Annotated in this window: 103 protein-coding genes (2 of these 103 running past the window's edge); 52 read left to right on the top strand and 51 right to left on the bottom strand. The window is 68.9% G+C overall.

The genetic code is table 11. From position 1 onward, the window contains the following. Positions 1-201, bottom strand: partial view of a L,D-transpeptidase gene (locus NVS83_RS07405; RefSeq protein WP_258731874.1) — the 5' end (the start) only. Its footprint begins 402 nt before the window's first position; only the first 201 of its 603 coding nucleotides appear in the window; the start codon lies at positions 199-201; its stop codon lies off the left edge, out of view. 291 nt (positions 202-492) lie between these two features. Here NVS83_RS07405 and NVS83_RS07400 point away from each other — a divergent pair, with 291 nt between their 5' ends. Together NVS83_RS07400 and NVS83_RS07395 are read left to right on the top strand one after the other, a co-directional pair. After that, the gene (locus NVS83_RS07400; protein WP_258731873.1) at positions 493-720 is read left to right on the top strand and encodes a hypothetical protein; all 228 of its coding nucleotides are present in this window, start codon (positions 493-495) and stop codon (positions 718-720) included. Positions 721-997: 277 nt separating this feature from the next. After that, entirely contained in the window at positions 998-1,975 is a 978-nt protein-coding gene (locus NVS83_RS07395; RefSeq protein ID WP_258731872.1) for a magnesium transporter CorA family protein, read from the top strand. On the opposite strand, the gene NVS83_RS07390 is transcribed toward NVS83_RS07395, so the two are convergent. Next, positions 1,953-2,480, bottom strand: a complete 528-nt coding sequence (locus NVS83_RS07390) for an Lrp/AsnC family transcriptional regulator (protein WP_258738753.1) — start codon at positions 2,478-2,480, stop codon at positions 1,953-1,955. The genes NVS83_RS07395 and NVS83_RS07390 overlap by 23 nt on opposite strands. 73 nt (positions 2,481-2,553) lie before the next feature. On the opposite strand from NVS83_RS07390, the gene NVS83_RS07385 reads away from it, so the two are divergent. Further along, complete coding sequence (locus NVS83_RS07385; protein WP_258738752.1) at positions 2,554-2,961, top strand: DUF2000 family protein; 408 nt, start codon at positions 2,554-2,556, stop codon at positions 2,959-2,961. A gap of 21 nt (positions 2,962-2,982) precedes the next feature. Here NVS83_RS07385 and NVS83_RS07380 read toward each other — a convergent pair whose 3' ends face one another. Then, positions 2,983-3,732: an SDR family NAD(P)-dependent oxidoreductase gene (locus tag NVS83_RS07380; protein WP_258738751.1), complete on the bottom strand. Its 750-nt coding sequence runs from the start codon at positions 3,730-3,732 to the stop codon at positions 2,983-2,985. 31 nt (positions 3,733-3,763) lie between these two features. Continuing rightward, positions 3,764-4,390: a pyridoxamine 5'-phosphate oxidase gene (gene pdxH, locus NVS83_RS07375; RefSeq protein WP_258738750.1), complete on the bottom strand. Its 627-nt coding sequence runs from the start codon at positions 4,388-4,390 to the stop codon at positions 3,764-3,766. 190 nt (positions 4,391-4,580) lie between these two features. On the opposite strand from pdxH, the gene NVS83_RS07370 reads away from it, so the two are divergent. From NVS83_RS07370 to NVS83_RS07335, 8 genes are all read left to right on the top strand, one after another. After that, positions 4,581-4,937: an RT0821/Lpp0805 family surface protein gene (locus tag NVS83_RS07370; RefSeq protein ID WP_258738749.1), complete on the top strand. Its 357-nt coding sequence runs from the start codon at positions 4,581-4,583 to the stop codon at positions 4,935-4,937. 96 nt (positions 4,938-5,033) lie between these two features. Then, complete coding sequence (locus NVS83_RS07365; RefSeq protein ID WP_258738748.1) at positions 5,034-6,023, top strand: DnaJ C-terminal domain-containing protein; 990 nt, start codon at positions 5,034-5,036, stop codon at positions 6,021-6,023. A gap of 113 nt (positions 6,024-6,136) precedes the next feature. After that, positions 6,137-6,952: an enoyl-ACP reductase FabI gene (gene fabI, locus NVS83_RS07360; protein WP_258739117.1), complete on the top strand. Its 816-nt coding sequence runs from the start codon at positions 6,137-6,139 to the stop codon at positions 6,950-6,952. A 107-nt stretch (positions 6,953-7,059) separates the two neighbouring features. After that, positions 7,060-7,743, top strand: a complete 684-nt coding sequence (locus NVS83_RS07355; RefSeq protein ID WP_258738747.1) for a hypothetical protein — start codon at positions 7,060-7,062, stop codon at positions 7,741-7,743. Then, positions 7,740-8,330 carry a histidine phosphatase family protein gene (locus NVS83_RS07350; RefSeq protein WP_258738746.1) on the top strand — a complete coding sequence of 197 codons (591 nt, stop codon included), beginning with the start codon at positions 7,740-7,742 and terminating at the stop codon, positions 8,328-8,330. The genes NVS83_RS07355 and NVS83_RS07350 overlap by 4 nt, the downstream gene beginning before the upstream one ends. Before the next feature lie 22 nt (positions 8,331-8,352). Beyond that, on the top strand, positions 8,353-9,732 hold the full coding sequence (locus NVS83_RS07345; protein WP_258738745.1) for a leucyl aminopeptidase family protein: 1,380 nt from the start codon (positions 8,353-8,355) through the stop codon (positions 9,730-9,732). A 107-nt stretch (positions 9,733-9,839) separates the two neighbouring features. After that, on the top strand, positions 9,840-10,190 hold the full coding sequence (locus NVS83_RS07340; RefSeq protein WP_258731862.1) for a MarR family transcriptional regulator: 351 nt from the start codon (positions 9,840-9,842) through the stop codon (positions 10,188-10,190). 14 nt (positions 10,191-10,204) lie between these two features. Next, the gene (locus NVS83_RS07335; protein ID WP_258738744.1) at positions 10,205-11,077 is read left to right on the top strand and encodes a C40 family peptidase; all 873 of its coding nucleotides are present in this window, start codon (positions 10,205-10,207) and stop codon (positions 11,075-11,077) included. 18 nt (positions 11,078-11,095) lie between these two features. Here the strand turns inward: NVS83_RS07335 and NVS83_RS07330 are convergent, their stop codons facing one another. The 7 genes from NVS83_RS07330 to NVS83_RS07300 all read right to left on the bottom strand — a co-directional run bounded on the left by NVS83_RS07330 (position 11,096) and on the right by NVS83_RS07300 (position 20,841). Further along, the gene (locus NVS83_RS07330; protein WP_258738743.1) at positions 11,096-11,743 is read right to left on the bottom strand and encodes an NUDIX domain-containing protein; all 648 of its coding nucleotides are present in this window, start codon (positions 11,741-11,743) and stop codon (positions 11,096-11,098) included. A gap of 13 nt (positions 11,744-11,756) precedes the next feature. Then, positions 11,757-13,451 carry an ABC transporter ATP-binding protein gene (locus tag NVS83_RS07325; RefSeq protein ID WP_258738742.1) on the bottom strand — a complete coding sequence of 565 codons (1,695 nt, stop codon included), beginning with the start codon at positions 13,449-13,451 and terminating at the stop codon, positions 11,757-11,759. Then, on the bottom strand, positions 13,448-14,563 hold the full coding sequence (locus NVS83_RS07320; RefSeq protein ID WP_258732353.1) for an ABC transporter permease: 1,116 nt from the start codon (positions 14,561-14,563) through the stop codon (positions 13,448-13,450). Before NVS83_RS07320 ends, NVS83_RS07325 begins: the two co-directional genes overlap by 4 nt. A 45-nt stretch (positions 14,564-14,608) precedes the next feature. Further along, positions 14,609-15,718 (bottom strand): microcin C ABC transporter permease YejB, encoded by a 1,110-nt coding sequence (locus NVS83_RS07315; RefSeq protein WP_258731858.1) that lies wholly within the window; start codon positions 15,716-15,718, stop codon positions 14,609-14,611. Positions 15,719-15,853: 135 nt separating this feature from the next. Further along, positions 15,854-17,767 carry an extracellular solute-binding protein gene (locus tag NVS83_RS07310; RefSeq protein WP_258738741.1) on the bottom strand — a complete coding sequence of 638 codons (1,914 nt, stop codon included), beginning with the start codon at positions 17,765-17,767 and terminating at the stop codon, positions 15,854-15,856. Beyond that, positions 17,764-19,779, bottom strand: a complete 2,016-nt coding sequence (locus tag NVS83_RS07305) for an extracellular solute-binding protein (RefSeq protein WP_258738740.1) — start codon at positions 19,777-19,779, stop codon at positions 17,764-17,766. Before NVS83_RS07305 ends, NVS83_RS07310 begins: the two co-directional genes overlap by 4 nt. Before the next feature lie 285 nt (positions 19,780-20,064). Then, a complete protein-coding gene (locus tag NVS83_RS07300) occupies positions 20,065-20,841 on the bottom strand; it encodes a c-type cytochrome (protein WP_258738739.1) in 777 nt (258 codons plus the stop codon). 220 nt (positions 20,842-21,061) lie between these two features. Between NVS83_RS07300 and NVS83_RS07295 the strand changes: the two genes are divergently transcribed. Then, positions 21,062-21,817 carry a 3-deoxy-manno-octulosonate cytidylyltransferase gene (locus NVS83_RS07295; protein ID WP_258738738.1) on the top strand — a complete coding sequence of 252 codons (756 nt, stop codon included), beginning with the start codon at positions 21,062-21,064 and terminating at the stop codon, positions 21,815-21,817. Then, positions 21,814-22,662: a prephenate dehydratase gene (locus tag NVS83_RS07290; protein ID WP_258731853.1), complete on the top strand. Its 849-nt coding sequence runs from the start codon at positions 21,814-21,816 to the stop codon at positions 22,660-22,662. Before NVS83_RS07295 ends, NVS83_RS07290 begins: the two co-directional genes overlap by 4 nt. A 78-nt stretch (positions 22,663-22,740) precedes the next feature. Here NVS83_RS07290 and NVS83_RS07285 read toward each other — a convergent pair whose 3' ends face one another. Together NVS83_RS07285 and NVS83_RS07280 are read right to left on the bottom strand one after the other, a co-directional pair. Then, positions 22,741-23,511, bottom strand: coding sequence for an alpha/beta hydrolase (locus tag NVS83_RS07285; RefSeq protein ID WP_258738737.1), 771 nt, complete (start codon positions 23,509-23,511; stop codon positions 22,741-22,743). 229 nt (positions 23,512-23,740) lie between these two features. Then, a complete protein-coding gene (locus NVS83_RS07280) occupies positions 23,741-25,327 on the bottom strand; it encodes an alpha-amylase family glycosyl hydrolase (RefSeq protein WP_258738736.1) in 1,587 nt (528 codons plus the stop codon). Positions 25,328-25,831: 504 nt separating this feature from the next. On the opposite strand from NVS83_RS07280, the gene NVS83_RS07275 reads away from it, so the two are divergent. Continuing rightward, a complete protein-coding gene (locus tag NVS83_RS07275; protein WP_258738735.1) occupies positions 25,832-26,461 on the top strand; it encodes a phosphoribosyltransferase family protein in 630 nt (209 codons plus the stop codon). Positions 26,462-26,477: 16 nt separating this feature from the next. On the opposite strand, the gene NVS83_RS07270 is transcribed toward NVS83_RS07275, so the two are convergent. Continuing rightward, on the bottom strand, positions 26,478-27,107 hold the full coding sequence (locus tag NVS83_RS07270; protein ID WP_258738734.1) for a trimeric intracellular cation channel family protein: 630 nt from the start codon (positions 27,105-27,107) through the stop codon (positions 26,478-26,480). A 265-nt stretch (positions 27,108-27,372) separates the two neighbouring features. Between NVS83_RS07270 and NVS83_RS07265 the strand changes: the two genes are divergently transcribed. From NVS83_RS07265 to NVS83_RS07205, 13 genes are all read left to right on the top strand, one after another. Next, entirely contained in the window at positions 27,373-29,058 is a 1,686-nt protein-coding gene (locus tag NVS83_RS07265; protein WP_258738733.1) for a serine hydrolase, read from the top strand. 414 nt (positions 29,059-29,472) lie between these two features. Then, positions 29,473-30,279 (top strand): zinc ribbon domain-containing protein, encoded by an 807-nt coding sequence (locus NVS83_RS07260; RefSeq protein WP_258738732.1) that lies wholly within the window; start codon positions 29,473-29,475, stop codon positions 30,277-30,279. 10 nt (positions 30,280-30,289) lie between these two features. Then, complete coding sequence (locus NVS83_RS07255; protein WP_258738731.1) at positions 30,290-31,705, top strand: hypothetical protein; 1,416 nt, start codon at positions 30,290-30,292, stop codon at positions 31,703-31,705. A 107-nt stretch (positions 31,706-31,812) separates the two neighbouring features. Beyond that, entirely contained in the window at positions 31,813-33,183 is a 1,371-nt protein-coding gene (locus NVS83_RS07250; protein ID WP_258738730.1) for a hypothetical protein, read from the top strand. Positions 33,184-33,209: 26 nt separating this feature from the next. Then, positions 33,210-33,701 carry a hypothetical protein gene (locus NVS83_RS07245; protein WP_258738729.1) on the top strand — a complete coding sequence of 164 codons (492 nt, stop codon included), beginning with the start codon at positions 33,210-33,212 and terminating at the stop codon, positions 33,699-33,701. A 24-nt stretch (positions 33,702-33,725) separates the two neighbouring features. Further along, positions 33,726-37,397, top strand: a complete 3,672-nt coding sequence (locus NVS83_RS07240) for a tubulin-like doman-containing protein (RefSeq protein WP_258738728.1) — start codon at positions 33,726-33,728, stop codon at positions 37,395-37,397. Between the two features lie 33 nt (positions 37,398-37,430). Beyond that, on the top strand, positions 37,431-37,871 hold the full coding sequence (locus NVS83_RS07235; RefSeq protein ID WP_258731844.1) for a YMGG-like glycine zipper-containing protein: 441 nt from the start codon (positions 37,431-37,433) through the stop codon (positions 37,869-37,871). A 5-nt stretch (positions 37,872-37,876) separates the two neighbouring features. Further along, on the top strand, positions 37,877-38,620 hold the full coding sequence (locus NVS83_RS07230) for a trypsin-like peptidase domain-containing protein (protein ID WP_258738727.1): 744 nt from the start codon (positions 37,877-37,879) through the stop codon (positions 38,618-38,620). Further along, on the top strand, positions 38,617-39,288 hold the full coding sequence (locus NVS83_RS07225; protein ID WP_258738726.1) for a hypothetical protein: 672 nt from the start codon (positions 38,617-38,619) through the stop codon (positions 39,286-39,288). The genes NVS83_RS07230 and NVS83_RS07225 overlap by 4 nt, the downstream gene beginning before the upstream one ends. A 287-nt stretch (positions 39,289-39,575) precedes the next feature. Further along, positions 39,576-41,351: an N-acetylglutaminylglutamine amidotransferase gene (locus NVS83_RS07220; protein WP_258738725.1), complete on the top strand. Its 1,776-nt coding sequence runs from the start codon at positions 39,576-39,578 to the stop codon at positions 41,349-41,351. Positions 41,352-41,372: 21 nt separating this feature from the next. After that, positions 41,373-43,061: an N-acetylglutaminylglutamine synthetase gene (gene ngg / locus NVS83_RS07215; protein WP_258738724.1), complete on the top strand. Its 1,689-nt coding sequence runs from the start codon at positions 41,373-41,375 to the stop codon at positions 43,059-43,061. Further along, positions 43,061-44,224, top strand: a complete 1,164-nt coding sequence (locus tag NVS83_RS07210) for an osmoprotectant NAGGN system M42 family peptidase (protein ID WP_258738723.1) — start codon at positions 43,061-43,063, stop codon at positions 44,222-44,224. The genes ngg and NVS83_RS07210 overlap by 1 nt, the downstream gene beginning before the upstream one ends. Before the next feature lie 442 nt (positions 44,225-44,666). Beyond that, positions 44,667-45,773: an AbrB family transcriptional regulator gene (locus NVS83_RS07205; protein WP_258738722.1), complete on the top strand. Its 1,107-nt coding sequence runs from the start codon at positions 44,667-44,669 to the stop codon at positions 45,771-45,773. Positions 45,774-45,812: 39 nt separating this feature from the next. Here the strand turns inward: NVS83_RS07205 and NVS83_RS07200 are convergent, their stop codons facing one another. Next, complete coding sequence (locus NVS83_RS07200) at positions 45,813-46,745, bottom strand: AraC family transcriptional regulator (RefSeq protein ID WP_258738721.1); 933 nt, start codon at positions 46,743-46,745, stop codon at positions 45,813-45,815. Between the two features lie 152 nt (positions 46,746-46,897). Between NVS83_RS07200 and NVS83_RS07195 the strand changes: the two genes are divergently transcribed. Further along, positions 46,898-47,938: an aldo/keto reductase gene (locus NVS83_RS07195; protein ID WP_258738720.1), complete on the top strand. Its 1,041-nt coding sequence runs from the start codon at positions 46,898-46,900 to the stop codon at positions 47,936-47,938. Positions 47,939-48,021: 83 nt separating this feature from the next. Here the strand turns inward: NVS83_RS07195 and NVS83_RS07190 are convergent, their stop codons facing one another. From NVS83_RS07190 to NVS83_RS07175, 4 genes are all read right to left on the bottom strand, one after another. Next, positions 48,022-49,242, bottom strand: a complete 1,221-nt coding sequence (locus NVS83_RS07190) for a mandelate racemase/muconate lactonizing enzyme family protein (protein WP_258731834.1) — start codon at positions 49,240-49,242, stop codon at positions 48,022-48,024. A 65-nt stretch (positions 49,243-49,307) separates the two neighbouring features. Then, positions 49,308-50,831, bottom strand: coding sequence for a tripartite tricarboxylate transporter permease (locus NVS83_RS07185; protein ID WP_258731833.1), 1,524 nt, complete (start codon positions 50,829-50,831; stop codon positions 49,308-49,310). 2 nt (positions 50,832-50,833) lie between these two features. Further along, the gene (locus tag NVS83_RS07180; protein ID WP_258731832.1) at positions 50,834-51,376 is read right to left on the bottom strand and encodes a tripartite tricarboxylate transporter TctB family protein; all 543 of its coding nucleotides are present in this window, start codon (positions 51,374-51,376) and stop codon (positions 50,834-50,836) included. 5 nt (positions 51,377-51,381) lie between these two features. Further along, entirely contained in the window at positions 51,382-52,410 is a 1,029-nt protein-coding gene (locus NVS83_RS07175; RefSeq protein ID WP_258731831.1) for a tripartite tricarboxylate transporter substrate binding protein, read from the bottom strand. Positions 52,411-52,594: 184 nt separating this feature from the next. Here NVS83_RS07175 and NVS83_RS07170 point away from each other — a divergent pair, with 184 nt between their 5' ends. Continuing rightward, positions 52,595-53,611 carry a LacI family DNA-binding transcriptional regulator gene (locus tag NVS83_RS07170; RefSeq protein WP_258738719.1) on the top strand — a complete coding sequence of 339 codons (1,017 nt, stop codon included), beginning with the start codon at positions 52,595-52,597 and terminating at the stop codon, positions 53,609-53,611. A gap of 40 nt (positions 53,612-53,651) precedes the next feature. On the opposite strand, the gene NVS83_RS07165 is transcribed toward NVS83_RS07170, so the two are convergent. Continuing rightward, positions 53,652-54,410: a FadR/GntR family transcriptional regulator gene (locus NVS83_RS07165; protein ID WP_258738718.1), complete on the bottom strand. Its 759-nt coding sequence runs from the start codon at positions 54,408-54,410 to the stop codon at positions 53,652-53,654. A gap of 259 nt (positions 54,411-54,669) precedes the next feature. Here NVS83_RS07165 and NVS83_RS07160 point away from each other — a divergent pair, with 259 nt between their 5' ends. From NVS83_RS07160 to NVS83_RS07115, 10 genes are all read left to right on the top strand, one after another. Then, on the top strand, positions 54,670-55,665 hold the full coding sequence (locus NVS83_RS07160; RefSeq protein WP_258738717.1) for an MDR family oxidoreductase: 996 nt from the start codon (positions 54,670-54,672) through the stop codon (positions 55,663-55,665). 93 nt (positions 55,666-55,758) lie between these two features. After that, on the top strand, positions 55,759-56,556 hold the full coding sequence (locus tag NVS83_RS07155; RefSeq protein ID WP_258731826.1) for a transporter substrate-binding domain-containing protein: 798 nt from the start codon (positions 55,759-55,761) through the stop codon (positions 56,554-56,556). A gap of 75 nt (positions 56,557-56,631) precedes the next feature. Next, a complete protein-coding gene (locus NVS83_RS07150) occupies positions 56,632-57,297 on the top strand; it encodes an amino acid ABC transporter permease (protein ID WP_258738716.1) in 666 nt (221 codons plus the stop codon). Continuing rightward, positions 57,294-57,959, top strand: coding sequence for an amino acid ABC transporter permease (locus NVS83_RS07145; RefSeq protein ID WP_258738715.1), 666 nt, complete (start codon positions 57,294-57,296; stop codon positions 57,957-57,959). Before NVS83_RS07150 ends, NVS83_RS07145 begins: the two co-directional genes overlap by 4 nt. Next, entirely contained in the window at positions 57,956-58,807 is an 852-nt protein-coding gene (locus tag NVS83_RS07140) for an amino acid ABC transporter ATP-binding protein (RefSeq protein WP_309486176.1), read from the top strand. The genes NVS83_RS07145 and NVS83_RS07140 overlap by 4 nt, the downstream gene beginning before the upstream one ends. Next, positions 58,804-60,870 carry an acetate--CoA ligase family protein gene (locus NVS83_RS07135; protein WP_258738714.1) on the top strand — a complete coding sequence of 689 codons (2,067 nt, stop codon included), beginning with the start codon at positions 58,804-58,806 and terminating at the stop codon, positions 60,868-60,870. Before NVS83_RS07140 ends, NVS83_RS07135 begins: the two co-directional genes overlap by 4 nt. A gap of 2 nt (positions 60,871-60,872) precedes the next feature. Beyond that, positions 60,873-61,688, top strand: a complete 816-nt coding sequence (locus NVS83_RS07130; protein ID WP_258731820.1) for an enoyl-CoA hydratase/isomerase family protein — start codon at positions 60,873-60,875, stop codon at positions 61,686-61,688. A 135-nt stretch (positions 61,689-61,823) separates the two neighbouring features. Continuing rightward, positions 61,824-64,388 (top strand): trypsin-like peptidase domain-containing protein, encoded by a 2,565-nt coding sequence (locus NVS83_RS07125; protein WP_258738713.1) that lies wholly within the window; start codon positions 61,824-61,826, stop codon positions 64,386-64,388. 150 nt (positions 64,389-64,538) lie between these two features. Beyond that, entirely contained in the window at positions 64,539-64,739 is a 201-nt protein-coding gene (locus NVS83_RS07120; RefSeq protein WP_258738712.1) for a DUF3309 family protein, read from the top strand. Positions 64,740-64,939: 200 nt separating this feature from the next. Beyond that, the gene (locus NVS83_RS07115; protein ID WP_258738711.1) at positions 64,940-67,360 is read left to right on the top strand and encodes a membrane-bound PQQ-dependent dehydrogenase, glucose/quinate/shikimate family; all 2,421 of its coding nucleotides are present in this window, start codon (positions 64,940-64,942) and stop codon (positions 67,358-67,360) included. Between the two features lie 71 nt (positions 67,361-67,431). Here NVS83_RS07115 and NVS83_RS07110 read toward each other — a convergent pair whose 3' ends face one another. The 5 genes from NVS83_RS07110 to NVS83_RS07090 form a co-directional block, all read right to left on the bottom strand. Continuing rightward, a complete protein-coding gene (locus NVS83_RS07110) occupies positions 67,432-68,280 on the bottom strand; it encodes an ABC transporter permease (RefSeq protein WP_258738710.1) in 849 nt (282 codons plus the stop codon). Further along, entirely contained in the window at positions 68,222-68,956 is a 735-nt protein-coding gene (locus NVS83_RS07105) for an ABC transporter ATP-binding protein (protein WP_258738709.1), read from the bottom strand. The genes NVS83_RS07110 and NVS83_RS07105 overlap by 59 nt, the downstream gene beginning before the upstream one ends. Before the next feature lie 98 nt (positions 68,957-69,054). Beyond that, positions 69,055-70,470 (bottom strand): LLM class flavin-dependent oxidoreductase, encoded by a 1,416-nt coding sequence (locus tag NVS83_RS07100; RefSeq protein WP_258738708.1) that lies wholly within the window; start codon positions 70,468-70,470, stop codon positions 69,055-69,057. 124 nt (positions 70,471-70,594) lie between these two features. Further along, the gene (locus tag NVS83_RS07095) at positions 70,595-71,593 is read right to left on the bottom strand and encodes an ABC transporter substrate-binding protein (RefSeq protein WP_258738707.1); all 999 of its coding nucleotides are present in this window, start codon (positions 71,591-71,593) and stop codon (positions 70,595-70,597) included. Between the two features lie 461 nt (positions 71,594-72,054). Next, on the bottom strand, positions 72,055-72,816 hold the full coding sequence (locus NVS83_RS07090) for an IclR family transcriptional regulator (protein WP_258738706.1): 762 nt from the start codon (positions 72,814-72,816) through the stop codon (positions 72,055-72,057). A gap of 132 nt (positions 72,817-72,948) precedes the next feature. Between NVS83_RS07090 and NVS83_RS07085 the strand changes: the two genes are divergently transcribed. The 5 genes from NVS83_RS07085 to NVS83_RS07065 are packed head-to-tail and all read left to right on the top strand — an operon-like array spanning position 72,949 to position 78,973. Continuing rightward, positions 72,949-74,565 (top strand): hydantoinase B/oxoprolinase family protein, encoded by a 1,617-nt coding sequence (locus NVS83_RS07085; protein ID WP_258738705.1) that lies wholly within the window; start codon positions 72,949-72,951, stop codon positions 74,563-74,565. Then, positions 74,562-76,655, top strand: coding sequence for a hydantoinase/oxoprolinase family protein (locus NVS83_RS07080; protein WP_258738704.1), 2,094 nt, complete (start codon positions 74,562-74,564; stop codon positions 76,653-76,655). The genes NVS83_RS07085 and NVS83_RS07080 overlap by 4 nt, the downstream gene beginning before the upstream one ends. Further along, entirely contained in the window at positions 76,645-77,430 is a 786-nt protein-coding gene (locus NVS83_RS07075) for an ABC transporter substrate-binding protein (protein ID WP_258738703.1), read from the top strand. Before NVS83_RS07080 ends, NVS83_RS07075 begins: the two co-directional genes overlap by 11 nt. An 11-nt stretch (positions 77,431-77,441) precedes the next feature. Continuing rightward, positions 77,442-78,266 carry an amino acid ABC transporter ATP-binding protein gene (locus tag NVS83_RS07070; RefSeq protein WP_258738702.1) on the top strand — a complete coding sequence of 275 codons (825 nt, stop codon included), beginning with the start codon at positions 77,442-77,444 and terminating at the stop codon, positions 78,264-78,266. Next, entirely contained in the window at positions 78,263-78,973 is a 711-nt protein-coding gene (locus NVS83_RS07065; RefSeq protein WP_258738701.1) for an amino acid ABC transporter permease, read from the top strand. The genes NVS83_RS07070 and NVS83_RS07065 overlap by 4 nt, the downstream gene beginning before the upstream one ends. Before the next feature lie 43 nt (positions 78,974-79,016). On the opposite strand, the gene NVS83_RS07060 is transcribed toward NVS83_RS07065, so the two are convergent. Then, complete coding sequence (locus NVS83_RS07060; protein ID WP_258738700.1) at positions 79,017-79,940, bottom strand: LysR family transcriptional regulator; 924 nt, start codon at positions 79,938-79,940, stop codon at positions 79,017-79,019. A gap of 294 nt (positions 79,941-80,234) precedes the next feature. Between NVS83_RS07060 and NVS83_RS07055 the strand changes: the two genes are divergently transcribed. The 5 genes from NVS83_RS07055 (at position 80,235) to NVS83_RS07035 (ending at position 85,454) form a co-directional block, all read left to right on the top strand. Continuing rightward, positions 80,235-81,614, top strand: coding sequence for an MFS transporter (locus tag NVS83_RS07055; protein ID WP_258738699.1), 1,380 nt, complete (start codon positions 80,235-80,237; stop codon positions 81,612-81,614). Between the two features lie 218 nt (positions 81,615-81,832). Further along, positions 81,833-82,996 carry an LLM class flavin-dependent oxidoreductase gene (locus NVS83_RS07050; RefSeq protein WP_258731803.1) on the top strand — a complete coding sequence of 388 codons (1,164 nt, stop codon included), beginning with the start codon at positions 81,833-81,835 and terminating at the stop codon, positions 82,994-82,996. A 27-nt stretch (positions 82,997-83,023) separates the two neighbouring features. Beyond that, entirely contained in the window at positions 83,024-83,539 is a 516-nt protein-coding gene (locus NVS83_RS07045) for a flavin reductase family protein (RefSeq protein WP_258738698.1), read from the top strand. Beyond that, positions 83,536-84,741 carry a CaiB/BaiF CoA transferase family protein gene (locus tag NVS83_RS07040; protein WP_258738696.1) on the top strand — a complete coding sequence of 402 codons (1,206 nt, stop codon included), beginning with the start codon at positions 83,536-83,538 and terminating at the stop codon, positions 84,739-84,741. The genes NVS83_RS07045 and NVS83_RS07040 overlap by 4 nt, the downstream gene beginning before the upstream one ends. Next, complete coding sequence (locus tag NVS83_RS07035; protein ID WP_258738695.1) at positions 84,708-85,454, top strand: enoyl-CoA hydratase/isomerase family protein; 747 nt, start codon at positions 84,708-84,710, stop codon at positions 85,452-85,454. Before NVS83_RS07040 ends, NVS83_RS07035 begins: the two co-directional genes overlap by 34 nt. A gap of 51 nt (positions 85,455-85,505) precedes the next feature. On the opposite strand, the gene NVS83_RS07030 is transcribed toward NVS83_RS07035, so the two are convergent. From NVS83_RS07030 to NVS83_RS06990, 9 genes are all read right to left on the bottom strand, one after another. After that, positions 85,506-85,883 carry an SMR family transporter gene (locus tag NVS83_RS07030; RefSeq protein WP_258738694.1) on the bottom strand — a complete coding sequence of 126 codons (378 nt, stop codon included), beginning with the start codon at positions 85,881-85,883 and terminating at the stop codon, positions 85,506-85,508. Positions 85,884-85,922: 39 nt separating this feature from the next. Continuing rightward, on the bottom strand, positions 85,923-87,416 hold the full coding sequence (locus NVS83_RS07025) for a UbiA family prenyltransferase (protein ID WP_258738693.1): 1,494 nt from the start codon (positions 87,414-87,416) through the stop codon (positions 85,923-85,925). Between the two features lie 29 nt (positions 87,417-87,445). Beyond that, positions 87,446-89,236 (bottom strand): ArnT family glycosyltransferase, encoded by a 1,791-nt coding sequence (locus NVS83_RS07020; protein WP_258738692.1) that lies wholly within the window; start codon positions 89,234-89,236, stop codon positions 87,446-87,448. Positions 89,237-89,680: 444 nt separating this feature from the next. Continuing rightward, positions 89,681-90,829: a Gfo/Idh/MocA family protein gene (locus NVS83_RS07015; RefSeq protein ID WP_258738691.1), complete on the bottom strand. Its 1,149-nt coding sequence runs from the start codon at positions 90,827-90,829 to the stop codon at positions 89,681-89,683. 42 nt (positions 90,830-90,871) lie between these two features. Beyond that, positions 90,872-91,576, bottom strand: coding sequence for a TetR/AcrR family transcriptional regulator (locus tag NVS83_RS07010; protein ID WP_258731793.1), 705 nt, complete (start codon positions 91,574-91,576; stop codon positions 90,872-90,874). Positions 91,577-91,587: 11 nt separating this feature from the next. Continuing rightward, the gene (locus NVS83_RS07005; RefSeq protein ID WP_258738690.1) at positions 91,588-92,364 is read right to left on the bottom strand and encodes an ABC transporter permease; all 777 of its coding nucleotides are present in this window, start codon (positions 92,362-92,364) and stop codon (positions 91,588-91,590) included. Further along, the gene (locus NVS83_RS07000; RefSeq protein WP_258738689.1) at positions 92,352-93,125 is read right to left on the bottom strand and encodes an ABC transporter permease; all 774 of its coding nucleotides are present in this window, start codon (positions 93,123-93,125) and stop codon (positions 92,352-92,354) included. Before NVS83_RS07000 ends, NVS83_RS07005 begins: the two co-directional genes overlap by 13 nt. After that, complete coding sequence (locus tag NVS83_RS06995) at positions 93,106-93,879, bottom strand: ABC transporter ATP-binding protein (protein ID WP_258738688.1); 774 nt, start codon at positions 93,877-93,879, stop codon at positions 93,106-93,108. The genes NVS83_RS07000 and NVS83_RS06995 overlap by 20 nt, the downstream gene beginning before the upstream one ends. A gap of 95 nt (positions 93,880-93,974) precedes the next feature. Next, complete coding sequence (locus tag NVS83_RS06990; RefSeq protein ID WP_258738687.1) at positions 93,975-94,811, bottom strand: polysaccharide deacetylase family protein; 837 nt, start codon at positions 94,809-94,811, stop codon at positions 93,975-93,977. Between the two features lie 61 nt (positions 94,812-94,872). Between NVS83_RS06990 and NVS83_RS06985 the strand changes: the two genes are divergently transcribed. Beyond that, entirely contained in the window at positions 94,873-95,502 is a 630-nt protein-coding gene (locus NVS83_RS06985) for a hypothetical protein (protein WP_258738686.1), read from the top strand. 5 nt (positions 95,503-95,507) lie between these two features. Here the strand turns inward: NVS83_RS06985 and NVS83_RS06980 are convergent, their stop codons facing one another. The 12 genes from NVS83_RS06980 to NVS83_RS06925 form a co-directional block, all read right to left on the bottom strand. Beyond that, positions 95,508-96,548: a CobW family GTP-binding protein gene (locus NVS83_RS06980; RefSeq protein WP_258738685.1), complete on the bottom strand. Its 1,041-nt coding sequence runs from the start codon at positions 96,546-96,548 to the stop codon at positions 95,508-95,510. Positions 96,549-96,554: 6 nt separating this feature from the next. Beyond that, the gene (locus tag NVS83_RS06975; RefSeq protein ID WP_258738684.1) at positions 96,555-97,760 is read right to left on the bottom strand and encodes an LVIVD repeat-containing protein; all 1,206 of its coding nucleotides are present in this window, start codon (positions 97,758-97,760) and stop codon (positions 96,555-96,557) included. 1 nt (position 97,761) lies between these two features. Then, entirely contained in the window at positions 97,762-98,949 is a 1,188-nt protein-coding gene (locus NVS83_RS06970; RefSeq protein WP_258738683.1) for a Gfo/Idh/MocA family protein, read from the bottom strand. A gap of 46 nt (positions 98,950-98,995) precedes the next feature. Beyond that, positions 98,996-100,126, bottom strand: a complete 1,131-nt coding sequence (locus NVS83_RS06965) for a C45 family autoproteolytic acyltransferase/hydrolase (RefSeq protein WP_258738682.1) — start codon at positions 100,124-100,126, stop codon at positions 98,996-98,998. An 8-nt stretch (positions 100,127-100,134) separates the two neighbouring features. After that, complete coding sequence (locus NVS83_RS06960; protein WP_258731782.1) at positions 100,135-101,160, bottom strand: ABC transporter substrate-binding protein; 1,026 nt, start codon at positions 101,158-101,160, stop codon at positions 100,135-100,137. Positions 101,161-101,470: 310 nt separating this feature from the next. Beyond that, the gene (locus NVS83_RS06955; protein WP_258738681.1) at positions 101,471-102,358 is read right to left on the bottom strand and encodes a polysaccharide deacetylase family protein; all 888 of its coding nucleotides are present in this window, start codon (positions 102,356-102,358) and stop codon (positions 101,471-101,473) included. Between the two features lie 12 nt (positions 102,359-102,370). Then, entirely contained in the window at positions 102,371-103,408 is a 1,038-nt protein-coding gene (locus NVS83_RS06950; protein WP_258731780.1) for an ABC transporter substrate-binding protein, read from the bottom strand. 35 nt (positions 103,409-103,443) lie between these two features. Next, positions 103,444-104,361: a polysaccharide deacetylase family protein gene (locus NVS83_RS06945; RefSeq protein WP_258731779.1), complete on the bottom strand. Its 918-nt coding sequence runs from the start codon at positions 104,359-104,361 to the stop codon at positions 103,444-103,446. A gap of 25 nt (positions 104,362-104,386) precedes the next feature. Then, a complete protein-coding gene (locus NVS83_RS06940; protein WP_258731778.1) occupies positions 104,387-105,154 on the bottom strand; it encodes an ABC transporter permease in 768 nt (255 codons plus the stop codon). 9 nt (positions 105,155-105,163) lie between these two features. Further along, positions 105,164-105,979 carry an ABC transporter ATP-binding protein gene (locus NVS83_RS06935; protein ID WP_374115023.1) on the bottom strand — a complete coding sequence of 272 codons (816 nt, stop codon included), beginning with the start codon at positions 105,977-105,979 and terminating at the stop codon, positions 105,164-105,166. Beyond that, entirely contained in the window at positions 105,976-106,581 is a 606-nt protein-coding gene (locus tag NVS83_RS06930; protein WP_258738680.1) for a GntR family transcriptional regulator, read from the bottom strand. The genes NVS83_RS06935 and NVS83_RS06930 overlap by 4 nt, the downstream gene beginning before the upstream one ends. 542 nt (positions 106,582-107,123) lie before the next feature. Continuing rightward, complete coding sequence (locus NVS83_RS06925) at positions 107,124-107,708, bottom strand: TetR/AcrR family transcriptional regulator (protein WP_258738679.1); 585 nt, start codon at positions 107,706-107,708, stop codon at positions 107,124-107,126. A gap of 299 nt (positions 107,709-108,007) precedes the next feature. Here NVS83_RS06925 and NVS83_RS06920 point away from each other — a divergent pair, with 299 nt between their 5' ends. Next, positions 108,008-109,606, top strand: coding sequence for an MFS transporter (locus NVS83_RS06920; RefSeq protein WP_258738678.1), 1,599 nt, complete (start codon positions 108,008-108,010; stop codon positions 109,604-109,606). A gap of 28 nt (positions 109,607-109,634) precedes the next feature. Here NVS83_RS06920 and NVS83_RS06915 read toward each other — a convergent pair whose 3' ends face one another. The 4 genes from NVS83_RS06915 to NVS83_RS06900 all read right to left on the bottom strand — a co-directional run bounded on the left by NVS83_RS06915 (position 109,635) and on the right by NVS83_RS06900 (position 113,298). Beyond that, positions 109,635-110,387 (bottom strand): SDR family NAD(P)-dependent oxidoreductase, encoded by a 753-nt coding sequence (locus NVS83_RS06915; RefSeq protein ID WP_258738677.1) that lies wholly within the window; start codon positions 110,385-110,387, stop codon positions 109,635-109,637. Between the two features lie 27 nt (positions 110,388-110,414). Further along, complete coding sequence (locus tag NVS83_RS06910; protein WP_258738676.1) at positions 110,415-111,584, bottom strand: mandelate racemase/muconate lactonizing enzyme family protein; 1,170 nt, start codon at positions 111,582-111,584, stop codon at positions 110,415-110,417. Positions 111,585-111,592: 8 nt separating this feature from the next. Next, a complete protein-coding gene (locus NVS83_RS06905) occupies positions 111,593-112,273 on the bottom strand; it encodes an amino acid ABC transporter permease (RefSeq protein WP_258738675.1) in 681 nt (226 codons plus the stop codon). Positions 112,274-112,443: 170 nt separating this feature from the next. After that, positions 112,444-113,298 carry a substrate-binding periplasmic protein gene (locus NVS83_RS06900; protein ID WP_258738674.1) on the bottom strand — a complete coding sequence of 285 codons (855 nt, stop codon included), beginning with the start codon at positions 113,296-113,298 and terminating at the stop codon, positions 112,444-112,446. A 187-nt stretch (positions 113,299-113,485) separates the two neighbouring features. Here NVS83_RS06900 and NVS83_RS06895 point away from each other — a divergent pair, with 187 nt between their 5' ends. Next, positions 113,486-114,095 carry the 5' portion of a mandelate racemase/muconate lactonizing enzyme family protein gene (locus NVS83_RS06895; protein ID WP_258739116.1) on the top strand. The gene runs 566 nt beyond the window's last position, so the window shows 610 of its 1,176 coding nt (coding positions 1-610); its start codon is at positions 113,486-113,488; its stop codon lies off the right edge, out of view.

Below are 114,095 nucleotides of genomic sequence, written 5' to 3'. Positions count from 1 at the left end.
GCCCGGCTTCTCGGAGCCCGTATAGTCGACGATGGAGCGCTGGAACATGTCCGGCGGCAGCACCTTCTTGTAAGGCGCGTTGGCCAGCCATTTCTTGTCGCGCGGCGTCAGCGACGCCTCGGGCGCCGGCTGGCGCTCCACGGCGCTGCACGCCCCAAGGAGAAGCGCCAGAAGAACCGCTCCCGCCACCCGCACGTTCATTTCCCGCTGCTCCGAATCGTTTCGCGCATGCTCGGCGCATGCTGTCGCTACAGTCGATTAACCGAACTCCTTTCCGCCTTGAAGAGGCCACATCGGTGCCATGGCGTCGTTGCTCAAGAATGTTGCGAAAAAGCATCACTTCCGTTGGAAGAGGTCAAAATTGCCCTGGATCGACCTCTCCCTACGTCAAACTCCACCTTTCGACGGTGATTTCGCATAATTTTGACGCAGTCCGAGCCTCACTTCCGCGGCGCCTGCCCGTCCGGTGGGCTCCTTACGATGGAGAAGGTCATGTCTGACGAGGAAAGTCCGGTCCCCGAGGGCCGGCCGAGCGAACGTTGGGAACGTTCGCAGCAACGAGCACATTGGCGTGAGATCGGCATTTCGGCGGTCGCCGCGGCGGCCCGCTACAGTTCCGACAAGCAGACGGTATCCGATGCCCCCGCCAAGGGTGCGGCGCGGACCGAAGACGCGGACAAAGTGGTGACGCTTCGCGACATCGAGTATTTCGCGGCCTGAGCTCGGCTCGGCCCGTCCCTCGACACCATCCACATCCCCTGGCCACCTCGCCTGGCCATATCCTCTGGCGAGACGGGCCGGCGCTCCCGGCGGCGTTCGCACGCCCATACCGCTCCCGAACGCGCCCCGTTCCGGAACGCGGGCCGGCCTTGCGGCTTGAGGGTGGGCGGCGCTTCGCCGCGCCGGTGCTCCCAGCGGGGCGCGGGCGGGCTAGGATGAGTGGGATTCGGCCGGTCGACGCGCGACCGGCCGGCGGGATGGACGAGCGGGAGACGGCATGATCAACGCCTATTGCGTGCGGGCCGGCGCGCTGGTGCGCGTTCCGGTGGAGCCGGACGGCGCCGTGCCGCCGGAAGCGATCTGGATCGACCTGTTCCGCCCGACGGGCGACGAGGACCGGCGGGTCGAGGCCCTGCTCGGCGTGTCCATCCCGACCCGGGAGGAGATGGCCGAGATCGAGCCGTCGAGCCGGCTGCGGGTCGAGAACGGCGCGCGCTACATGACCGGCGCCATCGTCTGTAACAGCGAGAGCGAGCACCCGACCCTGTCGGTCGTGACCTTCATCCTCGCCGGCGGGCGGCTCGCCACGGTGCGCTACGACGAATCCAAGCCGTTCTCGCTCATCGTCTCCCGGCTCGACCGCGGCTGCCCCTCCGGGCTCGGCGGCAACGCGCTGCTGCTGCTCATGCTCGACACCGTGATCGACCGCGCCGCCGACATCATCGAGCGGCTGGCGGACGAACTCGACCAGCTTTCGCGCAGCGTGTTCGGCGACAACGGCACCAAGGGGGCCGGCAGCGACCGCTTCCGCGGGCTGATGGGCATGATCGGCCGGCGCGCGGACCTCGGCTCGAAGGTGCGCGAGAGCCTGGTCTCGATCGGCCGCCTCGTGATCTTCCTCGCCAATGAGAGCGAGGTGGAGCGCTTCAGCAAGGACCAGCGCGCCATGCTCAAGAGCATGCAGCGCGACGTGACCTCGCTGAACGACCATGTCAGCTTCCTCGGCAACAAGGTCACCTTCCTGCTCGACGCCACGCTCGGCATGGTGGGCATCGAGCAGAACAACATCATCAAGATCTTCGCGGTGCTCTCGGTGGTGCTGATGCCGCCGACGCTGATCGCCTCGGTCTACGGCATGAACTTCCGCTACATGCCCGAGCTTGCCGACCGCTGGGGCTACCCGATCGCGCTGCTCGCCATGCTGGCGGCGGCGATCGTGCCCTACCTCTTCTTCAAGTGGCGGCGCTGGCTATAGCGTCGGCGGCGAGCTCGGGGCTCGGGCCGCGCTCGAGATAGGTGGTGAGCGCGACATAGCTGCGCGTGCCGGTGAAGCCCTCTATGGCGTGGATCCGCTCCAGCAGCGCCTCCAGCGTGCGGGTGTTGGCGGTGCGTACCTTGAGCAGCATGGCGCTCTCGCCGGTGATGGTGTGGATCTCCTCCACCTCCGGGAATTCGGTCAGCTTCAGCAATTGCCGCGTCACCGCCCAGCTCGTCGTGTCGACATGGACGAAGGCGAGCAGCGGGCGCCCCACCTTCTCGCCGTCGAGCCGCGCCGCCACTGCGGTGATGACGCCGGCCGCCTTCAGCCGCTTCACCCGCTCGTGCACCGCGGGCGGCGACAGGTGCAGCAGCTCGCCGAGCTCGGCATAGCTGCGCTCGGCATTGGCCGCGAGCGCGGCTAACAGCTTTCGGTCGGTGGCGTCGAGGCGCGGCGCGGCCGGGGGCTTGGACCGAATGCGGTTCGTATTGTCGGCGGACATGGTGACTTGCCCTTGTGACGAATGATGTTCGGCATAATCTCACGCTAGCTTAACATCATTCGGAACGCTGGCGATGTTCGACACCAAGGTGGCCATTCTGGTCGAGGAGGATCTCGCGGTCTGGCAGAAGCTGAACGTGACCGCCTTCCTCGCCACCGGCATCGCCGGCGCGACGCCCGAGGCGATGGGCGAGCCCTATGAGGATGCGGCGGGGCGCTTTCATGCGCGCCTGCTCGGCCAGCCGATGCTGATCTTCGCCGCCACCGGCGAACAGCTTCGCCGCGCCTATGCGCAGGCGATACAGCGCGAGCTGACCCGCGCCGCCTATGTCCGCGCCATGTTCGAGACCGGCCACGACGCGGCGAACCGCGCGGTGTTCCGCCAGGAGGACGCCGACGCGCCCGACCTCGTCGGCCTCGCCCTGCGCGGGCCGCGCAAGGACGTCGACAAGGCGGTCAAGGGCGCCCGCCTGCACCCGTGAGGGCGCGGGCCCGGAGCGCCCTCAGACGTGCTGGCCGCCGTTGATGTGGATTTCCGCGCCGTTCAGATAGGACGAGGTGTCGGTGCACAGCACATAGATGATCTTGGCGACCTCGTCCGGCGTGCCGAGCCGGTGCATCGGGATCTGCTCGACGATCTTCTCCGTGCCCGGCGACAGGATCGAGGTGTCGATCTCGCCCGGCGCTATGGCGTTGACGCGCACGCCGAGCGGCCCGAAATCGGCCGCCATCTCGCGCGTGAGGCCGGCGAGCGCCGCCTTGGAGGTGCCGTAGGCCGCGCCCGCGAAGGGATGCACCCGCGAGCCGGCGATGGAGGTGACGTTCACCACCGCGCCATGCGTGCGCTTGAGCTGCTCCAGCAGGCCGCGCGCCAGCAGCACGGGGGCGAAGAAGTTCACCTGGAACACGCGGTGCCAGTCTTCCTCGGGCGTGTCGATCGTGTCGAGGCGCGCCCCGCCCGCGCCCTTGGGCGAGATGCCGGCATTGTTGACCAGCGCGTGCAGCTCGCCATTGGCGAGCCGGCTCTTGATCTCCTCGATCGCCCGCATCGTGTCGGCGGAGTCGGACAGGTCGACCTGGATATGGTCCTCCGGCCCCATCTCCCACGGGCAGTTCTCGGGGAAGGGATGGCGCGAGCAGGTGATGACGCGCCAGCCCGCCGCCGAGAAGCGTTTCACGGTGGCGTGCCCGATGCCGCGCGAGGCGCCGGTGAGCAGGAGCGTACGGCGAGGCTGGTTGGAACCCTGGTTCATGGGTGTGTCTTAGCTCAGCGGCGGGTGCCTGTCAGGGATAAAGCCGGGACTTGCTCCACTCCCCCGCATCGGGGGAGGGTCGGCGGAACATGATGCGGTCGTGCAGGCGGAACGGGCGGTCGTGCCAGAATTCCATCTGCACCGGCTTGATGCGGAAGCCCGTCCAGTGCGGCGGGCGCGGCACGCCGCCGAGCGCGTATTGCGCGGTGTACTTGGCCACAGCGCCCTCGAGCGCGAAGCGCCCTTCCAGCGGCTGCGACTGCTGGCTCGCCCAGGCGCCGATCTGCGACAGGCGCGGGCGGGTGGCGAAATAGGCGTCCGCCTCCGCATCGCTGACCTGCTCCACCGGCCCGCGCACCCGGATCTGCCGGCGCAGCGATTTCCAGTGGAACACGACGGACGCCTTGGGCACCGCCGCCAGCTCGCGGCCCTTCGCGCTCCCCGTATTGGTGAAGAACACGAAGCCGCGCGCGTCGCGCGCGTTCAGCAGCACCATGCGCACGTCCGGCAGCCCGTCGGCGTCGACGGTGGCGAGCGCCATGGCGTTGGGATCGTTCGGTTCGCTGGCCTTCGCTTCCTCGAACCAGTCTTCGAACAGCTGAAAAGGCTCTGAGGCGTCGGTGAAATCACCGGATGTTAACGGTTCGGGCGCTTCCATAACGGCATCTTCAAGGGTGGGGGCGGGCGCCCCCTTGGAAATCAAGGCCATGTCGACGTTCCATGGGCGGCGGATGACAGCGACACGGGCGACACATCGCTCCTCATATAAGCGTGCCGCTGGCGAACGCCCAGCACTATCGCTCCTGTTCCTGGCCGGTATCTCAGGGCTTGCTCTGGGCGGCTGCTCCATGCCGCCGGCGCTCGATCCGCTGGCGACCGGCTCGGTGACGCCGATCCCCATGGCCTATTCCGAGCCGATCCCGGACGGGGTGGCGCCCGACGACTGGCTCTCCGCGCGCCAGGCGCTCGCCGAGGCGCTGAGCGAGGATGAGGTTGCGCCCAGCGTGCCGTGGGAGAATTATGCCAGCGCCACCCGTGGCACGGTGACGCCGATCGGCACCCGGCTCGCCACCGCGGGCGACTGCCGCGCCTTCCTGATGAGCTTCGTGCGCGACACCAGCGAGAACTGGCTCGAGGGCGAGGCGTGCCGGACCGCGAAGGGCTCATGGAAGGTCGACCAGGCCCGGATGCTCGAGAAAGGCTGAATGCCGTTCGACAGAGGCCGGTTCGACCGTTGCATCGCAGCAACACCGTGCCTACATGACGTCCGAAGCCCGGAACCGCCGGACGGATAATCACCCATGCGCGATCCTTATGAGATTCTCGGCGTCGCCCGTACCGCCGACCAGAGCGAGATCAAGCGAGCCTTCCGCAAGCTCGCCAAGAAGCTGCACCCGGACGCCAACAAGGACGATCCGAAGGCGCAGGACAAGTTTGCCGAGCTGAACAGCGCCCACGAGATCCTCTCCGACCCGGAGAAGCGCGGCCAGTACGACCGCGGCGAGATCGACGCCGAGGGCAAGCCGCGCGGCTTCGAGGGCTTCCCCGGCGGCGGCCAGGGCTTCGGCGGCGGCGGCTTCCGGCGCGGCGGCTTCGGCCGTGGGCCGGGCGGCGAGACCATCTTCGAGAGCTTCTCCTACGGCCCGGAGGGCGCGCGCCGCTCCGGCCACGGGCCCCACGACGCCGGCGGCTTCGACGACGTGCTGTCGGATATTCTCGGCGGTCTCGGCGGGGGCATGCGCGGGCGTCGCGGGCGGGCCGGCGGTGGCGGCGGGGAGATGCCGCGCGGCGGCGACGTCGAGATCACCGTCCCGGTGCCGCTCGACAAGGTCATCGAGGGCGGGCCGGTCAAGGTCCACCTGCCGAACGGGCGCACGGTCGAGGTGAAGATTCCCGCCGGGGTGGCGGAAGGCCACCGCATGCGGATGAAGGGCCAGGGCGAGCCGAGCCCCTTCGGCGGCGCGCCGGGCGACGCCTATGTCGTCGTCGCCTATGCCCCGCACCGCCATTTCCGCATCGACGGCGCGGACCTGCGCACCGACGTCCCGCTCCCCCTCGCGCTCGCCGTCACCGGCGGCAAGGTGCGCGTGCCGACCCTGTCGGGCGAGGTCGAGCTGTCGGTGCCGCACTGGACCAATTCGGGCCGCACCTTCCGCCTGCGCGGCAAGGGCCTGCCCAAGGCCGACGGCACCACGGGCGATCTTTTCGCGAGCATGCGGATCGTGCTGCCCGAGGATCATGACCCCGAGCTGGAGGCGCTGATGAAGCGCCGCCAGGAGAGCGCCGGCTGATCCGGGAACGCCGGCCGCGCAAGCGGGTCGCTTGAGCGGGTGTTGCCGCTGTGCGATAGGAACCTTCCGCCACCGCGAGGTGAGCAGAGAGTACGGAGCACAGCGTGACAGGCATGGCATCGGGCGGGTTGATGAACGGCAAGCGCGGCCTGGTGATGGGGGTGGCGAACAACCGCTCCATTGCCTGGGGCATCGCGAAGGCGGCCCAGGCGCAGGGAGCGAAGCTCGCCTTCACCTATCAGGGAGAGCCGCTGCGCAAGCGGGTCGAGCCGCTCGCCGCCGAACTCGACGCCGTCGTGGTCGGCCATTGCGACGTGACCGATCCCGTCACCATCGACGCGGTCTTCGCCGAGACCGAGCGCCAGCTCGGCGGGCTCGACTTCCTGGTCCACGCCATCGCCTTCTCCGACAAGAGCGAGCTCGACGGGCGCTATGTCGACACCACGGCGGAGAATTTCAGCAAGACCATGCTGATCTCCTGCTACAGCCTGACCGCCGTCGCCCAGCGCGCCGAGAAGCTGATGGTGAACGGCGGCTCGATGCTGACCCTCACCTATTACGGCGCCGAGAAGTGGATGCCCCATTACAACGTGATGGGCGTGGCCAAGGCGGCGCTGGAGGCGAGCGTGCGCTACCTCGCCGCCGATCTCGGCCCCAAGAACATCCGCGTCAACGCCATCTCCGCCGGCCCGATCAAGACGCTCGCCGCCTCGGGCATCGGCGATTTCCGCTACATCCTGAAGTGGAACGAGCTGAACGCGCCGCTGCGCCGCACCGTCACCATCGACGAGGTCGGCGATACCGGCATGTACCTGCTTTCGGATCTCGGCCGGGCGGTCACCGGCGAGGTTCACCACGTCGACGCCGGCTACCATATCGTCGGCATGAAGAACCCCGAAGCGCCCGACCTCACCCTCGAGCGCGACTAGAGCAGTTCCGGCGGGATGCGCGGCAAGCGTGCCGCGGGTCCGTATATGAACAGGACATGCTCCAGTCCGGCGACGGAACGCGCAGGCTGGCGAGCAGGAGACGGACGATGATCAAGGCTTCCGCGATCAAGGTTTCCGCGATCGAGGCTTCCCCAATCGAGCCTTCCCCGGGCAGGCACGGCATCTGGCGGCGCGCCGCGCGCATCGCGGTGGCGGCGGCGCTCCTCATCGGCGCCGGCGCGGCCGTGCAGCCGGCCGCCGCGCGGTCCTCGGTCACCGTCTACCCGCCGCCGGGCTCCGGCCTGCCGGACTGGGCGACGCCGGGTTCGCCGACGCAGGACAGCGGCCTGCCGCCGACGCTGCAGCAATATCCGCTGCTCAACCGCCTGCTCGGCCCGGGCGGGGCGGTCTTCCCCGGCTACACCTCGCCGGTCGGCGACGGCAACAGCTACCAGCGCCTCGCATCGCTGACCGGCGGCGGCGCCAATGGCGTGCTCTTCGCCGCCGGCATGGCCGATTCGCTGTGCCAGCCGGCCGACGCGCCGAGGCTGACCGTGCTCAGCGCCTCGCCGGGGCTGAAGCTTTCCACCGATTACGGCCGCTTCGTCGCCACCGGCAACGACGCCGGCTCGACCTACTGCCTCGGCCGAACCGTCCGCGGCACGCGGCTGGTGCTTTCCGGCCGCCCCCCGCGCGCCGGCGGCAACGTCACGGTCCGCGTCTCCTGGCCGCTCGTCGGCCGCAATGGCGGGCGCAGCTACACGCATGTGGTGAGCATTCCCGCCAGATGAAGCCACGCATCTACCTCGTTCGCCACGGCGAGACCGACTGGAACCTCGCCGGCCGCCTTCAGGGCAACCAGGACATTCCGCTCAACGATCTCGGCCGCGAGCAGGCGGCCGGCACCGCGCGCGTGATCGAGCGCCTGAGCCGCGATGCCGGGGCGCCGCTCGACTATGTGTCGAGCCCGCTCAGCCGCACCTCCCAGACCATGGCGATCCTGCGCGCCAAGCTCGGCCTGGCACCGGACGGCTTCCGCCGCGACGCGCGGCTGAAGGAGATTTCCTTCGGCCGCTGGGAGGGCGCCACCTGGACCGAACTGCGCCGGCGCGACCCGGTGAGCCTCGCCGCCCGCAAGGCCGACCCGTGGAACTTCGTGCCGCCGAGCGGCGAGAGCTACGCGATGCTGGCCGAGCGGGTGATGGCGGCGATCGGCGAGATCGAGCGCGACAGCGTCGTCGTCACCCATGGCGGCGTGGTGCGGGCGATGCTTCACGTGCTGGCGGGCATGCCGCCGGAGGAAGCGGTGTGGCTGCCGGTGCGCCAGGGCGCGGTCTATCTGGTCGAGAACGGGGCGTTCGAGCTTGCCATCGCCTGACGGCCGAAGGGGGAAGAGCACGATGGGCGCGACACTGATCCGGGCCGAAGAGGCCTCCACTCCGCGCCCGATCTGGTGCGTCACCACGCAGAACTGGCATGAGGTCGCCGCCGGCATCGCCGCGCCGGCCTGCGCCTTCGCCGAGGCGAGCGGCTTCAAGGCCGAGCCCGGCGCGCTGCTGGTGCTGCCGGCGGCCGACGGCTCCATCGCCGGCGTGCTGTTCGGCGTCGAGGAGACGCCGCGCGACCCGCTCTCCTTCGGCAGGCTGGCGACCGGGCTTCCCGCCGGCGACTACGTGCTCGCCCGCGCGCCCGCTGACCCGCGCCTCGCCGCGCTCGGCTGGCTAACCGGCGCCTACCGCTTCGCCCGCTACCGCGCGCGCAATGCCAATGCAGTCCGGCTCGTCGTGCCCGAGGGGGTGGACGGTGAGGACGTGACGCGCATCGCCGAGGCGGTCGCGCTCACCCGCGACCTCGTCAACACGCCGGCCAACGATCTCGGTCCGGCCGAACTCGAGTCCACCGTGCGGGCCCTCGCCGCCCGCTTCGGCGCGCAGGTGGGCGTGATCGCGGGCGACGACCTTCTCGCCGCCAATTTCCCGCTCATCCACGCGGTCGGCAAGGCGAGCCCGCGCAGGCCCCGCCTCATCGACCTGACCTGGGGCGCGCCAGACGCGCCGAAGGTGACGCTGGTCGGCAAGGGCGTGTGCTTCGACACCGGCGGGCTCGACATCAAGCCGCCGAGCGGCATGCTGCTGATGAAGAAGGACATGGGCGGGGCGGCGAACGCCATCGGCCTCGCGCAGATGGTGATGGCGCGCCAGCTGCCTGTGCGGCTGCGGCTGCTGATCCCGGCGGTGGAGAACGCGATCGACGGATCGGCCTTCCGTCCGGGCGACATCTTCCCCTCGCGCAAGGGGCTCTCGGTCGAGATCGGCAATACCGACGCCGAGGGGCGGCTGGTGCTGGCCGATGCGCTCAGCCTCGCCGACGAGGAGGCGCCCGAACTGCTGATCGACTTCGCCACCCTCACCGGCGCGGCGCGGGTCGCGCTCGGCCCGCAGCTCCCCCCCGCCTATACCGACGACGACCGGCTCGCCGCCGATCTCGCCCGCCATGGCGCGGCCGAGGCCGACCCGTCCTGGCGCATGCCGCTCTGGCAACCCTACATGGCGATGCTGGACAGCCCGATCGCCGACCTCAACAACGCCCCGGCCGGCGGCTTAGCCGGCTCGATCACCGCCGCCCTGTTCCTGCAGCGCTTCGTCGAGCGGGCGGGGGCGTGGCTCCACCTTGACATCTTCGCCTGGAATCCGAGCGCCCGCCCCGGCCGGCCCGATGGCGGGGAGGCGCAGACCATCCGCGCGCTCGACGCGCTGCTGGCCGAGCGCTACGCGGGTTAACGCGGCGGCCCGGGCCGGCCGGCCGCGTTAAGGATTTCTTCGCCCCATCGGCGCCATAGTCCGGCGAACAATTCGCTGCCGTAACGATTTGGGCCGGAGCCGGGAAAATGGCCGTCGAGATGCGCCCATCGCAGGCGTTGCGTCTCCTGCACGAGTTCTCGCTGGCGCAGGTGCACGACGACGCGCCGGACCTGTCGACCCGCCAGCTCGCCATCCTGCTCTGCGTCTATCTCGAATCCCCGCCCCACACCGTGCGCGGGCTCGCCGCGCGGCTCGGCGTGACCAAGCCGGTGATCACCCGCGCGCTCGACACGATGGGCGAGCTCGGCTTCGTCTCGCGCCGGCGCGACGAGGCGGACAAGCGCAACGTCATCATTCAGCGTACGGTGGAGGGCGCGCTCTATCTGGAGCGGCTCGGCGACCTCGTCGTCGCCACCGCCCGTAACCTGCCGCGCTGACACGAAGGCCGCCCATGTCCGCGATCGATGAAGCGACCCTGACCCTCGATCCCCGGCTGACGCCGGCCCGCCCCGACCTTGCCGCCGCGCATCTCGAGGGCGTGGTCGAGGCCGCCCGCTTCGTCGCCGGCACCGGCCGCCGGGTGGCGGCCGCGCGCGCGGGGGTGACGCGCGAGCCGCAGCCCGGCGCGCCGCTCGTCACCGAGGCGCTGTTCGGCGAGGGCGTGACCGTCTACGAGACGAATGAGGAAGGCTGGGCCTGGGGCCAGCTCGACGCCGACGGCTATGTCGGCTGGATCGCGGCCGAGGCGCTGGGCCTGCCGGGGCCCGCGGCGACGCACCGGGTGCGGGCCTTGCGCACGCCGGTCTTTCCCGGCCCCAGCATCAAGCTGCCGCCGAGCGAACTGCTCTCCTTCGGCAGCCGCCTCGCCATTGCCGGCACGCGCGAGCGCTTCGCGGTGACGCGCGAGGGCGGCTTCATCTTCACCGGCCATCTGGCGCCGCTCGATACGGTCGAGGCGGATTATGTCGAGGTCGCCTCGCGCTTCCTCGGCGCCGCCTATCTGTGGGGCGGGCGCTCGAGCCTCGGGCTGGACTGTTCCGGGCTGGTGCAGGTCGCGCTCAATGCCTGCGGCCTCGCCTGCCCGCGCGACAGCGACATGCAGGAGGCGGCGCTCGGCACCGCGGTCGCGTTCGACGGAGATGTCGGGACGCTCCGACGCGGCGACCTTCTATTCTGGCCCGGTCATGTCGGCATCGTCGAGGATGCGGCGACGCTGCTGCACGCCACCGCTCATTTCATGTCAGTGGTGCGCGAGCCGCTCGGCTCGGCGCTGGCCCGGATCGAGGCCACCGGCACGCCGCTTCGAAGCGTGAGCCGGCTCTAGGACGGCCCCCGAGGGCGCTCAGACGGCCTCGCGCGCGAAGGCGTCGACCTTGGCGCGGTTGAGCACGAACCAGCTCAGCGCGATCAGCACGAAGCCGTTGCTGAAGGTGCCCGGGAACGGCGCGGCGAGATTGGCCGTCACGTCCGCCACCGGCACCAGGAAGGGGCGCGTGTGCTCGGCTTCGCCCGGCGCGCCGGATTCGGTCGGGACGCCACGCGAATCGACCAGCGCCAGATAGATCGTGGCGATCTCGTCCGACACGCCGGGGCTCGGCATGAAGGTGAGTACCGGCAGCAGCGCGCGCGGCGCGACGCCGATCTCCTCGTGGCATTCGCGCCGGGCCGCCTCGGCCGGGTCCTCGCCGTCCTCCACCAGCCCGGCGGCCAGCTCGACGATCTCGCCCCGCCCGTTGGCGAGATGGGCGCCGAGGCGGAACTGGCGGATCATCACCACGCAGCCGGCATCGGGGTCGTAGGCGATCACGGCGACCACCCGGCCGACCCGGATGATGTCGCGGTTCTGGGTCAGCGGCGCGCCGCCGTGACCCGGGAGCGTGGCGGTGAAATGGTGATAGGCGCGGAAGCCGTCGCCGATCGGCTCCGGCGCCGATACCTCCACCTCCACCGCGCGGTCCTCGACCGTCTCGACCCGCGCGTGCTCGCTCATGTCGCCTCCGTGCTCAGCCGTTTTCCGCCGGCCCGGCGGCCGGCGCGTCCTCGTCCGCCGTCTCCAGATTGAAGGCGGCGGCGAAGAGCGCCCGGGTATAGTCGGTCTTCGGACGGGCGAACAGCTCCTGCGCCGGGCCTTCCTCCACCACAACGCCCTGCTTCATCACCATCAGCCGCGAGGCGAGGGCGGCGACCACGCGCAGGTCGTGGCTGATGAACAGGTAGGTGAGGCCGCGGCTCTTCTGCAGGTCGCGCAGCAGATCGACGATCTGCGCCTGCACCAGCATGTCGAGCGCGCTGGTCGGCTCGTCGAGCACGACGAAGGAGGGCTCCAGCACGATGGCGCGGGCGATGGCGACGCGCTGGCGCTGGCCGCCGGAGAATTCGTGCGGGTAGCGGTGGCGCGTCTCCGGCTCCAGCCCGACATCGCGCAGCGCCGCCACCACCCGCGCGTCGCGCTCTTCCGCGCTGAGTTCGGGATGATGCACCTTGAGCCCCTCGCCGACGATGTCGGCGACCGACATGCGCGGGCTCAGCGAGCCGAACGGGTCCTGGAACACGACCTGCATCTCGCGCCGCTTCGGCCGCATCTGCCGGAATCCGAGCGCGTCGATGGCGTTGCCCATGAAGACGATGGGTCCCTGCGAGGAGATGAGCCGCAGCAGGGCGAGGCCGAGCGTGGTCTTGCCGGATCCGGATTCGCCGACCACGCCGAGCGTCTCGCCCTTGCGGATCGCGACCGAGACGCCGTCGACCGCCTTGATGTGGCCGACGGTCTTGCGCATCACCCCGGCCTTGATCGGGAACCAGACCTTGAGCTTGTCCGCCTCCAGCACCATCGGCGCCTGCGGGTCGGGCGGGGCCGGGTTGCCCTTTGGCTGGGCCTCCATCAGCGCGCGCGTATAGGGATGGGAGGGCGCGGCGAAGATCTCGGCGGCGGGGCCGGCCTCGACGATCTTGCCGTGGTTCATCACGCAGACCCGGTCGGCGATGCGGCGCACGATGCCGAGGTCATGGGTGATGAACAGCATCGCCATGCCGAGCCGGCGCTGCAGCTCCTTCAGCAAGGTGAGGATCTGCGCCTGCACGGTGACGTCGAGCGCGGTGGTCGGCTCGTCGGCGATCAGCAATTGCGGCTCGTTGGCGAGCGCCATGGCGATCATCACCCGCTGGCGCTGGCCGCCGGAGAGCTGGTGCGGATAGGAGCCGAGCCGGGTTTCGGGCTCGGGAATGCCGACCTCGGTCAGCAGCTCGACGACGCGCGCGCGGGCGGCCGGCCCGCGCATGCCGCGATGCAGGAACAGGATCTCGGCGATCTGCTGCTCGACCGTGTGCAGCGGATTGAGCGAGGTCATCGGCTCCTGGAACACCATGGTGATGTTGTTGCCGCGCACCCGACGGATCTGCCGCTCGCTCATGGCGAGAAGATCCTCGGACCCCTCGCCGCCGCCGGTGAAAAGCACCTGGCCGGAAGGGTGGCTGGCGGCGGGGTATTGCAGCAGCTTGAGGACGGAGAGTGCGGTGACCGACTTGCCCGAGCCGGATTCGCCCACCAGCGCCAGCGTCTCCCCGCGCGCGATGTCGAAGGACACCCTGTCGACCGCGAGCGTCTCCCGCTCGCCCTGGGCGAAGGCCACCGAAAGCTCGCGCACCGACAGGAGCGGGGGCCGGCCGTCCGGCGCGTGTTCCGACATGGCCTCGCTCATTGGAAGGTCTTCCGCGGGTCGAAGGCGTCGCGCACCGCTTCGCCGATGAAGATGAGCAGGCTCAGCATGATGGCGACGGTGAAGAAGCCGGTGAGGCCGAGCCAGGGCGCCTGCACGTTGGCCTTGCCCTGCGCCAGCAATTCGCCGAGCGAGGGCGAGCCGGGCGGCAGGCCGAAGCCGAGGAAGTCGAGCGCCGTCAGCGTCATCACCGAGGAGGAGACGATGAAGGGCATCATGGTCAGCGTCGCCACCATCGCGTTGGGCAGCATGTGCCGCCACATGATGACGCCGTTTGAGACGCCGAGCGCGCGAGCCGCCTGCACATATTCGAAGTTGCGCGCCCGCAGGAACTCGGCGCGCACCAGCCCGACCAGCGACACCCAGGAGAACAGCAGCAGGATGCCGAGCAGCACCCAGAAGCCGGGCGCGAGGATCGAGGAGATGATGAGCAGCAGATAGAGCGCGGGGATCGAGGTCCAGATCTCGATGAAGCGCTGGAACAGGAGGTCGGTCCAGCCGCCGAAATAGCCCTGCACCGCGCCAGCGGCGACGCCGATCACCGAGGAGATGACGGTCAGGATGAGGCCGAACAGCACCGAGAGCCGGAAGCCGTAGATGAGGCGGGCCAGCACGTCGCGGCCCTGGTCGTCCGTGCCGAGCCAGTTCCATTCGAGCGCGTCGCATCCGCCCTTGAGGCCGAGCCGCTCCACCACCGGCGCGCATTGCTCGTTGGTGAGCATCCATGTCGGCGGCGAGGGCGCGGGCGTGGGCAGGTCGAGATTGTGCGTGTCGTAGCTGTAGCGGATCGGCGGCCAGATCATCCAGCCGCCGCTGGAGGCGATGAGGTTCTGCAGATAGGGGTCGCGATAGTCCGCCTCGGTCTCGAAGTCGCCGCCGAACGCCGTCTCGGGATAGGCCTTGAAGGCGGGGAAGTAGTAGCCGCCGTCATATTCGACCAGGAACGGCTTGTCGTTGGCGATGAACTCCGCGCCGAGGCTTGCCACGAACAGGACCATGAAGATCCAGAAGCTCCACCAGCCGCGCCGGTTGCGGCGGAAATTGGCGAGCCGGCGCCGGTTGATCGGCGACAGCCGCGCGCGCGCCGCCGGCATCTCCGGCAGGGCCTCGGCGGCCTGGGTGTTGGACGCGTCCATGGCTCACACGTCCCGCGTCTCGAAGTCGATGCGCGGATCGACCCAGGTGTAGGTGAGGTCGGAGATGAGGTTCACCAGCAGCCCGACCAGCGAGAAGATGTAGAGATTGGCGAACACCACCGGATAGTCGCGGTTGAGCACGCTCTCGAAGCCGAGCAGGCCGAGCCCGTCGAGCGAGAAGATGGTCTCGATCAGGAGCGAGCCGGAGAAGAAGGCGGCGACGAAGGCGCCGGGAAAGCCGGCGATGATGATCAGCATCGCGTTGCGGAACACGTGCCGGTAGAGCACCGCCCGCTCCGACAGGCCCTTCATCCGCGCGGTGACGACGTATTGCTTGCGGATCTCGTCGAGGAACGAGTTCTTGGTGAGCAGCGCCATGGTGGCGAAGGCGCCGAGCACCATGGAGGTGATCGGCAGCACCAGGTGCCAGAAATAGTCGAGGATGCGCGCGCCCCAGCTCAGCTGCTCCCAGTTGTCGGAGGTGAGCCCGCGCAACGGGAACCACGAGAAGAACGAGCCGCCGGCGAACAGGATGATCAGCAGGATCGCGAACAGGAAGCTCGGTATCGCATAGCCGACGATGATGACCGCCGAGGTCCACACGTCGAAGCGCGAGCCGTCGCGCACCGCCTTGGCGATGCCGAGCGGGATCGAGATCGTGTAGGTGATGAGCGTCATCCACAGGCCGAGCGAGATCGAGACCGGCATCTTCTCCTTGATGAGCTCGATCACCGAGATGTCGCGGAAATAGGAGCGGCCGAAGTCGAAGCGGGCATAGTCCCACATCATCTTCAGGAAGCGCTCGGGGGCGGGCTTGTCGAAGCCGAACTGCTTCTCGAGCTGGTGGATGAAGGCGGGGTCGAGACCCTGCGCGCCGCGATATTTCGAGTTGACCGGGTCGCCGGCCGCGGCGCCGGACTGCATGCCGCCGAAATCGCCGCCGCTCGAGCCGGCGATGCGGTCGGTGGCATTGCCGCCCTCGCCGGTGATCTGGGCGATCACCCGTTCGACCGGCCCGCCGGGCGCGAACTGAACGACCGCGAAGGACACCAGCATGATGCCGACGATGGTCGGCACCATCAGCGCGAGGCGACGGACAATATAGGCGAGCATGCGATCGGGCTTCCTCCGCCGGCGGTTCTCGGCAAGCGGCGCACAGGGTGGCCATGGCGCGTCATGCCGTCAACTTAACGTCCTGTTAGGTCATAGGAAGGCACGCCCGCCGGAGCGGCCGGAGATCGCCGTCCCTCACTGTGCCGGCCGGCCGGGCGCCGACCAGATGTCGGGAATGGCGCGCTCATAGACCGGGCGCGGCGCGCTCGGCCAGGCGAACTCGTCCCAGAAGGCGATGCGGAACTCGGCCGAGTACCAGTGCGGCACCCAGTAGCGCCCGGCCCGCAGGCGCCGGTCGAGCAGGTGGCAGGCGGTGCGCATCTTCTCGCGGGTGTCGGCCGCGATCACCTGGTCGATCAGCAGGTCGACCACCGGGTCGGCGATGCCCGACAGGTTGTTCGAGCCCGGCGTCGCCGCCGCGCGCGAGCCGAAGAAGCTGCGCAGCGATTCGCCCGGCACGGTGCTGAGGGAGAAGCGCCGCACCGTGGTGTCGAAGTCGAAATCGTTCAGCCGGCGCTGATATTGCGGCGAGTCGACGAGACGGAAATGCGCTTCGATGCCGAGCAGCTTGAGGTTCTTGATGAAGGTCGAGGTGTGGCGCTCGAGCCCGCTCTCATCGTCGAGGAACTCGATGGTGACGGGCTTGCCGTCCGGGCTGACGAGCCGGCCGCTCTCGACCCGGAACCCGGCTTCGGCGAGGAGCCTGGTGGCCTGCCGCAGCAGCTTGCGGTCCTGGCCCGAGCCGTCCGAGACCGGCGGCGACCAGGGCGGCGCCTTCAGTGCCGCGACGTCCGCCGGGGTGAGCTTGTCGCCCAGCGAGGCGATCAGCGCGATCTCCTCGGGCCCTGCGGGACCTTCCGCCATGAGGTCCGAATTCTCGAAGAACGAGGTGGTGCGCTTGTACGCGTCGAACATCAGGTACTTGTTCGTCCACTCGAAATCGAAGGCGTAGGAGAGCGCCTCGCGCATGCGCGGATCGGCGAATTGCGGCCGGCGCAGGTTGAGGAACCAGCCCTGCGCGCCCGAAGGCGTGGTGTCCGGCAGCACGGCCTGCTTCACCTTGCCTTCCTTGAGCGCGGGAAAGTCGTAGCCGGTCGCCCAGGTGCGGGAGGTGAACTCCTGCCGGAACAGGTAGACCTTGGCCTTGAAGGCCTCGAAGCCGACCTCGCGGTCGCGGAAATACTCGTAGCGCAGCGTGTCGAAATTGTTCACGCCCCGGTTCACCGGCAGCCCGGCGGCCCAGTAGTCCGGCACCCGCTCATAGGCGATGTAGCGCCCGACCTCGAACGGGCCGACCTTGTAGGGGCCCGAGCCGAGCGGCGGCTCCAGCGTGCTCTGGTCGAACGGGTGGGTGCCGTAATAGGCCTTGGAGAACACCGGCAGCGAGGCGACGAACAGCGGCACGTCGCGCGCGCGGGTCGGCGTGAAGCGCACCAGCACCGTGTCCTCGCCTTCGGCCTGCACGCTCTCCATCTCGCGCAGGTTCTGCACGATGATGGGGTGCCCCTTCTCCTTCAGCAGGTTCAGCGAGAAGGCGACGTCCTCGGCGGTGAGCGGCGTACCGTCGTGGAAGCGCGCCTCCGGGCGCAAGCGGAAGCGGTACTGCGTGCCGTCCGGCGAGATGGTCACGGAGCTGGCGAGGAGGCCGTACACCGCGTCGGGCTCGTCAAGCGCCCGCTTCATCAGCGTGTCGAAGATCAGGCCGATGCCCTGCGCGGCGTCGCCGCTGAGAATGTAGCCGTTCAGCGAGTTGAAGGTCTGGAGCGACTGGTTGAACAGCCCGGTCGGCCCGATCTGCGAGAACATCCCGCCCTTGGCGGCGTCCGGGTCGACATAGTCGAAATGGGCGAAGTCGGCCGGGTATTTCAGGTCGCCGAAGGCCGAGAGGCCGTGCCGCTCGCCCGCCGGCATCACCCCCGGCATGGCAGCCGTATCCGGCGTCGTCGCCTGCTGCGCGGCGACCCGGCGTGGCAGCGCCAGCGCGGCGCCGGCCGCCCCGCCGAGCGCCAGCAGGTGGCGGCGGCTGACACGGAGGCTGCGTGCGCTCACCGCGTGCCCCCGGTCTTTGCCGCCTTGGCCTCATCCCACCACCAGATGTCGGGGAAGCCGAAGGAGTATTCCGGCAGCTTCTCGGGATGGCCGAAGCGGTTCCAGCGCGCGGTGCGGATGTTGGGGTAGGTCCAGCTCGGAATGACGTAGTCATGCGCCAGCAGCACCCGGTCGAGCGCGTGGGTCGCCGCCACCAGCTCGTCGCGGTCCTTGGCGTAGATGACCTTCTCGATCAGCTCGTCGATGCCCGGGTCCTTGATGCCGGCATAGTTGCTCGAGCCATCCTGGTCGGCGGCGGCCGAGCCCCAGAAGTCGCGCTGCTCGTTGCCCGGCGAGAGCGACTGGCCCCAGCCGGTGATGATCATGTCGTAGTCGCGCGCGCGCAGCCGGTTGATGTATTGCGAGGTGTCGACGAGGCGCACCGTGACGGTGATGCCGAGCCGCTCCAGCGAGGGCTTGTAGAACAGCACGACCCGCTCGAAGGCCGGGCTCGCCAGCAGGAACTCGATGGTGAAGGGCTCGCCCTGGGCGTTCACCAGCTTGCCGCCCTTCACGTCGTAGCCGGCCGCGCGCAGCAGCTTCATCGCCTCGCGCAGATTGGCGCGGCGCACGTCCTCCCCGCCCGAGGGCGGGTTCTCGTAGGGCTTGGTGAAGACGTTCGCGGGGACCTTGTCCTTCACGCTGTTCAGGATCTCCAGTTCCAGCCCGCTCGGCAGGCCGGAGGAGGCGAGCTCGGTGTTCTGGAAGAAGCTCGTGGTCCGCTTGTACTGGTCGTAGAACAGGGTGCGGTTCATGCCCGCGAAGTCGAGCGCGTAGTTGAGCGCCCGGCGCACGCGCTGGTCCTGGAACTTGGCGCGGCGCAGATTGGGGATGAAGGCCTGCATGGAGCCCGAGGAGCGGATCGGGAACTCCTCGAGGACCACCCGGCCCTGCTTCACCGCCGGGAAGTCGTAGGCGGTCGCCCAGTCCTTGGCCGAGGTCTCGATGCGGAAGTCGTACTGGTCGCCCTTGAAGGCCTCGAGCTCGACCGTCGAATCGCGGAAATACTCGTAGCGCTGCTCGTCGAAATTGTTGGTGCCGACATTCACCGGCAGGTCCTTGCCCCAGTAGCCGGCCACGCGCTCGAACGAGATCGAGCGACCGGGGGAGACCTCCTTCACCTTGTAGGGGCCCGAGCCGAGCGGCACTTCGAGCGTGGTCTGGCTGATGTCGCGCTTGCGCCCGCTGGCGTCGGTTCCGGTCCACCAGTGCTTGGGCATGATGCGGATCTGGCCGACGATCTGCGGCAGCTCGCGGTTGCCCGCCTGGTCGAAGGTGAAGGTGACTTCGCGCTCGCCCGTCTTCGCCACCGATTTGACGTGGCTGTAATAGTAGGCCTGGCGCGGGTTGTTCTTGATCAGCTCCTCGAACGACCACACCACGTCGTCCGCCGTGACCGGCTCGCCGTCATGCCATTTGGCCTCGGCGCGCAGGCGGTAGGTGACGGAGGAGAAGTCGGCCGGGAAGCGGACCGCTTCCGCCAGCAGGCCGTACTCGGTCGCTACCTCGTCGAGGGCGGGGGACATGAGCGTGTCGTAGACGAGCTGCATGCCGGCGGCCGGGGTGCCGCGGGTGATGATGTCGTTCAGCGAATCGAAGGTGCCGTCGACCGAGAGCCGCAGCAGGCCGGCCTTGGGCGCGTCGGCGTTCACATAGTCGAAGCGCTTGAAGCCGTCGGGATATTTGGGCGAGCCGAGCAGGGACAGCCCGTGCCGCCATTCGCCGGCGGCCGCTCCCGCGGGCTTGGCCGCGTCGGCAGCGGCGCCCGGTGGGGTGGCGTTCGGGGCGGCGGCGTCCTGCGCGAAGGCGCCGCGCAGGAAGGCGGGGAGCGCGGCGAAGGTGAGCCCGAGCACGGTGCTGGCGAGAAGCGCGCGGCGGGTCGGGCAGACGAGGCCCTCCCGGTCGGTCCGGCCAGCCGGACGGAGCGTAGCGGAGCCGGGGCGGACGGACGGGGCGGGAGGACGGATCGTCATGCACTTATCCCTGTTGGCGCGTCGGCAATGTGACGCTCGGCACGTTGTGCCCGTCGGCGGCGCCCGGCAAGAGGCCGCAACGGGGCCGCGACGAGGCGCACCGATCGGGCGCGCGCGGATGAAACGGGGCCGGCCCGTCGCGCGCCGGGACGCGCGGGTCGGCGGGGACTATGAACCGTTACCTTCGGAAAAGAATAAGGCCGGGGCGCGAAGCGCCACCGGCCTGACGTGATCGTGAAATGGCGTCGTTGTCCGGGCCATGCGGTCGCGGCCCGGACGCGGCGCTCAGGGGTTGGCAGGCGCGGGAGCGCCCTCGGTCGGCGGCGTGTTGCCGCCGGGCTCGCCGGAAGCGGGCTCGCTCGGGGCCGGCTGCGCCTCGGCCGGCTTTTCGGTCGGCGCGGCACCCTCGGCCGGGGCGGGAGCGCCCGCGGCGGGGGTGGTGCCGCCGGCATCCGGCGTCGCCTTCTCGGCAGGAGCCGCGCCCTCAGCCGGAGCCGCGCCTTCGGCGGCGGCCGGGGTAGCCTCGGGCTTGGGCAGCGGCAGTGGGTCGTGCGACAGCGTGTTCAGATAGACCAGCAGGTCCGCGCGGTCGCTCTCCTTGGCGAGGCCGGCGAAGCCCATCGCGGTGCCGGGGATGTACTTCTTCGGGTTGGTCAGGAAGTGGTTGAGCTGCTCGAAGGTCCACTCGCCGCCATGCGCCTTCATCGCCTCGGAATAGGCGAAGCCCGAAGCGCTGGCGACCTTGCGGCCCACCACGCCATAGAGGTCGGGACCGACCTTGGCGCCGGCGCCTTCCTGGAGATTGTGGCAGGCGGCGCACTTCTTGGCCTGGCTGGCGCCCTTCTCGGCGCTGGCGGTGGCGAGAAGGTTGGCGATCGGCACATCGGCGGGGGCGGCGGCCTGCGCCTCGCCGCTGGAGCCTTCCTGCACCACGATCTCGAAGCCGGGCTTCTCCGGCTCGTGAACGGAGAACAATATGTCGGCGAAGACATTCAGCCCGAGCGTGAAGGTCAACACGCCCAGCACGGCCCCAGCGATCTTATTCAGCTCGAAGCTGTCCATCGAAACTTTAGCTCCCTCCCGCCGGTGCGGCGAACTGTCCGGCCAGTTCTCCGCACCCCTAACGCACTGTACCAGCCGCGTTATGCCGCCGCCATTGGCGGGCGGAACTAATCATTTTGACGGTTGGCGTGCAACCCGTATAAGCCGCGCCGTGGTTGCTACGTTTCGCCACTCTCGGCGTGGGCCGTTCCGCTGAGGAATTCCGTCAAGGCACTGAGAAATGTCCCCAACGGACACGCTTATACTGATTCCAGCCCGCATGGCCTCCACCCGTCTGCCCGGCAAGCCGCTCGCCGATGTCGGCGGCCGGCCGATGATCGTCGAGGTGGCGCGGCGTTCCGCCGCGGCAGATATCGGCAAGGTTGTGGTCGCCACCGACGATGACGGGGTGCGCGCGGCGGTCGAGGCGGCGGGATTCGCGGTCTCGATGACCCGCGCCGACCACACCACCGGCTCGGACCGCATCTTCGAGGCGCTGGGGCGGGTCGACCCCGCGGGCCAGGTCACGCGCATCGTCAACGTGCAGGGCGACCTGCCCACCATCGACCCGGCCCTGATCCGCGCCGCGCTCGACCTGCTCGACGACCCGGCGGTCGACATCGGCACGCTGGCGGCGCAGATCACCGTCGACGAGGAGCGCACCAACCCGAACGTGGTGAAGGCGGTCGGCAGCGAGGTCGCGCCGGGCCGGCTGCGCGCGCTCTATTTCACCCGCGCCACGGCGCCCTTCGGCGAGGGGCCGCTGTTCCACCATATCGGGCTCTACGCCTATCGCCGCCCGGCGCTGGAGCGTTTCGTCACGCTGCCGCCCTCGCCGCTGGAGAGCCGCGAGAAGCTGGAGCAGCTGCGCGCGCTGGAGGCAGGCATGCGCATCGACGTCGCGGTGGTCGACACGGTGCCGCTCGGCGTCGACACGCCGCACGATCTTGAGAAGGCGAGGGCGATCCTCGCCGCTGAGTCGAGGACGACACTATGACCAAGCGCACCATCGTCTTCCAGGGCGAGCCGGGAGCCAACTCCCACATCGCCTGCCGGGAGGTCTATCCCGATTTCGAGGCGGTGCCCTGCGCGACCTTCGAGGATGCCTTCGCCGCGCTGCAGGCGGGCGAGGCCGATCTCGGCATGATCCCGATCGAGAATTCCGTCGCCGGCCGGGTCGCCGACATCCATCACCTGATGCCGACATCGGGGCTCAACATCGCCGGCGAGTTCTTCCTGCCGCTCTCGCACCAGCTCATGGCCGTGAAGGGCGCGACGCTCGCCACGGTGAAGAGCGTGACCAGCCACGTCATGGCGCTCGGCCAGTGCCGCAACATCATCCGCAAGCTGGGGCTGAAGGCGGTGGTGGGCGTCGACACCGCCGGCGCGGCGCGGCTGGTGGCGGAGGAGGGCGACCCGACGCAGGCCGCCATCGCCTCGCGCCTCGCCGCCGAGATCTACGGCCTCGACATCATCGCCGAGAACATCGAGGACGAGGCGCACAACACCACCCGCTTCATCATCCTCGCCCGCGAGGCGGACTGGGCGCCGGCCAATAACGGGCCGACCGTGACCACCTTCGTGTTCCGGGTGCGCAACGTGCCGGCCGCGCTCTACAAGGCGCTGGGCGGCTTCGCCACCAACGGCGTGAACATGACCAAGCTCGAGAGCTACCAGCTCGACGGCGAGTTCTTCGCCACCCAGTTCTACGCCGATGTCGACGGCCATCCCGAGGACCGCGGGCTGAAGAACGCGCTGGAGGAGCTGAGCTTCTTCTCCAAGGAGGTGCGCATTCTCGGCGTCTACCCGGCCCACGCCTACCGCATCGCCCTGAGGGCCTGAGGCGCGCCGCAGCCCTGCAAGTCGCCTTGGATCTGAAGGCGACTTGGCGTTTCAAGTCGCCTTGGCCCTGCGGGGCCGTCAGCCGGCCACCGGCGCGTCCTTTGCCGGCAGGGGCAGCGCGGGCGTGCCGGAGAAGTGGCGTTCGAGCCGCGCCTCGATCAGCGCGTATTTGAGCCGGCGCAGGACCCCGGTCCGCTTGCGCCGGCGCATGCGCTGGTAGGTGGACGAGCCGAGCCGGCGCTCCCACAGCAAGGCCTCGAAGGCGGCGGCGTCGAACCGGTCCTCGGCGATGTCGAGCACCGCCTTCTCCAGGAAGCCGAGCTCCTGCACATAGGCGATGGAGGCGTGGCCGCTGAAAAACATCCGCACCGGCCGGATGTCGGCCTCCCGGCGCATGCCGCGTATGTGGTGGCGGTCGGTGTTCAGCGGGTCGTAGAAGATGAAGAGGTCGCCGCCGTGATGCGGCGCCTGCCTGTCCCAGATGAGGGGGCGGCCATCCGCGGCCCAGCGCCGCTCCCACCAGGTCCGGAACCGGTTGATGCTGTATTGCGGCGAGAAGGCGATGACCTTGTCCGCGCGCAGCGGCGCGGAGAAGCGGTAGGCGCCATAGCCGCCCATGCTCGAGCCGTAGGTGACGAGCCGTGTGCCCGGCGCGATGGCCTCACGCACCATGGCGAGCGCCTCCGCCATTTCCTGGTACTGGTACCAGGAATTGGTCTTCGGCTGCATGTGATAGGCGCTGTAGCCGCGGCTCTGCAGGAAGTGTTCGGCGAAGCCCGGGCGGTCCGGGTCGCGCACCGGCATCATCGATTCGAAGGTGACGAACACCACGTCGGGCCGGGCAGGCATTTCGCCATTCGCCACGGCCCCGGGCCCCGCAATCATGCCGCTGGGGCAAGTATTGTCCGGGCGCACGACGTCGCAATGCGCCGGTACCCAGACCACACGCAGATCCGCGCTGTCGAAAACGACCTGCCGCAAGACTTCGCCCCCGGCAGCCCGCCCGCTGCCCTGCGAATCAGCTTACCGCAGCGGAATCCGCGTGCCAAGGACGAGACGGGGCCCGAAGGCCCCGCCTTTACTCGATTTCGAGGATGATTCCCTCGTGGACCCGCAGGCGGACCTCGGGGCCGGAGCGGTCCGGGTCGTCGAGCCGGGTCGAGAGCAGGGCGCGGGCCGCGCTCATCTCTTCGGGCAGGGTGAAGGTGCGGGCCTCGCGGCTCAGATTGAGCACGACCAGCACCCGCTGCTCGTCGAGCTCGCGCAGATAGACCAGCACCTCGTCCTCGTCCGAGACGGTGCGGTAGGAGCCCATCTCGAGCGCGGGGTGCGAGCGCCGCAGTTCGATCAGTCGGCGATGCAGCGTCAGCATGGAGCGCGGGTCGGCGTCGAGCGTGGCGACGTTGCGCTGCGCATAGTCCGGCGACACCGGCAGCCAGGGCGTGCCGGTGGTGAAGCCGGCATTGGGCGAGGCGTCCCACTGCATGGGCGTGCGCTCCGGGTCGCGGCTGACGCCGATGCCCGGCTCGTTGATCTCCCACGGGTCCTGCGTCGCGCGCTTGGGGATCGGCACGTCCTCCATGCCGAGCTCGTCGCCGTAATACATGGTCGGCGTGCCGCGCAGGGTGAGCAGCAGCATGCCCGCCAGCGGCGCGAATTCCGGCCCGATGCGCGAGGCGATGCGCGGCTGGTCGTGGTTGCCCAGCACCCAGTTCGGCCAGCCGCCGGGCGGCAGCGCGGCCTCATAGTCCATGATGATCTTGGACAGGTCCTTGGCGTGGCCGCCGGCCCCGATCAGCTGGAAGTTGAAGGGCAGGTTCGCCCCGCCGAGATCCTCGCCGTAATAGGTCACGAGCCTGCTTACCGGCAGGTAGATCTCGCCGATCAGCACGCGGTCGGGATATTCGTCGACCACGCGGCGCAGGCCGGCGATGACCGGGTGCACCTCGGGCTGGTCGGCCGAATAGGCCTGGATCAGGCGGTTGTTCTCCGGGTCGCCCGGCTTGTAGTCGGGGTTCGGCGGGTCGTCGCGGAACAGCGCGTCCTTGATGAGGTGCCAGATCACGTCGACGCGGAAGCCGTCGACGCCGCGCTTCATCCAGAAGCGCAGCACGTTGTGCATCTCCTCGCGCACCTCGGGATTGCGCCAGTTCAGGTCCGGCTGCTCCTTGAGATAGGCGTGGTAGTAGTACTGGCCGGTGGGCTCGTGGAACTCCCAGCCCGAGCCGCTGAAATAGCTCACCCAGTTGTTCGGCGGCCCGCCATCGGGCGCGGGATCGCGCCAGATGTACCAATCGCGCTTGGGGTTGTCGCGCGAGGAGCTGCTCTCCAGGAACCACGGATGCTGGTTGGAGGTGTGATTCGGCACGAAGTCGAGCACCAGCTTCAGGCCGTGGGCGTGGATGTCCTCGACCAGCCGGTCGAAGGTCTCGAAATCGCCGAACACCGGATCGATGCCGCAATAGTCCGACACGTCGTAGCCATGGTCGGCCATCGGAGAGGGATAGATGGGCGAGATCCAGATGGCGTCGATGCCGAGCTTGACCAGATAGTCCAGCCGCTCGCGGATGCCCTCCAGATCGCCGATCCCGTTGCCGTTGGTGTCCTGAAACGAGCGGGGATAGACCTGGTAGAAGATGCCCCGCTGCCACCACTTGGCATTCATGAACTTGGCTCTCCTTGACGCGAATCATCGCCTGACGCGCGGCGAAGCTAGGAAATGCTGGGGAAGGTGTGGACCGAAAAACATGTGAGGCGGGATTGGCAAACGCCTCCGGCCCACCCGATGTTCCCATCTCCGCGCCGCGGCGGCGCATTTCCGGACCGCGACGGAATGCGCCGCGGGCGGCCTCAGGCAGGGATCGGGGACGGTTCCGGAGCGCGGCTTGCCGCACCGGCATTCGAAAAACCGGCGAGCTAATCCCCCCGGAAAATGTCGGATCTATGTCCGGCACAGCCCTTTTGAGCCTTCGCGCGCAATGATTTCCGGCTACATCCGCGCCCTCCGCCGGTACGTCCCGCCCGTGCTGGACAAGATCGCACTGGAAAGCGCGGCGATACCGGCTCACAAATCGAGCCGGCGGCATTCGCGTGTGGAGCGTTCCCGCCGAACGAGGGGGAGGCGCGCACGATGACGGCCGACGGGAATTCGCCTGCGATCGGCGATCAAATGAGCGGCAGCCCGGTGTTGAGCGGCCAGAGCTGGACCGCCGATGTCGGCGGCATGCGCGTGGATCTTCCCATCGTGCCGATCAGGCACGACTTCGCCATCTCGCTGATGATGGTGATCGACCTCGGGGTGAAGTTCGGCGAGTTCGTCGGCCGCCGGCTTGCCAGCAAGCTGGCGCCGTTCCACCCGGAGGTCGTGGTCGGCGCGGCGACGCTCGGCATCCCGATCGCCATCGAGGTCAGCCGCGCGCTCGGCCTCGACCGCTACGTGATCCTGCAGAAATCGCCCAAGGTCCACCTGCAGGATGCGCTGGAGCAGAAGATCTCATCCATCACCTCGAAGGGCGAGCAGCGCCTTCTGCTCGACCGCCGCACGATCCCGCTGCTGGCGGGCAAGCGGACGGTGATGGTCGACGACGTGGTGGCTTCCGGTTCGAGCCTGAAGGGCTCGCTCGAGCTGCTGCGCAGCGCCGGCGCGGACGTGGTAGGCGTCGGCGTCATCCTCACCGAGGCGCGCGAATGGCAGGCGACGCTCGGCGCCGACCGGGCGCTGATCCGCAGCCTCGGCCATATCCCCCAGTTCCGTGCCAAGGCCGGCCAGTGGGTGCCCATGCCGGAGACCTTCCTCTGAGGCGCCGGCGCGGATCTCAGTGCAGGGATTCGGTGTAGACGAATTTGGGCATGCTCCAGCCGAAGCGCAGCGCGAGCAGCCTCAGCCCCAGCCCGACGACCATGGCCGCCAGCATGACGAGATCGTGCGGGAAGCCGAGCCGCTGGCCGCCGAGATAGACCAGGCTGGTGACGACGGAGACCGTCGCGTAGAGCTCGGCGCGGAACAACAGCGGGATGTCGGCGCACAGCATGTCGCGCAGCACGCCGCCGACGCAGCCGGTGATCATGCCGGCGGCGATGACGATGACGACCGGCATGTCGAGCGCGATCGCCACGTTGCAGCCAATGACGGTGAAGACCACCAGCCCGACCGCGTCGAGGAACAGGAAGACGCGGCGCAGATGGGGCATCTGCCGGGCGAGCGCGATGGTCGCCAGCGCCGCCCCGCCGGTGATCAGCAGATAGGAAGGGTGCTCGACCCAGCTCAGCGGGTGCCGCCCCAGCAGCACGTCGCGCACCGAGCCGCCGCCGAGCGCGGTTATGCTGCCGAGAAGGGCGACGCCGACCCAGTCCATCTGCCGGCGCCCCGCCGCAAGCGCGGCGGTCATGGCCTCGGCGACGATGGCGACGAGATAAAGGATGTGGACGAGCTCTGCCGGATTCATGCCCCGCTCTCTCCCCTGCGGCCCCCTCGGGCGGACGCCGCAGCTTCCCATGCGCGGCGGGAGGGCAACAACCGGGGCGCGGATCTCGTGCGGCGGCCGGCGCTCGCCAGGTCAAACTAGCGAGGTCAAGGCTGCGGGAAGCGGATAGCCTGTTCCACGGAACGCGCCTTGTCTTGCAGCGCGGAGTCTTGCAGCGCGGGTGGAGACGGGGCGCAAAGCCCTGTAATCCGGTTACGGGCGGATCGGCTTGATGGGGAGCGGGCGAATGTCAGGCATTTCATATGCGTGGAACGCGGATGGCGGGGCGGTAGCGCGGCGCGGCCTCTCGCGCGCCGGGATAGCGTTCCCGGCATCCCCGGTCCTCCGGTGGGCCGGCTCGCTGGGCCTTGCGCTGGCGCTCGCCATGGCCGGCACGCCTGTGCCCGCGCGGGCACAGACGGCGGCGCCGGACGTGATCCCGCTCGATCTCGGCCCCATTCCGCCCGACGATGTCGTGCCGATGGCGAAGGGCGGCGTCGAGAAGGCCCTCGCGGCGCTGCCGGACATGGTCGGCGACATTATGGGGCGCAGCGGCGTGCCCGGCGCGGCGGTCGCGGTGGTCCAGGGCGGCAGGACGGTCTTCCTGCGCGGCTTCGGCGTGCGCGAACTCGGCAGGCCGGACCCGGTCGACGCCGACACCGTGTTCCAGATCGCCTCGCTCTCCAAGCCGATCGCCGGCACGGTCGCCGCCATTGAGGTGACGAAAGGCGTGGTGAAATGGGACGACAAGGTGGCGAAATACCTTCCCGCGTTCAGCCTCGCCTCGCCCTATGTGACGCAGCACGCGACCATCGGCGATTTCTACGCGCATCGCACCGGCCTGCCGCTTGCTGCCGGCGACGACCTCGAGGATATCGGCTTCGATCGCTCTGCGATCCTGGCGCGGCTGCACCTGCTGCCGCTCGACGCGTTCCGCATCTCCTACCACTATGCCAATTTCGGCATCACCACCGGCGCCGAGGCGGTGGCCCGCGCGTCGGGCCGGAGCTGGGAGGACCTCGCCGACGAAGCGCTGTTCGAGCCGCTCGGCATGGCCTCGACCAGCTACCGCCATGCCGATTTCCTGAAGCGGGCGAACCGGGCGACGCTGCACGCGCTTGTCGGCGGGCGCTTCCAACCGCTCTACACGCGCGACGCGGACGCGCAGGCGCCGGCCGGCGGCGTCTCCTCGAGCGCCAGCGACCTCGCCCGGTGGCTCACGCTGCTGCTGGCGCGCGGAAGCCATAATGGCGAGCAGATGATCGCCGAGGCCGCGCTGCTGCCGGCCATGAGCCCGCAGGCCTTCAGCGGGCCGGGCCATGCGCTCGACACCCGCTCGAGCTTCTACGGCTTCGGCTTCGGGGTGGGCGTCAACGCCAATGGCCGTACCACGGCGAGCCATTCGGGCGCCTTCACGCTCGGCGCCGCGACCAATGTGCAGATCCTCCCCTCGGCCGACCTCGCCATCGTGGTGCTGACCAATGCCGGGCCGGTCGGCGCGGCGGAGGCGATCGCCGGCCAGTTCATGGACATCGCCCAGTACGGCGTGGCGACGAGGGACTGGTTCGCCCTGCTCAATCCGCGCCTGCTCCACTATTACGAGCCGGTCGGCGACCTCGCCGGCAAGAGCCCGCCGGCGGATGCGGGCCCCGCCCGCGCGCTGGACGACTATGTGGGCACCTACCAGAACGGCTATTTCGGCCGCGCCGAGATCGTGAAGCAGGGCGATGGGCTGGTGTTCCATGCCGGGCCCGGCAACTTCGCGCTTCCCATGACGCATTGGGACGGCGACGCCTTCTCGGTCGGCCCCCGTACCGAGAACGCGCCCGACGGTTCGCTATCCTCGCTGCGCTTCGTGGTGAAGGACGGCAAGGCGGTGTCGTTCACGGTCGACTATCTCGACACCAACGGGCTCGCGACCTGGACGCGTTGAGCATGTTTCCCGGGCGGGCCGGCAGTGCGTAGCCGGCGACATTGCCGTCGCCGGCGGGTTCTCACGCGCGACGCATGCGTGAGATGGCTCGACATCCGCCCAACATTTAAGCAACCATAGCGAGTATAACGCGGCCCGTGGCGGCGGCATCGATGCCCTCGGCAATCATCGGCCGGAGGGTTCGGACAAGGTTGAAATTCGTACTAAAAGCAGCGCCGGGCGTCCACCCGAAGACTGAAGTCTCCGGCCGTCCGGTTTTGCTCCACGGCTTCGTCTGGTCAGAAATTGAGCAGAAACGCGGAGAAGAGCGCCGCTCACCGCCAGTTACGACAACGGGATTACGAACAGAATCCGTTGACTTCCAATGTATTGATGATGTCTTAATGATGAAAAGACGGCGGCGGGGATGGTGTCGTGCGGGTCATCGAGGGGCGATGCAAGGACTGCCAGTCCGAGCTGGCGATCGCCGTTCGATTCTGTCCGTTCTGCGGGGTCGAGCAGCATGTCGTCCCGCCGGAAGTACCCGAAGATGTAGCGCAAGCTTACGAATCGACGCCTGCGGATGAATTGCCCGCCGTCGACCCTCTCGACGTGCCGATAAGCCAAGTAGAAGAGGCGGCTCGCACGGAAGCGCCGGCGATAGCCGTCGACCGGCCGGGTAATTCTGGCCAAACACTCGGGACGGTGACCGGAGTTCGCGGCTGGAGCCGTCCGCAATGGGGCGCTGCCGCTGCGGCGGTCCTGACAATTGCGGCGGCAAGCATCTTCTGGTTGTATCATGGTAACTCAGGCGGCGGGTCCCGATCCGCCGCGGGTTCGTCCCCGGAACGGGGTGCCGGGAAGGAGGCCACGTCATCCGCCGACCGTCAGACCAGAACCGCTTCGGGCCCCGTTCCCGCGCCCATGCCGCGGCCGGCCGCCGCCCCATCGCAGCGGACCGTGTCGCCGTCGCCGCCGGCCGCGTCGACGGTGGCGGACCGGAGCCGGGCCGTCCTCGCCACGGCGGAGTGGGTGCCGGTGAACCTCGCGCCGGACAGCGAGCGGCCCTTCGTCTCGCTGCAGGCCTTGGAGCCGTTCCGCCTGCGCGTCGACGGCCGGCTCTATCTCGTCGCGGGCGGGCGCCCGCTCGGCATCGATTTCAGCCGGGTGCGGAATTTCGAGGTCAAATCGCTCCATGGCGCGACGCAGGTGACGGTCACGCGCTATGCGGCCCGGCCGTGACGGGTGGGCGATGACGGGTGGCGAGGAGATCTGGCCGGTTCCATCGCCCGTCGCGGGCGAGCCGCCGATCCGGTGGGTGTTCGGCGACGGCCTGCCGAAGGGCTTCCACTGGCGCGAGGCGTTCTTCGACCAGGGCGACGAGCGCCTCGACCTCGCCAACCTCCCCACCTCCGCCGCCGGCCTCGCCTATCCGGCCCCGTTCCGCTTCGACCCGCAGACCGGCCGGCCGCTGAGCCGGCCGCGGGCGGGAGGCATCGTCAGCGGCTTTCCCGCGCTGGGGGCGGACGGCTTCGCCAGCCTGCCGTCCGCGCTCGACCTCGCCGCGAGCCGGTGGCGGGCGGCGGCGCTTCCGAAAGGCGCGGTGGCGCTGTTCCGCAGCGGCTCGCCGAGCCGGGCGTTCTGCCTCACGGCGCAAGGCGAGCTGTTCTTCCGGGCCGAGGCCGCGCAGGCGGGAGCCGGCTCGGGATGGGTCTGGCTCGACAAGATGGCGCCGAATAGCTGGCCGAAGGCGTCGTTCGCCGTGGCGAGCAGCCCGCTCGGCTTCGCCACCGTGCTTGCCGAGAGCGCCGTCATCGGCCGCTTCCTCGACGGCATTCCCGGGCCGGTGAAGCGGATCGAGCAATTCGCCGGCGCCCGCTTTTGCGGCCCGCCTTCGCGGATCGAGCGGGACCGCATCGCCTTCCCGCTCCGGCGCGCCGGCGCGCTCGCCATCGCCGTCTACGACATGGCGGCGGATGCGTGGGAGGACGAGATCGCGGTGGAGATGCAGGGCATCCCCTGGGACGGGCTCTTCACCCTGCCGGTGCAGAACACGGCGCAGCCGCCCGACGTCTACTGGTGCGCGCCCGACGCCTTCCTCCACCTTACCTCCGAGCACGGCACGAGGCTGGCGCGGCTGCAAGGATTCGAGAAGGGCACGACGCCGGTCGCCGGCGCGCCGATGCTGCGGGACGTGGAAGAGACGATCCACGCGCTCTGCCGCGTCGGCGGCGACTATGCCTTCACCAGCCTGACGCCGCGCCCGCGCAGCGTGCGGCTGAACGGGCCGCACCTGGCGGCGGGCCGGGCGCGCTACAACGGCCGCGATTTCTACCCCTCCATCGCCGGCGACGACATGCTGACCTTCCGCGTCGAGGCGGGAGCGGGGCGGCTGATCCTGCCGGTCGCCTTCCGCACCGACGAGAGAGGCGCGACCGATGCCGCCCTCGTCGCGCTGGTCGACGAGGTGCTTGATGTCGACGCGTTCCTCTCGGGGCGCGGCGAGGCCTATCGGCGTGGCACGCTCTACTGGCATTCGGGCGGCCAGCTCTATCCGCTGCGGATCACGCTGGAGCTGCGGTCGCCCTTCGATCTTCTGGTGCTGTGCAGTGCGTCCGGCCTCGTGGTTGGCAGCGCCGGCAGGGCCTATGAGGTTAGCGCGCAATGAAGTCTTTTCTTTTGGCTATAATACAACTTATACTTGTTTTATGCGCGCAGTCTCTATCAAGGGAAGCATCCGTCCGGCAGGTCTATCTCATCCAGAATTCCGGCTGGATGGAGCCTTATTTCCTCGACGCCCACTCCCAGTTCCTTCAGCTCGCCCAGGCGCTGATCGACGCCTCGCGGCTCGAGGACGTGCCGGTCACGGTGGCGACGTTCAACCAGGACGGCCAGCTTCCCGGCCAGCATTCGCCCGCGACCCTCTTCGCCGGCGCCTATGACCGCGCCCGCATCGCCGCCGCGCTCGGCACCATCGACGTCCCGCGCCGGCCCAACGGGCGCTATGCCGACGCCGATTTCGTCGGCGCCCTGAAGGCGACCATCGGCACGCTGCTGGAGGGCGGGCAGGGCGTCATCTGGATGCTCTCCAACAACAAGAACTCGCCCGACAATGACCAGAACGTCGCGGCCAACACCCGCGCCTTCTACGACCTGCTGCGCGGCTCGCCTTATGTCACGCGCATGGTTGCCTTTCCCCTGCGCATGCCGGTGAGGGGACCGAACTTCGCCGAGAACGGCTTCATCGTCTACGGCATCGCCTATGGCGAGCGGGCGGCGCAGGCGCTGGACGTCATCGTCGGCCCCGGCACGCCGCTGCGCGCCCTGTTCAGCGACCCGCCCATCTTCCTCAAGCCGCTGGAGCCGCAGACGCTCGATCTCGAGGTCACGCCGCAGGCGGTGGACGGGGTCGAGATATCGACGCAGCAGGACGTGGTGGTGATCGACGGCCTGCCCGGCGGCGCGGAATCGATCATCGCCTTCACGGGAAGGGTGCGCAACATCGCCTACCCCAAGAAGATCGTCTCGTCGCGCCTGCTGACCTCGTGGACCGGCGCCGAGGGCGGCGACAGCATCCGCGGCGAAAGCCCGGCGCGGCTGCGCAACCTCGCCGCCGGGGCGATCTCGGATCCGCTGCCGCTCAGGCTCGAAATCCTCGGCCCGGCCAAGCCCGACGGGCTCGCCAACCTGTTCGTGACCGAGCTCGCCGTCGACGGCTATCTCAACATCCACCTGCAGGACCTCGTCTTCGATCTCGACGACGGCTTCGTCGAGAAGGCGGCGGCGGTGTTCGGCGGGGAGATGGTCGGCGAGGGGCACCGCGCCTTCGTCGAGCAGCAGCTCCCGACCATCTTCTTCGACTTCCGCGCGGTCGATCACACCGTCTCGCGGGTGCCGATCCGCCTGATCTTCCACTACTCGCCGCTGCCGCTCTACGCGGCGGGAGGGGGGCTGCTGCTGGGGCTGGCGGGCCTTGCCGCCGTGCCGCTGCTGCTGCTGCGCCCGCGCAACCACGTCGTCGACGTCGCCGGCACGCCGCACCGCGTGCGCCTGCGCCCGGGGCAGAAGCTGACGCTCACCGGCGGCGACGGGCGCGCGCACATCGTGCGGGGCCGGGCCTTCGGCCGCCCCTCCATCCTTTCCTGAGAACTCCCCGTCACCAGGCTCGCGACATGACAACCCAACCCCTCCGCCTTGCCCAGAGCGACTTCAGGATCCCGGCGCCGAACGGCACGCCCGCATCGCCGTCCGGCTCGCCCCAGCAGGCCCAGCCCCCCGCGTCTCAGGCTCCCGCCGCGCCGGCGATGAAGATCGAGATTTCCCGTTCGATTGCCGGCGACCTGTTCGCCCTGCCGCGCGCGGTCTCGACCGGGGAGATGATCGCCGCGGCCGGGCTGTTCGTGGCGCTGCTGGTGCCGTTCTTCTTCGTCAAGCTCTCCGTCACCCGCGGGCTGCAGACGCGCTACGCGGCGCCGGGGCCGGCGTCGGAGGCGGGGTGGCTGCTGTTCACCTGGCTCGCCTTCACCAGCCTGGTGGTGATCGCCGCGACGCTGGGCGGGCTGTGGCTGCGCTACGTCGTCGTCGGCCCGGCGGCGGCGCTCTCGCTGCTGCTGCTGATCCTCTTCATCCGCAAGCGCAGCCTCGCCCTCAACACCCGCCGCTAGCCCCGCCACGAGAGGAGCACGACCATGGCCGAGGCCAATGGAGCATTCGCGCAGGCCGACAGGTCCGAGACCCTGCGCGACGTGATGCCGACCGTCTTCATCGCGCTGGGCGGCACGGGCATGGAGATCCTGCTGCGCCTGCGCCGGCGCATCCTCCAGCACAACTGGTCCGGCCGCAGCGTGATGAGCCTCGACGAGTTCCCGCCGGCGCGGTTCATCTATTTCGACACCGACACCGGCGAGGCGCGCGAGAGCGGGCGCGCGGCGACGAGCGACCTGCTCGCCTCGCGCGTCGCCTTCTCCAAGGGGGAGGCGATCCAGAAGAAGGTCGATACCGCCCACTACATGGCGGAGATCGACAACTACCCGATCATCAAGGAATGGCTGCCGCGCGGCGACCTCGACAAGTTCGACACCGAGAAGGGTGCCGGCCAGGTCCGCAGCATCTCGCGGCTGCTGTTCTACCACGAATATTCGCACTTCATGGACCTGGTGCGCTCGCAGGCCGACCGGGTCATGCAGAACGTGACCAACGACGTGCTGCTGCAGGGGCTGGGGCTGAAGACGACGCCGCAGCTGCGCATCGTCGTGGTCGCCTCGAGCGCCGGCGGCACCGGCTCGGGCGCCTTCATCGACGTCGGCTACGCGCTGCGCTCGATGCGCTCGCCGAGCCCGGACCAGGTCGATCTCTTCCTCATGCTGCCGGGCGGCTACAAGGACGCCAACAAGGACCGCGTCTTCGCCAACACCTATGCCGCGCTGTCCGAGCTCGAATTCGCCATGCTCGGCTCGCGCAACCCGCCCTATGTGCAGCGCTGGACCGACCTCGAGCGACCCGGCGCCGAGGTGCGCACGCCCTACAGCGACGTCTACCTGTTCGACCGCGAGAACATCGCCGGCCAGCAGACCGGCAACAAGGAAGACGTGTTCGACATGGTAGCCGACATCCTGTTCGAGGATTTCGGCTCCAGCGACTTCGCCCGGCGCAAGCGCTCGGTGGGCGTCAACCAGCAGCAGCACAAGCTCGGGCGCTACTTCCCGAGCCTGCCGGAATGGCTGAAGGACGGGCTCTCCTATTCGCGCGCCTATTCCGCCATCGGCCAGACGATGGTGATGTCGAACGCCAGCGTGCAGGTGGAGGAGCATCTGGCGCGCAACAACGCGGCCATGGTGCGCGCCTTCTTCGGCATGGCGCTCGACAGCGCGCAGAAGACCGCGACCACGGAGCAGCGCGACCAGTTCCTGCAGGACTGGATGCGGATCACGCCCAAGGCCTTCGTCGACGACTATGACGAGCGCGCGCGCTTCGCCCAGCAGCCGATCACCGATTTCGCGCTGGTCGACTACATCCTGCTGCGCGAGGACAAGAGCGCCATCACGGGCATGGTCTCGGCCGAGGTGGAACAGGATTTCGCCGGCCTGCTCGGCCGCGTTCCCGACCACAGGGCCTGGGAGGGCGAGGTCCGCCGCATCGTCGCGATGCGCCAGCGCGACGTCGACGGGCGGGTCGGCACCGGCACTGCCTATGGCCCGAAGGGCGCCGAAGTCGCCCACGCACGCGAGCGCTTCGAGACGGCGCTGCTCAGCCGCAACCTCGAGGAGGGCGGGCTCTATGCCGAACTCTACCGGCTGCTCGACGACCAGGAGCGCGGCGGGCTCGAATACACGATCGACCTCGTCGCCAAGCTGCACGCCCGGCTCGACGATGCCGGCGGCGGCATCATCGCCCGCCTGCGGGCGGCCGAGGAGGCCTATGCCCAGCGCGCCAGCTGGCTCAATGCCGAGCAGCTCCAGGCCTCGATCGACCGTCTCCAGCAGGCGGCCCAGAGCTCCTTCCTCACCGGCGGCGGGCGCAAGGCGAGCGAGAAGTACCTCAACCAGGTGCGCGACGACCTCATCGCCATGCTGCAGGCGCGGCTGCGCGCCATCGCCTGCCGCGAGGCGGTGGTGCTGCTGGAGCACGTCGCCCAGTTCCTCGGCGTGCCGCAGGACATGGACGAGCGCGGCGAGACGAGCTGGAGCGGGCTGATCGGCGAGTTCCAGGCCGGGCGCAAGCGGGTGCGCAGCCTGCTGGCGGTGCTGGACGCCGACACGCTGCGCCTGCAGGACGCATTGGCGCGCGGCGACGGCGGGACCTTCTTCGTCATCCGCGACAAGGGGGTCGAACTGCCGCCGGAGGATGGCGAGGCCCAGCTCGCCTGGGCGCGCGAGGCGTTCGAGAGCATCGGCGGCTCGCGCGAGATCTTCGCCCGGCTCGACAGCGACGAGGGCCGGCTCGAGATCCTCGGCCTGCTGCGCTCAGTCAGCAACAAGCGCCTCGGCCAGTACCGCGAGCGCATTCCCTCGGTGATCGACGCGCTGCGGCAATTGCCGCTCGCCCGGCAGCAGCGGCTGATGGAGCTGCTGGTCGTGCGGGCCCTGCCGTGGATTCACACCGATTTCAGCCGCGGCTATCGCCCCGGCAACGAGAACTTCAAGCTGCTGATCGCGGTCGACGGCGCGCGCTCGTTCCGCGCCGAATTCGACGAGATGCTGCGCTCGCGCCTGCCGACGCAGGCCGGCATCACCTCGATCAACTACGAGGAATCCGGCGTTCCCGGCCGCATCGTCTGCTATTGCGAGCTTTCGGGCATTCCCCTCGATGCCATCGCCTCGCTGAAGTCGGAATGGCAGCTCTCCTATCTCAAGGAGCAGGGCAAGCCCGACAGCCAGCCGCTGCACAACCATGTCGACTATCTGCGCTTTCCCGACCCGGTGGTGCCGGACAAGGCGGCGCTGGAGGACCTCGTCTCCCGGACCAAGCTGTTCATCGAGGGCGTGATGCTCGGTGTGCTGCGCTTCGATCCGGCGCGCCAGATCTACGAGCTCGAGGTCGCGCGCGGCGACTGGAGCCGCATCGGCAGCGAGAAATATCTGCGCCGGCGCGGCTTCATGGCCAACCAGCAGACCCAGCTCCAGGAGCAGGTCAAGCGCCGCCTCGGCCGGCTGGGGGCGATCGAGTTCCTGGCGCTGGCCGCGCTCGCGCAGTGGTACGCCAAGCGCGTCTATACCGAGCTGCGGATCGAGGTCGATCAGAAGGGGGCGACGCGCAATCGCGGCGGCATCGGCTTCCACACCTGCATCGCCCTTGCCGAGCAGTACCTGAACCAGTCGCGCCAGACGGGGGGCGCGCTGCCGGGCGATCTCGCCGCCGGCGCCGCGCTGGAGAACCTGTTGGACGCGGTGCCCGACTGGACCACCGCCATTGCCGGCACGCTGGACGATGTCGACGACCCCGAGGTGTCGCGCGACCCCGAGGCGCCGTCGCACCGGCGCGCCACCGACAAGCGCACCGTCAACTGGAGCCGCTTCGACGAGGCGACGCTGGCGCGCATCGCGTCGGGCGCCGGCGCGGCCGACCACGCGGGGCCGAACGGCGTCGCCGTGGCTTTGCCGGGCGCCGGGGTCTCTCCGGGCATCTCCCCGCCGGCGCCGCCGGCCCAGCGCTACTGGCTGTTCAACGCGGAAGGGCAGGTCGCCGGCCCCTATGACGCCTCCGCCTTCCGCATGCTGGCCGAGCTCGGCCAGCTCAGCGCCGAGCTGAAGGTCTGCCCGGAAGGAACGCAGGCCTGGGTCACCGTCGGCGAGGTGCCGGCACTGAAAGGGCTGCTGGCGCCGGCCGCTCCGGTGCCTCCCCCGCCGCCCCCGCTTTCGTGACTGCCGCTTTCCTCAACCCCACCGGAGAAGACGATGAGTGCCGCGACCACATTCCGAACCTGGGTCATCCTTGCCCTGCTGCCTCCGCTGCTCGCCGCCTGCCAGACCACGGGCACGGACCACCAGAACGCCATCGTCGGCGCCGGCCTCGGCGCGGCCGTAGGCGGGCTGGGCTGCGCGGCGCTGGGCGGCAAGCCGGGCGCCTGCCTCGCCCTTGCGGGCGCCGGCGCGATCATCGGCGGTGCCATCGGCGCGCAGATCGACGAGCGCGACCGTGCCCGCCGGCAGGCGGCGCTCGAGCAGGCGCGGCGCAGCTCCGGCACCGTCTCGTGGAAGAACCCGCAGACCGGCAACAGCGGCACCATCACCCCGCTGCGCGCGGTGAACCAGGGCGGGCGCCAGTGCCGGGTGGTGAAGGAGCTCTACTTCAAGAACGGCGAGCCGATCTCCGGGGAAACCACGGTCTGCGGCTGACGCGCATGAGCGCCCCGCGCCCGCCCCACGGGTCCCCCGGCCGGCTCGATGCCGGCCGGGGCGTGCTTCTCGCCGCGGCGCTCCTCGTCACGGCGCTCCTTGCCACTGCGTGGCTTTGGGCGTCCGGCGGCCCGGCCCGTGGCGAGGTGAACCTGCTGCGCGAATCCTACCGGCAGGCGGCCCGCGAGGGGCTGGCGGAGAACGCGGTCGTCGCCGCCTCGGGCGTCTTCATCGGCCCCCGCGCGGTGCTGACCAGCGCCCATGTGCTCAGCGGCTGCGCCGCCTATTCGGTGGAGAGCCCGCTTTTCGGCTACGCCATGGCGCGGCCGGACTACATCAATGGCGACCGCGACATCGCGGTGCTGGTGACGCAGCAGGCGAGCGACCAATTCGCCGCCCTCTCTCCCTTCCGCCCCGAGCTGCGGCTCGGCGTCCACGGCTACCGCGCCGACGATCCCGGCGACGCGCTCCCGCAGTCCTACGAGGCCAAGCTCGCGCCGGGGGCCGGCGACGCGATCCTCATGCTTGACCTGCCGCGCCCGCTGCCCCACGGCCTCTCGGGCGGGCCGGTGAGCGAGCGTGAGGGCGCCGTGGTCGGCGTATTGTCCGGGCGACTGACCCGCGATGCGCGCAGGGCCTTCGCCTCGCCGGTGCACGCCGCTGATCCCGACATCGCCCGCTATGCCGGCGGCGTGCCCGCGAGCCGTCAGGTCGCGAACGCGGTGGTGAAGGTGCGGTGCACGCGATGAGGGGGCGCGCCCTCGCCCTCGCGGCGGCGCTGCTCGCCGCGCTCTTCCTGCCGCCGGCGCGCCTTGCCCTCGGCCAGCAGGAGCTGAGCGAGGGCGAGCGCGCGGCGCTGCGCGCGCTGGTCGGCGACGCGGTGGCGAAGGGCGCCTCGGGGCGGCCTCTCGCCGGGCCGCTGTCGCCGCGCGTCCAGGCGACCGTGGTGCCGGAAAAGGCCGTCTCCCGGCGCACCGGGCAGGTCTGCAACGAATGCACCGAGGTCTGCCGCCCCTACCGCGTGACGCTCGAGATGGACGAGGGACTGACGCTGCTGGTCTATGCCGGCCGCTCCTGCGCGGTCGGCGACGGGCGCTCGTTCCTCAACGCGCGATGGACCGACGCCGTGCCGCCGACGCTGGTCGAGCGCCGATCGCCCATTCCCGAGGCGACGCTGGCCGAGGCGGCGCGGCTGCTCGTCGCGCTGCGCTATCTTCCCGCCTCCCCGTCCCCGCCGCTGGCGGTGATGGAGGCGCTCGACGCGTTTCGCGACGACGCGCAGCTCGGCCATCCCTCCGGCTACCGCATCACCGACGCCGATCTCGCGGCGCTGCGCCGTTCGTCCGGCTATCTCGCCAACATAACCTATTGTCCTGTAGCTGCAGGAACTTACGCCGTCTGCGGGCGCGCCGAATAGGCCGGGCCGCGCGCGTCCCGCTCATCGCTGCCCGCGTCCCCGTAGCGCCGCACGCGATTCCGGCCGGTGCGGCGGCCATCTCACCACGCGCGTGAACTTTTTCGGCCTCCGATGGTTCTTCCCTGCCGGCGCGAAGACATATTGCGCCGGCCGACAAGTCGCGAGGGTGCTGTCCATCGGTGAAGGTTTGGTCTCGTGCTGTATTTTTGCTAAGGATCGTCAAACGCTCACAATCATCCGATACGCCACTCTTCATTGTTTCAGCCTGAAGGAGACAGAGAACCAGCATGTGCGGGATTGCCGGGGAGATTCGCTTTGATGGAACATTCGCCGATACGCGCGCCATCGCCTCGATGATGGACGTATTGGCGCCGCGCGGGCCCGACGGCGCCGGGGTGGAGGCGCGCGGCGCGGCCGCGCTCGGCCACCGGCGCCTCAAGATCATCGATCTGTCGGACAAGGCCGCCCAGCCCATGGTGGACCCCGATCTCGGCCTCACGCTGACCTTCAACGGCTGCATCTACAACTACCCCGAGCTGCGCGCCGCGCTGGAGGCGAAGGGCTACCGCTTCTTCTCCCATGGCGACACCGAGGTCATCCTCAAGGCCTACCATGCCTGGGGTCCGGCCTGCGTGGAGCGCTTCCACGGCATGTTCGCCTTCGCCATCGTCGAGCGCGACACCGGCGCGGTGACGCTGGCGCGCGACCGCTTCGGCATCAAGCCGCTCTACTATTCGCACAAGGGCGGCACGCTGCGCTTCGCCTCCAGCCTGCCGGCGCTGCTGGCGGCGGGCGACGTGGACACCTCGATCGATCGCGACGCGCTCCACAACTATATGAGCTTCCACGCCGTGGTGCCGCCCCCGCGCACCATCCTCAAGGGCGTGCGCAAGCTGCCGCCGGCGACGGTGCGCCGCTACGCGCCGGACGGCAGCTACAAGGACACGGTCTACTGGGCGCCGCCCTATCGGCGCCGGGCGGAGGATTCCGGCCTCACCGCCAACGACTGGCGCGACCGGGTGCTCGATGCGCTGCGCACCGCCGTGCGCCGGCGCATGGTCGCCGACGTGCCGGTGGGCGTGCTGCTTTCGGGCGGGGTGGATTCGTCCATCATCGTCGGGCTGCTGGCGGAAGAGGGGCAGAAGGACCTCGCCACCTTCTCCATCGGCTTCGAGGAAGCCAATGGCGAGAAGGGCGACGAGTTCATCTATTCCGACCTCATCGCCAAGCGGTTCGCCACCGACCACCACAAGATCTTCGTGCCCTCCAGCGACCTGATGGGCGCGCTGCCCGACACCATCCACGCCATGTCGGAGCCGATGGTCTCCTACGACAATATCGGCTTCTACCTTCTGTCGCGGGAGGTGGCGAAGTCGATCAAGGTGGTGCAGTCCGGCCAGGGCGCGGACGAGGTGTTCGCCGGCTATCATTGGTACCCGCCGCTGGCGAACAGCAACGACGTGGTCGGCGACTACGCCAAGGTGTTCTTCGACCGCGACCACGCGACGCTCGCGCGCCAGCTCGGCGACGACTGGATCGCCGACACCGATGCCAGCCGCGACCTCGTCGCCGCTCATCTGCTGGCCGAGGGCGCGGCGACGCCGGTCGACCGGGCGCTGAGGCTCGATTCGCAGGTGATGCTGGTCGACGACCCGGTCAAGCGGGTCGACAACATGACCATGGCCTGGGGCCTCGAGGCCCGCGTGCCCTTCCTCGACCACGAGCTGGTCGAACTCGCCGCGACCATCCCGCCCGAGTTCAAGCTCGCCCATGGCGGCAAGGGCGTGCTCAAGGAGGCGGCGCGGCTCGTGGTGCCGCACGAGGTGATCGACCGGCCGAAGGGCTATTTCCCGGTGCCGCAGCTCAAATACATCTCCGGCGAGTACCTCACCATGGTGCAGGACGTGCTGGGTTCGCAGAAGGCGCGCGAGCGCGGCCTGTTCCGGCAGGGCTATCTCGACACGCTGTTCGCCGACCCGGTGTCGCACATCACGCCGCTGCGCGGCTCCGAGCTCTGGCAGGTCGCGCTTCTGGAGATGTGGCTCCAGTCGCACGGCATCTGAGCGCAAAGGAGGGGGAACGACGTGACGCCCAATTGCGCATTCGACGTCGGCTGGGGACGGCTGATCTTCGGCCAGACCTTCGAGAAGCTGTCCGACCTTCTGGAGACGCTGCGCGAAGAGGGGCCGGACCGGCGCGACATCGCGGTCTATGTGCTCGACCCGCACGTGCTGCTGGCCCATGCCCCACAGGAGGTGTTCCTCGACCCCTCCCATACCTACCGGTTGGACCTTTCCGCCTACCGCCCCTCGGACCGGCCGCTGTCGGGCTTCGTCATCCGGCCGGTGGAGACGCCGGCCGACGCGGAGGCGATCAACCGCATCTACGCCGCCCGCAGCATGGTGACGGTGCCCCCGCAGTTCTTCGACAGGGAGCGCGACCCCGATCCGATCGTCTATCTCGTGGCCGAGGACGAGACGACGCATCAGGTAGTCGGCACCGTGACCGGCGTCGACCATGTGCGCGCCTTCGACGATCCCGAGCGCGGCGCCTCGCTGTGGTGCCTCGCCGTGGACCCGCAGGCGCGCCAGCCTGGCATCGGCGAGGCGCTGGTGCGCCGGCTTGCGGAGCATCTGGCGGAAGCCGGCGCGGCCTTCCTCGACCTCTCGGTGATGCACGACAACGCGCAGGCGATCGCGCTCTACGAGAAGCTCGGCTTCGCGCGGGTGCCCTACTTCACGGTGAAGCGGAAGAACCCGATCAACGAGAAGCTGTTCGCCGGTCCCGAGCTGCTCGAGGGCTTCAACCCCTATGCTCGCATCATCATCAACGAGGCGCGCCGGCGCGGCATCGTGGTGGAGGCGATCGACGCCGCGAGCGGCTTCTTCCGCCTGACCTACGGAGCGCGCTCGGTGCGCTGCCGCGAGAGCCTGTCGGAGCTGACTTCGGCAGTGGCGATGTCGATCTGCGACGACAAGGCCGTGACGAGCCGCATCGTCGCCGAGGCCGGCGTGCGCGTGCCCGAGCAGATCACCACCGCCGTGCCGATGGAGGAGATGGTCGCCTTTCTCGAGCGCCACGGGCGGCTGGTCGTGAAGCCGGCCCATGGCGAGCAGGGGCAGGGCATCTCGGTCGGAATCACGTCTCTGGCCGAGCTCAAGACCGCGATCGGCGAGGCGCGCCGGGTGTCGAGCGAGGTGCTGGTCGAGGAATGCGTGGAGGGCGAGGACCTGCGCCTCGTGGTCATCAATTTCAAGGTCGTGGCGGCGGCGATCCGGCGGCCGGCGGCCGTGGTCGGCGACGGGCGCAGCACGGTGCGCGAGCTGATCGAGTCTCAGAGCCGGCGCCGCGCGGCGGCGACCGGGGGCGAATCGCGCATTCCCTGCGACGGCGAGACCGAGCGCACCGTGCGCGACGCGGGCTTCGCCTTCGACGCGGTGCTGCCGGCGGGCCAGGAGCTGAAGGTGCGCCGCACCGCCAACCTGCATACCGGCGGCACCATCCACGACGTCACCGACGTGGTGCATCCGCTGCTCGTCGATGCCGGGGTGAAGGTCGCCCGCGCCATCGACATCCCGGTGGTGGGCGTCGACCTGATGGTGAAGTCGCCGATGCAGCCCGGCTATGCCTTCATCGAAGCCAATGAGCGCCCGGGCCTCGCTAACCACGAGCCGCAGCCGACGGCCGAGCGCTTCATCGATCTGTTGTTCCCGCTGGCCATCCCCGCTAGCGTGCGCCAGGTGCTGGAGGCGCCCCAAGCGAGAGCGGAGTAATGACACGCCTGACCATCGACGCCGACTATCTCGCCAAGATCCTCAAGAAGCTGCTCTCGATCCCCAGCCCCACGGGCTACACCGATACCATCGTCCGCTTCGTCGCCAAGGAGTTGGCGGGCTTCGGCCTCAATGTCGAGCTGACCCGGCGCGGCGCGATCCGCGCGGTGCGCCATGGCGGCACGCATCTGGGTGCGCGGGCGCTGGTCGCCCATGTCGACACGCTGGGCGCGCAGGTGAAGTTCCTCAAGGAGAACGGCCGGCTCGCGCTGGTGCCGATCGGCACGTGGTCGGCGCGCTTCGCCGAGGGCGCGCGCACCACGGTCTTCACCGAGAAGGGCGGCTATCGCGGCACCATCCTGCCGCTGAAAGCGTCTGGCCATACCTTCAACGACGAGGTGGATCAGCTCCCGATCGGCTGGGACTTCGTCGAGATGCGGGTGGATGCGCGGGCCCGTAACGCCGGCGATCTCGCCCATCTCGGCATCGAGGTCGGCGACATCGTCGCCATCGACCCGCAGGCCGAGTTCCTCGACAGCGGCTTCATCGTCTCCCGCCATCTCGACAACAAGGCAGGCGTCGCGGTGATGCTGGCGGCGCTGAAGGCGATTCACGACGAGAAGGCGGAGACGCCGGTGGACATCCACTGGCTGTTCACCATCGCCGAGGAGGTGGGGGTGGGCGCGTCCTCGGTGCTGACGGCCGACGTCGCCTCGCTGGTGGTGATCGACAACGGCACCACCGCGCCGGGGCAGAACTCCGACGAGTTCGGCGTGACCATCTCCACCGCCGACCAGAGCGGGCCGTTCGACTACCACCTCACCAAGAAGCTCAAGGAATTGTGCCAGACCAACGACATCCGCTACCAGAAGGACGTGTTCCGCTATTACCGTTCGGATTCGGCGAGCGCGGTGGTGGCGGGCGCGGATGTGCGCACGGCGCTCATCACCTTCGGCGTCGACGGCTCGCACGGCTATGAGCGCATCCACATGCACGCTCTGCGCTCGCTCGCCGAGCTGGTGACGGCCTATGTGCTGAGCCCGGTCGAGATCACGCGCGATTTCCAGCCGACCGCCAACCTCAAGGGCTTCACCCACCAGCCGACCAAGGAAGCCTCGCCCGAACTCTCCTCGGACATCGAGAGCGAGGATCTGGAGGACTAGGCCGCGCCGGCCGGCGCGTGAGGACGGGGCGACGGCACGATGCCGGCCGCCCGGCACCCTTCGCCCCGGGTAATTGCGCATTACACCTATGCAAATATCGGGGGTCTGAAGCGGGTCGCGGCGCCGGTCGGCCGCGCCGCGGATGGCCGGATGCCAAGTCTTTCCGGCGCTTGCGGCTGGCGGAGGTGGACGCGCCGGCACAATGGCCGTCCGTCCGCCATGACTTTTCGGCGGGTCGATATCGTATATTCTCGATTCCGCTTGGACTACCCGTTCCGTCCATGCCGTAGTCCAACACGCCAGCCAATGCACCCACGCTTTCCGACTGCCACCTTCGGCGCCCTTCCCAGGAGCGCCGGCCGCGACGATTTCCGGCGCATCCGCACCCGTCGCCGCCCGGGCGCCGACGTTCGGCGCCTTCCGGCGTGGGGGCTTTGCTGAGATGGCGAAGCGCGATCCTTCTTCCGACGGCCCCGGTACACCCCCCGGCTTCGCCGCCCGTTTCGCCGCCTCGCCGCCCGGCCTGCAATGGGCAGCGGTGCTGGCCGTCACGGTGGTGGTCACCGCCGCCTTTCTCCATTTCGAGGTGCCCGCCGGCGGGTTGCTCGGCCCGATGTTCGCGGCGGCGGCGTTCTGCGGCATCGAGCACCGCATCCGCGTGTCGCGCGGCTTCTTCCATGCCGGGCAGTGCGCGGTCGGCTGCCTGATCGCCAGCACCCTGCCCGCCGAGGTGCTGCTCGCCATTCCCGACTATGCGACCGAGGTGGTCGTCGCCAGCGCGCTGACGCTCACGGTGAGCCTTCTGATCGCCAAGGCGCTCGTCGTTACCGGCACGGTCGACGTGCGCGCGGCGGTGTGGGGCATGCTGCCGGGCGGCGCCTCGGCGATGATCGCGATCGCCGATGCGTCGGGCGCCGATGCGCGGCTCGTCGCCTTCATGCAGTATCTGCGCGTGGCGAGCGTCGCCGCCACCGCGGCGATGGTCGCGCATTATCTCTCCACGCCCGGTGCGGCGCCGGTTCCGGTGGCCCATGCCGACGGTGCCTACGGGCCCTATGCGGTCGGCGCGGGCGTCTATGTGCTCGGTCTGGTCGCCGCTCGTTTCCTGCCCATCCCGGCGGGGGCGATGCTGCTGCCGATGCTGATCGGCATCGCCGTGCAGGCGGTGTTCGGGCTGCACCTCGCCATGCCGCAGGCGGTGCTCCTCGCCGGCTATGCGCTGATCGGCTGGAGCGTCGGGCTGCGCTTCGAGCCGCGCCTGCTGCGCGCGGTGCTGGCGCGGCTGCCGCAGCTCATTGCGGCGACGGTGGCGCTCATCGCCCTGTGCGGGCTCGTTGCCGTCGCGGTGTCGCTGATGTTCGGGCTCGACCCGATGACGTGCTACCTCGCCATGAGCCCGGGCGGGATCGACACGGTGGCTATCATCGCCACCGGCATCAAGGCCAACCTCGCCTTCGTGCTCGCGGTGCAGGCTACCCGCATGCTGGTGACGCTGCTCGTCATGCCGCCGGCCGCCCGCGCCCTGTTGCGCCGCGCCGGCCATCTATGAGCGCGCTTCCGGGCGCGGAAAGCGCTCGCACGCACTGATCTAGAGCGTTTCCGCCGGCCGCCGGGCCGCCTCCCACGGCGCGGGCGGGGCCAGCACGCCGGCGCGGATCATCGCCCCGTCGCGGCCGGGCGGCTCGCCGAACTGGCGGCGATAGTCGCGGCTGAACTGCGAGGGGCTCTCATAGCCGATGGAGAAGCCGATGGCGGCGACCTCCATCCCCTCGCTCAGCAGCATGCGCCGCGCCTCCTGCAGCCGGATCTGCTTCTGGAACCGGATCGGCGACATGGTGGTGGCGGCGCGGAAATGGCGGTGGAAGCTCGCCACGCTCATGCCCGCCCGCGCGGCGAGGTCGGGCACGGTGAGCGGCTCGGCATAGTGGTCGCGGATCCACGCCACGGCGCGGGCGATCCGCGCCATGCGGCTGTCGGCGAGGCCGACCTGCCGCAGCATCGCCCCGTGCGGGCCGTTGAGCAGCCGCCAGACGATCTCGCGCCGGATCAGCGGCGCCAGCACCGCGAGGTCGCGCGGCCGGTCGAGCAGCGCGAACAGCCGTGCCAGCGGGTCGACGAGCTCCGCCTCCATCTGCCCCACCGCGATGGTGGTCAGTGTGGCGGCGCCCGGCAGCTCGGGCTCGTCCAGCAGCAGCTCGGCGATCATCGCCGGGTCGATGGCGAGGCTGAACGCCATGTAGGGCCGCTCGGCGCTGGCCTCGACGATCTGGGCGGTGATGGGCAGGTCCATCGAGGCGACGAGGCACTTGCCGGTATCGTAGCGAAAGGCCCGGTCGCCCAGCAGGCTGAGCTTGGCGCCCTGCAGCACGCCGCAGAACGAGGTGCGGTAGACCGAATGGATGAGGCCCGATGGCGCCTCGGCTACCGTGAAGGTGAGCCCGTCGAGCGGGGTCTCGCGGCCGAAGCATCGCCATTGCTTCAGCAGCAGCTCGCGGGGACGGCGCAGGAGATCGTCGTTCATGCCTCCACTCCTAGCGCAGGACGCGCACGGGAAAAGTCGCAAATGCGCGATTGAGAGAATCGGGCAAGAGACTGCGACGATCCGCGTCGCGGCGGGGGCCCCTCGGCGCCTATTTCTTGGCGACCCCGTTTCCCGGCACAAGGAGCGTGACCATGCGCTATCGCCAGCTCGGCCCCAGCGGCCTTTTCGTTTCCGAACTCTGCCTCGGCACCATGACCTTCGGCGGCAGCGAAGGCATATGGGGCCAGATCGGCCAGCTCCGCCAGGAGGAGGCCGACGCGCTGGTGAAGGCCGCCGTCGAGGCGGGCGTGAACTTCATCGACACCGCCAACGTCTATGCGGGCGGGGAGAGCGAGCGCATCCTCGGCAACGCCATCCGCAATCTCGGCCTGTCGCGCGACGACCTCGTCATCGCCACCAAGGTGCTCGGCCCGATGGGCGAGGGCCCGAATGCGCGCGGCGCCTCGCGCAAGCACATCCTCGACCAGTGCAAGGCGAGCCTGGAGCGGCTGCGGATCGACCATATCGACCTCTACCAGATCCATGGCTTCGACCCGGCGACGCCGCTGGTCGAGACGCTGGAGGCGCTCGACACGCTCGTGCGCCACGGGCATGTGCGCTACATCGGCCTCTCGAACTGGGCGGCGTGGCAGATCGTCAAGGCGATCGGCATCGGCGAGGCCCGGCAGCTCGCGCCGATCCTGTCGCTGCAGGCCTATTACACGCTCGCCGGACGCGACCTCGAGCGCGAGATCGTGCCGATGCTGAAGTCCGAGGGGCTGGGGCTGATGGTGTGGAGCCCGCTCGCCGGCGGCCTGCTCTCGGGCAAGTACAGCCGGGCCGACGAGGGCGCCAGCGAAGGGCGCCGCGCGAGCTTCGACTTCCCGCCGGTGAACCGGGAGCGCGGCTATGCGGTGATCGACGCCATGCGCCCGATCGCCGACGCCCATGGCGTGAGCGTCGCGCAGATCGCGCTCGCCTGGCTGCTGCACCAGCAGGTGGTCACGAGCGTCATCATCGGCGCCAAGCGGCCGGACCAGCTCGCCGACAACCTCGCCGCGGTCGAGGTGCGCCTGTCGGACGGGGAACTCGCGGCGCTCGACGCGGCGAGCGCGCTGCCGTCCGAATATCCCGGCTGGATGCTGGAGCGGCAGGGCGAATACCGCCTGCACATGATGGCCTCGGCGCGCTGAGCGGCCGGCGCCCCGCGGACGGCGGCTTCACGAAAAAAGGGGGAGCCTCGACGGCTCCCCCGGGCATGAGTGGACGTGTCCGTTCAGGCGTTGACCGGCTCGGCGGCCTTCGAGGGCGCCGGCGCGGCGGCGGACTGGTTCCAGCGACGCGAGCGGCGCTTGCCGTGCCCCTTGATCTCCTCGCCGGTGCTGAAGGGAAGCTGGCGCACCACGTCCCACTTCAGGTCGGTGCCGAGGCCCGGGCCGGTCGGCACCTTCAGGAAGCCGTCCACCACCTTGATGGGGTTGGTCAGCATGTCGTCGCGCAGCGGGTTGTTGGAGCCCGGGTCCCATTCGACATGGGCGCGCACATGCGAGGGGATCGCCGCCGCGAAGTGGACGTTGGCGACCTGGCCGAGGCCGTTCAGCGTGTGCGGCGCGACCAGAACGTTGGCGGCGCTGGCCAGATGCGCGACCTTCATCGCTTCGGAGATGCCGCCGCACTTCACCGCGTCCGGCGTGATGAAGTCGACGCCGCCGCGCTCGAACAGGTTGCGCACGTCGTAGCGCGTATAGACGTTGCCGCCCGAGGCGATCGGCACCAGCGCCATCTTGGTGAGGCGGCCGACATCGTCGTGATGGTTGGCGACGGTGTAGTCGAACGGGTCCTCCATCCAGAAGGCGCCGACCTCGCCGAGGCCGCGCGCCACCCGCACCGCTTCCGGCCAGCTATAGCTGGCGTTCATGTCGATCATCACGTCGACGCCGGGGCCGAGCAGCTTGCGGGTCTCGCGCACCACCTCGATGTCGCGCTCGACGCCGGCGCCGCCGCGCACCTTGAGCGCCTTGAAGCCCATATCGGCGTAGGACTTGGCCTCGGCGAGGAGGTCCTCCATCGGCTTGTGGCCGAGCACCATGCAGCCGATATAGGCCACCACCCGGTCGACGCCGCCGCCGCCGAGCAGGCGGGCGATGGGCTGGCCGGTCACCTTGCCGAGAATGTCCCACAGCGCGATGTCGATGCCCGAGAGCGCGGAGACCGCGGCGGCGCCGAGATAGACCGACCCGTAATGCAGCTTCTCCCACACGCCCTGGATGTCGAGCGCGTCCTCGCCGATCGCCATCGGCGCCAGCTTCTCGTCGATCAGTGCCTTCACCGCCAGCGGCGCATGGGCGTGATAGGACGAGCCGAGCCCGTAGACGTTCTCGTCGGTGCGCACCACCACGAGCAGTTCGTCCCGGCGGGTACCGGAGCCGATACCGGTGTTCCAGATGACGTCGAGAGGTGCCGAGACGAGGTAGGTTTCGACGGCCGTAATTTTCATTGAGGTCTCCAATTCACAACAGAAGAGTTTGATGGGGCTGGCCGGGGTCGCGCGCCGGGGCGCGCCTAGCGAGAGGGCCGGGCCAGCGCCTGGTCCGATCGGGCTTTGCGCTGCCGGTCCAGATGCGCCATGAGCGGGGGCACGATCACGCTGGCGAGCGAAAGCGCCAGCAGCACCACGGCGATGGGCCGCTCGAAGAAGAACAGCAGGCTGCCGGTCCCCATCGAGGATGTCTGGACCAGCGAGGTCTCGAGCGGCCGCCCGAGCACGAGGCCGAGGATGAGCGGCGCGGCGGGGTAGCCGTAGGAGGTGAGGCCGAGGCCGAGCGCCGCCGAGCCGATGACGATCCAGATCCCGAACAGGTCGTTCTCGAGCGAGTAGGCGCCGAGGATGCTGACCACCAGGATGCCGGGATAGAGGAAGCAGTAGCGGAACCTCAGCATCAGCGCGAACACGGGGGCCAGCGGCAGGTTGAGGATCAGCAGCAGCACGTTGCCGACATAGAAGGAGGCGACGAGGCCCCAGACCAGGCTCGGCTGCTCGCGCACCAGCAGCGGCCCCGGCTGGATGCCGAACAGCAGGAAGCCGCCGAGCAGGATCGCCGTCGTCGCCGAGCCGGGAATGCCGAGCGCGAGGGTGGGGATGAAGGAGCCGTTGACCGAGGAGTTGTTGGCCGCCTCGGGCCCGGCGACGCCCTCGATCCGGCCGGTGCCGAGCATGATCCCCTTCTTGCGGGCGATGCGCCGCTCGATGTCGTAGGAGAAGAACGAGGCCAGCGTCGCCCCCGCGCCGGGGATGATGCCGAAGAAGAAGCCGAGCAGGCCGCCGCGGAAGATCGGCATGGCCGAGCGGCGCATGTCCTCCCGGGTGACGATCATGTCGCGGAAGCGGGTGCGCAGCGGCTCGGGCTGGCCGGTGCCGACGGCCTTGAGCACCTCGTTGATGGCAAACAGGCCGATGACGACATAGAGGAAGTCGAAGCCGTTCAGCAGCTCGGTGAAGCCGAAGGTGAAGCGCGCCGTGCCGGTCATGGCGTCGATGCCGATGGTGGAGATCAGCACCCCGGTGGCGGCCATGGCGAAGCCCTTGAACCGGTCGCCGCTGGCGAGCCCGACGACGCTGATGATGCCGAACAGCATCAGCGCGAAGGTCTCGGGCGGGCCGAACTTGAGGGCGATCTGGGCGAGCGGCACCAGCAGCACGCTGAGGAAGACGATGCTGATCGTGCCCGCCAGGAAGGAGGCGATGGCGGCGACGGCGAGCGCCGCGCCCCCGCGTCCCTGCCGCGCCAGCTTGTAGCCGTCGAGCACGGTGGGCACCGAGCTCGCCTCGCCGGGCGTCGCCACCAGCACCGAGGAGATCGTGCCGCCATACTGCGCGCCGTAATAGATGCCGGCGAGCAGGATCATCGCCGCCAGCGGGTCGAGCCCGAGAGTCAGCGGCAGCAGCAGGGCGACGCCGGTCGAGGAGCCGAGCCCCGGCAGCAGGCCGATGACGGTACCGAGCGTGACCCCGAAGGCGCAGTAGACGATGTTCCAGAAGGTGAGGGCGGAGCTGAAGCCGCCCATGATCGCGTAGAAGGAATCCATGGTCAGAACCCCATCGCCTGCCAGACCGATCCGACCGGCACAGGCACCTCGAACAGCCAGACGAACAGCGCCCAGGCGGCGGCCATCGAGCCGATCGCCATCAGCGCGGCGGTGAGGAAGCCTTCGCGCTCGAAGGCGAACACGCACACGAAGACCAGCACGCCGAGCATCGGGATGAGGCCGACCGCGGGCGCGAGCACCACGGACAGGCCCATCAGGATGAGGATGCCGGCGACCGTGGTGGGCTTTCCGGCCGCCTCGGTGTCGTCCTCGGCGAAGTCGGCGATCGACAGGTTCTCCCCGTCGACCGGCGGCGGCAGATCGTCCATGACGGACGCACCCCGGAGCGCGTTCACCACGAGCACGACGGCGACCGCCGCCAGGCTGGCGCCCCACACCAGAGGCATGAGGCCAGGGCCGACGATACCGTCGGCCATGACCGGATACTGGAGCCCGTCGAGAACGACGAAGGCACCCAGAGCCAGGAACGAGAGGGCGCAGATGACTTCTCCGGCCGACCGTTCCGACGTCCGCAGGAACTTCATGGTGCTCAATCCTTCTTGAGCGCCTGCTTGAGCGTCGCCTGCGTCTTCTCAAGGTAGGCCTTGAAGTCGTCGCCGCGGCGGAACTCCGGGAACAGGTTGTTCTTGGCGATGTAGTCCTTGTAGGCGGGGGTCTTGGTCCAGGCTTCCATGGTGTCGGCCCAGTAGTCGGCCTGGTCCTTGGTGATGCCGCCGGCGGCGTAGAGGCCGCGATACTGGGCGAAGGACACGTCGACGCCCTGCTCCTTGGCGGTCGGCACCGAGCCCAGCGGCGAGTCGGCCGGGTAGCGCACCTCCGAGAAGGCGGCGAGCGGGCGCAGCATCTTGGCCTTCAGCTGGCCGATGGTCTCACTCGGGTTGAGGATGGTGAACTCGATGTCGCCGTTCAGCAGCCGCGCCACCGAGGCCGAGCCGGATTCGAGCACAACGGGCTGGAACGCGACGTTCTGGCTGCGCGAGAGCAGGTTGGCGACGATGGCGTCCGAGCTGGTGGTCGAGGTCAGGCCGACCCGGAATTTCTTCTGCTTCGCCGCCGCGAGGAAGTCGTCGAGCCCCTTGTAGGGCGCGTTGTAGGGCACCACGAGGAGCTGGGAATCGGCGGCGATCTGGGCGACCGGCGTGAAGTCGGTCCACTGGAACGGCGGCGGCTGGATCAGCAGCGGCAGGGCGACCGCCGCGGTCTCCGAGGCCAGCAGCATCTGCGGATTGCCCTTGTTCTGGCGCAGATAATTGTAGCCGATGACGCCGTTGCCGCCGGGACGGTTCTCGACCGCGACCTGCACGTCGGGGTGGACCGTGGTGATGCCGGCCGCCATGGAGCGGGCCATCAGGTCGCTGCCGCCGCCCGGGCCGAAGGGGACGATCATCGTGACCGGGCCCTTGGGCGTGAAGCCGTCCTGGGCGCTGGCGGTGCCGACGAGAGAGGTCGTGAGGCAGGTCGCGAGCGCGAGGGCCGCGGCGCCGCGCAGGAGCACGGACGGCAGGAGCACGGACGAGCGACGGCCGGCCGCTCCCGTGAGGATGAGCGCTGAAAGCATGATTCCTCCCGAAAATGCGCGCCCATTCGGGCGCTGATTAAATTCCGTTGTTGAGACAACGTTGTCTGACGTGAGATAACGTTGTCTCGAACGCTTAAATTGTCAATATCGAATTCGAGTGACGAGAGGACCGGAGCGCGGGATGGCGATCGGCAGGGAAGACGCGACGAGGACGGGCCGGGCGATGCGCGCGCCGACCCTGGCGGACGTCGCCGCCTTGGCCGGCGTGTCGGTCAGCACCGCCGGCCGGGTGCTGCGCGACCAGGGCTGGCCGGTCGAGGAAAGCCTGAAGGAGCGGGTGCGCGCGGCCGCGATCGAGCTCGGCTACGTGCCGAACGTGATGGCCCGCACCCTGCGTGCCGGCGCGCCGGCCCTGGTCGGCCTCGTCATCGGCAACATGCTCGACCCCTATTACGGCGAGATCGCCGAGACCGTGACCTGCTATTCGGAGACCACCAGCCGCATGCTGACCATGGTCTGCAACATGCAGCGCGATCCACGGCTGGAGCTCGACTACTGCCGCCGGCTATGGGAGCACCGCGTGGCCGGTCTGATCCTCGCCGGCGGCGGCTTCGACCAGTTCACCTATCACGACGACCTCGCCCTGCTGGTCGAGAAGATGGAGCGCAGCGGCGTGATCGTGACGACGCTGAGCCCGCGCGACCTCGAGAGCCCCGCCTTCCACACCGACAATGTCGAGGCCGGGCGCTGCGCTGCGCGCGAGCTGATCGCGGTCGGCCATCGCGAGATCGGCATCCTGGTCGGACCGATCCGCAACCGCGTCCTCACCCAGCGCGTGGCCGGCATCACCGCGGCCTGCGAGGAGGCGGGCCTTTCGGTGCATCTGGTCGAGACCGAGTTCGGCGCCTCGTGGGTGGCGCCGGCCATCGCCCAGATGTTCGAGCAGCGCCCGACCATCACCGCCATCGTCGCGGCCTCCGGCGTGACCTCGATCAACGTCATACGCGCGGTCATGGCGACGGGGCGGTCGGTTCCCGAGGACATCTCCGTCATCGGCATCGGCGGGCGGGCGATCGGCGAGTGGGGCGCGCATATGACGCGGGTCGATCTCGGCCTCGAGACCTGCGGCCGCGCGGCGCTGGACTACATCGCCGCGCGGGTGGAAGGCCGCCCGACCGCGCCCGCCTTCAGGCTGGAGCCGACCATCGCCGGCGGCGGCTCGGTCGCGCCGCCGAAGTGAGGGAGCGTCCCGGGGGCGAGCGGTTTCCCCCGGGCGCGCGTCAGCTCTTGGCCTGCTGGACCGCGTGGCGCGTGCGGGGCACGGCGATGGCGCGCTCGTGGCGGTCGCGCAGATAGGCGATGAGGGCGTTCGAGGCCTCCACGGCCGCTTCCGCGTCATGCGCTTCGAGGCCGGCGAGGATGGCGCGGTGGAAGGCGATGATCTGCTCGCGCTCCGGGATCAGGAAGGCGATGAGGTTGGAGACCGGCAGCAGCGCCTCGATCAGCGTGACCATCAGGAAGCCGAGCAGGCGGTTGCCGGCCGCATCCACCAGCGCGCGGTGGAAGCGCACGTCCGAGGCGCAGAAGTCGACGTCGCTGGTCTCGTGCGACTGCTGCACCTCGAGCTCCGCACGCATGCGCGCCAGATGCTCGTCGGTGCGGTTGTCGGCCGCCAGCCGGCAGCAGATCGCCTCCATCTCCATGCGGGTGCGGGCGATCTCGTCGAGGTCGAAGGCGCCCACGCCGACCATCAGGCGCACCGCGCTGCTCAGGCCCTCGGCCAGGTCGTCGGGCTGCGGCCGGGCGACGAAGTTGCCGCCCGCCGGCCCGCGCCGCGAGCGTATGAGGTTCTGCGCCGCCAGCCGCTTCAGTGCCTCCCGGATGGTGGGGCGCGAGACGCCGTACTGTTCGGCCAGCTCGCTCTCGGTCGGCAGGCGCTCGTCGCTCTTCAGCCGCCCGTCCATGATCGCGGAGCGGATATTCTCGGCGATCTGCTTGGCGACTCCCGTTGTGACCACGGGCTCGATCTCGATCGGCATCGTAACTCCATTGGCGGTGTCCGCCGCCACGGGCCTGTGAATCAGTGCGCAGATGCCGGCATTCTGGAGCCTGCGTGCGCATTCCGCAAAAGGCCGGCGTGCGTGCCGCGCCGCCCGCCATGGGCAACGCGCATCGGCGGTGCCGGACGCTGAAGCAATGTCTATCTCTCTAATAAAATATTTGTTTGACAAATAGCAACGGCCGTCGAAACTGATGCACTGCAACACGCTCGAAGAGGTTCGCAGTCACAGGTGCCCCATGTCCGGTAACGCATTCCAAGCCCTCGTCCTGCGCCAGGCCGACGGCGCGACCACGGCCTCCGTCGAGACGATGCGCGACGACGACCTTCCGGCCGGCGAGGTCACCATCGCCGTGCGCTATTCCAGCCTGAACTACAAGGACGGGCTGGCGATCACCGGCAAGGGCAGGATCGTGCGCAACTTTCCCATGGTGCCGGGCATCGACCTCGCCGGCGTGGTGGAGGAGAGCCGCGACGCGCGCTTCCCCGCCGGCGCCGAAGTGGTGCTGACCGGCTGGGGCGTGGGGGAGACCAACTGGGGCGGCATGGCGCAGAAGGCTCGGGCCAAGGCCGACTGGCTGGTCGCGCGCCCGCAGGCGATGTCGCTGGAACAGACGATGAGCTTCGGCACGGCGGGCCTGACCGCGATGCTGTGCGTCGACGCGCTGGAGCGCCACGGCATCGACCGCGCCCGCGAAGTGCTGGTGACCGGGGCCAGCGGCGGCGTCGGCAGCGTCGCGGTGGCGCTGCTGGCGAAGCTCGGCTACCGCGTCGCCGCCGCCACCGGACGTCCCGAGCACGAGGCTTATCTGCGCGAACTCGGCGCCGAGACGATCGTGCCGCGCGTCGAGCTCGCCCAGCCTTCGCGCCCACTGGCGTCCGAGCGCTGGGGCGGGGCGGTCGACACGGTCGGCGGCCAGACCCTCGTCTCCGCGCTGGCGGCCACCGCCTATGGCGGCGCGGTCACGGCCTGCGGGCTGGTCGGCGGTGCGGATCTTCCCGGCACCGTCATGCCCTTCATCATTCGCGGCGTCAGCCTGCTCGGCATCGATTCCGTGCGCTGCCCCATCGATCGCCGGACCACCGCCTGGCGGCGGCTGTCGGAGCTGCTTCCCGACGGCCTGCCGGGCGAGGTGGTCGAGGAGATCGGGCTGGGCGAGGTCGCCGACAAAGCGGCCGACATCGTGCGCGGCGCCGTGCGGGGGCGCGTCGTCGTCAAGCTTCCCGAACACTGAAGCGGGCAGCCAAGCCCGCCATTTACAAAATTCCAGAGACCCAACCAAAGGGGAACGATCATGTTCAGCATGCAAGGTGTGATGAAGCGTTGCGTGGCAACGGTTCTGTTCGTCTCCGCCATGGCGGTGGGCGCCCAGGCCGACGTCCTGAGCGACGCCAAGGCGCGCGGCGAGCTCGTCGTCGGCACCGAATTCCAGTACGCCCCGTTCGAATTCCTCGACGGCGACAAGCCGGTCGGCTTCGACGTCGACCTCATCACGCTGATCGCCAAGGACATGGGCCTGAAGGTCAAGTGGATCGACCTTCCCTGGGCCAGCGTCCTGCCCGCGCTCGAGGCCAAGAAGTTCGACATGGTGGTCGCCGGCACCACCATCAACAAGGCGCGCATGGAGCGCTACTACTTCACGCTGCCGATCGGCGACGCGACGGTCGCGCTGGTGAAGCGCGCCGGGGACACCTCCATCACCAAGCCCGAGGACATCGCCGGCAAGCCGGTGGGCGGCACCAAGGGGTCGTCCCAGCTCAAGACGCTGGAGGAGTTCTCCGCCACGCTGAAGCCGCCGGCGGACATCAAGATCTATATCGGCAGCACCAACGCCTATGCCGACGTGCTCGCCGGCCGCACCGTCGCGGCCTCCGGCTCGCTGCCGAACCTGACCTATCTCGCCAAGACCCGGCCCGAATTCGAGGTGGTGAAGCCCGCCTTCGGCCAGCCGAGCTACCAGGCCTGGCCGCTGCGCAAGGAGCCGGAGAGCGAGTCGCTGCTGGCGGCGATCAACGAAGGCATCGCCAAGTACAACAAGAACGGCAAGATGAAGGAACTGCAGATCAAGTGGTTCGGCGCGGAAATGCCCCTGCCCTACGACAAGGTGCCCGAGCCCAACTACTGATCCACCGGACGACGCAGGACCGGGCCTCGCGTCCGGTCCTGCCCGCCGCCCTGCGGGACCTGGACGAGGCTGATCTTGGACCACTCCGCCTATCTGACCGGGCTGCGCCTCATCGCGACCGGCGCCGGCGTCACCGTGGCGATCTCGCTGTGCGCGATCGCCATCGGCTTTGCCATCGCGCTGCCGGTCTGCGCGGCGAACATGTCGGGAAGCCGCATCGCCCGCTTCCTCGGGCATTTCTATGTGAGCTTCTTCCGCGGCGTGCCGCTGCTGGTGCTGCTGCTGCTGATCTACTACCTGCTGCCCTTCGTCGGGCTTGAGCTGCCGTCCTTCGCGGCGGCGGCGCTGGGGCTCGGCGTGTGCACGGCGGCCTACCAGGCCGAGAACCTGCGCGGTGGCTTCCTCATCATCCCGGCCGGGCAGAGGGAGGCGGCGCTCGCCTTCTCCTATTCCCGCTACCAGAGCTGGCGCCACATCCTGCTGCCGCAGGCGATCCGCGCCGCCATGCCGATGATGGTCAACGAGATGATCGCCATCCTGAAGGCGTCCTCGCTGGTCTCCGTCGTCGGGGTGGCGGACATGACCCGGGTGGCGCAGAACATCGTCGCCCGCGATGTGCAGCCGCTGCTGTGGTACCCGGCCATCGCCTTCATCTACCTCGCCATCAACCTGACGCTCGCCCATTTCAGCCACCGTTCGGTGGGCAGGTTGCGGCGCAGCCGGCCGGAGTTCCGGCTGTGATCGATTTCAGCATCTTCACCGACGCCTGGCCGAGCCTGCTGAGCGGCTTCCTGCTCACCGTCGAGATCTGGCTGGCGGGCTGCGTGCTGGCGATGGCGGTCGGCGCCCCGCTCGGCTTCCTGCTTGCGGCGGGGCGGCGGCCGACCAAGGCGCTGGTGCGCGCCTATGTCGAGTTCTTCCGCGGCACGCCGCTGCTGGTGCAGCTCTTCGTGCTCTACTATGCCGGCCCCTCCATCGGCATCACGCTCGACGCGCTGCCGGCGGGCATCATCGGCCTCGGCCTCTATGGCGGGGCCTACTGCACGGAGATCGTCTGCGCCGGCCTCGAGGCGATCCCGCCGGGGCAGATCGGCGCCGCCCGCGCCTTCGGCTATTCGCGCAGCCAGACCCTGCGCCACATCGTGGTGCCGCAGATGCTGGTGCTGGTGCTGCCGCCGCTGGTGAACATCGCGATCTTCGTGCTCAAGGACACGGCGATCCTGTCCATCATCACCGTGCCCGAGCTCACCTTCCAGGTGACCGGACTGACCCTCGACACCTTCGCCTTCGTCGAGCCCTATCTCGCCCTGTCGGTCGGCTACTGGGTCCTGGTCGAGCTTACCGCCTCGCTGGGACGCCGCGCCGAGATCCGGGCCGCACGGTATCTGGAGACATCGGCATGACCACCCCAACCTCCGCCGCCCCGGACCGCGAGCCGCTGGTCGTCGTCCGCAACCTGTCGAAGTGGTACGGCGCCCACCAGGTGCTGCACAACGTCTCGATGGAAGTGAACCGCTCCGAGGTGCTGTGCATCATCGGCCCCTCCGGTTCCGGCAAGAGCACGCTGCTGCGCTGCGTGAACTTCCTCGAGGACTTCGCCGAGGGCGAGGTGCGGGTGGGCGGTCGCCTGCTCGGCTATCGCGAGGACCTCAAGGGCCGGCGCGTGCCCGACAGCCGCGAGAACGTGGCGCGGGTGCGCCGCGGCATCTCGATGGTGTTCCAGCAGTTCAATCTGTGGCCGCACCTCTCGGTGCTGGAGAACGTCGCCCAGCCGCTCGTCGTGGTGCAGCGCAAGCCGCGCGCCGAGGCCGAGGCCAAGGCCCGCCAGGTGCTGGACCGCGTCGGTCTCGCCGCCAAGCTCGACGCCTACCCGAACCAGCTTTCCGGCGGCCAGCAGCAGCGCGTGGGCATCGCCCGGGCGCTGGCGATCGACCCCGAACTGATCCTGTTCGACGAGCCGACCTCCGCGCTCGACCCCGAGCTGGTGGGCGAGGTGCTCCAGGTCATCAAGCGGCTCGCCGACGACGGGCTGACCATGGTCGTCGTGACCCACGAGATGGGCTTCGCGGCGCAGGTCGCCGACCGCGTGATCTTCATCGATCACGGCGCCATCGTCGAGCAGGGGCCGCCGCAGACGCTGTTCCGCAACCCCGGCAGCGAGCGGCTGGCGCAGTTCCTGGAGACCTGGGTCGAACGCAATCAGATCTTCACGGACGCCCCGTCCGTCGCGGATGGAGGGAAAGTCCTGTGAGTGCCATCGAACGCCTGCTGAGCCCACGCTCCATCGCCGTGGTCGGCGCCTCGCAGCGCGAGGAAGCCACCGGCACCCGCGTGGTCAAGAACCTGCAGGTCATGGGCTATGAGGGCCGGATCCTGCCGGTCAACCCGCGCTATGAGGAGATACTCGGGCTTCCCTGCTACCCCTCGCTCTCCGAGCTGCCGGAGCCGCCGGACGCGGCCTTCCTCGCCGTGCCGGCGACGGCGGGGCCCGATCTGGTCGAGGAGGCGGCGAAGCTCGGCATCAAGGCGCTGTTCCTGAACGCCAACGGCTATGCCGACGGCGACGCCGACGGCGTGGCGCTGCAGCAGCGCATCGAGGCGGTGGCGCGCGCCGAGGGGATCGCGATCTCCGGCCCCAACAATATCGGCCTCGTCAACGTGCACGACCGTGCCGCGATCTGGACGCCGCGCTACATGACGCCGATCCGCCCCGGCCCGGTGGCGGTGATCTCGCAGAGCGGCTCGGTCGCCATCATCCTCAGCGAGGACGAACGCAAGCTCGGCCTCGCCTATGTCATCACTGCCGGCAACGAGGCGGTGGTCGGCGTCGCCGACTATCTGGCGAGCGTCGCCGCCGATCCCCGCGTGTCGGTGATCATGCTGTTCGTGGAGACCATCCGCGAGCCGGAGCGCTTCGCCGCCGCCGCCCGTGCCGCCGCCGCGGCCGGCAAGCGGGTCATCGCCGTCAAGCTCGGCAGCAGCGAGGGCGGGCGCGTCGCGGTGCAGGCCCACACCGGCGGCCTCGCCGGCGACGACAAGCTCTACGACGCCTATTTCGCCGCGCTCGGCATCATCCGCGTGCACGATCTCGACGAGATGCTGGAGACCGCGACGCTGCTGGCGGCCAACCCGGCGCCGCCGCCGACCCCGAACACGGTGGTCGTCACGCTGTCGGGGGGCGAGGCGGCGCTGTTCGCCGATCTCGGCCACGACATGGGCCTTCCCTATCCGCCGCTGGCGCCCGAGACGCTGGCGGCGCTGCGCCCGGCCTTCCCGCCCTATTCGCGCATCGGCAACCCGCTCGACGCCTGGGGTCTCGGCTTCAACGCCGAGCGCTTCCGGCTGCAGATGGAGGCGCTGGCCGCCGACCCGAGCGTCGGCATCGTCGCCGTCTCGGTCGATGCGCCGGGCCAGGGCGGGGGCGACGTGCCCTACGCCATCATCATGGGCGAGATCTGCGGCTCGATCCCCACCGACAAGCGGTTCTGCTTCATCAACAACACCTCGGGCACCGGCGTGAACGCCGAGGTGCGCGCGGTGCTCGACACCGCCGGCATCGCCTATCTGTCCGGCATGCGCCCCGCGCTCGCCGCCATCAGGGCGCTGCGCACCCCGCTGGCGCGGGAGATCGCGCCGGCGCCCGCCCTGCCGCCGCTGCCCGAGGACGAGCCCTCCCGCTTCGCCTTCCTGCGCGAGGCCGGCGTGCCGATGGTGCGGGCCGGAAAGGCCGCCGACGCCGACCAGGCGGTCGCGCTGGCGGGCGCCTATGGCTACCCGGTCGTGCTGAAGGGCATCGCGCCCTCGCTGCCGCACAAGACCGAGCTCGGCCTCGTCAAGCTCGGCCTCGGCGACGAGGCGGGCGTGCGCGCGGCCTTCGCCGAGCTGTCGGCGATCCTCGCCGCCAACGGGGCGGGGCCTGACGCGATGGTGGTGGTGCAGGCGATGGCGAGCCCTGGCGTCGAGCTGATCCTCGGCATCCGCAACGAGCCCGGCTTCGGCAGCTTCACCCTTGCCGGCCCCGGCGGGGTGCTGGTCGAGGTCACCGCGCAGTCGAGCCTGCGCATGGGCCCGGTCGACGAGGAGATGGCGCGCCGGATGCTGGACGAGACCGTCGCCGGCACGCTGTTGCGCGGCGTGCGCGGCAAGGGGCCGTTCGACTTCGACGCCGCCGCCCGCGCCATCGCGCGCCTGTCGGAGGTCGGCGCGGCGCTGGCCGACCGCTTCGCCGCCATCGAGATCAATCCGCTCATCGTCGGCCCCGATGGCGTGGCCGGCGTCGACGTGCTGTTCGAAACCCACACCGGGAAGGCGTGATCATGACCTACCAGCATCTCATCTACGACGTCGAAGACCGCGTTGCCACGATCACGCTCAACCGCCCCGACCGCCACAACGCGCTGAGCCAGCCGCTGGTCGACGAGATCATCGCCGTGATGAAGGAGGTCGACGCCGACCCGGAGGTGCGGGTGGCGATCATCACCGGCGCGGGCGGCAAGGCGTTCTCCTCCGGCTACGACATCAAGGAATCCGCCGAGCTGCCCAAGCGCTCGCTGGCCGACTGGCGCGCGCGCATGCACAAGGACATCACCTTCACCTATTCGGTGTGGGACTGCTCCAAGCCCGTCATCGCCATGGTGGACGGCTTCTGCTTCGCCGGCGCGCTCGAATTCGCGATGTGCTGCGACATGCGCTACTGCTCGGACGTCTCGAAGTTCGCGGCCATCGAGGCGCGCTTCTCGGCCGGCATCGCCACCATGATCATGCCGTGGCTGCTCGGCCAGCGCTCGCGCGCGCTGATCTATTCCGGCGACACCATCGACGCCGAGGAGGCGTTCCGCCTCGGCCTCGTCGACAAGGTGTTCCCCAAGGCCGACGTCGCCGCCGAGGTTCGCAAGATCGCGTTGCGCATGTCGCGCGTGTCGATGGAGTGCCTGAAGGCGAACAAGCGGGCCATCAACCAGAGCTTCGAGATCATGGGCCTGCGCAACGCGATCGAATACGGCGCCGAGATCTGCGCCAGCATGGACGCGGTCGGCTCGCCCGAGGCCGAGACCTTCGACACCATCCGCCGCAGCGAGGGGCTTTCCGCGGCGCTGAAATGGCGCGCCGAGCAGTTCGCGCCCTTCGAGTGACGCCGCATCCGGCCGGCCCGCGGCACGGCGGGCCGCGCGCCGGTGCGCCGTAGCTCTGAGATACCCCCAATGCCCGGGATTGCGAGGGCCTTCCCGGGCGGTATGCTGCCGGTTCCAGAGAGGGGGCAAGGTGGCATGGCGCGTCGTCTTCCGGTCCTGCTGCTCGTCGCGGCGACGGCCCCGCTCGGCCCCGCCATCGCCGCCGCCGAAAGCTTCGTGCCGCCTCCCGGCACGCACTGGGTCACGCTCGCCAGCACCGGCGACATCGATGCCGCCATCGCCATCGCGCGCGCCTATGGCGACAAGGCGCGGGTGGTGAAGGCGAAGAACGGCTGGTACGCCGTCACGCTGGAGCCGCGCGCGGGCACGCTTGAGGCGATCCGCCGGCAGGTCGACTGGCCGCCCCTGCCGGCCGACGCGCTGCTGTCGAAGGGCTCGGGCTACATGCAGACCGTCTGGCGCGCCTCCGAGGTGCAGCAGGCGCGCGCGACGGTCACCAGGGACACGCCCGGCACGGCGAGGATGGACGGCCTCAGCGTCACCCTCACCCGCGAGCGCGCGCCGGAGGGATGGACCGCGCATCTCGTCGGCCGCGACGCTGGCGGGGTGGCGTTCGACCTGCGCCACGCCTTCCCGGAGGCGGTCGACTACGAATCCTCCCTGACGCTGGTCGAGCTCGACCGGTCCAACGCCACGCCCGAGATCGTGTTCGACGCCTTCTCCGGCGGCGCGCATTGCTGCACGACCTCGATCGCGCTCACCCGCTCGCGCGCAGGCGACTGGCGTTTCGTTGATCTCGGTACGCGCGACGGCGGCGGGCTGGACTTCGAGGACGTGGACGGCGACGGCGCGGCGGAGATCGTCCGCGGCGACGAGCGCTTCCTCTACGCCTTCGATTCCTATGCCGGATCGATGCAGCCGATCCTTATCGACCGGCTCGACGGCACCGAGCTCGACGAGGTGACGATGCGCCCCGCCTTCCGCCACCGTCTGGTGCAGGACGTGCGGTGGATGGAGTTCTACGCGAAGCTGGAGCCCGACCAGTGGCACGCCAACGGCTTCCTCGCCGCATGGGTCGCGGCCAGGACCCGGATCGGCGAGGGCGGTGAAGCCTGGGAGCGCATGCTGCCGCTCTACGATCGGAACTCGGATTTCGGCCTTGAGACCTGCGCCGTGTTGGTCGCGCTGAAGGATTGCCCGGCCGCCAGCCGCCGCAAGCTGTCCTTTCCCGAGGGGCTGCGCCGCTTCATGAAGGAGATCGGCTATGGCGATGCGCCGGGCGGGGAGAGCCCAACCGCCGCGACCCAGGCGCCGGCGACCCAGGCACCCGCCTCCACGACCCTGAAGGAGGCCCGCGCGGCCTTCCTCGCCATGCCGCTGAAGAAGCGGCAGGACATCCAGGTTCTCCTCGCCGTGACCGGATACTGGCCCGCCGTGGCCGGCGACGGCTTCGGGCCGAAGCTGTTGGCGGCGATCCGCTCCTTCCAGCGCGACGTCGGGCGGGTGGCGAGCGGCATTGTCGGCGACGGGGACTACGAGGCGCTGCGGCAGGCCGCCTCGCCGCTGCTGCGCACGTGGTCGCTCGAACGGGTGACGCATCCCGGCACCCGCGCCGCGCTCTGGGTGCCGAGCGGCCTCGCCCCACTCGTCGCCCGCACCGATGGCGGCCTCTCCTTCAGCTCGGCGCGGGACGACGTGTCGGTCTCCTTCTCCTACCTCCCGCGCGTCTCGGCCATCTTCGGCTATCAGGTCCTCATCGGCGCGCTGAAGCAGCACGTCATCGACTATTCGGTGGTGAAGCCGGACTTCTTCGTCATCAGCTCGCATCTCGGCCAGATGTCCCAGTACACGCGCTTCGAGGAGACGCCGGGAGGCGTCGTCGGCTTCACCCTGATCTGGCCGTCGGATTCGCCCGTCCATGGCGAGCGCCTGTCGACCGTGATGTCGGACCTGTTCCGCGCCGAGAACGAGCTCGGCCAGCACCGGTCGCCGCCCGAACCTCTCGCGGAGGTCGCGCTGGCCCCGGACCGGCGCGCCGAGCCGACCATCGCGCACGCGGCCCCAGAGGACCCCGACGCGAGCGAGGAGACTACCGGCTCCGGCTTCTTCGTCGCCGCCGACGAGTTGCTGACCAACGCGCATGTGGTCAGGGGCTGCACCAACGTGACGGTCGCCGTCGGCGGCGAGGGGGCGCCGGGCACAGTGCTCGGGCGCGACGAGACCAACGATCTGGCGCTGGTGCGCACCAGCGCGCGCTCGCGCGCCGTCGCGAAGCTGCGCAGCGGCGTGCGGCTCGGTGAGGACGTCGCCGTGTTCGGCTATCCGCTCAGCGGCCTGCTGGCGAGCTCGGGCAATTTCACCAAGGGCACGGTGACCGCGACCGCCGGCATGGGCGACGATACGCGGCGCCTGCAGATTTCGGCCCCGGTGCAGCCCGGAAACAGCGGCGGGCCGCTGCTCGACGAGGCCGGCAACGTGGTCGGCGTGGTGGTGTCGAAGATCAACGCCGTCGCCGTCGCCGCCGTGACCGACGACATCCCGCAGAACATCAACTTCGCCATCAAGACGGCGATCGCCGTCAGCTTCCTCGAGGCGAAGGGCGTCGGCTACACGGCCGGCGCGCCCGGCGAGACGCTCAAATCGGCGGATCTTGCCGAGAAGGCCCAGTCCTTCTCCGCCGCCATAAGCTGCATCCGCTAGCGCGAAGCGCGAAGCGCGAACCGCAGCCCGCGACCCGGGGGAACCGAGGGCCGGGAACCGGGAGCCGGCGCGGCGCATTGCCGTGATGGTTCCGGGACAGGGCCCAGTCGGCACAGGGCCCGACTGGGAAAGGCTATCGGGGAGAGCGCTATGCAGACCCTTCTGATCGTGATCCTCATCCTCCTCCTGCTCGGCGGGGGAGGATTCTTCGGCCACCGCGCCTATGGGATGCGCGGTCTTCTCATCGTCCTCGTCGTCATGCTGCTCATTCTCGCGGTGATCGGCTTCGTCAGCGACGAGTTCGCCGTCGGGCCGGGCGTCGCGCCCATCATGACGCCGCCGCCGCAATAGGCGCGCGCCCCCCGGCCGGCGTGTCGAAGGCCGGAAATCGCGTAGTTTCAATGCGTTAATGACGATGCGTCAGGGGTGTGCCAGACCGCGAAACTGACGGTAGGGAAGTAGTCTTTTTGTGCCGGAGACGGCCATAAAATCGGGAACCATCCGCGCCCGGGGCCGGTTTCACCCGCACTGTCCCCCGAGAAGAACGCGGAATGACCATGTCAGACATCCATCACGTCCACACCGCATCGGTGTGGGCGACTCGCATCCTTGGCGTTGTCCTTGCGCTGATCGGTATCACCCTTCTGGTGGGTGGCGTCTGGCTGATCAGCCTCGGCGGCTCACCCTATTACGCCCTCGCCGGAGCCGGTCTCCTGGTGTCGGGTGTGCTCATTGCGATGCGACGAAGCCTCGGCGTCTGGCTCTATGTGATCGTCTTCCTGGCGACAATCGCCTGGGCCTTCTGGGAGGTCGGCGCCAATGGCTGGGCCCTCGTGCCGCGGACCGTGGCGCCGCTGGTGCTGCTCGTCTTCGTGCTCGCCGCGCTGCCGGCGATGCGGCCCTACACCTATGGCTGGCGCACCGCCTGGGGCGCGATCGCTTGCGTGCTGGTGATCGCGGTCGGGGTCGGCGCCGCCATCGCCTACAGTGCCCCGCCATTCCTGAAGAGCCCGGTTCCCGGCGCCACCGAGGCCGGCATGGGCGAGCCCTCGCTGCAGAAGGTGGGCGAGAACTGGCCCGCCTATGGCGGCACCTACAGCGCCCGGCGCTACTCGCCGCTCGACCAGATCAACGCCGGCAATGTCGGCGAGCTGAAGCGGGCCTGGCTGGTCCATACCGGCGACATGCCGCAATCCGACTTCGCCGCCGGCAAGTACGGCGCCGAGAACACGCCGCTCAAGGTCGGCGGGCTGCTCTATGTCTGCACGCCGAAGAACATCATGATCGCCTATGACGCGGCGACCGGCGAGCAGCGCTGGCGCTACGATCCCGGCGTGCCGGACCAGGCCATTCCCTACACGGCGGCCTGCCGCGGCGTGGCCTATTACGTGGTGCCCGGCGCCAGCGCGGACGCCGCCTGCGCCACGCGCATCATCGAGGGCACGCTCGACGCGCGCCTGATCGCGGTCGACGCGCGCACCGGCAAGCCCTGCGCCGACTTCGGCGAGGACGGGCAGGTCTCGACCTCCCAGAACATGGGCAGCATCGTGCCCGGCATGGTGTCGATGACCTCCGCGCCCACCATCGTGCGCGGCGTGATCGTGATCGGGCACCAGATCCTCGACGGCCAGAAGCGCGACGCCCCGTCGGGCGTGATCAAGGGCTTCGACGCGGTCACCGGTGCGCAGCGCTGGGGTTGGGACATGACCCAGCCGGACCTGCCCAATCCGCCGCCGGAGGGCAAGATCTACACCCGCGGCACGCCCAACATGTGGACCACCGCGACCGGCGACGAGGCGCTCGGCTATGTCTACCTGCCGCTCGGCAATTCGGCCGACGACTACTGGAGCGGCAGCCGCTCGGACGCCGAGAACGCCTACAGCTCCTCGCTCACCGCGATCGACGTGACCACCGGCAAGCCGGTCTGGTCGTTCCAGACCGTGCACAAGGACGTGTGGGACTACGACCTCGGCTCGCAGGCGACGCTGGTCGACTACCCGACGGCGAAAGGCTCGGTGCCGGCGCTGGTGCTGCCCAGCAAGAAGGGCGACATCTACATCCTCGACCGCCGCACCGGAAAGCCGCTGACCGGCGTCGAGGAGCGGCCGGTGGCGCAGGGCGGGGTGGAGCCGGACCAGCGCTCGCCCACCCAGCCCTTCTCGCTCTACCACACGCTGCGCAAGCCCGACCTGACCGAGGCCTCGATGTGGGGGATGTCGCCGATCGACCAGATGGCCTGCCGCATCCAGTTCCGCGAGGCGTCCTACAAGGGCTTCTACACGCCGCCGACCAGCGACACCCATTCGGTGGAGTATCCCGGCTACAATGGCGGCTCGGACTGGGGCGGCGTGGCGGTCGACCCCAAGCGTGGCATCGTCATCGCCAACTACAACGACATGCCGAACTACAACCGGCTGGTGCCGCGCGCGGAGGCGGACAAGCTGGGCTGGAAGCCGCGTGGCGAGGCGAGCGGCGGCGATCTCGGCAGCGGCGCCGAGGGCGCCGGCGACCCGCAGGCGGGTGTGCCCTACGCCATCAACGTCAATGCCGGATGGCGCCTGCCCTTCACCGGCCTGCTGTGCAAGCAGCCCCCCTATGGAGGCATCCAGGCCTTCGACCTGAAGTCGGGCAAGACGCTGTGGGACCGTCCCCTCGGCCAGGCGCTCAACAACGGGCCGTTCGGCATACCCTCCATGCTGCCGGTGAACATCGGCACGCCCAACAATGGCGGCGCGCTCGTCACCGCCGGCGGCCTGATCTTCATCGCCGCCGCCACCGACGACCTGATCCGGGCGATCGACATCGAGACCGGCAAGACGGTGTGGGAGGACAAGCTGCCGGCGGGCGGGCAGGCGACGCCCATGACCTATGAGGCCAACGGCCGGCAATACGTCGTCATCATGACCGGCGGCCACCACTTCATGGAGACGCCGATCGGCGACGAGGTGATCGCCTACGCCCTGCCGAAATAGGCCCGGCCGGACATCCTATCGGCGCGGATCGCCATTGAGTGCGGTGCGCGCCGTGCCGCGTCGAGGGCCCTCTAGAGCCGGCCCTCGTCATTGCCGACATACCACGGGCAGAAAAGGCGCTCGGCGCCGCTGACGAGATAGAACAGGCAGATGCCGAGGATCGCCAGCAGCGTTATCGCCCCGAAGACGAGGGCGGTGTTCATCGTGCTGGAGAAGGTCAGGATCAGGTAGCCGAGCCCCCGGTCCGAGCCGACGAACTCGCCGACCACGGCGCCGATCAGCGCCAGCGCCATGGCCACCTTCATGCCGCTGAACAGGTAGGGCATGGCGAAGGGCAGCCGGACCTTCCAGAACACCTTGAGGTTGGGCGAGTCGAGCGAGCGGCTGAGCTCGAGCAGCTCGCGCGGCACCGCCGCCATGCCGGCCGAGGTGTTGATGACGATCGGGAAGAACGCCGTCACCGAAGCGATCAGCACCTTCGATTCTGTGCCGTAGCCGATCCAGATGAGCAGGATCGGCGCCAGCGCCACCTTCGGCACCGACTGCAGCACGACGAGGATCGGATAGACCACCTTGCGTGCCAGCGGCGACAGCACGATCAGGATCGACAGCGGCACGCCGACCACCACGCTCAGGCAGAAGCCGAGCAGCACCTCGACGGTCGTGGTGTAGAGGTGGAGCGGCAATATAGCCCGCGCGCCCCACAGTTCGACGAGGATGCGGCTCGGCGAGGGCAGCAGCCAGGTCGGCACGTCGCCCCACTCACAGGAGAGCTCCCACACCGCGATCAGCACCGCGAAGACGAGCACCGCGGCGGCGTTCTCGCGCACGAAGCGCATCACCCGCGAGGGGACGGGACGGTCAGTGGCCGGCTCCGGCGATGATGGAGCGGATTTGCTGAGCGTAGCGGCCGTATTCATCGGTTGACACCATGTCCATGCCGCGGGGGCGCGGCAGCGTGATCGGGATGGACGCGGCGATGCGCCCGGGGCGGGCGGTCATCACCAGCACGCGGTCGGCGAGGAGGATGCCCTCCTGGATGCTGTGCGTGACGAACAGCACCGTCTTGCGCCGCTCGCTCCAGATGCGCAGCAGCTCGATGCCGAGATCTTCGCGGGTCATGGCGTCGAGCGCGGCGAAGGGCTCGTCCATCATCAGCAGCACGGGATCGTAGATGAGCGCCCGGCAGATCGCGACGCGTTGCTGCATGCCGCCGGAAAGCTCGCTCGGCATGGCGCTCTCGAAGCCCTTGAGCCCGACCAGCTCCAGGAGCTCGCGCGCCTGCTCGGCATGCTTGCGCGGCGAGCGCCCCATCATCTCGATCGGGAACAGCACGTTGTCGAGCACGCTGCGCCACGGCATCAGGATCGGCTGCTGGAAGACCATGCCGATGCGCGAGGTCGGCTTCGCCAGCGGGCGGCCCTCGAACAGCACCTCGCCGCCGGTCGCGCGCACCACGCTTGCCGCGATCTTCATCAGGGTGCTCTTGCCGCAGCCGCTGGGACCGAGCAGGGTGACGAACTCGTCGCGGCCGACGCTGGCGTCGATGCCGTCGAGGGCGCGGGTTACCCGGCCGGAGCGGCCGGTATAGTCCATCGACAAATTGCGGAACTGGAGAATGGGATCATCCGCGGACGGCGCCGGCGCCGGCTCTGCCGCCCGCGCGGACGATCGCCTCATCGGCAGGGCCATCGTCATCCATCATCCTTTCTGCTTCGGCATCGGCGCGCAGTGCGCGCACGCGACGTTGCGGCCCGCGATGGCGCCGCATTCAGTGAACCGCATGGATTTCCCGCAGGACGGCGCAGCCCCAGATGCTCGCGCAGCGTCGTGCCGGTGTAGTCCGTCCGGAACAGGCCCCGCTCCTGCAATTCCGGCACCACCATCTCGATGAATTCGCGCAGGCCGAGCGGCAGCACCGGGGGCTGCACCAGGAAACCGTCCACGCCGCGCTCGACGAACCAGCGCTCCATCTGGTCGGCAATCTCCGTCGGCGTTCCGAGCACGGTGCGCTGGCCACGGGCGGCGCCGTAGCGCTGGTACATCTGGCGCACCGTCAGCTCTTCCTTGAAGAGGTAGGCATAGCGCGGGTTGGTGCGGCGCTGCTCGGCCGGGATGATGTGATCGGGCAGCGGCTTGTCGACGTCGACGTCGGAAAGGTCGATGCCGCCCAGCGCGTTCGAGAGCAGCTCCTTGCCGACCGCCGGATGGATCGACCTGTTGAGGAAGTCGAGCTTCTCCTCGGCTTCCTTCCGGCTCGTGCCGACGACGACGTTGAGGCCCGGCATCACCAGAAGGTCGTCGGCCGAACGCCCGAACGTCGCCGCGTGCGCCTTCATATCCCGGTAGAAGGCCTGCGCCCGCTCGAGATCGTGCAGCGGCGTGAACAGCACCTCGGCGATCCGCGCCGCGAGGTCCTTGCCGACATCCGACGCGCTCGCCTGGAACAGCACCGGGTAGCCCTGCGGCGGGCGGGCGATGTTCAGCGGGCCGCGCACCGCGAAGTGTTCGCCATGGTGGCCGAGGAAATGGAGCTTCTCGGGCAGCAGGTAGCGCCCGGAGGCACGGTCGCGGACGAAGGCGTCGTCGTCATAGCTGTCCCACAGCCCCTTCACGACGTCGACGAACTCGGAGGCGCGCTGGTAGCGCTCGCCATGGCCGTAATGGGCCTCGCGGCCGAAATTGTAGGCCTCGCTGACGTTGCCCGACGTCACCACGTTCCAGCCGGCGCGCCCGCCGCTCAGATGGTCGAGCGAGGCGTATTTGCGCGCGAGGTTGTAGGGCTCGTTGTAGCTCGTGGTCGCGGTGGCGACGAGGCCGATCCGGCTGGTCGCGGCGGCGAGGCCGGACAGCAGCACGACCGGGTCGAAGAAGCACATATATTGCGGCCAGCGCGACAGGCCCTCGAGGTCCCCGTCGCGGGTCGCCACCGCATCGGCGAGGAAGACGAGGTCGAACTTCGCCGCCTCCGCCATCCGCGTCATCTCGACGTAATGGGCGAAGTTGGTGCCGGCGTCGATCTGGGCGCCGGGATGGTGCCAGGCGGCGATGTGATGGCCCGTCGGGTGGAAGAACGCCCCGAGCTTCATCTGCCGTTTCGCGGTGCTCACGCTCGGGCGACTCCTCTGGTGGCCGGCGCCGGAACGGGCCGGCGGGCGCGCCGGCGCGGGCTTGCGCCCGGCCGGGCGGGGACCGGATCGTGGGTCCGGGCCCCGTGTGGCGGTGAGCTCGCGGTCAGCTCTTCTTGGGCAGGAAGTCGAGCGTGTAGATCTGGTCGAGCGGCAGGACCTTCTTCAGGCCGATGAGGTCCACCAGGTCCTTCTGCATCTGCGTCATGCGGTCGGCGTCGACATAGCCGAGGCCGTGCTTGGCCTCCTCCGGCGTCATCGCCGAGTCCTTCTCGTCGAGCAGCTCCGCCTCGCCGACGTCGGTCTCGATCTGCGGGTTGGACTTGCGCAGGATCTCGACCGCCTCGGGCATGTGGGCGAACGACCATTCGGTGGCCTTGATCGAGGCCCGCACGAAGCGCCGGATGAGGTCCGGGTTCGACTTGATGAGTTCGTCGCTGGCGATCAGCGCATTGCCATAGACCTGCACGCCGTAGTCGCCGAAGCCGAAGGCGTCGATGTGGAGCCCTTCCTTGGCCGCGCCCTTGCGGTAGCGCACGAGATAGGAGCTCTGGTCGAGCACCGCGTCGACCTGCCGGGACAGCAGCAGCGGCAGGAAGGTCGCCGGTGCCGTCACCACCTCCTCGAAGCTGGTGCGGTCGAGATTGTTGGCCTTCAGGAAGGCCGGGAACATGTTGACCGAGGCGCCGGCGGCGGAGCGGCCGATCTTCCGGCCCTTGAGGTCGGCGGGCGTCTTGATGCCCGATTCCGTGACGTAGAGGATCGCCACCGACGACTTGCCGGACATCATGGCGACGATCTTCACCGGCGAGCCGTCATTGGCCTGGGCGGCGAGGATGGCGGCCGAGTCGGCGAGGCCGAAGGTGGATTCGCCGGCGGCGATGCGCTTGATGGTGTCGCCCGAGCCGCTGCCGCGCGAGATCGTCACGTCGAGCCCCTCGTCGGCGTAGAAGCCCTTGGCCTGCCCGACGAAGAAGGCGGCGTTCTTGCCGCTGACCAGCCACGGCAGCGCGAGGCGGACCTGGTCCGCGGCGCGCGCCGGCGACGGGCCGAGCGTGCAGGCCAGCACTGCGGCGGCCGCGACCAGCGCGAGAGCGCCGCCCATCTTCGACACAGGTCGGCTGGTCCGTGCTTCGGCGCAGTTCGGCATCGGTGCAAACTCCCCTCTGGATGGCGACCGTCAGGTCATGTCCTCTCGGGCGTTCGAGCCTTCGACGCCCGCCGGCCCGGGCACCGCCCGGACTGCGGCGAAATCCGCCCGGGTCCGATCCGGTGTGTCTATCATTAGTATGACTAGCTCACAGGACGTTATCAGTGCGATACTGCGCCCAGCAACAGATTCATCTGCAATCTCTGGATGTTATCTAATCAAAGGACGGCTAATCTTTGGGCGCGATGCCGGCCCGCTGGGCGGGTATCGATTCCTTCGGCGATTTGCCTCCAGAAGGGCGCCTGCAGCCTCCGGCGCGGGCCAAAAGCCGCCTCGCGGCATCGAAAGGAGCGCCGCTTCCGGCGCATCGCTTGCACCCGCGCAATGCGCGTGCGCGCGCCTAATCGTCCTTAGCCCTAACCGTCCTCGCGCATCAGGGCACTGAGCTGCGCGGCGTGTTCGCTTACTTCGTCGATCATCTCTTCGCGCCGCTCCAGATAGCGGCTCGAGATCGCCGCGATGTCGAGCGCGGCGATCACCCGGCCGGCGGCGTCGCACACCGGCGCGGCGATGCCGGTCGAGCCGAGGTCCATCTCCTGGTCGGAGATGGCGAAGCCCTCATGCGCGGCCTGGTCGATGCGCCGGCGGATCGTCAGCCGGTCGACGACGGTGAAGCGGGTGTACTTCACCAGTCGCTCATGGGCGAGATAGTGATCCACCTCCCGCCGCTCGCGCCCCGCCAGCAGCACCCGCCCCATCGCCGAGCAATAGGAGGGCAGGCCGCCGGAGAACGGCGTGTCGTAGTTGAGCTCTCGCGTGCCGGTGCATTTGACCACCGTGCGCAGCCGGCATTCGTGGTTCAGCACGCCGAGCATGATGGTCTCGCCGACCCTGTTGCGCAGCCGGCTAATGATCGGCCCCGCATGCGCCACCAGCCCGGCTTCCGGGCCGTTGATCCATCCCGGCCCGTTGCGGCAGGCCTCGTTCAGCACATAGAGGTCATCCTCGGTGCGCGAGGCGTAGCCGCGCCCGACCAGCGTGCGCATCAGCCCCAGCGCGCTGCTCTTCGGGTAGCCCAGCTCATAGGCCACGTCCTTCAGCGATACGGGTTTGCGCGCCCGGGCGAGGAGCTCCAGGATCTCCAGTACGCGTACCGCGCTCTTCACCTCGTCGTTCATGTATGTGAACCAACTTGCCCTTGTTGAAGAACGCGGCCGGCGCTTCGATTGCGGTGCAACATGTACCGCGAGGACCCGCCGCCCTTGTCCCCCCTTCCGCCCCCCGATCATGCGCGTCTCGATAATATTGCCGTGGAGCTGGTGCGAAACAGCTTCAGCGGCATCTGCGACGAAATGGCGGAATCGCTCGTGCGCTCCAGCCATTCGCCGAACATCAAGGAGCGGCGCGACTGCTCCTGCTGCCTCTACACCGCCCGGGGCGAGATCGTGGTGCAGGCCGAGCACATCCCGGTCCATCTCGGCGTCATGGCGACCGCGCTGCCCCATGTGCTGCTCGATTTCCCGCCGGAGGAGATGGCGCCCGGCGACGTGTTCATCGTCAACGACCCCTATCACGGCGCCAACCACCTGCCGGACTTCATCGTCGCCGGCCCGCTCTTCGCCGAGGGGCGGCTGATCGGCTTCGCCGCCAGCATGGCCCATCACACCGATGTCGGCGGCATGGCGCCGCGCAGCATGCCGGCCGGGGCCACCGAGATCTTCCATGAGGGCCTGCGCCTGCCGCCGGTCCGGCTCGCCTCCGCCGGGCGGGTCGACCCGGGCCTGCGCCGGGTGATCGCCGCCAATTCGCGCCTGCCCGAGGAGCGGCTCGCCGATCTCGACGCGCAGATCGCCACCATCGAGGTGGCGCAGCGGCGCATCGACGAACTGACCCAGCGCTACAGCGCGGACGACCTGCTCGCCGCCGCCGCGCGGATCCTCGACATGGCGGAGGCGGCGACCCGCAGGGTGGTCGCCGGGCTGCCGCGCGGCACGCTGCGCGGGCAGGCGCTGGCCGACTACGGGCCGACGACGATCCCGATCCGGGTCGCACTCACCCCGCGCGAGGACGTGCTGGAGGTCGATTTCTCGGGCACCGGCGACCAGGTGGTCGGCCCGTTCAACTCGTGCCTGTCGGCGACGCTGGCCTGCGTCTTCATGGCGGTGCGGATCACGCTCGGCGAGGGCATTCCGGCCAATGCCGGCATGTATCGCGCGCTGCACATCACGGCGCCGGACGGCAGCATCCTCAACCCGCGCTACCCCACCGCCATCTCGGCGGCGGCGCAGGTCTCCTACCACACCTTCGAGGCGCTGCTCGACGCGCTGGCCCCGCTCTATCCCGAGCGGGTGCTGGCCGGCTCGGGCGGGGGCGGCGTGTTCTCGCTCGGCGGCACCGATCCGCGCACCGGCCGGCTGTTCGCCTATGGCGAGGCGCTGGGCGGCGGCTCGGGTGCGAGCTGCGTCGCCGACGGCGAGAGCGGCATGATCCCGCCGATCGCCAATCTCCACGACACCCCGGTGGAACTGCTCGAGATGAGCCTGCCGATGCGCATCGAGCGCTACGAGATCGTCGAGGATTCCGGCGGCGCCGGCCGCTTCCGCGGCGGCTTCGGCCTGCGCCGCGCGTTCCGCCTGCTCACCTCCGCGCGCTGCTCGTTCCAGGTCAGCATGCCAACGCGGGGTCCCGCCGGCCTCGACGGCGGCGAGCCGGGCGCGCCGACCCGGATCCGCATCGTCGGCCCGGACGGCACCACGCGTCGTGTCGACCGCTTCATGGACCTGTTCGCGCCGGAAGGCTCGCTGATCGAGATCGAGACCGCGGGCGGCGGCGGCTACGGGCGGCCGGAGGAGCGCGACCCCGAGGCGCTCGCCAGCGACCTGAGGGCGGGCTACGGCCGCCGCCGTGTCGAGGGAGAAGCCGCATGAGCACGAACGCGAACGGCCTGCTCGCGGCGGTCGATGTCGGCGGCACCTTCATTGATGTCGTCCTCGCCGATCCGGCGCGCCGGACCATGCGGATCGACAAGGTGCTGCACCGGCCGGGCCAGCAGGGGCGCGACATCATCGACGCGCTGACGAGCCTCGCCGCCACGATGGAGCGCCCGCTCGCCGACCTCGCGGCAGTGGTGGTCGGCACCACGGTGGTCACCAATGCGCTCTTGGAGAACCGGCTCGGGCGCACCGCCCTGGTGACGACGGACGGGTTCCGCGACGTACTCGAGATCGCGCGCATGACGCGGGCCTCTTCCTACGACCTGCACAAGCGGCGCGCGCCCGTCGTGGTGCCGCGCGAGCGGCGCTTGGAGGTGCCCGAGCGGCTCGATCACGACGGCAACGTCCTGCGCCCGCTCGACGAGGCAGCGCTGGCCCGCGTGGTCGAGGCGCTGCGCGAGGAGAAGCCCGACGCGGTGGCGGTGTGCCTGCTCTATTCTTTCGTCTCGCCCGAGCACGAGAAGCGCGTCGCCGAGAGCCTCGCGCCGCTGGGCGTGCCGCTGTCGCTGTCAAGCGAGGTGCTGCCGGTGTTCCGCGAGTATGAGCGCGCGACCGCGACGGCGCTGAACGCGGCGACCATGCCGATCATGGCCGCGTTCCTCGAAGGGCTGGAATCGCTCGGCGCCGATGTCGGCGGACGCTGCTTCATCATGGGCTCGGCCGGCGGCTCGATGACCCGGTCTGAGGCGCGCCGGTTCCCGATCAAATGCGCCATGTCCGGCCCGGCCGGCGGCGTCGTCGCCGCGCGCCAGCTCGCCGAGTTGCACGAGCTCGACCTGGTGCTGACCCTCGACGTGGGCGGCACCAGCTCGGACGTCGCCTTCCTGCGCGAGGGGCGCATCGCGATCACCGACGAGCGCCGCATCGGCGGCTATCCGGTCGCGGTCGCCTCGGCCGAGATCGAGACCATCGGCGCCGGCGGCGGCTCGATCGCCCATCTCGACAAGGCAGGGCTGCTGAAGGTCGGCCCGCAGAGCGCGGGCGCCTCGCCCGGCCCGGTCTGCTATCGCCGCGGCGGCACCGAGCCGACCGTGACCGACGCCCATCTCGCGCTGAACCGGCTCAGCCCCTCCGGCATGCTGGGCGGCAGCTTCGCGCTCGACCGCGAGGCGGCGATCCGCGCCATCGAGGAGAAGGTGGCCGCGCCGCTGGGCGTGTCCTGGCAGCGCGCCGCGCACGGCATCCTTCAGGTCACCACCGCCAACATGGTGCGGGCGGTGCGCACCATGTCCGTCGAGCGCGGGCAGGACCCGCGCCGCGCCACGCTGGTCGCCTTCGGCGGTGCCGGGCCGCTGCACGCGATCGACGTCGCCCGCGCGCTCGACATCCCGCAGGTGCTGGTGCCGTTCTACACCGGGGTGTTCTCGGCGCACGGCATCCTCTCGGTCGACATCTCCTACGACACCCAGCGGACTTGGCTGCACGATCTGGCGGCGGTGGCGCAGGAGGACCTCGCCGCCATCACCGGCGAGATGCGCGCCGGCCTGCTCGTGCGCGCCGCGGCCGACGGCCTCGACCCCGCGCGGCTGCACGAGGACTGGTCGCTCGATCTGCGCTATCGCGGGCAGTCCTACGCCCTCACCGTGGCGCTGCCGGGCCTCGACCTCACGGGCCTCGCGGCTGCCCGCCGCGCTTTCCTCGCCGAGCACCGCGCCCGCTACGGCCACGCCTCCGACACGCTGGCGGTGGAGTTGCTGAACCTGCGCCTGCGGGTCAGCGAGCCGAGCGCGGTCAATATGGGCGTCGAGCCGGGACCGGCGGTCAGCGGCGGGCCGCTCGGTGCGCGCCGCGTGCACTTCGCCGAGGACGACATCGCCGAATGCCCGGTCTACCAGCGCACCGATCTCGCCGAGGGCTGGATCGGCTGCGGCCCCCTCATCGTCGAGCAGTTCGACAGCGTCACCGTGCTCGGCCGCGGCGACACGGTCGAGGTGCTGCCCGGCTCGCGTGCCCTGCTCGTCACGATCCGATCCCAACAAGGCCCGGAAGCGGCCCTTCCAGAAGGAGAATCCCATGAAGCCTGACATTCTGCTCAAAGCCGCGAGCCTCGCGGTCGCCGCCTTCATCGGCATCCAGGCGCTGCCCTCCCGCGCCGAGGCGCAGGAGGCCTTCACCTCGCTGAAGGTCGGCGCCGATCCCGACTACCGGCCGATCTCTTTCACCGACGAGAGCGGCAAGCTGGTCGGCTTCGACGTCGACTTTGCCACCGCGCTCGGCAAGCACATGGGCGTTCCCGTCGATTATCAGGGCATGGCGTGGGACGGCATCATCCCGGCACTGCAGGCCAAGAAGATCGACGCCATCACCAGCATCGTCGTCACCGACGAGCGCAAGAAGGTGGTCGACTTCTCCGACCCGATCATGAAGCAGACCATCATCGGCGTGGTCCGCGCGGATTCGAAGAACACCGACCTGACCGCCGCCGATCTTTCCAAGCTCAAGGTCGGCGTGATGGGCAACACCTCCGCCGCCACCGCGCTGTCGAAGATCGGGGGCGTGGAGCCGGCGAGCTACAACACCGTCGTCGATGCCTATAATGACCTGCTGCTCGGGCGCATCGACGTCGTGGCGGTGGAGAGCGTGAACGGCAGCTACATCGTCGCCACCAAATATCCCGACAAGCTGAAGGTGGTCGCCAAGCCCCTCACGCCCGACGTCAAGCTGAACGCGGTCGCGCTGCGCAAAGGCGATGCCGCCGGCCTCGCGCAGGTGAACAAGGCGATCGCCGAGATGAAGAAGGACGGCACGATGGAAAAGATCGCCATGAAGTGGTTCGGCAACACCAGCGTCCTGCCGTGAGCGAAGCGGCCGTGAGCGGCGCGGGTGCGACGCCTGCGGCGCCGGAGAAGACGGCTCGCCCCGGTGGCGAGCCGCCTATCCTGCGCATCGCCGGGCTGGGCAAGTCGCTCGGCGGACGGCAGATCCTCTCGGGGATCGACCTCGAGATGGCGCGCGGCGAGACGGTCGCCATCGTCGGGCCGAGCGGGGCGGGCAAGACCACGCTGCTGCGCTGCGTGAACTTCCTCACCCCCTATGACGAGGGCCGCATCTATCTCGGCGACGAGCTGATCGGCTATCGCGAGAGCGGCGGGCAGCTGCGGCCCGCGCACGACGCCGTGGTGGCGCGCCAGCGCCGGCGCACCGGCATGGTGTTCCAGCGCTTCGCGCTGTTCCCGCACCGCAATGTGCTCGGCAACCTGATAGAAGGTCCGGTCTATGTGCTCGGCCTGCCGCGCGAGGCGGCCGAGGCGCGGGCGCGCGAGGCGCTGCGCGAGGTGGGCCTCGAAGGGAAGATCGACGCCTTTCCCGACGAGCTCTCCGGCGGCCAGCAGCAGCGGGTGGGCATCGCCCGGGCGCTGTGCATGCAGCCCGAAATCCTCCTGTTCGACGAGGCGACCTCCGCGCTCGACCCGGAGCTCGTGGGCGAGGTGCTGGCGGTGATGCGCCGCCTCAGCGAGGAGCGGCGGACCATGCTGGTCGTGACCCACGAGCTGAAATTCGCCCGCGAGGCGGCCGACCGGATGGTGTTCATGGAGAATGGCCGCGTGGTCGCGGACCTGCCCACCCGCACCTTCTTCGAGGCGCCGCCGACGCCGCGCATCGAGGCGTTCCTGCGTGCCGGAGGCCATTCATGATCGAGTTCGCGCTGGCCTACGCTCCGCGCTATTTCATGGGCACGCTGGTCGGGCTCGGCCTGACCGTCTTCGCCATGGCGGGCGCGCTGGTGCTGGGCCTGCTGGTGGCGCTGGGGCGCCAGTCGCGCAGCAGGGTGCTGCGGGCGATTTGCGTCTCCTACGTCGCCGTGTTCCGCGGCGTGCCGCCGCTGGTGCTGCTCTATGTGGTCTATTTCGGCCTGCCGGCCTGGGCGGTGCAGTCAGGGATACCGGGCATGGTGGCTCTGTTCAGCCCGCTCGACAACCGGCTGGCCTCGGCGACGCTCGCCTTCGCGGTCAATGCGGGGGCCTATGTGGCGGAGATCCTGCGCGCCAGCATGATGGCGGTGCCGGCCGACCAGATGGATGCGGCCCGCTCGATCGGCATGACCTATCCGACGGCGCTGCGCCGCATATTGCTGCCGCAGGCGTTCCGCATCGCGTTCCCGCCGCTGGGCAACGAGTTCATCATCATCCTGAAGGGCACGTCGCTCGCCTCCGTGATCGGCGTGACCGAGCTGATGCGCACGGCGCAGAACGTCGCCGCCGCGACCTTCCTCAACCTCCAGGCCTATTTGCTGGCGGCGTTCTTCTACGTTGCGCTGGTGATCCTGCTGCAGGGCGCCTCGACGCTGGTCGAACGCCGGCTGAGACGCCCCGGCGACCACGACCGCAGCCTGATCGTCTGACGGCTCCCCGCCGCGGGAAGCGCGCGGGCGGGCGCGGCCGCCCTCAGGCCTCCTCCGGCCGGCTCTCCCCGGGCCGGCTCTCCACGAGTGGCTCGAACGTGCTCATCTCGCTGGCGGTCTCCGCGATCAGCTCCTGCAGCGTCGCCAGCCGCCGCCGCTTGTAGACGGCGGAGAACCGCACCGGCTCCGGCTCGGGATCGGCGGGCAGCACGCGCAGGCTGCCATCCTCGATCTCCCTCGCGTAGCAGCTCGGCGGAAGCAGGCTGATGCCGACGCCTGCCGCGGTGAGCGTCGACACCACGCTCATGCTGTTGCACAGGTCCGGGCGCAGCTTCGAGCCGCTCGCCTCCAGCCAGGCCGACGTCGTCTGGTAGTGGATCGAGTTCTCGCCCAGCGAGAGGATGCGCAGCGCAGCGAAGTCCGGCGGGACGAGAGGGCGCGCCGGCAGCTCGAAATCGGCGCCGGCCATCCAGCGGAAGGTCACCGATCCCAGCGGGCGGGCCACCAGCATCGGGTCGGCCATGTCGCCCGGGATGAAGGCGATGTCGAGCTCGCCCGACATCAGCCGGCTGCGCAGCGGCGTGGTGAGCGCGATGTCGAGCTCGAGGCTGATGTTGGGATAGCGCTCGCGGATGGTCGCGGCGAAGCGCGCGAGCCACGTCATGGCGACCAGCTCGGCGACGCCCACCCGCACCACGCCGGACAGCGTGTGGCGCGGCGCGACCTGCTGGCGGATCTCCTCCTGGAGGTCGAGGGCGCGCTCGGCATAGCCCAGCAGCTCGCGCCCCTTCGCCGTCACCGTGGCCCTGCGCTGGCTGCGGTCGAACAGCACAACCCCGAGATCGCTCTCGAGCTCCTGGATGCGCGCGGAGACGGTCGATTGCGTTGCGTGGAGCTTGTTTGCTGCAGCTGCGAAGCTTCCGAGCCTGACGATCTCCAGGAATGTTTCCAGTTGCCGGAAATTCATTGCATTGCACCATATTCCATCGACTATCTCGTACAGTATCCATCGAAAACAATCGCTTTCAATCAAGAAAGCTGAAACCTATGGTGCCAATCGACAAGGTGCAGTGGTGCCTCGTCTACAAACAACAATGAAATTGCTGCGCGCGATACTGCGGCGCACACCGTGACACGCACGCCGTCCGCGGCGGGCGCGAGCGGATGCGTGCCCGGCAGGCCCGGATTCAACCGGCCGATGTCGTGCGTCTAGGGATTTGGAAACACGCCTCCCGCCAATGGGGGCGCCTAGGAGAGAGAGATGGCTTCACATGTGAAGACGTCGCCCTTGGGTGACGCCGATATGGCACGCCATGCGCGCCGCGCCGTGATCGCCTCGACCATCGGTACCATGATCGAATGGTACGACTTCTACCTGTACGGCCTCGTCGCCGCGATCGTCTTCGGCAAGCTCTATTTCCCCTCGCACGATCCTTATTCGGCGACGCTGCTCGCCTTTTCCACCTTCTTCCTCGGCTTCGTCGCCCGTCCGATCGGCGCCATGATCTTCGGCCATTTCGGCGACCGGATCGGGCGCAAGGGCACGCTGGTGGCGACGCTGCTGCTGATGGGCGGCAGCACGGTCCTTATCGGCCTGGTGCCGACCTATGAGACGATCGGCATCTGGGGCGCCATTGCGCTGACGCTGCTGCGCGTGCTGCAGGGCATCGGCGTCGGCGGCGAATGGGGCGGCGCCATCGCGGTGGCGACCGAGTGGTCGCGCTTCGACAAGCGGCGCGGCCTCGCGGCGAGCTGGCCGCAATTCGGCTCGCCGCTCGGCATGCTGCTCGCCGTGGCGGCGCTGACCCTGACCTCCTATGCCGGCTCGACCGAATGGTTCGAGACCGTCGGCTGGCGGATTCCGTTCCTGTTCAGCTCGCTGCTGATCGTCATCGGCCTCTATATCCGCCTCGGCGTGCTCGAGACGCCGGTGTTCCGCAACATGCAGGAGAAGAAGGAGATCGCCAGCACGCCGGTGCTCGAAGCTGTGCGGGGCTACTGGCGCGAGATCGTCCTGACCTGCCTCATCCGCACCGGGCAGCAGGCCCCGTTCGTCCTGTTCACCACCTTCCTCCTGGCCTACGGGACGAAGAATCTCGGTCTCGACCGCTCCTATCTGTTCAACATCGTGCTGGTCGCGGCGGCGCTGTCGCTCTTCACCACGCCGTTCTTCGGCCATCTGTCGGACCGCATCGGCCGCAAGCGGATGTACCTGATCGGCGCCTTCGCCATGATGGCATTCGCCTTCCCCTATTTCTGGATGCTGGATTCGAAGATCCCGTTCCTGATCGTCCTCGCCATCCTGATGTCGCTGCCGATCCACGACATGCAGTACGCCCCGCAGGCGGCCTTCATCGCCGAGAGCTTCCCGCCGAGCGTGCGCTATTCCGGCTCGTCCATCGGCTATCAGCTCGCCTCCATCACCTCGGGCGGCCCGGCGCCGATGATCGCCGCCTATCTGCTGCACACCTACGGCACCTCGACCGCCATAAGCGTCTACATCGCGGTGATCGCGGCGATCAGCTTCGTCTCCGCCTGCTTCCTGCGCGACCGCTCGCGGGACGACTACTCCACCAATGAGGGCTGGGTGCGCGCCGACCGCACCGCGGTCTCCGCCACCATCGTCTCGCCTTCGACCTGAAGCTGAGCGCAACTGCGGCCGGGACCGGGCGCCGCCCCGGTTCCGGCCGCTCCCTTTTTCGCGATCGACATCGAATATATCGAAGTTATTGGATCGAAAACTATCGCTTTTCATCGAAAACTTCGACCACTACGCTGAATTTACGTAAGTCGTCCAATTAAGCGTCCAAATATCTCAAAGAGATCGCTGGACCTCCACGCTACCGGGAGACACGCGCCATGTCGGACAAGACGTCGGACCCCACCCGCCTGTCGCCGCTCGAGGCGGCCAAGCGCAACCCGCTGATGCTCGGGCTGTTCCTGCCGATCCAGTCGGGCGCCTGGAGCCCCTCGACGGCGCCGCGGGGTACGTCCTGGACCTTCGACTACAATGCCCGCTGCACGGTGATGGCGGAAAAGCTCGGCTTCGACCTCGTCTTCGGCCTCGCCCAGTGGATGGGCAAGGGCGGCTATGGCGGCGAGATGAAGTTCCGCGAGAAGGCGACCGACCCGCTGCTCGTCACCGCCGGGCTCGCCGCGCTCACCGAGCGCATCCTGCTCGTCTCTACCGTGCACATCCTCTATGGCTGGCACCCGCTGCACCTCGCCAAGTTCGGCGCCACCATCTCCGAGATGAGCGGCGGGCGCTGGGGCCTCAACATGGTTACCGGCTACAAGAAGAGCGAGTTCGAGATGTTCGGCCTCGAGCAGATCGAGCACGACCAGCGCTACGTCATGGCCGACGAGTTCGTGAGCATGATGAAGCGCCTGTGGTCCGAGGACGAGAACCTCACCGTCGACGGCCGCTTCTGGAAGATGAAGGACGCCTTCGTCGCGCCCAAGCCGGCCGGCGGCAAGTGCCTGCTCGTCAACGCCTCCTCCTCCGGCGCGGGTCTCGCCTATGCCGTCCGGCATTCCGACCTGATCTTCGTCACCAGCCCCGCCGGCGCCAATCTCGACGCGGCCTGCGAGGCGCTGCCGGCGCATAACAGGAAGATCAAGGAGGCAGCGGCGGCGCAGGGGCGCGACATCCGCACCCTGATCAACCCGCACGTCATCTGCCGCGAGACCGAGGCCGAGGCCCGGGCGCAGTACGACGCCATTCTGAGGCACCAGGACCCGGTGGCGGCGGAGAATTTCTACCGGACCTTCACCGGCGGCGACCAGACCTCGTGGAAGGCGGCGACGCGCGAGCAATGGACCATCGGCGGCAACGTCCACATCGTCGGCACGCCGGCCCAGGTGGTCGAGGGCTTCATGCGGCTGAAGCAGGCGGGTTGCGACGGGGTGCAGGTGAACTTCTACGACTTCATCCCCGACCTCGAATTCTTCGGCGCCCGCGTGATGCCGCTGATGCGCGAGGCGGGCCTGCGCCTCGACGCGCCCCTGGCGGCCGCCGCCTGACCCTTCCTGCGTACCGGGAGACCTGCCATGTCGGAAACCCTCACCTTTGCCAGCGCGATCTCGCCCGGCGAGCTGCGCACCTTCGCCGGCCATTTCGCCACCGGCGTCGCGGTGGTGACCACCGCCGATCCGGCCGGCGCGCTGCACGGCGTCACCATCACCGCCGTGACCTCGCTGTCGCTGGAGCCGCCGCTGTTCCTCATCTGCCTCGACCAGCGCTCGAACACGCTCGCCGCGCTGCTGGAGAGCGGCCATTTCGTCCTGCATTTCCTGTCGCGCGAGCAGGCCGCGATCTCGCGGGTGTTCGCCTCGAAGCAGCCCGACAAGTTCGCGGAAATCCGGCACAGGCCGGGCCGGCGCGGCAGCCCCATCATCGAGGACGTGGTCGCGGCGGCGGAATGCTCGATCCGGGAGGTCTGTCCCGGCGGTGATCATTCGATCATTATCGGCGCCGTCGACCATGTCCACGTCCATGGCGGCGAGCCGTTGCTCTATCATCGCGGTGCCTATGCCGCCCTGGAATGCGAAAGGAAGGTGGCATGAGTGCCGCGTACCCGCCCGCGTCGAAGCCGCTGTCCGGTCTTCGCGTCCTCGAGTTCGCCCAGATCGCCGCGGGCCCGTTCACCGGTTGCCTGCTCGCCGATCTCGGCGCGGACGTGGTGAAGGTCGAGCGGCCCGACGGGGGCGACGGCATGCGCGGCTGGCCGCCGCTGCATGGCGCGGAGGACGGCAGATCGGAGAGCTTCAGCGGCAATTTCTCCTCGCTGAACCGGAACAAGCGGTCGGTGGCGCTCGACATCAAGAACAAGGACGACCTCGCCCGGCTCTACGCGCTGGTGGAGAACGCCGACGTCTTCGTCGAGAACTTCCGCCCCGGCGCGTTGGCGCGCTCCGGCCTGTCCTACGAAGACCTGAAGAAGCGCAATCCGCGCCTCGTCTACTGCTCGATCACCGGCTACGGCCAGAACGGCCCCTATGCGCAGAAGGGCGCCTTCGACGTCACCGGCCAGGCGATGAGCGGCCTGATGAGCGTCACCGGTGAGGCGGACGGGCCGCCGGTCAAATGCGGCGTGCCGGTCGGCGACTTCGCCACCGGCCTCTACGCCGCCTTCGTGATCCTGGCGGCGGTGATGCGTGCGCGCGAAACCGGCGAGGGCGCGCATATCGACTGCTCGATCCTCGGCTCGCTGCTCGGCATCTCGGCGCTGCAGACCAGCGAGTATTTCGGCACCGGCAAGGCGCCCCGCCGCCTCGGTTCCGCGCATCCGCGCAACGCGCCCTATTCCGGCTTCGAGGCTTCCGACAAGCCGTTCACCATAGCGGCGGGCAACGACAAGCTCTGGCGCGACACCTGCGCCATCGTCGGCCGGTCGGACCTGCCGGACGATCCGCGCTTTACGACACAGTCGCTGCGCGCGCGCCACCAGGACGAGCTTGCGGCGATCCTGCAGCCGATCTTCTCCACCCGCACCGCGGCGGAATGGCTCGCCGATTTCGACGCCAAGGGGGTGCCCTGCGCGCCGATCAACGATTTCGCCGACATACTGCACGACCCGCATGTGCGCCACGCCGGCTGGGTGCGGCCGATGACGATGCCGAACGGCGCCCGGGCCGAGACCGTAGGCTTTCCGGTCGCCATGACGGGCTATTCCTTCGAGATCGAGCGCCGCCCGCCCGATCTCGGCGAGCACAATGACGAGGTTTATCGCGAATGGACGCAACGCAGCATCGCCAGGGCCCTGTAGCGGTCTCTTCCGCCGCCGACGGCAGGCTCCGCCTTCTCGCCCTCGCCCGTCCGGAGAAGTCCAATGCGCTCGACGCCTCGTCGGTGGACGCGCTGGCGCAGGCCTTCCAGGCCGCCTGCGCGGATTCGGTGCCGGTCGTCTTTACCGGCGAGGGGCGCGCCTTCTGCGGCGGCTTCGACTTCACCGGCATCGAGGACCAGAGCGAGGGCGACCTGCTGTTGCGCTTCGCGCGCATCGAACTGTTGTTGAACGCGGTGGCGATCGCGCCCGTCCCCTCCTTCGCGCTGGTGCAGGGGGCGGCGTTCGGCGCGGGGGCGGATCTCGCGGCGGCGTGCACCTATCGCATCGGCACGCCGCGGGCGAAGTTCCGCTTCCCGGGATTCCGCTTCGGCGTCGCGCTCGGCACGCGGCGGCTGGCGGCGGTGGTCGGCACCGACGCGGCGCGCGCGATCCTGCTCGGCAACCGCCTCGTCGGCGCACAGGAGGCGCTCGACATCGGCCTGCTGACCCATCTCGTCGGGGAGGACGAGCTCGTCGCGACCGCGCGGTCGATACTCGACGAGCATGCGGGGCTGTCGACGGAGGCGACCGCCTGCATCCTACGCCTGACGGCTACTGATACGGGCGACGCCGACCTCGCCGACATGGTGCGCTCGCTCGTCCTGCCGGGGCTGCACGCGCGCATCGAGGGCTATCGGAGCCAGCATAAATAGCGCCGATATAGAGCTGGCTAACGAAAATCGTCTCGATCCCGGGTGGTCAGGCTATTTCGCCAGCCCGACCATGACCACGCCAGAGACGATGAGCGCGACCCCCATGAGCGATTGCGGGGTCGGGCTCTCGCCGAACAGCGTCGATCCCGCGAACACCGTCGCCACGATGCCGAGCGCGACGAAGGGGTAGGCGAGCGACAGGGGGATGCGCGACAGCACGAACAGCCAGACCACCGCGCTCATGCCGAAGCAGGCGAGGCCGCCCGTCACGAAGGGCGAGGTCACCAGGGCGATCAGCGTGTCGCCGATGCCCCCGCCCTCGAGCGCGGCCCGGACCGGCGGGCTGGTCATACCGCGTTTCAGCACCACCTGCGACAGGGACGACAGCGCGACGCTGATGAGCACCAGCAGGAGATCGACAGGTCGCATGATGTTCGAGTTCCTGTGCCGTTGATCCGTTGCGGGGGCCTAGAGCGGACCCGTCGCCACGAGCAGGATGGCGCCGATGAAGAGCAGGGCGAGGTGGCTGTTGCGGTCGCGGATGGCGAAGACGATCGGGTCGTCGTCGAGGTCCCGGCGATGCGCCATGAGAAGGGCGCGGCCGAGCCAGTAGATGAGCACCGGGCAGACCAGCCAGAGCAGTTGCGGATAGGCGTAGATCGCGCGCACGTGGTCGGACGAGATGTAGATGGCGAAGAACGTCACCGCGTTGTAGCCGGTCGCCGCCGCCAGCGCGGCGACGATGTCGAGATCGGCCTTGCGGTAGTTGCGGTTGTTCGGGTCTGGCAGGCTGGCGTCGAGCCGGGCCGCCATTTCCACATAGCGCTTGATCAGGGCCAGCGAGGTGAAGATGAACAGCGAGAAGCCGAGCAGCCATTCGGACACGGGTACGTCGATCGCCACCGCGCCGCCGATGATGCGGATCGTGTAGAGCGCCGCCAGGGTGACGATGTCCACCAGCAGCTTGCGCTTGAGGAAGAAGGTGTAGGCGGTGGTGAGAGCGAGATAGGTCAGCAGCGTCGCGGCGAAGAGCGGGCCGATCGCCAGCGCCACGGCTATTCCCGTGCCCATCAGCCCGGCCGCGACGGGGATCGAGGTCAGGATCGGCACGGTGCCGGCGGCGAGCGGGCGCCGCCGCTTCGAGGGATGCTTGCGGTCGGCGTCGATGTCGACGAGATCGTTGAGGATGTAGATCGCCGAGGCGGCGAAGGAGAAGGCGAAGAAGGCGGCGACCGACGCCACCACCGAGCCGAGGTCGAAATTGTGAGACGTCACCATCGGCACGAAGACGAGCGCGTTCTTCGCCCATTGATGGACCCGCAGCAGCTTGAGCCAGGCCCGGCCCCGGTGCGTGCGCGGTTCGATGAAGCGGGCGTCGGCATTGATACCCGTCAGGGCGCGCCTCACCCCGGCCGAGGGGTGCACGGCGATGCATTCGCGCGCCGCCGCCCACACCGGCAGGTCGGCCCTGTCGTCGCCGACATAGTCGAACCCACCCTCGCCGAACGCCTCGACGAGGCGCCGCGTCTTGGCGTGGGACGACAGGTTCTCGCTGTCGCTGGAGGCGAACCAGCCGTCGGCACCGACATGCCCGGCGACCGCGGCCACGTAGCGCTCGTTGCTGGCGGAGGCGATATAGACCTCCCGCCCCTGCGCCCGCGCATCGTGGATGAGCTCGAGCACGCGCTCGTCATAGGGCAGGCTGGTCTCGTCGACCGGCGTCTCCCGCGCGATCGCGGCCTTGAGGGCGGCCTTGCCGCGCAGCAGCGCGCGCAGCAGAACGGGCAGGCGCGAGGGTCTCGCCCCCACATGGGCGAAGGCCGATTCGACCAGCAGGTCGGAACGAAGCAGCGTGCCGTCGAGGTCGACGACGAGTGGCGGCCCGATGACCGGCTCGCCCTGGCCCATCGCCTTCGTCAGCGCGGCCGGCACCTCGATCTGAAGGGATCCCTTGCTCAGCATGTCCGTGTCCCGGCTGGCCGCGAAGGTATTCAGTTCCAGTCGAGGCGATAGATCCTCACCTCGTCGTGGCCGACGTCGAATTTGCTGACGAGCTGTGCCCGGCGATCGATGATCCCCCGGGCGACCCAGCGCGCGAGATAAGGCGCGCGCGGGCCGTCCTCGCCGCGAACGATGACGAAATTGGCCCCCTTTTTCTCCAGATAGCGAAGCGCCGTCGCCTCACTCTCCGTGTAGGGCAGCCAGATATGCTGGGCATGCGCGTGATAGCTCGGCACGGCGGAGGCGGCGGCGATCCGCAGCTCCTGCCCGGCCGGCGCCTGCAGCGCCTGGGCCTGCTCCACGACCTGGCGGGTGTCGCGGGTGTAGACCAGCGCATTCGCTGCCTGCACCAGGGGCGGGGCGAGGAGCGCACTCGCCGCCAGGGCGAGCGTCAGGCCCGAGGCCACCCATGACAGGCGCGGCGACAGCCCGACGGCATCTGCCGTTTCGCCGGCCCATTCGCGTATCCGCCACAGCCCGGCCGCCGCCCAGATGCACATGCACAGCAGCAGCGGCACAAAGAAGCGCAGGCTGGTGAAGTAGATGAAATAGGTGGCGAGGATCGACATGCCGACCAGCCCGAGCAGGGAGAGCTGCACCGGCAGCGTCCGGCTGCTCCACGCCGAGGCGACGAGGCCAAGCAGCACCAGAGGAAGGAGCAGCGGGTAGCCGAGACTGCCCGAGGTAGTGATGGTGCGCAGCGTGTTGCCCATCAGCTCGGAGGTGTTCGAGACGAGGTAGTCGGCGAGCTGCGAAGGCGTCATCGAGAAGGAGCGGATCGTCTCCACGCTCGGGACGTTGTAGGCGCCCTGTTCCTCGAGGTCCGGGCCGATGAGGAAGGCGCCGCCATATTCGCCGATGCCGGCCTGCTTGGCGCGCTGGACCGTGATGTTGAGCGGGCTCTTGCCCTCCAGCTTGAACTGCCCGACCTGTTGCGAGAGCCAGACCACATAGGGCGCGGCGACGAGGCCGAACGCGAGCAGCAGGACGCCGGCGCGGCGGGCGAGCTTTCCGGCCGGCATCGCCTTCGCGGCGAGGCACTGGCAGGCCAGCAGGGTCAGCGCCAGCAGCATGAAGACCAGCGCCTCCCCCCGGACCAGGAAGGAGAGGCCGAACACCAGCCCCGTCACCGCGAAGGAAAGCACCGTGCGCACGCGGAAGGCGCGCAGCAGCAGGACCATTCCCGTCAGTATGCCGAGCGCATAGGCGCTTTCCACCTGCACGGTCGTGGCGAGGCTGACGAGGAAGGGGTGGACCGCAACGAGGCCGGCGGCCATCACGGCGACGCTGCGCCCATAGAGCTCCTGCGCGATGAAATAGACCGGGATCGTCAGGGCGGCGCCCAGCGCGACGCTCAGCATGCGTCCGGCGAGATCGACATCGTCGACGAGCGCCCCGAGCCCGGCGATGGCCATCGGGAAGAGCGGGGGAAAGAACAGGTTCACGCCGGGCGTGGAGATGCCGACATAGCCGTGGCCGGCCAGCAGGTTCTTCGCGAGGCTCAGATATTCCGCGCCTTCCCCGTCGACCATGCCGGCGAAGGTCTGCGCCACGCTCACGCGCAGCGCCAGCGCGAGGGTCACGATCAGGGCGATCAGCGCGAGGCTGGCGATGCGGGACGAGGTGGGCGACAGGCCGTCGGCTCGCCGGGGCGAAAGCGTGCCGGTGGCGGGCCATGGTGTGGTGGGTTCGAGGACCGGTGATGCCGGACGGTTGCCGGAGGAGGGAAATCCGGCGGATAGTGAACGCGTGTGCAGGTGGGAACTCTGCGTGGTGTCCATCACTGCCGTTGCAAATTGTTTCTGGATAATTCCAAATGACGGTCTGACAACTCCGTTAAAAATCCAAGTGAACGAGTCGGATATATCAGTACCTAATTAGATAACCGCACGATTTAATGGTCATAATGTAGAAATACGTCTTTCGGCGCCGGGAAATGGGTGGGAAGGGGTATGGAGATCCAGCCAATTTGGCAGGAAGCGCCGCCGCGCGGGTGGGCTGGCCGATCGCGCTCGACACGGTGAGCCGGCGCGGCCCGCATTCGATGCGCGGTTGGAAACGCTTGGCAACCCTGCGCGCCGACGCCCGCCAGCCGGCCCGACGAGGACCGGAGCCCCGCCGGACCCGGCTCGTGCCGGCAGCCAAGCCGGGAAACCCGTCGGCGCCGATGCGTGGCGCCGCGCCTTGCAGGCGCGCGGCGAAAGGCGAGGCTCGGGGAACGCGTTTCAGGCGAGGGCCGGAATGTCGATCCAGCGGCGCTCTTCATGGCTGCGATAGGCGAGCTCGGCAAGCTGGACGCCCTTCACCCCCTGCCTCAGCGAATAGGGATATGCCTCGTCTCCCACCGCGACGTAGCGCAGGAAACGCTCCCAGCCCATCCGGTAGCCGTTCCTCGGCGCCGTATTCTGCGGCACCGGCTGCCAGTCGTCGTAGAAGTCTTCCGGCGTCGGGCTGTCGGCGGAGGGCTTGAAGCGGCGGGAATTGACCCCCGCCTGAGTGTAGCAGATCTGCGGGCCGGCGACGGCCGAGCCTTCGGTGCCGTCGATCTGGACGACGATGGCGGCGTCCCGGCGCGGGCGCGTGGTCCAGCTCGAATTGACCGAGCCGATGACGCCGTTCTCGAACTCCACCTGCGCGAAGACGCAATCCTCCACATCCACGTCATAGGGCCGGCCGGCCTCGTCGACCCGGTGCGGGATCTGGGTCCGCCAGCGGCAGCTTATCGCCGCGAGCGGGCCGATCAGGCCTTCGAGCATGTAGCGCCAATGGGGGAACATATCGAGGATCAGGCCGCCTCCGCCCGCACTCTGGTAATTCCAGCTCGGGCGCCCGCCGTCCTGCAGCGTCCCGTCGAAGATCCAGCGCCCCATCTCCAGCCGGACCTCGAGGATGCGGCCGAGGAAGCCGGAACGCGTCACCATCTCAAGATTGGCGAAGCCCGGCAGGAACATCTTGTCCTGCACCGTGCCGTGCTTGACGCCGGCCTTCTCCGCCCGGTGGACGAGCTCCATCGCCTGCGCGGTGGAGCCGGCGATAGGCTTCTCGCAATAGATGTGCTTGCCGGCATCGATCGCCTTCGACAGCACGTCGAAGCGCAGCGCGGTCGCGGCAGCGTCGAAGAATATCGTGTCCTCGGCATTCTCCAGCGCCGCGGCGAGGTCGGTGCCAGTCCGGCCGAAGCCGACCTCGTCCACCAGCGCCGCGAGCCGCTCGGCGCTGCGCCCCACGAAGATCGGGTCGGGCATGAGGACGTCACCCGATGGGAGCGGAAGGCCGCCTTCCTTCCGGATCGCGGCGAGCGCGCCGACATGCTGCTTGCGAGCGAGCCCGCCTGTCGCACCATGCATGATGATGCCGACGCGATGCGTTGCCATGATGTCCTCGGTTGCTGTGAACTCGTTGCGGCTTCTCGGATGTCAGGGCTGCTTCTTGCGAGCGGCCGGGCGCTTCCGGGCCCGGGCCGCCGGCAGGGGCGCGGCGCGGAATCCCGCCTCGATGAAGGGCACCAGATGCGCCAGCACCTCATCGAGGTCGAAGGGATTGGTGTCGCCGAGGCTCAGATCCTGGATGCGACCGGGATTTGCCATCGCGTAGACCATGGTGCCGAGCAGGAAGTGGAAGCGGTAATAGATCTCGCTTTCCGGCAGCTCGGGCAGGCAGTCGCGGATGGCGGCGAGGAACATGCGGGTCGACGGGTCGAAGATTTCCGCCAGCAGCGCCCGCACCGCCGGTTCCTGCTCGCCCGACAGCCGGGCGCGAAGCTCGGCGTAGTTGGCCCGGCGCGGCTCGTGCAGCGGCTGATCGAGCGCGGGGCGCAGAAAGGCTTCGATCACCTCCGACAGGACGAGGGGGCCCCTCGCCCGCAGCGCCTGGAAAGCCTGGGCGCGGGCGGAGGCGATCGGCTCCGCGCGCAGGCGAAGGATGTGGAGGAACAGCGCTTCCTTGGTGCCGAAATGATAGTGAACCGCCGCCGAATTGATTTCGGCGACGCGGACGATATCACGCAACCCGACCGCATCGTAGCCCTGGCTGGCGAACAGGCTCTCGGCGACCTCGACGATCCGTTGGCGGGTCTGGGCGCCTGCGGCACGCCGGCGGTCGAGATGGGTGATGTCGCTCATGTTCCGTTCGCTCATTGATCGCGGGTCTGCGTTTCCTCGTGCCAGCGCAGCAGGCGCTTGCGCAACGCAAACATCACATTGATCACGATAGCGCCAGCGGCGGCGATCTCCACGATCGCGGCGAACACGCCCGGCGAGTCGGCGTAGCGGGAGGCCTCCAGAAGCCCCCCGCCGAGGCCGCCGCCGCCCATGATCATTTCCGTGACCAGGGTGGAAATCAGCGAGACGGGCAGGGCGATCTGCATGCCGGTGAGGATCTGCGGCGTGGCCGCCGGCAGGATGATGTCGGTCAGGATCTGCCGCCGCGACGCGCCGAGCATCTGTGCCGACCAGATGAACGCGCGCTCGACGCCGAGCGCTCCGGCATAGGCGTTGGTCGTGATGGCGAAGAAGCAGGCGAAGGTGATCATCGCGATCTTGGTCTCGTCGCCGAGGCCGAGCCAGAGCATGAAAATCGGCAGCAGCGCGATCTTGGGCGTGGGGAAGCCGACCGAGATCAGGGGATCGAAGAACCACCGCACCACCGGCAGGATCGACATCGACAGGCCGACGGTGACGCCGGCGACGGTGGCGATGAGAAAGCCGGCCAAAGCGCGATAGAGCGTCAGGCCGACCTTGCCCGCGAGGGTGCCGCTGGCGATGTCGCTCCACACGCGCTCCGCCACCGTTACGACGGAGGGCAGCAGGAAGGCGCTGGTGACATGGGAGGCGGCGACCGCCTGCCAGATGACGAGCAGCCCGATGATCGGCAGCAGGCGCTTGAGCCAGGCGAGGTTCAGGCGCGCCATCTGAGCACCCGGTGCGTGATCGCAATCAGGAGCCGGTCGGCGAGAAAGCCCATCGACACGACGGTGAGCACCACGGCGAACATCGCGGGATACTGGCCGCCGTCGCCGGTCATGCGGATGAGATAGCCGAGGCCCTCATTGGCGATGATGAGCTCGGACGAGACGAAGAGCACGAAGGCGAGCGCCAGCGCCGTGCGCATGCCCGCCATGATGGAGGGAAGGCTCGCCGGGAACACCACGTCGCGGATGCGGTTCCAGCGCGAGGCGCCGAGGCTGGAGGCGGACCACAGCAGCACCTTGTCGGTTCCGCGGGCCCCGTTGAAGCTCGACAGCGTCATCGGCAGAAGGCAGCCGAGGAAGATGAGGAAGATCTTCGACAGGTGGCCCAGCCCGAACCACAGGATGGTCAGCGGGATCAATGCCGATTTGGGCATGGGGTAGAACATCTGCACGATGGGGCCGAAGGTCGCCTCCACCCAGCGGAAGCTCGCCATCGAGATGCCGAGCGTCACGCCCAGCACGATGGCGAGCGACAGGCCGGTCGCCGCGCGCATCAGCGACATGCCCGCGTGGTAGTAGAACGAGGGGTCCTTGAGGAACTGGAACCAGGCCACCAGCACGGTCGACAGCGGCGGCAGGGCATATTCGTTGACGAGCCCGAGACGCGAACTCGCCTCCCAGGCGGCGGCGAGCAGCAGCAGGGGGCTGTAGCGGACGATCCCGTTCAGCACCGGGTGCTTCTCAAGCGTGAGCGGGCGCATCGGCAAACTCCAGTTTCACCTGCTGCCAGATGTCCTCCACCGCGCTCTGCACCCGCGCATCGGCCTCGCTTCCCTCGAAGGAGGTGTCGATGATCTCCTTGATCGTGCCCGGCCGCTTCGACATGACGACCACCTTCTGCGAAAGATAGACCGCCTCGCGCACGTCATGCGTCACGAAGATCACCGTCTTGCCGGTGGCCTGCCAGATCTGCCTCAGCTGCTCCTGCATGATGCCCCGCGTCTGCGCGTCGAGCGCGCCGAACGGTTCGTCCATCAGCAGGATGGCCGGATCGACCGCCAGCGTACGGGCGATGGCCGCGCGCTGGCGCATGCCGCCGGAGAGCTGCGAGGGATAGCTCGCCTCGAAGCCGGCGAGGCCGACGTCGCGGATCAGCTTATGGGCGCGGTCCAGCCGCTCGGCCCTTGGAACGCGCTGCTTCTCCATGCCGTAGACGACGTTTCCGAGCACGGTGCGCCAGGGGAACAGCGCGAATTGCTGGAAGACGATGCCGCGATCCGGGCCGGGGCCGGTCACCGGCACGCCGTCGACATGGATCGCGGTGCCCTCCTGCTTCAGGAAGCCGCCGATCAGATAGAGCAATGTCGACTTTCCGCAGCCCGACGGCCCGAGCAGGGAGACGAACGAGCCCTGCTCGATCAAGAGCGACACGTCCGACAGGGCAAGCACGCTGCGCCCGTCGGAGGCCGCGTAGCTGTAGGACAGGCGGTTGATGGCGACGGCAGCCGTTTTCATCGCGAAGGCCTTTCGGGATCGATACTGCCGCGGGCAACAATTCAGTCAAGCGACTTATTTAATCATCGGCCGCCTATGTTGGCGGCACCTTCTCCTCACGCCTCCAGCCGCCGGCGCGCTTCCCTGGCGGCCTCGGCCATGGTCATGAACACGGCGCCTTCCCGGGCAAGGAATTCGACGAGATCCTCCAGCGCGAGCATCCGGTAGCCGCGGCCGATCACATAGGGATGCATGGTGTAGGTGAGCACGCCCCAGTCGCTGCTCTGGCGCATGTAGCGGAATTCGTCCTTCCAGCTTTCCATCACCTGGCGCGGGGACTGAAGGCCCGGCATCAGGAAGTCGGGCGTGCGGTAGAATTCGAAATGCGGGTGGTCGTCCATGGTCCAGCTGATGGGCATTTCCATCAGCCCGCTCTCGGTGCCGAAACGAAGCACCTCGCCCACCTTGGCCGCGTCGCCGTTGCGGGCCTTGTAGGGGGCGTAGTCGTCTCCCATCAGGCTGCTGTCATAGTCGAAGCCGTGCTTGACCAGCAGGTCGATGGTGTTGGCGCTGAGGTCCCAGGAGGGCGAGCGATAGCCACGCGGCGCGGCGCCGGTCAGCGAGCGGATGGACTGGATGGCGCGAACCATGTCCGCCTCCTCCTCCTCGCGCGACTGCATCGCCGGAGGTACGTGCGCCCAGCTGTGATGGGCGATCTCATGGCCGCCGGCGACCACCGCCTCGCATTCCTTCGGGAAGCTCTCGATGGTGAAGCCCGGTGTAAACCATGTGGTGGGTATGGCGTGCCGCTTGCAAAGGTCGAGAATGCGGCCGGCCCCGACTCGGGCGCCGAACTCGCCGCGCGAGAGCGGGGTGGGGGTCGCCAGGCCGCGGGCGATGAAGCCGGAGGCGGTGTCGAAGTCGAATGTCAGGCAGACGATGTGGCGCGACATGGAACAGCCTCCTGAAGCGACGGGAAAGGGCGGCGGATCAGTTCCGCCGCGGATGTGACGAATGGATGTGACGACACCGCGCCTGCTGCGCGTGGCCTATGCGAGCGACACCGACACCGGATCCGACACGGCGCCGGCGGCGACGCCCGATGCCGACGGCCGCGGCTGGCGGCTCAATTCCGCGCGCTGGAGCGGCGACCCGCTCGACGCGGAGAACGACGCCTTCAAGGGGCTTTCGGCGGCGATCGAGGCCGAATGCGGCCCCTGGAACGCCGCGGCCCGGCGGCTGGTGAAGGACTATTTCGCCCGGGTGGATGCCAGCGTGGAGGCGGCGCGGACCGAACTCGAGGCGCGGCTGGCGCCCTATCGCGGCCTGTTCGGCTACCGCGACTTCCGGTTCTCGGCCCCGCGGCCGCTGCCGCGTGCGCATCTGCCGATTTCCGGACACGCCGCCGAGCGTGTCGACGTCGCGTTCTTTCCCGGTGGCGGGCGCTGCGTCGCCTTTGTCGGCCGCGGCACCATGAGCCCGCGCCGGGACGCGGAACGACGGGCGTTGCTGATGCGTGCCGGCGTCACGGTGCTCGACATCGCGGGGTCCGAGGATTTCGCGGCGATCCTGATGACCGGCGAGCCCTTCTGGGCCGGGGAGGTTCTGCCCTGCGGCCCCTTGCTGCCGCGCGTGAGCTTCTGACCGCATCAGGCGGCCTCGCGCGCCGGGTAGGCGTGGATGGCCGCCATCAGGCTTTCACTCAGGCCGGCCGCGGGCAGCTCGCGGCCGATGACTACCAGCCGGGTGCGGTGGTCGTCGTCCGGCCAGTCGGCCAGCTCGCGCAGCGGATGGATGAGGTGCTGGACGCCGTGCACCGCCACCGGCCGTCCATGCCCGGCGAGGTTCACGAGGCCCTTCAGCCGCAGGAGGTCGGCACTGCGCAGCGAGACCAGCGAGGACAGCCAGAGCGACAGCGCCTCCGGGCTGACGGGATCGTCGAGCGTGAGGCAGACGGCCTCGACGGTCGGCGTGTCGCGGTAGCGCATGCGCCCGCGATGGCTGGGCGCTACCGCGACCGGGCGGGCGTTTCCGAACGAGGCCGCGGGCAGCCATTGGGGGTCATGGTCGCCGGGCTCCCATGCCGGGCCGTCGAAGACCCGGTCGGGCGCGATGTCGCCGGAGATGGCCGCCTCGATCAAGGCGGTCGGGTTGAGCCGGGCCACGTCCTCCTTCAGCGCGGCGACCTCTGCATCGCCCGCGAGGTCGGTCTTGGTGAGCAGGACGAGGCTCGCCGCCGCGATCTGCTTGACCGCCTCGGCATAGCGGGCGAGCTGTGCCGCGCCATTGACCGCGTCGAGTGTCGTCACCACCCCGTGGAGGCGGAACAGCGGCGTCAAGACCCGATCCTCGGTGAGGGTCTGGATGATCGAGCCGGGTTCGGCGAGGCCGGTCGTCTCCACCACGACGCGGGCGATGCGCGGTATCTCGCCGCGCGCGCTGCGCTCATTGAGGGAGAGCAGCGTGTCGACGAGATCGCCCCGTATGGTGCAGCACACGCAGCCGCTCTGCAGCGTGATCGTGTTCTCGATCGCCTGCTCGACCAGAAGATGGTCGAGCGCGATGGCGCCGAATTCGTTGATGATCACCGCCGTCTCCGCCATGTCGGGGGCGGCGAGCAGCCGGTTCAGCAGCGTGGTCTTGCCGCTGCCGAGGAAGCCCGTGAGGACGGTGACCGGAACCGGCGCCATGGCGGATCAGAACGTCGGCTCGAGGATGTAGAGGCCGCCCGTCTGCCGCTCGCCGGCATAGACCAGCATGTTCTCGTCGACGAACACGTCGTTGATCTGCACCGCCGGCACGCGCGAGCCCGCCGGGGCCGGCGGCACGAAGGCGGCGACCTCCTTCGGCTGAAGCGGGTTCGAGAGATCGTGCACGCGCAGGCCGCCATTGAAATAGGTGCCGAAGATCAGCGTGTCGGACTTGAACGAGACCTCGCCCGGGCGGTTCTCATGCAGGTTGTGCGAGCCGTAGCGCCCGCCGCGGGGGCCGTATTCCTCCACCGCCGGCAGCGGGAGGGTGGCGATGGGCACCAGATTGGTCTCGCGCCGGGCATCCACCACCCAGGTCAGCTTCGGCCAGTCCTTGCCGTCGTCGCGCACGCATTCGTCCGAGACGATGAGCAGGTCGCGCGAGAACAGCGGCAGCACCGTATGGGTGAAGCCCGGATAGGGAGGGTGAGGATTCCAGGCCGAGACGAGGCGCGGATTGCCCATGTCGGCGATGTCGAGCACGAAGGCGCCGCCGTCGAGATAGCCGACATAGGCCCGGTCGGGCCGGTCGGGGTAGACATTGGTGTTGTGGGCGCGGAAGCCGGAATCGATCGGCAGGCGCTCGGGCCGGGGCGCGTCGTCGCCCACGCGGGTGCCCGGCATCCACCAGCGCCCGATCTCGTGAGGCCGCGCGGGGTCGGCCACGTCGAGGATGCGGTAGATCTGGTCGTCCTTCTGGTCGTGCGGCTGGAAGTCCGCCGCGCCGCCGGCGAAGTGGATGGTCCGCCCGTCGACGAACCACAGGCAGTGCACGCCGCGCGAATAGGGCCCCGAACAGTCGAAGAACGAGATCGAGCGCGGACTTTCCGGCACGGAGATGTCGAACAGCTCGATGCCGGCGGGCGTCATGCCGGGCTCGACGGTCTGGTAGGCGACGGCCAGCAGGTCGCCGCACACTTCGAGCGAATTCGAGCGCACCTTGCCGTGCGGCATGTCGGTCTGCGCGATGACCTTCGGCCGGTGGGGATCGCTCACGTCGACGCCGGTGAAGTTCTTCGGCGGCCCTTCATGGGCCAGCCACATGATCCGCCGCTTGTCGCCGGTCAGCTGCATCGACATGCCTTCGCCGACGGCGCCGAAGCCGGAAAGCAGATCCTCGCCGAGGAGGCGAAAGCCGTAGGTGTCGCTCATTTCACGCCTGCACTAATCTGGAAAAGGAGGTGACGTCTTCGGTGTCGAGGGGCGGCAGTTCGATCCAGCGCCGTTCGGCGTCGCTGCGGTAGCAGCCCTCGGCCAGTTGCACGCCCTTGGCGCCCTCGATCAGCGGCGAGGGAAAGGGCGTTCCCTCCATGACATGGCGCAGGAAGAGTTCCCACCCCCGGCGGTAGCTGTTCACATGCGGGCCGACATCGGGGACGTCCAGCCATTCGGCGTCGAAATCGGTGCGCGGCGGCACGTCGACGTCCCACAGGGCCTTCGGGGTCGCGGCGGCCGGCTGGATGCGGCAGTCGTGCAGGCCGGCGACGGCCGACCCTCCCGTGCCGTCGATCTGGAGCTGGAACAGGTCGTCGCGCTTCACGCGGGTGGCCCAGGAGCTGCCGACCTGCACCAGCACGCCGCCCTCGAGCTCGAAGGTGGCGGCCGCCTCGTCCTCGACATCGACCTCGTAGGATTGCCCGTTCTCGTCGATGCGGCGCGGCACGCGCGTGGCGCAGCGGCAGCTCACCGCGCGGATCGGCCCGACGAGGTGGTCGATGATGTACCGCCAGTGCGGGAACATATCGAGGACCAGCCCGCCGCCCGCCGCCTTGCGGTAGTTCCAGCTCGCGCGCTGGGCCGGGCGCAGCGTGCCGTCGAACACCCACCAGCCGAAATCGAGCCGGGCTGAAAGGATCTTCCCGAAGAACCCGGCGTCGCGGAGCAGCGCCAGCTTGGCGAGGCCCGGCAGGAACAGCTTGTCCTGCACCACGCCGTTCTTCACGCCGACTTTGGAGGCGGCGGAGGCCAGTCCGACCGCGGAAGCGAGATCGCCCGCGATCGGCTTCTCCAGATAGATGTGCTTTCCCGCCGCGATGGCGCGCCGGGCGCGTTCGACGCGGCCGGCGGTCGCCGCCACGTCGAAATAGATCGCCACCGACGGGTCCGCGAGGACACGGGCCGCGTCCGTCGTCCATTCGAGGCCGCCATGGGCGAGGGCTAGCGCGGCCAGCTTGTCCGGGTTGCGGCCGAGCAGGATCGGCTCGGGCACCAGCCGGTCGCCATTCGCCAGCGGCAATCCCCCGTCGCGGGCGATCGACATGACCGAGCGCGCGAGGTGCTGGTTCTGTCCGAGCCGGCCGGTCACGCCGTCCATGACGATGCGGATGGAGCGGGTCGCCATGCGTCTCCTTAGCAAGCTTTCAGTGTCGGAAAGAAAAGGACCACGCTCAGCCCCGGGGATCGAGCGGGACCGGGTGGTAGGCGAAATCGGTCGGCGGCCCGTTGGCGACATGCATGGTGCGCGCGCCGAGGTCGATCAGCACCGAGGCGGCGGTCATGGTCCGCTTGGCTTCCGGCAGGCGGGGGTCGGGCGAACGGCAGATGCCGTTGGGAGCGCCGAACGTGTCGCGCGCGGCCGCCTGCATGTCGTCCGGCGCCAGCTTGCCGCCCTTCGTCGCCAGCAGGCGCTTCAGCCGGGCGGCGCGGAAAAGGGTGCTCGGGCCGACCTTTTCCATCTGCGATTCGCCGTGGCCGGTGCCCACGAAGTGATTGGAATGGGTGACGATGCCGCCGTCCGGATAGAGATAGGTGACGTGGTCCGGGCTGGTCTCGATGTCGATGATCTCGCCGTCGGCATGGCCGACCACGAAATTCGCCGAGCAGGTCCGTTTCGTGTCGAGGATCGGGCGCAGCGCGTCGTCGAAGCGCTCGGCGTCGAGCACCTCGCGGCAGCGCATGTGGAACGGCTTCTGGAAGGGGTTGGCCCCGTCGCGGCTGGAGGCGAGGCCGTTCTCGACCAGGCCTACCCCGCATTCGTTGACGCCCATCTTGCCGCCGGCGATGCCGGCTTCGGTCAGGCACAGGAAGCTCGGCGCGTGGCGGCGGGTCGCCCGCAGCACGAGGCAATGGCCGTGCACGCCTTCGAGCCAGTCCCAGTTCTGGCCGAGCCATGTGTGGCCGTTTTCCGTCACCTCGGGCAGCAGCCCGAAGGTGGTGCAGCCGTCGGGGCCGACGGAAAGCAGGTCCTCGCGGGCCTGCGCGTCCTTGCCGAACAGGGTGAAGGCCAGCTCGTAGCGGGCGTTGAGAAGCGCGATCTCCGCCTCGCTGCGCCCCGAACCTTTGGCTATGCCCGCCATCTCCGCGCAATAATCCGCGTTCTGGCGCTGCATGGCCGCGAGCCAGCGCGCGCCTTCCGCCCGCGCCGCGTCGCGGTCGAGGCCCGAAGCCTCGAAGCGGCGCAGATAGGTCTCGAGATTGCTCGCGACCGAGGCGGCGAAGACGCGTCCGTGCGTCTCGCCGCGTTCGAAGGGGTCCTCGCCGACGTCGAGGACCGGCATCTGCTGCTGGATCGGGGCCATGGACCGGCTCAGGGGTTCGCCTCGATGCGCTTCTTGGCCTCCTCGACGAAGGACAGGTCGACATGGTCGGGGCTGACCTCGATCGTCTTCGGCACCACGCCGAGCTCCGCGGAGACGTTGATGGCGCGCTGCAGACCGGCGATGTCGGGCAAGCCCCAGGGATCGCGGTAATAGTCGATGTCGGTGAACAGGTAGCTCATCTGCTCGACCGGGCGTACCGAGGCCTTGGCGATGATGGGCAGCGCCTTGTCGCGGTTCTTCGGGTCCATGATCCACCGGATCGCCCGGACATGGTCCTCGAAGAAGTCCATCAGCTGGGCGCGGTGGGCGTCGAGGAACGACTTGCGCCCGACGAGGGCGACGAACTGGGTCGGGCCCATGGCATCGGCGGAATTGAACAGGAGGCGGTACTTGCCTTCCTTGACCAACTTGCTCGCCATCGGCTGCTGGATCGGGCCGGCGTCGATCTTGCCGTCGTTCAGCATGGGCAGGATGTTGGCGAAGCTGGTCTCGACCACGCGCACATCGGTCTTCGGGTTCATGCCGTTCTTGGCGAGCATGGCGCGCAGCGCGTTGTCGACGGCGGATCCGAGGCCGTTCACGCCGACGGTCTTGCCCTTCAGGTCCTGCACCGTCTTGATCGGCGAATCCGCCTTCACATAGATCGACTGCGAATAGTGGCCGGGCTTGCCGTCCTGGATGATGTCGGCCACGACCTGCAGGTCGAGATTGGCGTTGACCACGCCGAGCACGAAGGCGGACGGGGAGAAGGCGGCGAAGTCGATGTCGCCGGAGGCGAGCGCCGTGATCTGCGGCGTGCTGGCGCTGAACTGCTGCGGCTCGACGACGTAGCTCTTGCCGTAATGCTTGAGCGCCGACGTGTCCTGATAGAGCGCGGGGATGAGGTGCGCCGGCATGCTGCCCCATCCGATACGGATCTTCAGCGGCTCGTCCGCCAGGGCGGGAGCCTGAAGCAGGGCCGGAACAACGGCCGCCGCCAGAGCGAGGCCCGCAAGTACTCGTTTGATGCCCACCGATGCCGCTCCTTCGTTGCCGGAGGCGTCACGGGAGCCTGCCGGGATGGATCGCTCAATGCCGCCAAGCGTGCCAATTCCATAAATTCAGTCAAGCGACTTATTAAATCAGTCGATGCATAGAATTTCGGCACCCCACCGGAGCCACGGCGCTCCTCGCAGACGGGTGCAATCCGCTGGGCATCGGTCGGGGGAAGGACGCGCGGGGTCTATGGCGCCGAAGCGGGAAGCGATGGCGGGCGCCGGCGTCATTCGATGCTAGGGAGGTGGCGATCCCGATCCGTCTGGGTCGGGATCGCCGTTCTGCCGTTCAGGCCGTCTGGCCGCGGTACCAGTCCAGGATCTCCGCGCCCGTCCACATCACGACCTTGTCGTGGCCGAGGATGTAGTCGTAGAGCATTTCCAGATACTTGATCCGGTGCGGCACCCCCGTCAGATAGGGGTGGATGGTGATCGCCATGACGCGCGGCGCCTTTTCGCCATCGAGATAGAGGCGATCGAACTGGTCGCGTCCGCGCCGCAGAATCTCGTCCGACGGCTGGAGCTGCACCGCGCTCATCACCACGTCGTTGATCTCGACCGTGTAGGGCACCGAGACGATGTTGCCGGTGCGGGTCTTCAGCGGAATGGGCTGATCGTCGAGCACCCAGTCCGCCACATATTCGATCCCGGCTTCCGCAAGCAGATCCAGCGTCTCGTCGGTCTCGGTGAGGCCGGGGCTTTCCCAGCCGCGCGGCGGCGCCCCGGTCATCTTGCGGATCGCCTCGATCGTGTCGGCGATCGCCTGGCGCTGGTCCTCGACCCGGTGCATGGGGCGCTGGATGAAGCCATGCCCCATGAAGTCCCAGCCCGCCTCGTGCGCGGCCTCGCATGCCTCACGATAGATCTCGCAAGCGGTGCCGTTGACGGCGAAGCTTGCCTTGAGCCCTCGCGAGGACAGCGTTTCGAGGAACCGCCAGAAGCCGATCCGCATCCCGTATTCGTGCCAGGCCCAGTTCGGCACGTCGGGGAGGAGAGGCTGCCCCATGGGAGGGGGCAGCACGGTGCGCGGCATCGGCCCGGCGGGCGACCAGTTCTCGACATTGACGATCGTCCACACGGCAACCCGTGCATCTCCGGGCAGATGCAGCGGGGGCCGCTTGTGGATGGGCGTGTAGGGGGCTCGGGCGCGAAGCGTCGCGCCGATGTCATCGCTCATTTGTGTCTCTCGTCACTCGCAGCTGCCGAGCGCGGGGGGCATGCGCTCCGCCTGCGCCGGGAGGTAGGCGTCGGTGAACACCTTGTCGGCCGGAATGTCCGCCTTCAGCTCGTAGGCGTCCTTGATCTCCTGGATGGAGGCGGCGATACGGGCGTCGTCCACCGAGGAGATGCCCTTGGTCTTGAACTCGTCGGTGAGGGTGAGATCGCGCAGCCCGTCCACCAGACGCACGCATTCGATGTCGAGATTGGCGAGCGAGTCGCGCGCCTTGATCGCCTCGACCGATGCCTTGGGATTGCGGATCGCGTCCATGAACGAGGCGTTCACCGCGGCGACCACCGCCGCGACGGTCTTCGGGTTCTCCTTGGCGAATTCGGGACGCACCAGCAGCGCCGTCCCGTACTGCTTCAGGCCGTAGTCGTTGTACTTGAAGACCTCGACATCGTCCTTCTTCACGCCCAGCTCGACGACGCTCATGACGCTCGAGGTGGTGAAGCCGGCGGCGGCGTCCGCTTCGCCGCGCACCATCATCGGCTCGCGCAGGGCACCGCTCACCTGCTTCCAGGTGACCGACTTGGGATCGAAGCCGGCGTCCTTCGCGAAGATGTTGAACAGCGCCAGCGCGGCGCTGCCGGCGGTGGCGGTCAGCGTCTTGCCGGCGAGATCCTTCGGCGTATCGATGCCGCGACCCTTCACGGTGACGACGGCGAGCGGCGAGTTGCCGCCCGTCACATAGACGGCCACCAGTTCCTTGCCGGGGTTCTGGGCGTTGAACTTGACCATGGTGGCGATGTCGGCCCAGCCGAACTGGTACGCACCGGAGGCGACGCGGGTGATGGTGTCGCCCGAGCCGCTGCCGCGGTCGATGGTGGCGTCGATGCCCCGCTTCTTGAACTCGTCGAGGGCGGCGCCATAGAGGAAGACGGACTGCGGGCCCTGGAATGCCCAGTCCAACGAGATCTTCACATCGGGCTTCTCGACGGTTTGCGCCGAGGCGGGCGACAGCATGCAGATGCCAGCGAGAAGGGCTGCGGTGACGTGAGCGCGCATGGCGGTCCTTTTCTTCGATGGAGTGGAGGGAGATTTCACAGGGACGGGCCTTCGCCGGGAACGATGCCCGCCGGCAGCGCGTAGCAATGGTCCGCCACGGCCCCCGGGGTCGTCCACCAGACGCGGTCGCGCCTGGGATGCTCGACGCAGTGACGCAGGGCCCGCCGCAGCGCCGGCATCCGGAACGGCTGGCCGATGACGAAGGCGTGCAGCGATATCGTCATCACCAGCGGCTGGCTCTCGCACTGCTCGATCATTTCGTCGAACTGGGCGACGATCATGTCGGCGAACTGATCGGCCGTGTTGCGCCGGTGGATGATGGAGGCGGAATCGTTGAGTTCCGCCGGATAGGGAACGGACAGCAGCGGCCCCGAGCGCGTCTTCAGCCAGAAGGGCTGATCGTCGGCCGGCCAGTCCATGACATATTTGTAGCCGGCTTCCTTGAGCAGGTCGGGCGTCGTGTTGCTCTCCGAGGCGGCCGGCCCCATCCACCCCTTGGGGGCGGCGCCTTCCTTGGCGCGGATGGCGCTGGTCACGTCGTCGATCAGGCGCGCCTCGTCGAGTTCCCAAAGGTCGCCCTGGCGCTCCGCATTGGTCCGGCCGTGAGCGACGAGTTCGTCCCCACGGGCGCGGATGCGCTCGAAGATCTGCGGGTGGTCGTCATAGAGCAGCGAGTTGATGTTGTGGGCGGCGGGCAGCTTGAGTTCGTCGAAGAGGTCGAACAGGCGCCAGACGCCGACGCGGTTGCCATAGTCGCGCCAGGCGTAGTTGCGCTGGTTCTGCGGCTCGCCGATCTTGGCCGGATCCCAGCCGGTTCCCTTTCGGTAGGCATAGACCTCGAGATTGGTGACGACGCAGAAAGCCAGCCGCTTCTCCTGCGGCCACGAATAGTCGGGGCGCTCATAGATCGGCGAATAGGCGTATCTGTTATGTTTGGGCAGCACGAGTGACATGGTACGACTTTGCTTTACTGAATTTTCAGGAGGCAGACTGGCTGGAGCGCGTCGCCCAGAAGGTCACGCGGCGCTCGACCATTGCGAAGGCCTCGTACATGACGACGCCCATGAGGGCGATCACCAGCAGGCCAGCGAACACCAGCGGCACGTCGAAGCGTGCGCTCGCCGACATCATGAGGTAGCCGATACCCACATCGGAGGCGACGGTCTCGGCGACGACCGCGCCGATGAAGGCGAGGGTGATGGCGACCTTGAGCGAGGCGAAGAAGAACGGCATGGCGCGCGGCAGGCCGACCTTGCGCAGAATCTGCCACTTGGAGGCGCCGAGCGCGCGCAGCACGTCCTGAAGCTCCGGCTCGATGGTGGCGAGGCCGGTCGCCACGTTCACCATGATCGGGAAGAAGGCGATCGAAAACGCGGTCAGGATGGCCGGAATCGTGCCGATGCCGAACCAGATGACGAGGATCGGGACGATCGCCACCTTGGGGATCGAGTTCAGGCCGACCATGATCGGATAGAGGCCGCGATAGACGGTCGGCGAGGCGCCCACCAGCATGCCGAGGAACAGCCCGACGACCACCGCGACCGCGAAGCCCGCCATCGTCGTGTAGAAGGTCTGCAGCGAATTGATCAGCAGCGCGTTCCACTTGTCGACCATCTCGACCGCGATCTCGCTCGGACGCGGGAGGATGAAGCGGTCAATGTGGAAGACGATGCAGGCGAGTTCCCACACCGCGAAGAAGCCGATGGTGATGACCCAGGGAAGGGCCTTCTGGTTCAGAAAGGACATGACGGATCCTCAGTGCCGCGCGATCTTGGTGCGAAGCGTGTGGACGAGATCGACGAAGTCGGCGCGATAGGTCGTGTCGATGGTGCGCGGACGCGGAAAGTCGACGCTGGTCTGCGCCACGATGCGCCCGGGGCGCGGGCTGAACACATAGATGGTGTCCGCGAGATAGGCGGCCTCGCGCAGGTCATGCGTCACCAGGATGACCGTCGGGCGCTTGTCCAGCCACAATTGCTGCAGCACTTCCCAGAGGTCCTCGCGGGTGAAGGCGTCCAGCGCGCCGAACGGCTCGTCGAGCAACAGCAGGCGCGGATCGTGGATCAGCGCGCGGCAGAGCGAGGCGCGCTGCTGCATGCCGCCCGACAGTTCCCACGGATATTTCCGCTCGAAACCTTCAAGGCCGACGATCTTCAGGATGGCCCGGGCGCGGTCCTCGTATTCGCTTCTGTTGCGGCGCATCTGGCGCGCATGCGGCGCGACGATCTCGAGCGGCAGCAGCACGTTGTCGAGCGTCGTGCGCCAGGGCAGCAGCGTCGAGTTCTGGAACGCCATGCCGCAGATGTCGATCGGCTTGGTCACGGGCTGGCCGTCGACCGTGACCGTGCCGCTCGCGGCCGGATGCAGGCCGGATATCAGCTTCAGAAGCGAGGACTTGCCGCACCCGCTCGGCCCCACGATGGCGATGAATTCGCCCTGCGCGAGGTCCAGTGACGTTTCCGACAAGGCCAGCGTGCCGCTCGCATATTGCATGCTCACGCGGTCGAGCTTGGCCAGCAGAGGTCGGGGAGCCTCCGGGACGGCTTTGGCGATAAGCGCCGGTTTGCTCATGGGGAGACTCCTTCGTCACTTAGTAATTGGGCTGTTCGGTTCAGGTGCCGCTCAAGAATCGAGCAGGCACGTGCCGCGTCGCGTTCGACGCAGGCCTGGTAGAGTTCCCAGTGCTCGCGCTGGGGTTGTTCGTGTCCGTCGACCCGCACCCGGACCCGCACATAGCGGTCGATGTTGCGCCGCTCGCGCTCGATCTGGGTCACCAGGCGCGGCCAGCCCGAGGCCTGGGCGATGTGGCTGTGAAAGGCTTCGTTGAGGGCCAGCCAGCTTTTCAGGTCGGACGGTTCGTCCATGCGCAGCAGCAGGTCGTGCAGCGCGCCGTGGTCCTCTTCGCCCATGCGAAAGACCGCGCGTTCCAGCGCCACTTTCTCGAGGGCGAGGCGGATGCCGAAAATCTGTTCAATGTCGGAACGCTCGAGCCGCGACACCTCGGTCCCGCGCGAGGGGTACGAGACGACCAGCCCCTCCGCCTCCAGCTCCTTGATGGCGTCGCGCACCGGCATCCGGCTGCACCGGAGCTGCAGCGCGATGCTGGCGGGGTCAAGCCGTTGACCCGGCGCGAGTTCGCCCTCGCTGATCGCCCGGCGCAGCGTTTCGAGCACCGCGTCCTTTCGGCTGATCGGCCGGATCTCTGTTCCAAGTGCGAGTGGTCGATGCACCTGCTGGCCCTCACTCAAACCCGACATGCAATATATTGGATATCGCATGAGAGCTTATGCAATGAGCGTGCCAATTGGGCCGTGACCGGAGCCGATGGCGGCGCGTCGACGCGCCATCTCACGCCGCTCCGGTGTCAGCGGCCGATCGCGGCTCGGATGTCGCGCGGGCGTGCGATCGGCCGAGCTTAAACGGCCGATGACAGCGCGCATTCCTTTCGAGATCGACGAAGCGCGAGGAGGTTGTCCGGCGGCCCTATTGAGGACCTTACCGAGGCGGCTCGGTCGCTCGCCGAGCGCGCGGTCTGCCTAACGGCTGCGGTCCATGAGGAGTCAGCCTATCCCCCATCGCGTACCGTGGCAGCCCGCCTCGGCTCCGTTTGACACTGCCCTATCTAATTAGCCGACCAATTGACCCTTCTGGCGCGCACTCGCGTCGTGGTCGGCAGCCGCCGCAAGGATCCGGCGAAACGGATATGTCGGCGCGATCATGCGGGCCACGCCTTCATCGCGCGGGCGATGACCTTTTTAAGCTCGGCATTGGTCGCGCCCCATTGCGCCTCAAAGGCGAGTCCGGCCCCGACCACCAGTACGTAGCGGGCCAGTTCCTCCGCATCCGCATCGGGCGGAAGGTCGCCCGCGGCGATCGCGGCTTCGAACCGCGCCCGCAGGCGGCCTCGTCGCGCCGCGCGCAGTTCGGCCTGCCTTGTCCGCACTGCCTCTTCCGCCTGAGCCCCCGACATCCCGCATTTGAGTGCGAGGCAGCCGAGAGGATGGGCGGCGCCGTCGGTGTAGATGTCGGCCAGCCGGGTCAGCATGCCCTCGGCCACACGGCGCGACGTCGGCTCTGCCAGCGCCACCTCGGCGGCGACGAGATAGGTATCGTAGTAATAGTCCAGGACCCGCCGGAAAAGGCCATCCTTGCTGCCGAAGGCGAAATAGAAGCTGGGCGGCTTGCACCCGATGGTGCGCGTCAGATCGGCCAGCGATGTGCGGTCGTAGCCGTTCTCCCAGAACAGCGCCGTCGCCCGGACGACCGCCTCGTCGATGTCGAATTCCCTGTGGCGCGCCATCGCTGCCTCCTCCGGCCGCCGTCAAATGTAGCAGTCACTAGAAAATCGTTTGACGACCCGCTCAATAAAATATAGTGATCGCTATAGAATAGCAATTCTCACTTCCCTGGGGGAACTGGCCGATCCCGGAACCAGGCTCGACGCGTCGATTGGGCCGTTTCGCAAAGGCGACGCGGTGGAGACGGGGCCGATGCGCCTTGGCCTCTCATAGAGGTCTTTCGTTACCAGCCAAAATAGGCTCCTCGCGAGGAGCCGGCCGGACCGCCCCTGGCGGGCGTCCGCCATTGCAGGAGGCAAGCATGGCAACCCAACCGACGCTCTCGCCGGGCAAGGCAGAGGAGAAGCGCAAGCGCCTCGTCCTCGTCTCCGTCGGTCTCGCGTCGTCGCTGATCATGCTCGACTCGAATATCGTCGCAGTGTCGTTGCCGTCTATCGCCAGAACCTTCGGGGCGACCTTCTCGGATATCGAGTGGGTGGTCAGCGCCTACGTCCTCTCCTTCGCGGCGCTGCTGCTGGCCGCGGGCTCCTATGCCGACCGGCATGGCCGCAAGCTGGCGATGCTCGTCGGCCTCGTGATCTTCACCGTCGCGTCGGCGGCCTGCGGGCTGGCGACCTCCGCTTTGATCCTCAACCTGTCCCGGGCCGTGCAGGGCGTCGGAGCCAGCCTGCTGCTGACGGCGTCGCTGGCGGTGATCAACCACACCTTCTACGGGGCCGAGCGGGCGAAGGCCTATGCCTTCTGGGGTTCCTGTCTCGGCATCGCCATCACCTGCGGCCCGATCCTCGGCGGCGTCATAACGGACTATCTCGGCTGGCGCTGGGCCTTCCTCATCAATCCGCCGATCTGCATGATCCTCTTCGTCGCCAGTGCGCTGGTGGTCGAAGAATCGCGCGATCACGAGGCGAAGAAGCTCGACTGGCCGGGAATCGCCACCTTCAGCGCGGGGCTGTTCCTGCTGATCTGGGCCTCGATCGACGGCAACAGCCTCGGCTGGCTCAGCACGCCGATCGTGCTGCGGATCGTCGGCGGCCTGATCCTGATCGGCACCTTCTGCCTGATCGAAATTCGCGAACCGCGGCCCATGGTCGATTTCAGCCTGTTCCGGCAGCCGACCTTTCTCGGCTCGGCCTTCGCCATGCTGGGATATGCGGTCGGCGCGCAGGTGCTGATCTTCTTCCTGCCGCTGCTGTTGCAGAACGCCTTCGGGCTGGAACCCGCGCGGGCCGGGCTCGCCATGCTTCCCTTCGCCCTGCCGATGTTCCTGGCGCCGCGGTTCGGGGCGAGGCTCGCCGCGCGCTACTCGGGCCGCGCGCTGCTGACGCTGGGCATCGCCGTGACCGTCCTCGGCGATCTCATGCTCTATTTCCTGATCGAGGGCGGCTCGAACTACACCGTCTTCGCCATCGGCATGATCGTCGCCGGCGTCGGCGCCGGCCTGCTCAACAGCGAGACGGCGAAGGTCATGCAGGGCGCCGTGCCGCCGCAGCGCGCGGGCATGGCTTCGGGCATTTCGGCGACGACCCGCTTCATCGGCCTGCTGTTCGGCGTCGCGGGCCTCGGGGCCGTGCTCTCGAATGGCGTGACCGCCCGCTTCGTCTCCTCCGGGGCCGTTCACCGGCTGGATGCCGGCCTGCTCCGGCAAGCGGCCAAGCGGGTCTCTTCGGGCGACCTGGACGGCGTCGTGTCCATGCTCGGCGGTGCCGATGGCGGGGCGATCCACGCCGCCGCCCGCAACGCCTTCGCCGGCGGCTTCGGCGATGTCAGCGTGATCGCGGCCCTCATCGCAGCGTTCTTCGGCGTCCTGACCTATGTGCTGGTCCGCGCCAGCGAGACCGCACCGACGTCTTCGGCGAAGGACAGTGGCAACGGAGAGCAGCCGGTCGCCGTCATGGAGTAAGCACCGGGTTTGCCCCGCTCACCACGCGTCAGTACACGGCGCGCCCGCCCGATATGTCGAACACCGCTCCGGTCGAGAAGCCGCAGTCCTCGGAGGAGAGCCACGCGATCATCGCGGCGACCTCGTCGAGCTGCAGGAAGCGGCCCATCGGGATCTTCGACAGCATGAAGTCGATATGCTCCTGGCTCATCTGGTCGAAGAGCTCGGTCTTCGCCGCCGCCGGGGTGACGCAGTTGACGAGGATGCCGGAGCTCGCAAGCTCCTTGCCGAGCGACTTGGTCAACCCGATCACGCCGGCCTTCGAGGCCGAATAATGCGAGGCGTTGGGGTTGCCCTCCTTGCCGGCGATCGAGGCGACGTTGACGATGCGGCCCCAGCCGTTCTTCAGCAGTTCCGGCACCACCGCCTTGCAGGTGAGGAACGGTCCGATCAGGTTGACCTCGACCACGCGGCGCCAGCTCGCCGTGTCGAGCTCCCACAGCTTGCCGTTGCCGCCGGTGATGCCGGCATTGTTGATGAGGATGTCGATCTTGCCGTGCGCCTCGAGCGTCGCCTGGGTCGCCTCGTTGACCGAAGCCTCCTCGGTCAGCTCGACGATGTGGGTCGAGACCTTGCCCAGCGCGAAAAGCGCGGCGGAGGCCTCGGCGAGCCGCGCGCCGTCGATGTCCCACAGCGCGACCGCGGCGCCGGATTTCAGCAGGCGTTCGGCCGTGGCGTAGCCGATGCCGCGGGCGCCGCCGGTGACGATGGCGACGCGGCCCTTCAGGTCGATGGCGTTCATGGCGTTTCCTCTTCCGGGCGATCGCCTTCAGCCGGGCGCAAAGAACGATGCCGCATCGGTGGTGTAGCGGGCGACGGCGGCGGGATCGAGCGCGATACCGAGGCCGGGCCGGGCCGGAATGCGCAGATAGCCCTCGGCATCCACGGTGAAGGGCTCGGCGACGATGCCATCGAGATAGGGGCTGCCGCCGATGAACTCGACGAGATCGCAATGCGGCATGGCCGCGGCGAGCTGCAGGTCGGCGGCGAGGCCGAGCGCGGTGTTCCAGCCATGGCCGACATATGTCACGCCAAACTCGTCGGCGAGCCAGGCGATGCGGCGCTGCTCGGAGATGCCGCCGACCTTGGTGACGTCCGGCTGCACGATGTCGAGCGCGCCCTTGGCGAGCCAGGGCAGAAAGGCCTGCCGGCGGGTGAGCACCTCGCCGCCGGCGATCGGCACCGGGCTCGCGCGGCGCAGGGTGACGAAGTCGTCGAGCGCGTCGGGGCGCAGCGCCTCCTCGAACCAGCCGACATCGTAGTCCTTCAGCATGTGCGCCGTGTTGAGCGCCCATTTCAGGCCCTGCGGCCAGTGCGCGTCGGAGGCGCCGGCATCGACGAAGAGCTGCGCGTCCTCGCCCGCCGCCGTCCGTGCGGCGCGTACGATGGCCTCGTCGAACCTGCGGTCGTCGCGGCGGCCGAACGGGCCCCAGCCGATCTTGAACGCCTTGAAGCCGCGCGCGCGGTGCGGGCCGATCACGTCCGCCATCCGCTCGGGCTCCTCCATCAGCAGCGAGCAATAGGGCTTCACCCGGTCGCGATAGGTGCCTCCCAGCAGCCGCCCGACCGGCTGGCCGAGCGCCTTGCCGAGAATGTCCCACAGCGCGATGTCGATGCCGCTGATGGCATGGGTGAGTGCGCCGCCGCGGCCCATCCAGAACGTGTTCTGGTGCATCTTCTCGGTGACGCGCTCGGGCTCCAGCGCGTTCTCCCCGCGCCAGAGCGGCTCCAGCACGTCGACGGCCGCCTTCACCAGCCGCCCGTCGGTGAACACGCTGCCGAAGCCGGTGATGCCTTCCTTCGTATGCACCGCGATCAGCGCGTGCACCGAATCCTCGGGGCGGATCTCCGCCGACCAGCCGCCCTTCGGGCTCTCGCCGAACAGCGGGGCGACCGCGATGGAGCGGATCGTGACCTTGGGCAGCGAGGTATCGGGCATGGCGGGACTCAATTCTTCTGCGGGGCCGCCGCCCAGCCGCGCTGCGACCAGCGCTCGAGGCGCCGGACCAGCAGGGCGGACGGGTAGCCGACCGCGAAATAGAGGATGGCGGTGACGGTGTAGACGGTGAAGTACTGGTAGTTGCGCGCGGCGATGATCTGGCCGGAGAACATCAGCTCTTGTACCGTCACCACCGAGGCGAGCGCGGTGTCCTTGAACAGCGCGATGAGGTAGTTGCCGAGCGCTGGCAGGACGACGCGGAACGCCTGCGGGAACACCACCTTGATGAAGGTGACGGTCGGCTTCAGCCCGAGGCTCTGCGCCGCCTCGTACTGGCTTCTCGGCACGGACTGGATGCCGGAGCGGTACACCTCGCTCATGAAGGCGGAGTAGTTGACCGTCAGGCCGATGATGGCGGCGGTGACCGGCTCCAGCCGGATTCCGGCGCTGGGAAGCACGTAATAGATGTAGATGAGCTGCAGGATCAGCGGCGTGGCGCGGATGAACTCCACATAGAAGTCCGCCGGCCAGCGGATCCAGCGCTTCGGCGACAGCCGCGCCAGCGCGATGGGGATGGCGATCACCCCGGCCAGCAGGATGACGACGACGGTGAGGAAGGTCGTCATGGCGAGGCCCTGCAGGAAGACCATGCCGTAGTCGTGGACGACCGAAAGATCGAGCAGGTTCATGGGTCGGCTCGCCGGGTGTTGCGGGGGTGTGCGGCGAGACTAGCGCGCGGCACCGTTCTGCGTCCCGGCGTCATCCCGGAACGGCCGCGGGGCCGTGTCCGGGATCGTCATCCGCTCTTCGCACGCGGTCCCGGCGCGCGCGTGCCCGCCGGCCGGGACGGTGGCGACCGTCACAGGGGGAAGAAGAACATGTTGCGGTTGGTCAGGCCGTACTTCTTCAGGATGGCCGAGGCTTGGCCGTTGCCGCGCACCTCGGCGAGGCCCTGGGTGAAGGCGCTGCGCAGCGAGCAGTCCGCCTTGCGCAGGGCGTAGCGCGCATAGCCGTAGCCATATTTGAAGATCAGCTCGTCGGGGATGGCGACGTTCTGCACGATCTCGATCGGCGCGGAGGCGTTGGCCTTCATGAACTCGATCACCTTCACGTCGTCCTCGAGGATGGCGTCGACGCGGCCGGTGGAGATGGCGGAGAACTCCTCGGCGTCGGTCTGGAAGGCGGTGACCGCGACGCCGATCTTGCGCAGATACTCGTCCGCCGCCGAACCGGCGATGGCGCCGACCTTCTTGCCCTTCATCGTGTCGAAGGAGGTGATGCCGGCCGGGTTGCCCTTGCCGACCACGATCGCCGGGCCGTACCACCAGGCCGGCCCGGTGAAGGACACCGCCTTCAGGCGGTCCGGCGTGACGTGGATGTTGGCGGCGACCACGTCGATGCGGTCGGCGAGCAGCGCCGGGATCAGCTGGCCGAAGGGCATCACCTCATATTTGAACTTGGTGACGCCGGCCCATTTCAGCGCCGCCTTCACCAGCTCGACGTCGAGGCCGGTGGCCTCCTTGGTCGCCGGGTCGAGCGAGGAATAGGGCGGCGAGGGCGAGAAGCCCAGCGTCACGCCGTCGGCCCTGGCCTTGGCGAGGGACGGGTCGCCGCAATTGTCGAACAGCGGCGGGGCCTCGAACTGGAACTCCTGCGCGATGGCGCCGGTGCCCAAGACGGCGACGAACAGCGCCGCCAACACGGATTTCAGCATTGCTCACTCCTCTGCCTGGAACGGCCGGCTTGCCGCCGGCGCTGTCTTGCGAAAAATATGACTTCTTGAAATTATCCTGTCCAGATGGTTTCAGGTGTGGTGGCCATGGAATGAAGAAAAATATGATTTATTGTAGTTCGAACGAATGGAACGGGCGGCGCGCGGCGGCCCGGCGGGAACGAGCGTGATGCGCATCGAGGCGGTCGATTTCTTCTATCTGGCGATGCCGGAGATCACGACGGACGCCGATGGCAGCCAGGATGCACTGCTGGTGCGGGTGCGTGCCGGGGAGCATGAGGGCTGGGGCGAATGCGAAGCCTCGCCGCTCACCTCCATCGCCGCCTTCGTCGCGCCGATGTCGCACGGCATCTGCCGGCCGGTCGGCGCCTCGGTGCTCGGGCAACGGGTCGACGGGCCGGCAGACATCGCCCGCATCGCCGCGCTGATCGAGCATGACAGCATGGACCTGTTGCAGGCCGCCCATACCTGGTCGGGCGTCGAGATGGCGCTGTGGGACCTCGTCGGCAAGGCACGCGGCGAGCCGGTGTGGCGGCTCCTCGGCTATGCGCGCGCCTTCCCCAAGACGCCCTATGCCTCGTTGCTGTTCGGTCCCACCCCGCAGGACACGCTCGCCCGGGCGCGGGATGCGGTGGCGCGCGGCTTCCGCGCCGCCAAGTTCGGCTGGGCCGATTTCGGCGCCGGCACGCTGGCGCGCGACGTCGACCAGCTCGCCGCCGCACGAGAAGGGCTGGGCCCCGAGGCGCTGCTGCTGGTCGATGTCGGGCAGATCTGGGTAG

Origin of the sequence: Ancylobacter mangrovi (genome assembly GCF_024752335.1) — a bacterium.
Classification (GTDB): Bacteria; Pseudomonadota; Alphaproteobacteria; order Rhizobiales; family Xanthobacteraceae; genus Ancylobacter; species Ancylobacter mangrovi.
The sequence above is the reverse complement of the archived record's forward strand: the minus strand, read 5'-3'. Positions and strand labels throughout refer to the sequence as shown.

Coding starts and splice junctions, on each gene's coding strand:
- NVS83_RS07020 (WP_258738692.1), bottom strand. CDS start 89,236: ATGGACACCACGCAGAGTTCCCACCTGCACACGCGTTCACTATCCGCC.
- NVS83_RS07285 (WP_258738737.1), bottom strand. CDS start 23,511: ATGCCTGCCCGGCCCGACGTGGTGTTCGTCACCTTCGAATCGATGATG.
- NVS83_RS07110 (WP_258738710.1), bottom strand. CDS start 68,280: ATGAATACGGCCGCTACGCTCAGCAAATCCGCTCCATCATCGCCGGAG.
- NVS83_RS07180 (WP_258731832.1), bottom strand. CDS start 51,376: ATGAAGTTCCTGCGGACGTCGGAACGGTCGGCCGGAGAAGTCATCTGC.
- NVS83_RS07175 (WP_258731831.1), bottom strand. CDS start 52,410: ATGCTTTCAGCGCTCATCCTCACGGGAGCGGCCGGCCGTCGCTCGTCC.
- NVS83_RS07245 (WP_258738729.1), top strand. CDS start 33,210: ATGACAACCCAACCCCTCCGCCTTGCCCAGAGCGACTTCAGGATCCCG.
- NVS83_RS07280 (WP_258738736.1), bottom strand. CDS start 25,327: ATGAATGCCAAGTGGTGGCAGCGGGGCATCTTCTACCAGGTCTATCCC.
- NVS83_RS07335 (WP_258738744.1), top strand. CDS start 10,205: ATGTCCGCGATCGATGAAGCGACCCTGACCCTCGATCCCCGGCTGACG.
- NVS83_RS07170 (WP_258738719.1), top strand. CDS start 52,595: ATGCGCGCGCCGACCCTGGCGGACGTCGCCGCCTTGGCCGGCGTGTCG.
- NVS83_RS06995 (WP_258738688.1), bottom strand. CDS start 93,879: ATGAAAACGGCTGCCGTCGCCATCAACCGCCTGTCCTACAGCTACGCG.
- NVS83_RS07380 (WP_258738751.1), bottom strand. CDS start 3,732: ATGAACCAGGGTTCCAACCAGCCTCGCCGTACGCTCCTGCTCACCGGC.
- NVS83_RS07315 (WP_258731858.1), bottom strand. CDS start 15,718: ATGCTCGCCTATATTGTCCGTCGCCTCGCGCTGATGGTGCCGACCATC.
- NVS83_RS07035 (WP_258738695.1), top strand. CDS start 84,708: ATGGACGCAACGCAGCATCGCCAGGGCCCTGTAGCGGTCTCTTCCGCC.
- NVS83_RS07075 (WP_258738703.1), top strand. CDS start 76,645: ATGAAGCCTGACATTCTGCTCAAAGCCGCGAGCCTCGCGGTCGCCGCC.
- NVS83_RS06985 (WP_258738686.1), top strand. CDS start 94,873: ATGGATGTGACGACACCGCGCCTGCTGCGCGTGGCCTATGCGAGCGAC.
- NVS83_RS07255 (WP_258738731.1), top strand. CDS start 30,290: ATGACGGGTGGCGAGGAGATCTGGCCGGTTCCATCGCCCGTCGCGGGC.
- NVS83_RS06915 (WP_258738677.1), bottom strand. CDS start 110,387: ATGAACGCCATCGACCTGAAGGGCCGCGTCGCCATCGTCACCGGCGGC.
- NVS83_RS07005 (WP_258738690.1), bottom strand. CDS start 92,364: ATGGCGCGCCTGAACCTCGCCTGGCTCAAGCGCCTGCTGCCGATCATC.
- NVS83_RS07115 (WP_258738711.1), top strand. CDS start 64,940: ATGACCATGTCAGACATCCATCACGTCCACACCGCATCGGTGTGGGCG.
- NVS83_RS06940 (WP_258731778.1), bottom strand. CDS start 105,154: ATGTCCTTTCTGAACCAGAAGGCCCTTCCCTGGGTCATCACCATCGGC.
- NVS83_RS07140 (WP_309486176.1), top strand. CDS start 57,956: ATGACCACCCCAACCTCCGCCGCCCCGGACCGCGAGCCGCTGGTCGTC.
- NVS83_RS06965 (WP_258738682.1), bottom strand. CDS start 100,126: ATGGCCCCGATCCAGCAGCAGATGCCGGTCCTCGACGTCGGCGAGGAC.
- NVS83_RS07325 (WP_258738742.1), bottom strand. CDS start 13,451: ATGAGCGAGGCCATGTCGGAACACGCGCCGGACGGCCGGCCCCCGCTC.
- NVS83_RS07050 (WP_258731803.1), top strand. CDS start 81,833: ATGTCGGACAAGACGTCGGACCCCACCCGCCTGTCGCCGCTCGAGGCG.
- NVS83_RS07305 (WP_258738740.1), bottom strand. CDS start 19,779: ATGACGATCCGTCCTCCCGCCCCGTCCGTCCGCCCCGGCTCCGCTACG.
- NVS83_RS07000 (WP_258738689.1), bottom strand. CDS start 93,125: ATGCGCCCGCTCACGCTTGAGAAGCACCCGGTGCTGAACGGGATCGTC.
- NVS83_RS07195 (WP_258738720.1), top strand. CDS start 46,898: ATGCGCTATCGCCAGCTCGGCCCCAGCGGCCTTTTCGTTTCCGAACTC.
- pdxH (WP_258738750.1), bottom strand. CDS start 4,390: ATGGAAGCGCCCGAACCGTTAACATCCGGTGATTTCACCGACGCCTCA.
- NVS83_RS07340 (WP_258731862.1), top strand. CDS start 9,840: ATGGCCGTCGAGATGCGCCCATCGCAGGCGTTGCGTCTCCTGCACGAG.
- NVS83_RS07055 (WP_258738699.1), top strand. CDS start 80,235: ATGGCTTCACATGTGAAGACGTCGCCCTTGGGTGACGCCGATATGGCA.
- NVS83_RS07395 (WP_258731872.1), top strand. CDS start 998: ATGATCAACGCCTATTGCGTGCGGGCCGGCGCGCTGGTGCGCGTTCCG.
- NVS83_RS07350 (WP_258738746.1), top strand. CDS start 7,740: ATGAAGCCACGCATCTACCTCGTTCGCCACGGCGAGACCGACTGGAAC.
- NVS83_RS07295 (WP_258738738.1), top strand. CDS start 21,062: ATGTCCCCAACGGACACGCTTATACTGATTCCAGCCCGCATGGCCTCC.
- NVS83_RS07230 (WP_258738727.1), top strand. CDS start 37,877: ATGAGCGCCCCGCGCCCGCCCCACGGGTCCCCCGGCCGGCTCGATGCC.
- NVS83_RS07365 (WP_258738748.1), top strand. CDS start 5,034: ATGCGCGATCCTTATGAGATTCTCGGCGTCGCCCGTACCGCCGACCAG.
- NVS83_RS07355 (WP_258738747.1), top strand. CDS start 7,060: ATGATCAAGGCTTCCGCGATCAAGGTTTCCGCGATCGAGGCTTCCCCA.
- NVS83_RS06970 (WP_258738683.1), bottom strand. CDS start 98,949: ATGGCGACCCGCTCCATCCGCATCGTCATGGACGGCGTGACCGGCCGG.
- NVS83_RS07015 (WP_258738691.1), bottom strand. CDS start 90,829: ATGGCAACGCATCGCGTCGGCATCATCATGCATGGTGCGACAGGCGGG.
- NVS83_RS06975 (WP_258738684.1), bottom strand. CDS start 97,760: ATGAGCGACACCTACGGCTTTCGCCTCCTCGGCGAGGATCTGCTTTCC.
- NVS83_RS07210 (WP_258738723.1), top strand. CDS start 43,061: ATGACACGCCTGACCATCGACGCCGACTATCTCGCCAAGATCCTCAAG.
- NVS83_RS07040 (WP_258738696.1), top strand. CDS start 83,536: ATGAGTGCCGCGTACCCGCCCGCGTCGAAGCCGCTGTCCGGTCTTCGC.
- NVS83_RS06925 (WP_258738679.1), bottom strand. CDS start 107,708: ATGGCGCGCCACAGGGAATTCGACATCGACGAGGCGGTCGTCCGGGCG.
- NVS83_RS07065 (WP_258738701.1), top strand. CDS start 78,263: ATGATCGAGTTCGCGCTGGCCTACGCTCCGCGCTATTTCATGGGCACG.
- NVS83_RS07345 (WP_258738745.1), top strand. CDS start 8,353: ATGGGCGCGACACTGATCCGGGCCGAAGAGGCCTCCACTCCGCGCCCG.
- NVS83_RS06950 (WP_258731780.1), bottom strand. CDS start 103,408: ATGCGCGCTCACGTCACCGCAGCCCTTCTCGCTGGCATCTGCATGCTG.
- NVS83_RS07390 (WP_258738753.1), bottom strand. CDS start 2,480: ATGTCCGCCGACAATACGAACCGCATTCGGTCCAAGCCCCCGGCCGCG.
- NVS83_RS07120 (WP_258738712.1), top strand. CDS start 64,539: ATGCAGACCCTTCTGATCGTGATCCTCATCCTCCTCCTGCTCGGCGGG.
- NVS83_RS07220 (WP_258738725.1), top strand. CDS start 39,576: ATGTGCGGGATTGCCGGGGAGATTCGCTTTGATGGAACATTCGCCGAT.
- NVS83_RS06905 (WP_258738675.1), bottom strand. CDS start 112,273: ATGAACCTGCTCGATCTTTCGGTCGTCCACGACTACGGCATGGTCTTC.
- NVS83_RS07125 (WP_258738713.1), top strand. CDS start 61,824: ATGGCGCGTCGTCTTCCGGTCCTGCTGCTCGTCGCGGCGACGGCCCCG.
- NVS83_RS06910 (WP_258738676.1), bottom strand. CDS start 111,584: ATGCCCGATACCTCGCTGCCCAAGGTCACGATCCGCTCCATCGCGGTC.
- NVS83_RS06955 (WP_258738681.1), bottom strand. CDS start 102,358: ATGAGCGATGACATCGGCGCGACGCTTCGCGCCCGAGCCCCCTACACG.
- fabI (WP_258739117.1), top strand. CDS start 6,137: ATGGCATCGGGCGGGTTGATGAACGGCAAGCGCGGCCTGGTGATGGGG.
- NVS83_RS07080 (WP_258738704.1), top strand. CDS start 74,562: ATGAGCACGAACGCGAACGGCCTGCTCGCGGCGGTCGATGTCGGCGGC.
- NVS83_RS07190 (WP_258731834.1), bottom strand. CDS start 49,242: ATGAAAATTACGGCCGTCGAAACCTACCTCGTCTCGGCACCTCTCGAC.
- NVS83_RS07250 (WP_258738730.1), top strand. CDS start 31,813: ATGGAGCCTTATTTCCTCGACGCCCACTCCCAGTTCCTTCAGCTCGCC.
- NVS83_RS06945 (WP_258731779.1), bottom strand. CDS start 104,361: ATGTCACTCGTGCTGCCCAAACATAACAGATACGCCTATTCGCCGATC.
- NVS83_RS07205 (WP_258738722.1), top strand. CDS start 44,667: ATGGCGAAGCGCGATCCTTCTTCCGACGGCCCCGGTACACCCCCCGGC.
- NVS83_RS06935 (WP_374115023.1), bottom strand. CDS start 105,979: ATGAGCAAACCGGCGCTTATCGCCAAAGCCGTCCCGGAGGCTCCCCGA.
- NVS83_RS07095 (WP_258738707.1), bottom strand. CDS start 71,593: ATGGGCGGCGCTCTCGCGCTGGTCGCGGCCGCCGCAGTGCTGGCCTGC.
- NVS83_RS07045 (WP_258738698.1), top strand. CDS start 83,024: ATGTCGGAAACCCTCACCTTTGCCAGCGCGATCTCGCCCGGCGAGCTG.
- NVS83_RS07185 (WP_258731833.1), bottom strand. CDS start 50,831: ATGGATTCCTTCTACGCGATCATGGGCGGCTTCAGCTCCGCCCTCACC.
- NVS83_RS07090 (WP_258738706.1), bottom strand. CDS start 72,816: ATGAACGACGAGGTGAAGAGCGCGGTACGCGTACTGGAGATCCTGGAG.
- NVS83_RS07290 (WP_258731853.1), top strand. CDS start 21,814: ATGACCAAGCGCACCATCGTCTTCCAGGGCGAGCCGGGAGCCAACTCC.
- NVS83_RS06900 (WP_258738674.1), bottom strand. CDS start 113,298: ATGCTGAAATCCGTGTTGGCGGCGCTGTTCGTCGCCGTCTTGGGCACC.
- NVS83_RS07270 (WP_258738734.1), bottom strand. CDS start 27,107: ATGAATCCGGCAGAGCTCGTCCACATCCTTTATCTCGTCGCCATCGTC.
- NVS83_RS07275 (WP_258738735.1), top strand. CDS start 25,832: ATGAGCGGCAGCCCGGTGTTGAGCGGCCAGAGCTGGACCGCCGATGTC.
- NVS83_RS07370 (WP_258738749.1), top strand. CDS start 4,581: ATGCCGCCGGCGCTCGATCCGCTGGCGACCGGCTCGGTGACGCCGATC.
- NVS83_RS07025 (WP_258738693.1), bottom strand. CDS start 87,416: ATGCTGAGCAAGGGATCCCTTCAGATCGAGGTGCCGGCCGCGCTGACG.
- NVS83_RS07060 (WP_258738700.1), bottom strand. CDS start 79,940: ATGAATTTCCGGCAACTGGAAACATTCCTGGAGATCGTCAGGCTCGGA.
- NVS83_RS07265 (WP_258738733.1), top strand. CDS start 27,373: ATGTCAGGCATTTCATATGCGTGGAACGCGGATGGCGGGGCGGTAGCG.
- NVS83_RS07160 (WP_258738717.1), top strand. CDS start 54,670: ATGTCCGGTAACGCATTCCAAGCCCTCGTCCTGCGCCAGGCCGACGGC.
- NVS83_RS07240 (WP_258738728.1), top strand. CDS start 33,726: ATGGCCGAGGCCAATGGAGCATTCGCGCAGGCCGACAGGTCCGAGACC.
- NVS83_RS07200 (WP_258738721.1), bottom strand. CDS start 46,745: ATGAACGACGATCTCCTGCGCCGTCCCCGCGAGCTGCTGCTGAAGCAA.
- NVS83_RS07400 (WP_258731873.1), top strand. CDS start 493: ATGTCTGACGAGGAAAGTCCGGTCCCCGAGGGCCGGCCGAGCGAACGT.
- NVS83_RS07225 (WP_258738726.1), top strand. CDS start 38,617: ATGAGGGGGCGCGCCCTCGCCCTCGCGGCGGCGCTGCTCGCCGCGCTC.
- NVS83_RS07320 (WP_258732353.1), bottom strand. CDS start 14,563: ATGCCGGCGGCGCGCGCGCGGCTGTCGCCGATCAACCGGCGCCGGCTC.
- NVS83_RS07385 (WP_258738752.1), top strand. CDS start 2,554: ATGTTCGACACCAAGGTGGCCATTCTGGTCGAGGAGGATCTCGCGGTC.
- NVS83_RS06990 (WP_258738687.1), bottom strand. CDS start 94,811: ATGTCGCGCCACATCGTCTGCCTGACATTCGACTTCGACACCGCCTCC.
- NVS83_RS07130 (WP_258731820.1), top strand. CDS start 60,873: ATGACCTACCAGCATCTCATCTACGACGTCGAAGACCGCGTTGCCACG.
- NVS83_RS06920 (WP_258738678.1), top strand. CDS start 108,008: ATGGCAACCCAACCGACGCTCTCGCCGGGCAAGGCAGAGGAGAAGCGC.
- NVS83_RS07235 (WP_258731844.1), top strand. CDS start 37,431: ATGAGTGCCGCGACCACATTCCGAACCTGGGTCATCCTTGCCCTGCTG.
- NVS83_RS07330 (WP_258738743.1), bottom strand. CDS start 11,743: ATGAGCGAGCACGCGCGGGTCGAGACGGTCGAGGACCGCGCGGTGGAG.
- NVS83_RS07165 (WP_258738718.1), bottom strand. CDS start 54,410: ATGCCGATCGAGATCGAGCCCGTGGTCACAACGGGAGTCGCCAAGCAG.
- NVS83_RS07300 (WP_258738739.1), bottom strand. CDS start 20,841: ATGGACAGCTTCGAGCTGAATAAGATCGCTGGGGCCGTGCTGGGCGTG.
- NVS83_RS07010 (WP_258731793.1), bottom strand. CDS start 91,576: ATGAGCGACATCACCCATCTCGACCGCCGGCGTGCCGCAGGCGCCCAG.
- NVS83_RS06980 (WP_258738685.1), bottom strand. CDS start 96,548: ATGGCGCCGGTTCCGGTCACCGTCCTCACGGGCTTCCTCGGCAGCGGC.
- NVS83_RS07105 (WP_258738709.1), bottom strand. CDS start 68,956: ATGGACTATACCGGCCGCTCCGGCCGGGTAACCCGCGCCCTCGACGGC.
- NVS83_RS07030 (WP_258738694.1), bottom strand. CDS start 85,883: ATGCGACCTGTCGATCTCCTGCTGGTGCTCATCAGCGTCGCGCTGTCG.